At 75.2% G+C, this 114,982-nt stretch carries 96 protein-coding genes and 1 pseudogene; 52 read left to right on the top strand and 45 right to left on the bottom strand.

The window, feature by feature from the left end:
- Nucleotide 1 precedes the first annotated feature (1 nt).
- The gene (locus FS882_RS06945) at nucleotides 2–760 is read left to right on the top strand and encodes a TIGR03089 family protein (protein ID WP_262348126.1); all 759 of its coding nucleotides are present in this window, start codon (nucleotides 2–4) and stop codon (nucleotides 758–760) included.
- Nucleotides 761–769: 9 nt separating this feature from the next.
- Here the strand turns inward: FS882_RS06945 and FS882_RS06940 are convergent, their stop codons facing one another.
- From FS882_RS06940 to FS882_RS06930, 3 genes are all read right to left on the bottom strand, one after another.
- A complete protein-coding gene (locus FS882_RS06940; RefSeq protein ID WP_158372292.1) occupies nucleotides 770–2,824 on the bottom strand; it encodes a hypothetical protein in 2,055 nt (684 codons plus the stop codon).
- Between the two features lie 64 nt (nucleotides 2,825–2,888).
- Entirely contained in the window at nucleotides 2,889–4,091 is a 1,203-nt protein-coding gene (gene manA, locus FS882_RS06935) for a mannose-6-phosphate isomerase, class I (RefSeq protein ID WP_158372290.1), read from the bottom strand.
- A gap of 66 nt (nucleotides 4,092–4,157) precedes the next feature.
- Nucleotides 4,158–4,898 (bottom strand): class I SAM-dependent methyltransferase, encoded by a 741-nt coding sequence (locus FS882_RS06930; RefSeq protein ID WP_187365178.1) that lies wholly within the window; start codon nucleotides 4,896–4,898, stop codon nucleotides 4,158–4,160.
- Between the two features lie 75 nt (nucleotides 4,899–4,973).
- Between FS882_RS06930 and FS882_RS06925 the strand changes: the two genes are divergently transcribed.
- Nucleotides 4,974–5,909 (top strand): lysylphosphatidylglycerol synthase domain-containing protein, encoded by a 936-nt coding sequence (locus tag FS882_RS06925; protein WP_187365177.1) that lies wholly within the window; start codon nucleotides 4,974–4,976, stop codon nucleotides 5,907–5,909.
- Here FS882_RS06925 and FS882_RS06920 read toward each other — a convergent pair.
- Nucleotides 5,872–6,828 (bottom strand): glycosyltransferase family 2 protein, encoded by a 957-nt coding sequence (locus FS882_RS06920; protein ID WP_158372284.1) that lies wholly within the window; start codon nucleotides 6,826–6,828, stop codon nucleotides 5,872–5,874. The two genes, FS882_RS06925 and FS882_RS06920, sit on opposite strands and share 38 nt — an antisense overlap.
- 94 nt (nucleotides 6,829–6,922) lie before the next feature.
- On the opposite strand from FS882_RS06920, the gene rfbA reads away from it, so the two are divergent.
- From rfbA to FS882_RS06895, 5 genes are all read left to right on the top strand, one after another.
- On the top strand, nucleotides 6,923–7,795 hold the full coding sequence (gene rfbA / locus FS882_RS06915) for a glucose-1-phosphate thymidylyltransferase RfbA (RefSeq protein ID WP_158372282.1): 873 nt from the start codon (nucleotides 6,923–6,925) through the stop codon (nucleotides 7,793–7,795).
- Nucleotides 7,796–7,964: 169 nt separating this feature from the next.
- The gene (locus FS882_RS06910; RefSeq protein ID WP_222848155.1) at nucleotides 7,965–9,080 is read left to right on the top strand and encodes a DegT/DnrJ/EryC1/StrS family aminotransferase; all 1,116 of its coding nucleotides are present in this window, start codon (nucleotides 7,965–7,967) and stop codon (nucleotides 9,078–9,080) included.
- On the top strand, nucleotides 9,077–10,081 hold the full coding sequence (locus tag FS882_RS06905; protein WP_262348125.1) for a glycosyltransferase family 2 protein: 1,005 nt from the start codon (nucleotides 9,077–9,079) through the stop codon (nucleotides 10,079–10,081). Before FS882_RS06910 ends, FS882_RS06905 begins: the two co-directional genes overlap by 4 nt.
- Complete coding sequence (locus tag FS882_RS06900) at nucleotides 10,074–10,499, top strand: GtrA family protein (protein ID WP_158372280.1); 426 nt, start codon at nucleotides 10,074–10,076, stop codon at nucleotides 10,497–10,499. The genes FS882_RS06905 and FS882_RS06900 overlap by 8 nt, the downstream gene beginning before the upstream one ends.
- Nucleotides 10,496–11,416 carry a WxcM-like domain-containing protein gene (locus tag FS882_RS06895; protein WP_158372278.1) on the top strand — a complete coding sequence of 307 codons (921 nt, stop codon included), beginning with the start codon at nucleotides 10,496–10,498 and terminating at the stop codon, nucleotides 11,414–11,416. The genes FS882_RS06900 and FS882_RS06895 overlap by 4 nt, the downstream gene beginning before the upstream one ends.
- 45 nt (nucleotides 11,417–11,461) lie before the next feature.
- Here FS882_RS06895 and rfbD read toward each other — a convergent pair whose 3' ends face one another.
- Complete coding sequence (gene rfbD, locus FS882_RS06890) at nucleotides 11,462–12,307, bottom strand: dTDP-4-dehydrorhamnose reductase (RefSeq protein ID WP_158372276.1); 846 nt, start codon at nucleotides 12,305–12,307, stop codon at nucleotides 11,462–11,464.
- An 84-nt stretch (nucleotides 12,308–12,391) separates the two neighbouring features.
- Here rfbD and FS882_RS06885 point away from each other — a divergent pair, with 84 nt between their 5' ends.
- Complete coding sequence (locus FS882_RS06885) at nucleotides 12,392–13,006, top strand: dTDP-4-dehydrorhamnose 3,5-epimerase family protein (RefSeq protein WP_158372274.1); 615 nt, start codon at nucleotides 12,392–12,394, stop codon at nucleotides 13,004–13,006.
- A gap of 30 nt (nucleotides 13,007–13,036) precedes the next feature.
- On the opposite strand, the gene FS882_RS06880 is transcribed toward FS882_RS06885, so the two are convergent.
- Complete coding sequence (locus FS882_RS06880; protein ID WP_158372272.1) at nucleotides 13,037–14,164, bottom strand: glycosyltransferase family 4 protein; 1,128 nt, start codon at nucleotides 14,162–14,164, stop codon at nucleotides 13,037–13,039.
- Between the two features lie 80 nt (nucleotides 14,165–14,244).
- Here FS882_RS06880 and FS882_RS06875 point away from each other — a divergent pair, with 80 nt between their 5' ends.
- Complete coding sequence (locus tag FS882_RS06875; RefSeq protein ID WP_222848154.1) at nucleotides 14,245–15,381, top strand: acyltransferase family protein; 1,137 nt, start codon at nucleotides 14,245–14,247, stop codon at nucleotides 15,379–15,381.
- 49 nt (nucleotides 15,382–15,430) lie between these two features.
- On the opposite strand, the gene FS882_RS06870 is transcribed toward FS882_RS06875, so the two are convergent.
- Nucleotides 15,431–16,519: an NAD-dependent epimerase/dehydratase family protein gene (locus tag FS882_RS06870; RefSeq protein WP_262348124.1), complete on the bottom strand. Its 1,089-nt coding sequence runs from the start codon at nucleotides 16,517–16,519 to the stop codon at nucleotides 15,431–15,433.
- Between the two features lie 62 nt (nucleotides 16,520–16,581).
- Nucleotides 16,582–17,469: a glycosyltransferase gene (locus FS882_RS06865; protein WP_158372270.1), complete on the bottom strand. Its 888-nt coding sequence runs from the start codon at nucleotides 17,467–17,469 to the stop codon at nucleotides 16,582–16,584.
- Between the two features lie 90 nt (nucleotides 17,470–17,559).
- Between FS882_RS06865 and FS882_RS06860 the strand changes: the two genes are divergently transcribed.
- From FS882_RS06860 to FS882_RS06825, 8 genes are all read left to right on the top strand, one after another.
- Complete coding sequence (locus FS882_RS06860; RefSeq protein ID WP_158372268.1) at nucleotides 17,560–18,666, top strand: glycosyltransferase family 4 protein; 1,107 nt, start codon at nucleotides 17,560–17,562, stop codon at nucleotides 18,664–18,666.
- Nucleotides 18,663–19,922 (top strand): hypothetical protein, encoded by a 1,260-nt coding sequence (locus FS882_RS06855; RefSeq protein ID WP_158372266.1) that lies wholly within the window; start codon nucleotides 18,663–18,665, stop codon nucleotides 19,920–19,922. The genes FS882_RS06860 and FS882_RS06855 overlap by 4 nt, the downstream gene beginning before the upstream one ends.
- Nucleotides 19,923–19,932: 10 nt before the next feature.
- Nucleotides 19,933–20,688 (top strand): glycosyltransferase family 2 protein, encoded by a 756-nt coding sequence (locus tag FS882_RS06850; protein WP_158372264.1) that lies wholly within the window; start codon nucleotides 19,933–19,935, stop codon nucleotides 20,686–20,688.
- Nucleotides 20,685–21,104, top strand: a complete 420-nt coding sequence (locus tag FS882_RS06845; protein WP_158372262.1) for a DUF2304 domain-containing protein — start codon at nucleotides 20,685–20,687, stop codon at nucleotides 21,102–21,104. The genes FS882_RS06850 and FS882_RS06845 overlap by 4 nt, the downstream gene beginning before the upstream one ends.
- The gene (locus FS882_RS06840) at nucleotides 21,101–22,651 is read left to right on the top strand and encodes a DUF2142 domain-containing protein (RefSeq protein ID WP_158372260.1); all 1,551 of its coding nucleotides are present in this window, start codon (nucleotides 21,101–21,103) and stop codon (nucleotides 22,649–22,651) included. The genes FS882_RS06845 and FS882_RS06840 overlap by 4 nt, the downstream gene beginning before the upstream one ends.
- The gene (locus FS882_RS06835; protein WP_187365176.1) at nucleotides 22,648–23,676 is read left to right on the top strand and encodes a glycosyltransferase family 2 protein; all 1,029 of its coding nucleotides are present in this window, start codon (nucleotides 22,648–22,650) and stop codon (nucleotides 23,674–23,676) included. Before FS882_RS06840 ends, FS882_RS06835 begins: the two co-directional genes overlap by 4 nt.
- Nucleotides 23,673–24,785: a glycosyltransferase family 4 protein gene (locus FS882_RS06830; protein WP_158372258.1), complete on the top strand. Its 1,113-nt coding sequence runs from the start codon at nucleotides 23,673–23,675 to the stop codon at nucleotides 24,783–24,785. The genes FS882_RS06835 and FS882_RS06830 overlap by 4 nt, the downstream gene beginning before the upstream one ends.
- A 68-nt stretch (nucleotides 24,786–24,853) precedes the next feature.
- Nucleotides 24,854–27,208, top strand: a complete 2,355-nt coding sequence (locus FS882_RS06825; protein WP_158372256.1) for a glycosyltransferase — start codon at nucleotides 24,854–24,856, stop codon at nucleotides 27,206–27,208.
- Between the two features lie 16 nt (nucleotides 27,209–27,224).
- Here FS882_RS06825 and FS882_RS06820 read toward each other — a convergent pair whose 3' ends face one another.
- Genes FS882_RS06820 through FS882_RS06810 form a run of 3 tightly spaced genes read right to left on the bottom strand, consistent with a single transcriptional unit; the run spans nucleotide 27,225 to nucleotide 31,690 of the window.
- Nucleotides 27,225–29,726, bottom strand: coding sequence for a glycosyltransferase (locus tag FS882_RS06820; RefSeq protein ID WP_158372254.1), 2,502 nt, complete (start codon nucleotides 29,724–29,726; stop codon nucleotides 27,225–27,227).
- Nucleotides 29,723–30,700, bottom strand: coding sequence for a GDP-mannose 4,6-dehydratase (locus FS882_RS06815; protein WP_158372252.1), 978 nt, complete (start codon nucleotides 30,698–30,700; stop codon nucleotides 29,723–29,725). Before FS882_RS06815 ends, FS882_RS06820 begins: the two co-directional genes overlap by 4 nt.
- A gap of 3 nt (nucleotides 30,701–30,703) precedes the next feature.
- Nucleotides 30,704–31,690 (bottom strand): GDP-mannose 4,6-dehydratase, encoded by a 987-nt coding sequence (locus tag FS882_RS06810; protein ID WP_158372250.1) that lies wholly within the window; start codon nucleotides 31,688–31,690, stop codon nucleotides 30,704–30,706.
- Nucleotides 31,691–31,812: 122 nt separating this feature from the next.
- Here FS882_RS06810 and FS882_RS06805 point away from each other — a divergent pair, with 122 nt between their 5' ends.
- The 3 genes from FS882_RS06805 to FS882_RS06795 are packed head-to-tail and all read left to right on the top strand — an operon-like array spanning nucleotide 31,813 to nucleotide 35,761.
- Entirely contained in the window at nucleotides 31,813–32,757 is a 945-nt protein-coding gene (locus tag FS882_RS06805) for an FkbM family methyltransferase (RefSeq protein WP_187365175.1), read from the top strand.
- A complete protein-coding gene (locus tag FS882_RS06800) occupies nucleotides 32,754–34,268 on the top strand; it encodes a glycosyltransferase family 4 protein (RefSeq protein ID WP_158372247.1) in 1,515 nt (504 codons plus the stop codon). The genes FS882_RS06805 and FS882_RS06800 overlap by 4 nt, the downstream gene beginning before the upstream one ends.
- Entirely contained in the window at nucleotides 34,265–35,761 is a 1,497-nt protein-coding gene (locus tag FS882_RS06795) for a glycosyltransferase (protein ID WP_158372245.1), read from the top strand. The genes FS882_RS06800 and FS882_RS06795 overlap by 4 nt, the downstream gene beginning before the upstream one ends.
- A 105-nt stretch (nucleotides 35,762–35,866) precedes the next feature.
- Here the strand turns inward: FS882_RS06795 and FS882_RS06790 are convergent, their stop codons facing one another.
- Entirely contained in the window at nucleotides 35,867–37,732 is a 1,866-nt protein-coding gene (locus FS882_RS06790) for a DUF4214 domain-containing protein (protein WP_158372243.1), read from the bottom strand.
- Between the two features lie 161 nt (nucleotides 37,733–37,893).
- Here FS882_RS06790 and FS882_RS06785 point away from each other — a divergent pair, with 161 nt between their 5' ends.
- Both FS882_RS06785 and FS882_RS06780 read left to right on the top strand, forming a co-directional pair.
- Nucleotides 37,894–38,796, top strand: coding sequence for an ABC transporter permease (locus FS882_RS06785; protein WP_158372241.1), 903 nt, complete (start codon nucleotides 37,894–37,896; stop codon nucleotides 38,794–38,796).
- Nucleotides 38,796–40,013 (top strand): ABC transporter ATP-binding protein, encoded by a 1,218-nt coding sequence (locus FS882_RS06780; RefSeq protein WP_158372239.1) that lies wholly within the window; start codon nucleotides 38,796–38,798, stop codon nucleotides 40,011–40,013. The genes FS882_RS06785 and FS882_RS06780 overlap by 1 nt, the downstream gene beginning before the upstream one ends.
- 91 nt (nucleotides 40,014–40,104) lie before the next feature.
- Here the strand turns inward: FS882_RS06780 and FS882_RS06775 are convergent, their stop codons facing one another.
- Nucleotides 40,105–42,174 carry a DUF4214 domain-containing protein gene (locus FS882_RS06775; RefSeq protein ID WP_158372237.1) on the bottom strand — a complete coding sequence of 690 codons (2,070 nt, stop codon included), beginning with the start codon at nucleotides 42,172–42,174 and terminating at the stop codon, nucleotides 40,105–40,107.
- Nucleotides 42,175–42,353: 179 nt separating this feature from the next.
- Here FS882_RS06775 and FS882_RS06770 point away from each other — a divergent pair, with 179 nt between their 5' ends.
- The 3 genes from FS882_RS06770 to FS882_RS06760 all read left to right on the top strand — a co-directional run bounded on the left by FS882_RS06770 (nucleotide 42,354) and on the right by FS882_RS06760 (nucleotide 46,574).
- On the top strand, nucleotides 42,354–44,657 hold the full coding sequence (locus FS882_RS06770) for a hypothetical protein (protein ID WP_158372234.1): 2,304 nt from the start codon (nucleotides 42,354–42,356) through the stop codon (nucleotides 44,655–44,657).
- Nucleotides 44,658–44,790: 133 nt separating this feature from the next.
- Nucleotides 44,791–45,549, top strand: a complete 759-nt coding sequence (locus FS882_RS06765; protein ID WP_158372232.1) for a glycosyltransferase — start codon at nucleotides 44,791–44,793, stop codon at nucleotides 45,547–45,549.
- Nucleotides 45,546–46,574 carry a lysylphosphatidylglycerol synthase transmembrane domain-containing protein gene (locus FS882_RS06760; RefSeq protein ID WP_187365174.1) on the top strand — a complete coding sequence of 343 codons (1,029 nt, stop codon included), beginning with the start codon at nucleotides 45,546–45,548 and terminating at the stop codon, nucleotides 46,572–46,574. Before FS882_RS06765 ends, FS882_RS06760 begins: the two co-directional genes overlap by 4 nt.
- Nucleotides 46,575–46,593: 19 nt before the next feature.
- Here the strand turns inward: FS882_RS06760 and FS882_RS06755 are convergent, their stop codons facing one another.
- The 4 genes from FS882_RS06755 to FS882_RS06740 are packed head-to-tail and all read right to left on the bottom strand — an operon-like array spanning nucleotide 46,594 to nucleotide 51,054.
- Nucleotides 46,594–48,375 carry a DUF6798 domain-containing protein gene (locus tag FS882_RS06755; protein ID WP_158372228.1) on the bottom strand — a complete coding sequence of 594 codons (1,782 nt, stop codon included), beginning with the start codon at nucleotides 48,373–48,375 and terminating at the stop codon, nucleotides 46,594–46,596.
- Nucleotides 48,372–49,367: a Gfo/Idh/MocA family protein gene (locus FS882_RS06750; protein ID WP_187365173.1), complete on the bottom strand. Its 996-nt coding sequence runs from the start codon at nucleotides 49,365–49,367 to the stop codon at nucleotides 48,372–48,374. Before FS882_RS06750 ends, FS882_RS06755 begins: the two co-directional genes overlap by 4 nt.
- Complete coding sequence (locus FS882_RS06745) at nucleotides 49,367–50,461, bottom strand: DegT/DnrJ/EryC1/StrS family aminotransferase (RefSeq protein WP_158372224.1); 1,095 nt, start codon at nucleotides 50,459–50,461, stop codon at nucleotides 49,367–49,369. Before FS882_RS06745 ends, FS882_RS06750 begins: the two co-directional genes overlap by 1 nt.
- Complete coding sequence (locus FS882_RS06740) at nucleotides 50,458–51,054, bottom strand: acyltransferase (protein ID WP_158372222.1); 597 nt, start codon at nucleotides 51,052–51,054, stop codon at nucleotides 50,458–50,460. Before FS882_RS06740 ends, FS882_RS06745 begins: the two co-directional genes overlap by 4 nt.
- A gap of 195 nt (nucleotides 51,055–51,249) precedes the next feature.
- Between FS882_RS06740 and rfbB the strand changes: the two genes are divergently transcribed.
- The 4 genes from rfbB (at nucleotide 51,250) to FS882_RS06720 (ending at nucleotide 57,270) form a co-directional block, all read left to right on the top strand.
- A complete protein-coding gene (gene rfbB, locus FS882_RS06735) occupies nucleotides 51,250–52,245 on the top strand; it encodes a dTDP-glucose 4,6-dehydratase (protein ID WP_158372220.1) in 996 nt (331 codons plus the stop codon).
- Nucleotides 52,246–52,260: 15 nt separating this feature from the next.
- Nucleotides 52,261–54,348, top strand: a complete 2,088-nt coding sequence (locus FS882_RS06730; protein ID WP_158372218.1) for a hypothetical protein — start codon at nucleotides 52,261–52,263, stop codon at nucleotides 54,346–54,348.
- 94 nt (nucleotides 54,349–54,442) lie between these two features.
- Nucleotides 54,443–55,741, top strand: a complete 1,299-nt coding sequence (locus tag FS882_RS06725; RefSeq protein ID WP_158372216.1) for an LCP family protein — start codon at nucleotides 54,443–54,445, stop codon at nucleotides 55,739–55,741.
- A gap of 158 nt (nucleotides 55,742–55,899) precedes the next feature.
- Nucleotides 55,900–57,270 carry an LCP family protein gene (locus tag FS882_RS06720; RefSeq protein WP_262348123.1) on the top strand — a complete coding sequence of 457 codons (1,371 nt, stop codon included), beginning with the start codon at nucleotides 55,900–55,902 and terminating at the stop codon, nucleotides 57,268–57,270.
- Nucleotides 57,271–57,401: 131 nt separating this feature from the next.
- Here FS882_RS06720 and FS882_RS21585 read toward each other — a convergent pair.
- From FS882_RS21585 to FS882_RS06705, 3 genes and pseudogenes are all read right to left on the bottom strand, one after another.
- Nucleotides 57,402–58,442, bottom strand: a pseudogene (locus FS882_RS21585) (acyltransferase family protein); the annotation flags it as partial.
- A gap of 231 nt (nucleotides 58,443–58,673) precedes the next feature.
- Complete coding sequence (gene purE / locus FS882_RS06710; protein ID WP_158372212.1) at nucleotides 58,674–59,216, bottom strand: 5-(carboxyamino)imidazole ribonucleotide mutase; 543 nt, start codon at nucleotides 59,214–59,216, stop codon at nucleotides 58,674–58,676.
- A gap of 83 nt (nucleotides 59,217–59,299) precedes the next feature.
- Nucleotides 59,300–60,466: a 5-(carboxyamino)imidazole ribonucleotide synthase gene (locus tag FS882_RS06705; protein ID WP_262348122.1), complete on the bottom strand. Its 1,167-nt coding sequence runs from the start codon at nucleotides 60,464–60,466 to the stop codon at nucleotides 59,300–59,302.
- 130 nt (nucleotides 60,467–60,596) lie between these two features.
- Here FS882_RS06705 and FS882_RS06700 point away from each other — a divergent pair, with 130 nt between their 5' ends.
- Genes FS882_RS06700 through FS882_RS06690 form a run of 3 tightly spaced genes read left to right on the top strand, consistent with a single transcriptional unit; the run spans nucleotide 60,597 to nucleotide 64,218 of the window.
- Complete coding sequence (locus FS882_RS06700) at nucleotides 60,597–61,256, top strand: NeuD/PglB/VioB family sugar acetyltransferase (protein ID WP_187365172.1); 660 nt, start codon at nucleotides 60,597–60,599, stop codon at nucleotides 61,254–61,256.
- Entirely contained in the window at nucleotides 61,253–62,359 is a 1,107-nt protein-coding gene (locus FS882_RS06695) for a DegT/DnrJ/EryC1/StrS family aminotransferase (RefSeq protein ID WP_158372206.1), read from the top strand. Before FS882_RS06700 ends, FS882_RS06695 begins: the two co-directional genes overlap by 4 nt.
- The gene (locus FS882_RS06690) at nucleotides 62,356–64,218 is read left to right on the top strand and encodes a hypothetical protein (protein ID WP_158372204.1); all 1,863 of its coding nucleotides are present in this window, start codon (nucleotides 62,356–62,358) and stop codon (nucleotides 64,216–64,218) included. The genes FS882_RS06695 and FS882_RS06690 overlap by 4 nt, the downstream gene beginning before the upstream one ends.
- 15 nt (nucleotides 64,219–64,233) lie before the next feature.
- On the opposite strand, the gene FS882_RS06685 is transcribed toward FS882_RS06690, so the two are convergent.
- The 4 genes from FS882_RS06685 to FS882_RS06670 are packed head-to-tail and all read right to left on the bottom strand — an operon-like array spanning nucleotide 64,234 to nucleotide 69,183.
- Nucleotides 64,234–65,571, bottom strand: coding sequence for a glycosyltransferase family 4 protein (locus tag FS882_RS06685; protein ID WP_158372202.1), 1,338 nt, complete (start codon nucleotides 65,569–65,571; stop codon nucleotides 64,234–64,236).
- The gene (locus FS882_RS06680; RefSeq protein ID WP_158372200.1) at nucleotides 65,568–66,605 is read right to left on the bottom strand and encodes a glycosyltransferase family 4 protein; all 1,038 of its coding nucleotides are present in this window, start codon (nucleotides 66,603–66,605) and stop codon (nucleotides 65,568–65,570) included. The genes FS882_RS06685 and FS882_RS06680 overlap by 4 nt, the downstream gene beginning before the upstream one ends.
- Nucleotides 66,602–67,639 carry a glycosyltransferase family 4 protein gene (locus FS882_RS06675; protein ID WP_158372198.1) on the bottom strand — a complete coding sequence of 346 codons (1,038 nt, stop codon included), beginning with the start codon at nucleotides 67,637–67,639 and terminating at the stop codon, nucleotides 66,602–66,604. The genes FS882_RS06680 and FS882_RS06675 overlap by 4 nt, the downstream gene beginning before the upstream one ends.
- Complete coding sequence (locus FS882_RS06670; protein ID WP_262348120.1) at nucleotides 67,636–69,183, bottom strand: FkbM family methyltransferase; 1,548 nt, start codon at nucleotides 69,181–69,183, stop codon at nucleotides 67,636–67,638. Before FS882_RS06670 ends, FS882_RS06675 begins: the two co-directional genes overlap by 4 nt.
- A 154-nt stretch (nucleotides 69,184–69,337) precedes the next feature.
- On the opposite strand from FS882_RS06670, the gene FS882_RS21580 reads away from it, so the two are divergent.
- Entirely contained in the window at nucleotides 69,338–69,949 is a 612-nt protein-coding gene (locus tag FS882_RS21580) for a GtrA family protein (RefSeq protein ID WP_262348119.1), read from the top strand.
- A gap of 15 nt (nucleotides 69,950–69,964) precedes the next feature.
- On the opposite strand, the gene FS882_RS06660 is transcribed toward FS882_RS21580, so the two are convergent.
- The 9 genes from FS882_RS06660 to FS882_RS06625 form a co-directional block, all read right to left on the bottom strand.
- Nucleotides 69,965–70,579, bottom strand: a complete 615-nt coding sequence (locus FS882_RS06660; protein WP_158372192.1) for a class I SAM-dependent methyltransferase — start codon at nucleotides 70,577–70,579, stop codon at nucleotides 69,965–69,967.
- Nucleotides 70,576–71,232: an NTP transferase domain-containing protein gene (locus FS882_RS06655; protein ID WP_187365171.1), complete on the bottom strand. Its 657-nt coding sequence runs from the start codon at nucleotides 71,230–71,232 to the stop codon at nucleotides 70,576–70,578. Before FS882_RS06655 ends, FS882_RS06660 begins: the two co-directional genes overlap by 4 nt.
- Nucleotides 71,223–71,822 carry an HAD-IB family phosphatase gene (locus FS882_RS20880; RefSeq protein WP_187365170.1) on the bottom strand — a complete coding sequence of 200 codons (600 nt, stop codon included), beginning with the start codon at nucleotides 71,820–71,822 and terminating at the stop codon, nucleotides 71,223–71,225. The genes FS882_RS06655 and FS882_RS20880 overlap by 10 nt, the downstream gene beginning before the upstream one ends.
- Nucleotides 71,819–72,757 carry a hypothetical protein gene (locus tag FS882_RS20875; protein WP_187365169.1) on the bottom strand — a complete coding sequence of 313 codons (939 nt, stop codon included), beginning with the start codon at nucleotides 72,755–72,757 and terminating at the stop codon, nucleotides 71,819–71,821. Before FS882_RS20875 ends, FS882_RS20880 begins: the two co-directional genes overlap by 4 nt.
- Nucleotides 72,754–73,542: a hypothetical protein gene (locus tag FS882_RS06645; RefSeq protein WP_158372186.1), complete on the bottom strand. Its 789-nt coding sequence runs from the start codon at nucleotides 73,540–73,542 to the stop codon at nucleotides 72,754–72,756. The genes FS882_RS20875 and FS882_RS06645 overlap by 4 nt, the downstream gene beginning before the upstream one ends.
- 75 nt (nucleotides 73,543–73,617) lie before the next feature.
- Entirely contained in the window at nucleotides 73,618–75,483 is a 1,866-nt protein-coding gene (locus FS882_RS06640) for a hypothetical protein (RefSeq protein WP_158372184.1), read from the bottom strand.
- A gap of 63 nt (nucleotides 75,484–75,546) precedes the next feature.
- Entirely contained in the window at nucleotides 75,547–76,929 is a 1,383-nt protein-coding gene (locus FS882_RS06635; RefSeq protein WP_158372182.1) for a hypothetical protein, read from the bottom strand.
- 103 nt (nucleotides 76,930–77,032) lie between these two features.
- The gene (locus tag FS882_RS06630) at nucleotides 77,033–78,358 is read right to left on the bottom strand and encodes an ATP-binding protein (protein ID WP_158372180.1); all 1,326 of its coding nucleotides are present in this window, start codon (nucleotides 78,356–78,358) and stop codon (nucleotides 77,033–77,035) included.
- Between the two features lie 3 nt (nucleotides 78,359–78,361).
- Nucleotides 78,362–79,054: a response regulator transcription factor gene (locus FS882_RS06625; protein ID WP_154730876.1), complete on the bottom strand. Its 693-nt coding sequence runs from the start codon at nucleotides 79,052–79,054 to the stop codon at nucleotides 78,362–78,364.
- Nucleotides 79,055–79,209: 155 nt separating this feature from the next.
- Here FS882_RS06625 and FS882_RS06620 point away from each other — a divergent pair, with 155 nt between their 5' ends.
- From FS882_RS06620 to FS882_RS06605, 4 genes are all read left to right on the top strand, one after another.
- Nucleotides 79,210–80,511: a sensor histidine kinase gene (locus tag FS882_RS06620; protein WP_158372178.1), complete on the top strand. Its 1,302-nt coding sequence runs from the start codon at nucleotides 79,210–79,212 to the stop codon at nucleotides 80,509–80,511.
- Nucleotides 80,512–80,516: 5 nt separating this feature from the next.
- A complete protein-coding gene (locus tag FS882_RS06615; RefSeq protein WP_158372176.1) occupies nucleotides 80,517–81,227 on the top strand; it encodes a response regulator in 711 nt (236 codons plus the stop codon).
- A gap of 282 nt (nucleotides 81,228–81,509) precedes the next feature.
- Nucleotides 81,510–82,238: an ABC transporter ATP-binding protein gene (locus FS882_RS06610; RefSeq protein WP_262348143.1), complete on the top strand. Its 729-nt coding sequence runs from the start codon at nucleotides 81,510–81,512 to the stop codon at nucleotides 82,236–82,238.
- 23 nt (nucleotides 82,239–82,261) lie between these two features.
- Nucleotides 82,262–85,012, top strand: coding sequence for an FtsX-like permease family protein (locus FS882_RS06605; RefSeq protein WP_187365168.1), 2,751 nt, complete (start codon nucleotides 82,262–82,264; stop codon nucleotides 85,010–85,012).
- 174 nt (nucleotides 85,013–85,186) lie between these two features.
- On the opposite strand, the gene FS882_RS06600 is transcribed toward FS882_RS06605, so the two are convergent.
- The gene (locus tag FS882_RS06600; protein WP_262348117.1) at nucleotides 85,187–85,618 is read right to left on the bottom strand and encodes a hypothetical protein; all 432 of its coding nucleotides are present in this window, start codon (nucleotides 85,616–85,618) and stop codon (nucleotides 85,187–85,189) included.
- 379 nt (nucleotides 85,619–85,997) lie between these two features.
- Here FS882_RS06600 and FS882_RS06595 point away from each other — a divergent pair, with 379 nt between their 5' ends.
- Entirely contained in the window at nucleotides 85,998–86,246 is a 249-nt protein-coding gene (locus FS882_RS06595) for a WhiB family transcriptional regulator (protein WP_147794125.1), read from the top strand.
- Nucleotides 86,247–86,528: 282 nt separating this feature from the next.
- Here the strand turns inward: FS882_RS06595 and FS882_RS06590 are convergent, their stop codons facing one another.
- Nucleotides 86,529–88,031, bottom strand: coding sequence for a sensor histidine kinase (locus FS882_RS06590; RefSeq protein WP_158372172.1), 1,503 nt, complete (start codon nucleotides 88,029–88,031; stop codon nucleotides 86,529–86,531).
- Between the two features lie 176 nt (nucleotides 88,032–88,207).
- Between FS882_RS06590 and FS882_RS06585 the strand changes: the two genes are divergently transcribed.
- The 5 genes from FS882_RS06585 to FS882_RS06565 all read left to right on the top strand — a co-directional run bounded on the left by FS882_RS06585 (nucleotide 88,208) and on the right by FS882_RS06565 (nucleotide 93,512).
- Nucleotides 88,208–88,714, top strand: a complete 507-nt coding sequence (locus tag FS882_RS06585) for a DUF2505 domain-containing protein (RefSeq protein WP_158372170.1) — start codon at nucleotides 88,208–88,210, stop codon at nucleotides 88,712–88,714.
- Between the two features lie 240 nt (nucleotides 88,715–88,954).
- Nucleotides 88,955–90,250, top strand: a complete 1,296-nt coding sequence (locus FS882_RS06580; protein WP_158372168.1) for an ABC transporter substrate-binding protein — start codon at nucleotides 88,955–88,957, stop codon at nucleotides 90,248–90,250.
- A gap of 105 nt (nucleotides 90,251–90,355) precedes the next feature.
- Nucleotides 90,356–91,456 carry a carbohydrate ABC transporter permease gene (locus FS882_RS06575; RefSeq protein ID WP_187365167.1) on the top strand — a complete coding sequence of 367 codons (1,101 nt, stop codon included), beginning with the start codon at nucleotides 90,356–90,358 and terminating at the stop codon, nucleotides 91,454–91,456.
- A complete protein-coding gene (locus FS882_RS06570; RefSeq protein WP_158372165.1) occupies nucleotides 91,453–92,370 on the top strand; it encodes a carbohydrate ABC transporter permease in 918 nt (305 codons plus the stop codon). Before FS882_RS06575 ends, FS882_RS06570 begins: the two co-directional genes overlap by 4 nt.
- A gap of 107 nt (nucleotides 92,371–92,477) precedes the next feature.
- Nucleotides 92,478–93,512, top strand: coding sequence for a LacI family DNA-binding transcriptional regulator (locus FS882_RS06565; RefSeq protein WP_158372163.1), 1,035 nt, complete (start codon nucleotides 92,478–92,480; stop codon nucleotides 93,510–93,512).
- Nucleotides 93,513–93,793: 281 nt separating this feature from the next.
- Here the strand turns inward: FS882_RS06565 and FS882_RS06560 are convergent, their stop codons facing one another.
- Nucleotides 93,794–97,150, bottom strand: coding sequence for a proline dehydrogenase family protein (locus FS882_RS06560; RefSeq protein ID WP_158372161.1), 3,357 nt, complete (start codon nucleotides 97,148–97,150; stop codon nucleotides 93,794–93,796).
- Nucleotides 97,151–97,261: 111 nt separating this feature from the next.
- Between FS882_RS06560 and FS882_RS06555 the strand changes: the two genes are divergently transcribed.
- The 6 genes from FS882_RS06555 to FS882_RS06530 all read left to right on the top strand — a co-directional run bounded on the left by FS882_RS06555 (nucleotide 97,262) and on the right by FS882_RS06530 (nucleotide 103,288).
- Nucleotides 97,262–98,161 (top strand): AraC family transcriptional regulator, encoded by a 900-nt coding sequence (locus FS882_RS06555; RefSeq protein ID WP_158372159.1) that lies wholly within the window; start codon nucleotides 97,262–97,264, stop codon nucleotides 98,159–98,161.
- A 14-nt stretch (nucleotides 98,162–98,175) separates the two neighbouring features.
- Nucleotides 98,176–98,961 (top strand): aldo/keto reductase, encoded by a 786-nt coding sequence (locus FS882_RS06550; RefSeq protein WP_158372157.1) that lies wholly within the window; start codon nucleotides 98,176–98,178, stop codon nucleotides 98,959–98,961.
- A 146-nt stretch (nucleotides 98,962–99,107) separates the two neighbouring features.
- Entirely contained in the window at nucleotides 99,108–99,989 is an 882-nt protein-coding gene (locus FS882_RS06545; RefSeq protein WP_158372155.1) for a M15 family metallopeptidase, read from the top strand.
- 181 nt (nucleotides 99,990–100,170) lie between these two features.
- Complete coding sequence (locus FS882_RS06540) at nucleotides 100,171–101,475, top strand: Glu/Leu/Phe/Val family dehydrogenase (protein WP_158372153.1); 1,305 nt, start codon at nucleotides 100,171–100,173, stop codon at nucleotides 101,473–101,475.
- A gap of 138 nt (nucleotides 101,476–101,613) precedes the next feature.
- Nucleotides 101,614–102,678, top strand: a complete 1,065-nt coding sequence (locus FS882_RS06535) for an LLM class flavin-dependent oxidoreductase (RefSeq protein ID WP_262348116.1) — start codon at nucleotides 101,614–101,616, stop codon at nucleotides 102,676–102,678.
- A 169-nt stretch (nucleotides 102,679–102,847) separates the two neighbouring features.
- On the top strand, nucleotides 102,848–103,288 hold the full coding sequence (locus FS882_RS06530) for an META domain-containing protein (RefSeq protein ID WP_158372151.1): 441 nt from the start codon (nucleotides 102,848–102,850) through the stop codon (nucleotides 103,286–103,288).
- A gap of 7 nt (nucleotides 103,289–103,295) precedes the next feature.
- Here the strand turns inward: FS882_RS06530 and hemQ are convergent, their stop codons facing one another.
- From hemQ to FS882_RS06485, 9 genes are all read right to left on the bottom strand, one after another.
- Entirely contained in the window at nucleotides 103,296–104,033 is a 738-nt protein-coding gene (hemQ, locus tag FS882_RS06525; protein ID WP_158372149.1) for a hydrogen peroxide-dependent heme synthase, read from the bottom strand.
- Nucleotides 104,030–105,232 (bottom strand): ferrochelatase, encoded by a 1,203-nt coding sequence (locus FS882_RS06520; RefSeq protein WP_158372147.1) that lies wholly within the window; start codon nucleotides 105,230–105,232, stop codon nucleotides 104,030–104,032. Before FS882_RS06520 ends, hemQ begins: the two co-directional genes overlap by 4 nt.
- Before the next feature lie 102 nt (nucleotides 105,233–105,334).
- Nucleotides 105,335–106,360 (bottom strand): carbohydrate ABC transporter permease, encoded by a 1,026-nt coding sequence (locus FS882_RS06515; protein ID WP_158372145.1) that lies wholly within the window; start codon nucleotides 106,358–106,360, stop codon nucleotides 105,335–105,337.
- Complete coding sequence (locus tag FS882_RS06510; RefSeq protein ID WP_187365166.1) at nucleotides 106,357–107,286, bottom strand: carbohydrate ABC transporter permease; 930 nt, start codon at nucleotides 107,284–107,286, stop codon at nucleotides 106,357–106,359. Before FS882_RS06510 ends, FS882_RS06515 begins: the two co-directional genes overlap by 4 nt.
- Before the next feature lies 1 nt (nucleotide 107,287).
- Entirely contained in the window at nucleotides 107,288–108,682 is a 1,395-nt protein-coding gene (locus FS882_RS06505; RefSeq protein ID WP_158372143.1) for an ABC transporter substrate-binding protein, read from the bottom strand.
- 42 nt (nucleotides 108,683–108,724) lie between these two features.
- Nucleotides 108,725–110,380, bottom strand: a complete 1,656-nt coding sequence (locus FS882_RS06500) for a glycoside hydrolase family 13 protein (RefSeq protein WP_187365165.1) — start codon at nucleotides 110,378–110,380, stop codon at nucleotides 108,725–108,727.
- Between the two features lie 349 nt (nucleotides 110,381–110,729).
- A complete protein-coding gene (locus FS882_RS06495) occupies nucleotides 110,730–111,740 on the bottom strand; it encodes a LacI family DNA-binding transcriptional regulator (RefSeq protein WP_158372139.1) in 1,011 nt (336 codons plus the stop codon).
- Nucleotides 111,741–111,797: 57 nt separating this feature from the next.
- Nucleotides 111,798–112,313 carry a flavodoxin domain-containing protein gene (locus FS882_RS06490; protein ID WP_158372137.1) on the bottom strand — a complete coding sequence of 172 codons (516 nt, stop codon included), beginning with the start codon at nucleotides 112,311–112,313 and terminating at the stop codon, nucleotides 111,798–111,800.
- Between the two features lie 165 nt (nucleotides 112,314–112,478).
- Nucleotides 112,479–113,024: a MarR family winged helix-turn-helix transcriptional regulator gene (locus FS882_RS06485; protein ID WP_158372499.1), complete on the bottom strand. Its 546-nt coding sequence runs from the start codon at nucleotides 113,022–113,024 to the stop codon at nucleotides 112,479–112,481.
- 130 nt (nucleotides 113,025–113,154) lie between these two features.
- Here FS882_RS06485 and FS882_RS06480 point away from each other — a divergent pair, with 130 nt between their 5' ends.
- The 3 genes from FS882_RS06480 to FS882_RS06470 are packed head-to-tail and all read left to right on the top strand — an operon-like array spanning nucleotide 113,155 to nucleotide 114,828.
- Nucleotides 113,155–113,718 (top strand): NYN domain-containing protein, encoded by a 564-nt coding sequence (locus tag FS882_RS06480; protein ID WP_154728273.1) that lies wholly within the window; start codon nucleotides 113,155–113,157, stop codon nucleotides 113,716–113,718.
- 26 nt (nucleotides 113,719–113,744) lie between these two features.
- Nucleotides 113,745–114,323, top strand: coding sequence for a DUF1697 domain-containing protein (locus FS882_RS06475; protein WP_158372135.1), 579 nt, complete (start codon nucleotides 113,745–113,747; stop codon nucleotides 114,321–114,323).
- Between the two features lie 58 nt (nucleotides 114,324–114,381).
- Complete coding sequence (locus FS882_RS06470) at nucleotides 114,382–114,828, top strand: HIT family protein (RefSeq protein WP_158372133.1); 447 nt, start codon at nucleotides 114,382–114,384, stop codon at nucleotides 114,826–114,828.
- Nucleotides 114,829–114,982 lie beyond the last annotated feature (154 nt).

Here is a 114,982-nt window from a genome sequence, read left to right as displayed (position 1 = left end):
CGTGCCGCTCTCGACTCCCCGCCCCGCCGCCTCCGTCGCCGACGTCCTGTCCGCCCTGCTCAGCGAGCCGGGCCGCCCCCGGCTGACCTGGTACGGCCCCGCCGGCGAGCGGATCGAGCTCTCCGGGGCGGTCCTCGACAACTGGGTGAGCAAGACCACCAACCTCCTCGTCGAGGAGCTGGACGCCGGTCCCGGGACGCGCGTGCTGCTCGACCTGCCGCCGCACTGGCGCACCGTGGTCTGGGCCCTGGCGGCCTGGCGGGTCGGGGCGACGGTCGCCACCGACGCGCACGCCGCCGCGGGCACGGCCGACGTCGTGGTCTCGGACCGCCCCGGGACGATCGCCCTCCCCCGCGGCGCCGGCGTCGTCGCCGTGGCGCTGCCCGCGCTCGCCCGGCGGTTCGACGGCGACCTGCCCGCCGGCGCCCTCGACGCGGCGCAGTCCGTGATGACCTACGGCGACGTCGTCGGCTGGGCCCCGGCGGTCGAGCCGGCCGAGCCCGCCCTCGAGGTCGGCGGCACACCCGTCCCGCACGCCGGTCTCGTCGCCGCGGCGACCGGGGCCGCCCCCGTCCCGGCCGGCTCCCGCGCGCTGCTGCCGGTCACCGACGAGCGCGGCGCCACGGCGTCCGTGCTGCTCACGACGCTCGGGGTGCTGGCCGGCGGCGGGTCGGTCGTGCTGCTGCGGCCCGAGGCGGGCGACGCGGCCGACCGGGCCGAGCGGATCGCGGCGACGGAGCGGGTCACCGCGAGGCTCTGAGCGGGCGGGTCAGCCCGCAGGGGCGACCGTCCCGTCGTCCTGCACCAGCCCGACCCACACCTCGCTCCAGGTGGTGTCGACCGTGCGCGGCACGCCCGTGAGCGTCCGACCCAGGGTGGTCGACGCGACGCCGCCGACCGGCGCGAGCGGTGGCGAGGTCCACGCGTAGTCGTCGGCGTCGAAGCTGAGCGCGGCTACCGGTCCCCCGCCCCACGCCGCGCGCACCGCCGCGAGGTCGGCCGAGGTCGGCGGGTCGACGAACTCGACCACCTCGACGTCGCACAGCACCCGGAGCGTCGCGAGATAGCGGAACGGGCTGGAGTGCGTCCAGACCACGCGGTCGACGCCGAGGTCGTCCAGGGCGTCGCAGACGGCGTGCGCCTGCGTGGCTCGGCCGGACAGCTCGACCACCGACGCCCCGGGGCGCCACGTGGTGAGCGGGAACGCGACCACGGCGGCTGCGAGCACGCCCGCGGCGGCGCGACGGGCAGCGGTCCACCGGACCGTGGAGAGGCGAGCAGCCCACCCGGGACCTCGCCACCGCCCTGCCAGAGCCGCGAGTCCCACGGCCGCCGTCAGCAGCAGCCCCGGCAGGGTCGCGGGCAGCAGCCGCCGCACCGCCCAGATCTGGTCGGGCGTGATGCTGATCCGCACCAGCGGGAAGACGGCCGCCACGCCCAGGAGCGCGACGAGCACCGTCGACGCCGGGTCCCGCCCGGTCACCGAGCGGCGCGCGAGCACCGCCAGCCCGGTGAACCCGAGCACCACCGCGGGGACGCCGAGGTACCAGCCGACCCACGCGAGCGTGCGCTCGTCGTAGGAGCGGGCGGCGTCGAGCGGCTCCCCCGCCGCGGCCTGGAGCACCTGGACCGCGTAGCCGTAACCGGACGCGGGGTCGGTGAACCGACCCTGCCACCACAGGGGCCGGGAGGCCAGCGCCACCCCCATCAGCAGCGCGGCACCGGCCGCGCACCAGCCGAGGACGGCCCGGCGGCGGTGCAGCCACCGGCGCAGCCACCCGAGCCAGCGGCCCGGCAGGACGAGCACCACCACCGCCGCCGCCAGCAGCACCGCGGTCGCCACGAGCAGCGCGCCGAGCTGCGACGCGTGCTCGCGCACGTACTCGGGGCTCAGACGCAGCACGTCCACCATCCCCAGCGCCACCATCACCGCGCTCCCGCCGATCGCCGCGAGCGCCCCCCGCACGGACTGCCGCCGGTCTCGGCGCCCGAGAGGCGACGCCCCGACCAGCAGGTAGCCGAGCGCGAGCCCCGCCATCGCCACGGCACCGTCGATCCGGGCTGCGCCCACCGCGCCGGCCAGCGCCCCCACCAGGGCGTGCGTCGCGACCCGACCCGTCCTCGCAGGAGGGCGGGCAGGGTGCCACGCCCCGTGCGCGACGGCGAGGGCACCGCACAGGAAGGCGACGGTGAGCGGCTCGGTGTACGCGGCACGGGTGAACGTCAGCATCGGGAGGCTGAGCGCCAGCGCCGTCGTCGGCACGAGCGCCCAGAGCGGCCCCGCGAACCGACGTGCCGCCGCGAACACGGCGAGCAGCGCGACGGCACCGATCACGACGTTGCCCGCCAGCACGGCACGCTCGCCGCCGACCCAGCCCTGGACCGCGAGCAGGGCGGGGAGCATCTTGTTGCCCTGGGCGTACAGCGCCCCGTCGTGCAACCAGAACGCCTCGGTCCCTGCGGCCGCCGACCCGACCGCGGCGTCGACCCCGGCCGCCGACCCGACCTCCACCGGCGCCGCGGGATGGTCCACGAGCCAGACCGCCTGGAGGGTGAGGAACCCGGGATCCCGGTTGACCACCACGTACTCGCCCGCGGTCCGCAGCCCCGCGACGACCCAGCCGGCGACGAGCACCAGCACGGCCAGCAGCGCGGCGACCTGGGCGCGGGTGCGGCCCGGCGGCGCCGGCAGCACGCGCAGCCCGACGAGCGACAGCGCCAGGGCGACCGGCAGCACGACCGCGGGCCGGAGCTGCCCGGCGAGGACCGCGGCGACCGCCGCCACCCCGAGCGCGAGCAGCACCACCGGCGCGACGTCCGGCACCGCCAGCGCGAGGTCGGTCAGCCGTGCGTGCCGCGCCCGGGCCGTCGAGGCCGCAGGCGGGCGGTCAGGGGACGTCGGCCTGCACCAGGACGCCGTCGCCGTGGACCCGCAGCGGTCCGTCGGACGCGGGGACGAAGGCGGCGTCGCCCTGCACGAGCTCGAGGTCCCCGTCGCGGACCGACGAGACCACGAGCCGGCCCTCGAGGCACAGCAGCACGCGCGGCCCCCGCCCGGGGAGCGGGTGCGCCGCGCCGTCGGCGACCCGGGTGACCGACAGCTCGAAGTCGTCGACGGGTGCGTAGTACACGCGGGTGGCGCCGTGGAACGTCTCCGGCGCGATGCGGATGGGCGGCGCAGCCACGTAGTCCACGTTGCGCAGCAGCTCGTCGACGTCCACGTGCTTCGGGGTCAGGCCGGCTCGCAGCACGTTGTCGGAGCTCGCCATGACCTCGATGCCGAGTCCGCTGAGGTACGCGTGCACGCCGCCCGCCGGGACGAACAGGGCGTCGCCCGGCTGCAGCGTCACCGGGTTGAGCAGCAGCGACGTGACCACCCCGGGATCACCCGGGTACGCCTCGCGCAGCCGCACCACCGTGCGGTCGGCGCGCGGCGACGGCGAGCCGGCCGCGAGCCGCGCCTCGCACGCCGCCGCGACCTCCGCCACCTCCTGCGGGCTCGGTCGCGTCGCCGGGCGCAGCAGCCGCTCGAACACGGCCTTGATCCCGGCGGCGGACGGCTGCGCGTCGAGCATCGCCCGCAGCTCCTTGGCGAGCGGGGCGTCGAGCCCGTCGAGCAGCTCGGCCGCTCGACGCGGCGCCCGGAAGCCGCACAGCGCCTCGAACCGGGTGAGTGCGTAGACGAGCTCGGGCTTGTGGTTCCGGTCGCGGAAGCTGCGGTGCGGCGCGTCGAGCGGCACGCCCGCGGCCTCCTCCTCGTCGAAGCCCTCGCGGGCGCGCCGGACGTGCGGGTGGACCTGCAGCGACAGCGGCGACTCCGCGGCGATCACCTTGAGCAGGTACGGGAGCTGGGCCCCGAACCGCGCCTCGACGTCGGCCCCGAGCACCGCCGCCGCGTCCGCCGCGATGACCTCCGGCAGCGGGCTCCCCGCGCTGCCGTCCTCGCGGACGCAGCGGGAGGGCGCGCTCGCGTGCGCGCCGAACCACGCCTCGGCCACCGGCTCGCCGGTGGCCTCCGTCCCCAGGAGGTCGGGGATCGCGGTCGGAGAGCCCCAGGCGTAGTGCTGGATCGAGTTCGTCAGGCGGTACACGTCGTTCCTCGTCGTGCGGCGGTGGGCGCCCCGATGCTACCGGCGGGGGCCCGGCCGTGTGCGCGATCAGGCGTGCGCGATCCGCAGGACGGACGTCTCCCGGGGATAGGGCAGGGACGGCACCCACCCCCGGTACCGCTGCACCTGCATGCCGCTGCCGGCCAGCCCGGCCGCGTACCGGGGACGCTGCGTGTCGTCGAACAGCACGATGCCGCCCGGCGCCAGCCGGCGGGCGGCCGCCTGAAGGCACGCCACCCGCGCGCGCCCGTCGACGACGACCAGGTCGAAGTCACCGGGGACCGCGTCGATCGCGGCGACGTAGCGCGCGTAGTCGCGACCCTGCTCGCCCCGGCGGCCCGACGGCACCCGCGGGTCGGGGTCGTCGTCGGGGCCGACCTCGTGCAGCGTGACGGTCCCCGTCAGGCCGGCCTCGCCGAGCACCCGGCGCATGACGTCGGCGAAGCCCGCGTGGTGCTCGACGCTGTGCACCTCGGCCGCGCGGCGGCCCAGCCACACGGAGCTGGCGCCCGAGCCGTACTCGAACACCCGGCCGGCCCCGCCCAGGCTGCCGAGGTGCTCCTCGACCGCCTCGATGGCGCCGTAGGTCCACCACGGCTGGTCCAGCGCGACGAGGTCCTCGACGTCGTGGATCGCGAACAGCGTCCGCAGGTGGCCGGCGACGCTGCGCGGGTCCTCGCGGTGCCGGCGGTCGAGCCGCTCGTACACCCCCGTGCGGTGCGCGACGTCGCGCGCGGCGCGCGACGTCGCCACGTAGGCCGATCGGGCGATCTGTCCGACTCCGGGCACGCCGGGTCCTCCTCGCGGTCGCTGCTGGGGTCCGAACAGCCTAGGTGACGATGCGCCGCCCCTATCCTGGGGCGGGTGCGATCGAGACGGGCAGTGGTCGGTGCTGCGTTCTTCGCCCTCGCGGCGGGGCTCCTGGTGTGGTCGGTCGTGGACCGCCGGGAGGAGCTCGCGGACGCGCTGACCCGGCTCACCGCCGGGAGCGTCGTGCTGTCGCTCGCCTTCGCCTGCGCGGGTCTGGTCGCGCAGATGCTGTCGTGGCGGAGCATGCTCGCCGCCACCGGAGCCCCTCCACCGCCGGCTGCGGCGGCGCGGATCTACTTCCACGGCCAGCTCGGCAAGTACGTCCCGGGCGGCGTGTGGGCGGTCGTCGCGCAGGCGGAGCTCGGCCGTGCGCACCGCGTCAGCCGCGCCCGCAGCGCGGTCGTCGCGCTCGGCGCGCTCGCCGTGCTCCTGGTGGTGGGAGGCACGGTGGCGGTGATCGGGCTCGCGGCCGGCTCACCCGGCTCGCTGACGACGTACTGGTGGGCGGTCGCGGTCGTGCCGCTGGGCGTCGTGGGCCTGCTGCCACCCGTGTTCGACCGCGTGGTGGCCCTCGGGCTGCGGCTCACCCGCCGCGGCGACCAGGAGGTGCGCGTCGGCGGACCGGGTCTGGCCCGCTCGGCCGGCTGGGCGCTGATGATGTGGCTGCTGTTCGGGCTGCACGCCGCGGTGCTCGTGCACGACCTGGCGCCCGCTTCCCCGGGACGGACGGCGCTGCTCGGCACCGGGGCGTTCGCCCTGGCCTGGGTCGTCGGGTTCCTGGTGGTGATCGCGCCGGCCGGCACCGGCCCGCGCGAGGCGGCGCTCGTGCTGGCTCTCGCGCCGGTCCTCGGGAGCGCGGACGCGCTGCTGGTGGCGCTGGTGAGCCGCGTGGTGATGGTCGTGGCGGACGCGGCGGCGGCCGGGGTCGCGGCGGCCGTCGGCCGCCGCGCCGTCACCGCGGAGGAGCCGGCGGGTACTGGATCCGCCTGATGCGCTCCAGCTGCTCCTCGAGCAGCGTGCGGTTCGTGCGCAGCAGGTCCGACAGGATGCCGAGCGCGACCGACAGCAGCGCGGCCACCGCCATGATCGCGGCGAAGATCAGCGACTGGACGTTGCCGTCGTGGTCCCACGGCCCGAGGAACAGCACGAGGAACCGCACTGCCGGCACCAGGGCGAGGACGCCGAAGACGGCCGCGAACCAGGCGAACAGGACGTAGGGCTTGAACATCAGGTAGCTGCGGACGATGGCGGAGGCCGACTTCGCCATGTGGTGGAAGATGTTCCGGAACAGCCGGGACTCCCGGGTCTTGGCGTTGGTCGTCACCGGCAACGACGCGATCCGCAGGCGCTTGTGCCCCGCCTGGATGATCGTCTCCATCGTGTACGAGAACTCGGTCACGACGTTCAGCCGCAGCAGCGCATCGCGCGAGTACGCGCGGAAGCCGCTCGCCGCGTCCGGCAGCTGCGTGTCGGCGGCGTAGTTGACGACCCGGCTGCCCACCCGCTGCATGAGCTTCTTGAACGGGGAGAAGTGCGCGATCGTCGCCGTCTGCCGGTCCGCGATGACGATGTCGGCGGTGCCGTCGATCACCGGTCGCACCAGGTCGGGGATGCGGTCCTGCGGGTACTGGTTGTCGCCGTCCGTGTTCACCACCACGTCCGCGCCGTGCGCTAGCGCGTAGTCGACGCCGTCCCGGAAGGAGCGCGCCAGCCCCTGGTTCCGGGAGTGCCGGACCACGTGCCGCACGCCCAGCGCCCGCGCGACCTCCACCGTCCGGTCGGTCGACCCGTCGTCGATCACCAGGATCTCGAGCTCGTCGACCCCCTCGATCGCACGCGGGATCGACTCCAGCACGGCCGGGAGCGTGTCCTCCTCGTCGAGGCACGGGATCTGGACGAACACCTTCATGCGGTTCCTGACACGGGAGGGCACGGATGGCCCTCGACCCTACTGCACGCCCGTTCGACACCGAGGACCGGCCCGGATGCGTCAGAATGGCCCGATGCGAGGCATCATCCTGGCCGGCGGGTCCGGCACGCGGCTGCACCCGATCACCCTCGGCGTCAGCAAGCAGCTCGTCCCGGTCTACGACAAGCCGATGATCTACTACCCGCTCTCCACGCTGATGCTCGCGGGCATCAGGGACGTGCTCGTGATCACGACGCCGCACGACGCCGAGCAGTTCCGGCGCCTGCTGGGCGACGGCTCGCAGTTCGGCATCTCGATCAGCTACACCGTCCAGGCGGAGCCGAACGGCCTCGCGCAGGCGTTCGTGCTGGGGGCCGACTTCGTCGGCGGCGACTCCGCCGCCCTGGTGCTCGGCGACAACATCTTCTACGGCCCGGGCCTGGGCTCGCAGCTCACCCGGTTCGAGGACATCGACGGCGCCGCCGTGTTCGCCTACCGGGTCGCCGACCCCACCGCCTACGGCGTCGTGGAGTTCGACGCGCAGGGCCGCGCCCTCTCGCTCGAGGAGAAGCCCGCCGAGCCGAAGTCCTCCTACGCCGTGCCGGGCCTGTACTTCTACGACAACGACGTCGTGGCGATCGCGAAGGACCTGCAGCCGTCCGCGCGCGGCGAGTACGAGATCACCGACGTCAACCGGCACTACCTCGAGCAGGGCCGCCTGCAGGTCGAGGTGCTGCCCCGCGGGACCGCCTGGCTGGACACCGGCACCTTCGACTCGCTGCTCGAGGCCTCGGACTACGTCCGCACCATCGAGTCCCGGCAGGGGCTGAAGATCGGCGCGCCCGAGGAGGTCGCCTGGCGCCGCGGGTTCCTGTCGGACGACGAGCTGCGGGTGCGGGCGGAGAAGCTGGTGAAGTCGGGCTACGGGACCTACCTGCTGTCGCTGCTGGCCGACCGACGGGACTGACCAGCTGCGGCACCACCCGCTCGCGGTGCGGCGGCGCGGGGACCTCGCGATGCGCACCTGCGGGATTCACACGATCGCCACAACATGAGGAACAATCCGGTCCCATGCAGGGTGCACTGACTTCCGGGCTGCTGCCCGCCCGTCTCGTCCCGACTCGCGGGGCCGCCGCGTGAGCGCCGTCCAGGACCCGCCGGTCACCGTCCCGCTCAACGACCTCTCCCGCGCCCTGCGCGCGGAACGTGCCGAGCTCCTCGACGCGATGGCGCGTGCCGTCGACTCCGGCTGGCTCGTGCACGGTCCGCAGCACGCCGGGTTCGAGCAGGACCTCGCCACCTTCCTCGGGGTCGAGCACGCCCTCGGCGTCGCGAGCGGCACCGACGCGCTCGAGCTCGCCATGCGTGCCGTCGTGCCCGCCGACCGACGGGTCGTCGTGACCGCGGCCAACTGCGGCGGGTACAGCACCACCGCCGCCCGCCGGGCGGGGTTCCACGTCCGGTACGCCGACGTCGACCCGGGTACGCACCTGCTCTCCCCGGAGACCCTCGCACCCGTCCTGGGCGCGGACGTCGGCGCTGTCGTGGTCACGCACCTGTACGGCCGGTCCGCCGACGTCGGCGCGATCCGCGCGGCGTGCGAGCCGCTGGGGATCAGGGTGATCGAGGACTGCGCCCAGGCCCTCGGCGCCACCCGCCCCGAGGGGCGCGTCGGGTCGCTCGGCGACGTCGCGGCGTTCTCGTTCTACCCGACCAAGAACCTCGGCGCGCTCGGCGACGGCGGCGCGGTGGCGACGCCGTCGGCCGAGGTCGCGCAGGCCGTCCGGGAGCTGCGGCAGTACGGCTGGCAGGGCAAGTACACGATCGGCCGGAGCGGCGGCGTGAACTCCCGGCTCGACGAGGTCCAGGCCGCGGTGCTGCGCACCAGGCTGCCCCGGCTCGACGCGGGCAACGCCCGCCGTCGGGCGATCCTCGCCGTGTACGGGGACGCCGCCCCGGCGGACGTGCGTGTCCTCCCGGCCGAGGACGAGGGCCACGCCGCGCACCTCGCCGTGGTCGAGACCGAGCGCCGTGACGAGCTCGTCGCCCACCTCACCGCGCACGGCGTCCGCACCGACGTCCACTACCCCGTTCCTGACCACCGCCAGCCCGCGATCGCCGCCGAGCACGCGGACGTGCGGCTCCCGGTCACCGAGCGGCTCGCGGCGAGCGTCCTGTCGCTCCCGCTGTTCCCCGAGCTCACGGACGACGAGGTGGCGCGCGTCGCCGCCGCCCTCGGGAGCTTCGCGTGACCGAGCCCCCCGCGATCCCGGCACCGGAGGTCCCGGCGGCGGCTCCGGTGCACCCCGTCGTCCCCGAGTTCTCCGTGGTGATCCCGGTCTACGGCAACGAGAGCACGCTCGGAGCCGTCATCGAGCGGCTGGAGGGCGTCGCCGCGCGGCTGCCCGGCCCGCTCGAGGCGGTGTTCGTGGTGGACGGCTCCCCCGACGGCTCGCTGCTCGTCCTCGAGCGGCTGCTGCCCGAGGCGAAGATCGCCGGCCAGATCGTCGTGCACTCGCGGAACTTCGGCTCGTTCCCCGCCATCCGCACCGGGCTGGCGGCGGCGCGCGGCGAGTACATCGGCGTGATGGCCGCCGACCTCCAGGAGCCGCCCGAGCTCATGGAGGAGTTCTTCGACGTCCTGCGCACCGGGGAGACCGACATCGCGATCGGTCGCCGCGAGTCCCGTGCCGACCCCGCGGTGTCGTCGTTCCTGTCCCGGACGTTCTGGGGCCTCTACCGGCGCCTGATCAACCCGGCCATCCCCCGCGGCGGCGTCGACGTGTTCGGCTGCACCCGCGAGGTCGCCGGGCACCTCCTCTCCCTCGGTGAGGCGCACTCGAGCCTCGTCGGGCTGCTGTACTGGGTGGGCTTCCGCCGCACCGAGGTGCCCTACAGCCGGGTGCCGCGCACCGAGGGACGCTCGGGGTGGACCCTGCGCAAGCGGGTCCGCTACATGCTCGACAGCGTCTTCTCGTTCACTGACATCCCGATCAGCCTGCTCAGCACCGTCGGCTTCCTGGGAGCAGTCACCACGGCGCTCGTGGGCGTCGTGGTGTTCTTCAGCTGGCTCACCGGGAACATCGATGAGATCGGCTACACGCCGCTCATGCTCGTCATGCTGTTCTCCACCTTCGTGCTGCTGTCCGGGCTCGGGGTCGTCGGCTCGTACGTCTGGCGCACCTACGAGAACAGCAAGTCCAGGCCCGTGTCCGTCGCGATGTCGCGGCAGGTGTACGACCTCGATGCCTGAGCGCCACAGCCTCAGCGGGTCGGCATGGCGGTTCCTGCTGGCCGGGGGCGCCAACACCCTGATCACGGCCGGTCTGCTCGCGCTGCTGTCGCTCGTCATCGACCCGCGGCTGGCGTACACCCTGGTCTTCGCCGGCGGGCTGGTGCTGTCGACGTTCCTGGCGGACCGGTTCGTCTACGGCGTCCGGATGAACCGCGCCGCGGTGATCGCCTACGTGGTCCTCTACCTGGTCGTCTACCTGATCGGCCTGGCGGTGGTCCACCTGTGGACCACCGCCGGGTACCCCGAGGCGGCGACGAGCCTCGTCGTCGTCGTCACCGCCCCCCTCACCTTCCTCGGCGGCCGGCTCATCACCGGCCGCCTGCACCGGGCCCGCACCGCCGGTGCCCCCGACACCCCTCACCTGGAGACCCCGTGAGCCCGTTCGTGCACCCGCAGGGCATCTGCGAGTCCGAGACCGTCGGCGACCTCACCCGGATCTGGGCGTTCGCGCACGTGCTGCCGGGCGCCCGCATCGGCGTCGACTGCAACATCTGCGACCACGTCCTCGTGGAGAACGACGTCGTCGTCGGGGACCGGGTCACGGTGAAGTCGGGCGTCCAGCTGTGGGACGGCGTGCGACTGGGCGACGACGTGTTCGTGGGCCCGAACGTCACGTTCGCCAACGACCGGTTCCCCCGCTCGAAGCAGTACCCCGAGGAGTTCCTGCAAACGGTCGTCGCCGACGGCGCCTCGCTCGGCGCCGGCGCCGTGATCCTGCCGGGCGTGCGGGTCGGCCGGAACGCCATGGTCGGCGCCGGGGCCGTCGTGACCAAGGACGTGCCCGCCAACGCGGTCGTCGTCGGCAACCCGGCCAGGATCACCGGCTACGCCGGCGCGGAGAAGGCCCCCGCCGTCACGGCCGCCGACGCGGTCGGCGAGCGAGAGCTCACGGGCGGCGCGCGGCTGATCCCGCTGCGGGTCGCGAGCGACCTGCGCGGGTCACTCGCCGCGATCGAGCTCGGCAAGGACCTCCCGTTCGAGCCCGCGCGGTTCTTCGCCGTCTTCGACGTCCCGTCCAAGGACGTGCGCGGCGAGCACGCCCACCGCGCGTGCGAGCAGGTCCTCGTCTGCCTCCGCGGCTCGGTCGCGTGCATCGTGGACGACGGGACCCAGCGGACCGAGGTGGTCCTCGACCAGCCCGGCGTCGGCCTGTACATGCCCGCCATGACCTGGGGGACGCAGTACCGGTACACCGAGGACGCGGTGCTCGGTGTCTTCGCCTCGCTGCCGTACGACGCGGACGACTACATCCGGACGTACGAGGAGTTCCTCAGCGAGGCCGATCGCACGTGAGCCGGACGCGCGACCGGGATGAGCCGGTCGCGCGCCCGGCCGGGGTCACGCGAGCACGGCTCCCGCGGCGGCGTCCCAGCGCTCCTGCCACTCCCCGATGGGCTCGACGCCCGCCGCCCGCAGCGCGTCGTGCCCGAGGACCGAGTACGCGGGCCGGGGCGCCGGCCGCTCGAACTTCTCCGAGGTCGTCTCCCGGACGATCGCCGGGTCGAGTCCCGCCGCGGCCACGGCGGCCCGGGCGAAGCCGTGCCAGGAGGTCTGTCCGCCCGAGGTGCCGTGGTAGGTCCCGGCGGGCGCGCCGGCCGCGACGAGCCGCTCGACGAGGTCCGCGAGGTCGACCGTCCAGGTGGGCTGCCCGACCTGGTCGGCGACCACGTCGAGCCCGCCCTTCTCTGCGGCGACGCGCGCGATCGTCTTCGGGAAGCACGCTCCGTGCGCGCCGTAGAGCCAGGCGGTCCGCACGATCAGGTGGTCCGGCGCCTCGGCGCGCACGGCCCACTCCCCCGCTGCCTTGGTCCGCCCGTAGGCCGAGCGCGGCAGGATCGGGGCGTCCTCGCCGTACGGGCGGTCGGCGTGGCCGTCGAACACGTAGTCCGTGGAGATCTGCACGAGGCGGGCGCCGGCCCCGCGCGCGGCCCGGGCGAGCAGCGCCGGTCCCGCGGCGTTCACCGCGAACGCCGCCCGCTCGTCGGCCTCCGCCGCGTCGACGGCCGTGTAGGCGGCGACGTTGGCGAGCACGTCGTACCCGGCAGCGGCGTCCGCGGTCGCCGCCGGGTCCGTGATGTCGAGGTCCGCGCGGTCCAGCCCCGTCACGTCGTGGCCCCGCTCGCGCAGCAGCGCGACGAGATCCTGACCGAGCATGCCGTGGGCACCCGTCACCAGCCAGCGCACGTCTTCTCCTTCAGTCGGCAAACCCCCGCAGCGTACCGGCCCGGATAGGCTCTTCCCGGCCGTTCGACCCGAGAGGACCCCCCAATGACCTACCGCGAGCTCGCCGTCCCCGGCGCCTGGGAGATCACGCCGACGCAGCACGGCGACCCCCGTGGCGTCTTCCTGGAGGCGTTCCAGGGCGGCCCGTTCGCCGAGGCGACCGGCCACCGGTTCGACCTGCAGCAGGCGAACATCTCCGTGTCCGCCGCCGGGGTGCTCCGGGGCATCCACTTCGCGGACGTCCCTCCGGGGCAGGCCAAGTACGTGACCTGCCCGAAGGGCGCGGTGCTGGACGTCGTGGTCGACATCCGCGTGGGGTCCCCGACCTTCGGGACCTGGGACGCCGTGCTGCTCGACGACGTGGACCGGCGGGCGATCTACCTGGGCGAGGGCCTCGGGCACGCGTTCCTGTCGCTGGAGGACGGCTCCACGGTCACGTACCTCTGCTCCACGGGGTACTCGCCCGGTCGCGAGCACGGCATCCACCCGCTGGACCCGGAGGTCGGCATCGACTGGCCGACCCAGGCCCGGGACGGCTCGCCGATCACGCCGCAGCTGTCCGCGAAGGACTTGGCGGCGCCCTCGCTCGCGGAGGCTCGCGCGTCCGGGCTGCTGCCCGACCACGACACCGTGCAGCGGTACGTGGCCGGCCTGGCCTGACACGCCGCGAGGACGCCCGGGCCGCCCGGCTCAGCGCCGGGCGGCCAGGGCGTCCTCGTACGCCGCGACGTGCGCACGGGCGGCCTCGCGCCAGGTGAAGCCCGCCGCCCGCTCCTCGGCGGCCGCCGCCAGCCGCGCCCGCTCCGGGGCGTCGTCCAGCAGCGAGCGCAGCGCGCCCGCGATGTCCGCCGCCGCGGTGCCGGTGTACGCGACGGCGTCCCCGCCGACCTCGGGAAGCGACAGCTCCCGGGTGGTCAGCACGGCCGCGCGGCAGGCCATCGCCTCCAGCACCGGCAGGCCGAAGCCCTCGCCCAGGCTCGGGTACGCGACCACGGTCGCCCCCGAGAGCAGCCCGGCGAGGTCGCCCAGCGGCAGGTAGCCGGTGCGGATCAGGCGGAGCCCGGCCGGCACCGCCGACACCGCCGCGTCGACCGCGGTGTCCCAGCCGGACCCGCCGGCGAGCACGAGCGCCGGCGCCGGCCCACCGCCCTCGCACGCCCGGACCCAGCCCTCGATCAGGGCGGGCACGTTCTTGCGCGGCTCCAGCGTGCCGAGGAACGCGACGTAGGGCTCGTCGGCACCGAGCCCGATCGCCGCGCGCACACGCGCGCGCTCCGCGGCGTCCACGGGGTGGAAGACCCCGGTGTCGACTCCGTGGTAGGCGACGGTGAACCGGCTCGGGGACCCGCCCGCGTAGCGCACGACCTCGTCCCGGGTGGCCCGGGACGGCACCACCAGCCCTGCCGCGCGGCGCACGGCGAGCCGGGTGGCGGTGCGGAAGAACCGCGCCTTCACCGGCGAGTGCAGCTGCGGGTGGCTGAAGAACGTGGCGTCGTGCAGCGTGACGACCAGGGGCACCGGCGTCGCGACCGGGAAGGTGTAGTGCGGGCTGTGCAGCAGGTCGACCCCGCGCCGGGCCAGCAGGGGCAGGGCCGTCTGCTCCCAGGCGAGCCGGGCGGGACGGCGCTCGACGAGCCCGTGCACGGGGAGCACGTCGGCCCCCGGGACGAGCGCAGCCGTCTGGTCCGCGTCGCGCGCCTGGCACACGACGCGCAGGTCCACCCCCTCCGCCTCGAGGGCGGGCAGCAGCGCGTCGACGTACCGGCCCACACCTCCGCGGTCCGCAGGGATGGCCGTCGCGTCGAACAGAACTCGCACCGCGCCATCGTAGGTGCGGGGCCGGAGGGGCCGGTGCGCGACACTGTGCGCATGGACACCTCCCTTCCGGGCCTCGCCCCGTGACGGCGGCCACTCCGCAGGAGCTCGCGCCCGCGCGCCCCGACGTGCGCACCGCCCCCGAGGCCCGGCTGGGCCGGTGGCACGGCCACCAGATGGACCCGCGGCGCAACGGGCTCAACGTGGTCCGCCTCGCTCTCGCGGTGCTGGTGCTGCACGCCCACGCGTACTACATCTCGGGCCGCGGCGTCGGGCCGCACCTGGACGGCGAGAACCTCGGCGGCTGGGCCGTGTTCGGGTTCTTCGCGGTCAGCGGCTACCTGATCACCGGCTCGCGCTGGCGCAACCCGCTGTCGACGTACCTGGTGCACCGGGTCGCCCGGATCTTCCCCGCGTTCGTGGTCTGCCTGCTGGTCATGGTGGCCGTCGTGGGCCCGATCGGGTACGTCTGGTTGCACGGCACCCTCTCGGGCTACCTGACGACGAGCACGACCCCTGCGAACTTCGTGTGGAGCAACCTGTTCCTGCGGGTGAACGCCTACGACATCGCGGGCACGCCGGCCGACGTGCCGTACCCCGGCGCCTGGAACGGCTCGCTGTGGAGCCTGTACTACGAGTTCCTCTGCTACCTCGTCGTGGGGCTGCTCGCCCTGGTCGGCTTCATGCGCCGTTCCGTCTGGGGCCTGGTGGGGGCCTTCCTGCTGTCGGTGGCCGCCCACGCGGGCTGGCCGCACGGCGTCGCGACGCTGCTCGGCGGCAACGTCGACGCCCAGCTGCTCGCGAAGCTGCTGCCCCTGTTCCTCGGCGGCGCGCTCGTCGAGCGGCTGCGGCACCGCCTGCCGATGCACTGGGCCGCCGCAGCCGGCAGCGTGGCGGTCGTGGCCGGAGCGGTGTGGCTGCTCGACGGGTGGGGGGCGCAGCTGACCGCGCCGTTCCTCGCCTACGCGCTGATCTGGGTCGGCTCCGCGCTGCCGATCCCCGACCTGCTGCGGCGCCACGACGTGTCGTACGGCATCTACATCTACGCGTTCCCCGTCCAGCAGCTGCTGGTGCTGACCGGCGCGCACGAGCTGCCGATCCTGGCGTACGACGTCGTCGCCCTCGCGGTCACCGTGCCGCTGGCCGTCGCGAGCTGGCTGGTCGTCGAGCGGCCGGCGATGCGGTGGGCCCGGCGGTCCACCGCCGCCCGGCCCGCCTGAGACGACGAGGGGGCGGACGCTTCGGTCCGCCCCCTCGTCGCCACCCCGGTCAGGCGCCCTGCTGCTCGTCCACCCACCGCGCGAGGCGGTCGACGCCCTCGGCGAGCGAGACCTGCGGGGACCAGCCCAGCACCTCCCGCGCCCGGGTCACGTCGGCCCACGCGTGCCGGACGTCGCCCTGGCGGTACTGACCGGTGACGTGCGGGTCCGGCGCGCCGTAGAACCGGGCGATCAGCCGGGCGGCGTCGGCGATCGTCTGGTGCTCACCGGAGCCGATGTCGATCGGGACGCTGCCCGGATCGGCGGCGGTCGTGGCCGCGAGGAGCGCCCGCGCCACGTCGTCGACCAGCACGAAGTCCCGGCGCACGGCCCCGTCCTCGTACAGCGGGATGGACGCGCCCTCGCGGGCCAGGCGGCAGAAGAGCGCCATGATCCCGGTGTAGGAGTTGGTCAGCGACTGGCCAGGCCCGTAGACGTTCTGCAGCCGCAGCACGACCGCCTCGACCCCCTCGGAGTTCGCCCACGACGTGATGATGTGCTCCTGGGCGAGCTTGGTGGCGCCGTAGACGCTGACCGGGGCCGGCCGGGTCGTCGCCGCGGACATCGCGACCGGCTCGGCGCCCGGGAAGTCCCACTCGTGCCGCTCGAGGATCTCCGCCGTCCGCTGGCCCGGCAGGAACAGCGTGCCGTCGGCGCGGCGCCACGCGCCCTCGCCGTAGACCGCGCGGCTGCTCGACAGGACGATGCGACGCGGCCGGACGCCGGCGCGCCGCAGGCCGTCCAGCATCTGCGTGGTGCCGACCACGTTCGCCTCGGCGTGCCGGGTGGACTCGGTGAGCGACTGGCCGGTGCCGGTCTCGGCCGCGAGGTGGATGACGACGTCGGGACGGACGTCGGCGAGCAGCGCGTCCCACGCGGCCGGGTCGGTGACGTCGCCGACGACCAGCTCGACGCCCTCGGCGAGCTCGGCGGGCCGCTCCGGGCGGGCGTGCACCTGCGGGTGCAGGTTGTCGAGCGCGACGACCCGCGCGAAGGTCCGCACGAGCTCCGCGGACATCGTCGTGCCGATGAAGCCCGCCCCGCCGGTGACGAGGACGGTCTCCTCCTGGGGCGTGCGGGTGGGCGTGGGGGCGTTCACTGCGGGAGTCCTCTCGTCGGTGCCGGCGGGGCGTCCGCCGTGGGTCGGGGTCGGGGCGCCGGTCACGGGCGCATCGGCCCGAACGCGTGCCGGAGCATCGTGCCCGCGGCACCCGAGCGGGCCGCCCGCGGGAGCAGGGTCAGCGCGTGCAGGCGCGACGTGACCGCCAGCCTGGCGGCCCGCGCGGCGCGGTGCCACCCCTGGGCGTCGCAGCGCTCGGCCACGTGCGCGAAGTAGGCGCGCTCGCCGCTGAACCGGCGGCCGTCCAGCAGCGACGCCGAGGAGGCGCTGTGGCTGTGCCGGCGGTACCGGAAGCAGACGCGGGGCTCGAGCACCAGCTGCTCGCCGTCGAGCACCATGTCCATCACGAGGGCCAGGTCCTGGATCAGCGGCAGGTCGTCGAGGAACGGGGTCCGCGCGAGCACGTCGCGCCGGAACACGAGCGACGGCCAGTACAGCCAGTCGCCGTGCATGAGGTTGGCGGCCAGCGGCTCGCCGGACAGCACCCGGGGCGCGCTCGCCCGCGGCCGGACCACGTCCTGCTTCACGCGGTCGGCGAGCGGACGCACGACCCGCCCCTGCTCGTCGATCACCTCCACGCCCGGCTGGACGATCGCGGCGCGCGGGAACCTCGCCCGAGCCGCGAGCACCACGTCCACGAAGTCGGGCAGCAGCACGTCGTCGCAGCCCAGGATGACCACCGACTCCTGCGTCGCCATCGACACGCAGGTGCGGTAGTTCGCGGTGATGCCCTCGTTCTGCTCCTTGCGCACGTACGTGATGCGTGGGTCGTCCATCGAGGCGAACCACGCCGGGACGCTCTCGTCCGGGTACGCGTCGTCCACCACCGTGAGCAGCCAGTCCCCGTTGCGCTGGGCCAGCACGCTCGCCACCGTCTCGCGGAGCAGGGCCGGGTCGCCCCAGAACGGGACGAAGATGTCGAGCGGCATGCAGGAGGACCTTCCGGATCGAGCGGGTGACATGGGCCAGACTAGGGGCGCCGCGCGCCGCGGCTCACCCGACCCGGAGGCAGAACCCCTGTGAACGTCCCGTCCCGCGCCCTCCCCCGCGTCGCGCTGTCCATGCTGACGCTGGTCCCCGGGGGGATGGGCGGGACCGAGACGTACGCCCGCGAGCTCGGCCGCGAGCTGGCCAGGTCCGGCCGGGTGTCCGCGTCGGTCCTGCTGCCGGCGCAGGCGGCGGGGTTCGTGCCCGACCTGCCCGAGGTGCTCGCCCCGGAGATCGTGCCGGCACCCTCCACGGGGGCGCGCCTGCGGACGGTGGCGACCTCGGTGCTGCGCCGCGGCCGGCTGCTCGGGCGCGCGCCGCGCGGCGCCGTCGTGCACTACCCGTTCACGGCGACCGTGCCGCTCCCGCGCCACGGCGACCGCGTCGTGCAGACGCTGCACGACGTGCAGCACCTCGACATGCCGCACCTGTTCTCGCGGGCGGAGCTCGCGTACCGGCGCCTGTACTACGACCGCGCGGCGCGGCGCGCGGACCGGGTGATCACGATCAGCGAGTTCTCCAAGCAGCGGATCGTGCACCACCTGGGCGTCCCGCCGGAGCGGATCACCGTCGCCCACCTGGCCGTCGACACCGCGGCGTTCACGCCGCAGCTCGGTCCGCGCGAGAACTTCCTGCTGTACCCGGCTCGCGGCTGGGCGCACAAGAACCACGAGCGGCTGCTGGAGGCGGTCCGCCTGCTCCGGGAGGACGACCCGACCCTGCGCCTGGTCCTGACCGGGGGCGGGCTCGAGGGCCTCGGGGAGCTGCCCGACTGGGTGGACGTCCGCGGGAACGTGCCGCGCGCCGAGCTGCTCGAGCTCTACCGCACCGCGTCCTGCCTCGTGTTCCCGAGCCTGTACGAGGGTTTCGGCATGCCGCCGCTCGAGGCGATGGCCTCCGGCTGCCCCGTCGCGTCGTCCTCCGCGGGGTCGCTCGCGGAGGTGTGCGGGGACGCGGCCGCCCTCTTCGACCCCACCGACGCCCGGTCGATCGCCGACGGCGTCCGGGCGGCCCTGGCCGACGCCGAGGGGCTGCAGAGGCGCGGGCTGGAGCGCGCGCGGCTCTTCACCTGGTCCGCGTGCGCCGCCGCGCACGAGGAGGCGTACCTCGCGGCTCACTCCGCCGGGGAGCGGGCGTGACCGCCGGCGCGGACCGCGCCGCGGCGCCGGCCGGGAACGGCGCGCGGTTCGGCGGGGTGGGCGTCGCCTCCCTGGTCGCCGCGGCTGCCGGGTACCTCGTGCTGCTCGTCGCGGCCCGGGTGCTCGACCCGGCGGACAACGCGGACTTCCTCGCGTTCTGGGGGCTGCTGTTCTTCTGCTTCGGCGTGCTCGGCGGGCTCCAGAACGAGACGACCCGGGTGGTGCACGTCGCCCTGGAGGGGGACGGCATGCCCGGCACCGCCGGCCCCCGGGTGCTCCGGGCCGGGCTGCTCGTCGGCGCGGGCGCGGCAGCCCTCCTGCTCGCGACCGGCCCGCTCTGGGCCCGCGCGGTCCTCGGGCCGGACCCCTGGCTGCTCCTCGCGGTGGTCGCGGTGTCGGTCGTCGCCTTCTCGGGGCACGCCTCGGTCGCGGGCGCCCTCGCCGGCGGCGGCGCCTGGCCGACCTACGCTCGGCTGGTGGGCGCGGAGTCCGTGGTGCGCCTGGTGCTGACGGGCACCGCGGCGGCCGCGGGGCTCGCCGGCGCCGGCATGGCCGCCGGCGCCGGCCTCGCGGCCGCGACGTGGCTGGGCTTCGCGGCTGCGCCCGCGGTCCGGACGGCGCGCACGCGCCGGGCCGGGGTGCCGGGCCGCGCGTTCGCCACGGCGACCGCGCAGGCCATGGCCGGCACGGCTGCGAGTGCCGCGCTCGTCGTCGGGTTCCCCGTGCTCCTGCGCGTCACCACGCCGGCCGACGCCTACGCGCAGGCCGCGCCCCTGCTCATGGCGGTGCAGCTGACGCGCGCGCCGCTGCTCATCCCGCTGAACGCGTACCAGGGCGTCGCGATCACGCACTTCCTCGCGCACCGGGACCGGGGCGCCCGCCCCCTGCTGCAGATCGCCGGCGCGGTCGTCGCCGTCGGCGCGGTCGGGGCCGCGGCCGCGGCGCTCGTCGGCCCGTGGCTCATGGCGGCGGTGCTGGGCCCCGCCTACCGCGTCCCCGGAGGCGTCCTGGCCGGCCTCACGGCGTCCGCCGTCGCGCTCGGCCTGCTCACGCTGACGGGTGCCGCCGTGCTCGCCCTCGGCCGGCACCGGGCGTACGCCGCGGGGTGGGTCGTCGCGACCGCGGTCTCCGCCGTCGTGCTGCTCATGCCCGGCTCGCTCGAGCTCCGCGCGGTGCTCAGCCTCTCGTGCGGTCCGCTCGTCGGCGTGCTCGTCCACGCCGCGGCGGTGCGCCGGGCGACCGCGGGGCGCCGGTAGGATGGCCGCCATGCCTTCCGCCAGCAGAGCGCGGATGCTCGTCGTCGTACCGGCCTGGAACGAGCAGGACACCGTCGCCGGCGTGGTGTCCGAGCTCTTCTCCGCCGTCCCCGACGCGGACGTCCTCGTCGTCGACGACGGCTCCACCGACCGCACCGCGGAGGAGGCCGCCCGGGCGGGCGCGCTCGTCCTCGAGCTCCCGATCAACCTGGGCGTCGGCGGCGCCATGCGCGCCGGCTACACGTACGCGATGCGCAAGGGCTACGACCTCGCCGTGCAGGTCGACGCCGACGGGCAGCACGACCCCGCCGAGATCCCGCAGCTGCTCCAGACCATGCACCGCGAGCACGCCGACATCGTGATCGGCGCCCGGTTCGCGGGCGTCGGCGACTACGAGGCGCGCGGTCCGCGCCGCTGGTCGATGCGGATGCTGGCGGGCGTGCTGTCCCGGGTGTGCCGGACCTCCCTCACGGACGCGACCTCGGGGTTCAAGCTGAGCGGCCGGCGGGCGATCACGCTGTTCTCCGGCAACTACCCCGCCGAGTACCTGGGGGACACCGTCGAGTCGCTGGTGATCGCCGCGCGCGCCGGGCTGGTCGTGCGCCAGGTCGGGGTCGCCATGCGGCCGCGCGCCGGCGGCCGGCCGTCGCACTCGCCCGTGCGCGCCGCCGTCTTCCTCGGGCGCGCCGCGCTCGCGCTCGTCATCGCGCTGTCCCGGCCGACCGTCGCCGCCCAGCCGGCGCTCGAGATCGAGGGGACCGCATGAGGCTCACGATCATCTCCATCGTCGTGTGCCTGGCACTGGTGCTCTCGCTGCTGCACCTGCTGCGCACCCGGCGGATCCGGGAGAAGTACGCCGCCGTCTGGATCGTGCTGACGCTGGCGGTCGTCGTGATCGGCGTGTTCCCCGGGCTGGCGTTCTGGCTCTCGGACCTGGTCGGCGTCCAGACACCCGCCAACCTGCTGTTCGCCCTGGCCTCCCTCGTGCTGCTGGCCGTCTGCATCCAGCTGAGCACCGAGATCTCCACCCTGGAGGAGGAGAGCCGTACGCTCGCCGAGGAGGTCGCGCTGCTGCGGCTCGAGATGCGCCAGCACCTGACCCACGCCCAGGGCCCGTCCGGCCCGCCGCACCCCGAGCAGCCCAGCAGCGCGCCGCGCCCGAGCGAGGAGGACGCCCGGTGAGGTCCCACGACAAGGTGTTCTGGGGCTGGTGGGCGGTGCTCTTCGTGCTGTCGTCCCTGTGGGCGGTGGCCAACCCCCTCATGGCGTCGCCCGACGAGCCCGCCCACACCGTCAAGGCGGCTGCGGTGGTCCGCGGCCAGCTCACCGGTCCGGACACCACCGGCGGCACGTCCGTCGACGTGCCGTACTTCTACCGGTTCGTCACCGCCTACCCCACGTGCTACATGTTCGTCCCGGACGAGCCCGCAGGGTGCGACCTGACGCCCACCGAGGACCTGGACGAACCGTCCGACGCCGTGACCCCGGCCGGGCGGTACAACCCGCTCTACTACGCGGTCGTGGGTCTGCCGAGCCTGCTCCCGGCTGGTGATCCCGTGCTCTACGGCATGCGGATCCTGTCCGCCGCATTCACCACCTTCTTCGTGTCCCTCGGCCTGCGCGCGCTCGCCCAGACCGGTCCGCCGACGTGGGCGGTGCCCGGGGTGGCGGGCGCCCTGACGCCGATGATCGTGTTCCTGACGTCGACGGTGAACCCGGCGGCCATCGAGATCACGGCAGCGTTCGCGCTCTGGTGCCAGCTGCTCGCCCTCCTCCGGCACCCCGACCCGGCCCTGGTGCGCAGCCGCATGTGGTGGATCGCCCTGTCGACCGCGTTCTTCGTCAACGCCCGGGGGCTGTCGCTGCTCTACTGCGCGATCCTCGTCGCGGCCGTGCTGCTCATCTCGCCGTGGCGGTCGTTCGTCGACGTGGTCCGCCGGCGCGCCTCCTGGCCGCCCCTCGCCGCCGTCGTCCTGTCCTGCCTCGCCGCGGCCGCCTGGGTGGTCGGCACCAACTCCCTGGGCTCGGGCGCGGCGGTGAACCACCCCGACATGACGTTCCCGAACGCGGCCCGTCTGACCGTGTACGCCTGGGACGGCTTCGTGCTCAACATGGTCGGGCAGTTCGGCTGGATGGACACGCCGCTCGAGGGCTGGGTGCTGATGGCGTACGCCGCCGGCGCCGCCTTCGTCGTGCTGGTCGCGCTCGCCGTGGGGAGCTGGCGCGAGCGCGCAGTGATCGGCCTCGTCGCCGCGGCGACGTACGTGGTGCCGGTGGTGATCCACGCGTCGCAGGCCCACTACCTCGGGTTCATCTGGCAGGGCCGGTACATCCTGCCGGTCGCGATCGGCGTCCCCCTGCTCGCGGCGTTCGTCGTCCACCGGCGGTCGCAGGAGGTCCCGGCGGCCTGGCTGCCCGGGGTCCGGCGGATCGGGGTCTCGCTCGCGGTGGTGCTGGGCTCGCTGCTCGCCGTCGTCCAGCTGGTGGCGTTCGCGCAGAACCTGCACCGGTACGTCAACGGCGACGACGGCGGGTGGTTCTCGCTGGCACCGGACGCCTGGCTCCCTCCGGTCCCGCTGCCGCTGCTGGGGCTCCTCGCCGTCGTCGCCGCCGCGGCGTTCGGCGCGGCGGTGGCGCTCACCGCCCGCGCCGGGGCGGACGACGCGGCCGACACGGGCGGCGAGGCGCTCGACGCCACGGAGCGGCCCGCCGTCGGGTCGGCGGTGTGACGGCGCGCTCCGTCAGCGTGGTCGTCGTCACCTGGAACGGCCTCGACCTGACGCTCCGCTGCCTCGACTCCCTGGACCGCCAGGAGACGCCCGGCCGCGAGGTGGAGGTGCTCGTCGTGGACAACGGGTCGACCGACGGGACCGTCGAGGCGCTGCGCGCACGGCCGGGGGTCCGCCTCGTGCCGCTGGGCCGCAACACCGGCTTCGCCGGCGGGGTGAACGCGGGCGTGGCCGCCTCGTCCGGGGACGTCGTCGTGCTGCTCAACAACGACGCCGTCGCCGAGCCCGACCTCGTGGCGGAGCTCGTCGCGCCGTTCGACGCGCCGGGGGCCGACCGTCTCGGCGCGACCACCGGCCGGGTGGCGCTCCGAGGCCGTTTCCGCGCGGCGCGCCCGGGCGAGACCGGTCTGGTCGACCACGCCGGCCGGACCTGGGTCCGCGCCGGTGCGGACGAGGACGGCGGCGTCCGGCTGAACAGCACGGGCAACGAGGTCACGCGCGCCGCGAACGGCCGGGACCGCGACTGGCTCGCCGACGCCGCCGGGCCGCCCGCCCCGGTCGACGTCTTCGGGTTCAACGGGGGGTGCGCCGCACTGTCCCGCGCCGCGCTGGCGGACGTCGGACCGCTCGACGAGTCGCTGTTCATGTATTACGAGGACACCGAGCTCTCCTGGCGGCTGCGCCGGCGCGGCTGGGCGGTGGAGCACGTGCACGCGGCCCGCACGGTGCACGACCACGCGGGCTCGTCGGACGCGTCGTCTGCGTTCTTCCGGGACCACAACGAGCGCAACCGCCTGGTGGTGGCGCTCGTGCACGCGCCGGTGCCGGTCGTCGCCCGGGCGTTCCTGCGGACGGGGGCGCGCACGCTGCTCGGCCCGGAGCGCGGCCGACGTGCCAGGACGCTGCTCGCGGCGCTCCGCCGCACCCCCGGGGCGCTGCGCCGGCGCCGGGAGGTCGACCGCGCGGCCCGGGTGCCCCGCTCGACGGTGGCCGCGCTGCTGGTCCCCGAGGGGGCGCCGCGATGACCGGTCCCGTCCACGTCGGCGTCACGGTCGAGCAGGCGTGGCAGCGGGTGCCGGGTGGCTCCGCGGCCTACCTGCTCGCGCTGCTGGACGCGCTGCGCGTGCGCGACGACGTCCGCGCCACGGGGCTCGCCGCCGCGCACCGGCACGACGCGCCCGAGGAGCTCCGCGTCCCCGTGCCGGTCCGGTCGCTGCACCTGCCGCGCTACGCGCTGTACCGCGCGTGGAACAGGCTGTCGGTGCCGCGGCCCGAGTGGGCCGACCGGTCCCTCGAGGTGGTGCACGCCTCCACCTGGGCGATCCCGCCGACGTCGCGCCCGCTCGTGGTGACCGTGCACGACGTCGCGTTCCTGCGCGACGCGTCGCACTTCACCCCGCGCGGCGTGCGGTTCTTCACCCGCGCGCTGGAGCGCACCCGCGACGAGGCCGCGGCGGTCGTCGTGCCGTCGCAGGCGACGGCGGAGGACTGCGTCGCGGCGGGGATCGGGCCCGAGCGGCTGCACGTCGTCCCGCACGGTGCGCCGGGCTGGTCGGTGACCGCCGCGGACGTCGCCGAGGCGCGCACCCGGCTCGGCCTCCCGGACCGCTTCGTGCTGTGGTGCGGGACGTTCGAGCCGCGCAAGAACGTGAGCGGGCTGCTCGCCGCGTTCGCCCGGCTCGCGGAGCGCGACCCCGAGATCCGGCTGGTCCTCGTCGGCCCGCCGGGGTGGGGCGAGCTGCCGGCCCGACCGGCCCCCGGACCGTGGGAGCGCCGCGTCGTCGAGCTCGGGCGGCTGTCCGCCGCGGACCTGCGCGCGACCTACGCCGCTGCGACGGCGTTCTGCTTCCCGTCCACCTGGGAGGGTTTCGGCCTGCCGGTCCTGGAGGCCATGTCGGTCGGCACCCCGGTCGTCACCTCCCGCGGCACCTCGATGGCAGAGGTGGTCGGCGACGCGGGAGTCCTCGTCGACCCGCTCGACCCGGAGGCCCTCTCCGCCGGGCTGGAGCGCGCGCTGTCGGACGAGGGCCCGCTCCTGGGTGCCGCCGCCCGGGAGCGCAGCGCGGCGTTCCGCTGGTCCGACGCCGCCGCGGCGCACGCGGCCGTGTACCGCGGTCTCGCGGGGCGCGGCTGACGCCCGGGGGCTCACCGGCGCCCCGGTCGCTACCCTCGGACCACCCCCGTCACCGAAAGCGAGCCCGCGTGCACCTCCTGATCGTCACGACGTCCGCGACGGCCGCGCACGCCCGGCTGACCGCACGGTCCGCCGCGGCCGTCGGCACCGAGTCCCAGGTCCTCGACCTCGACGGGAGCTACCGGCCCGTCGGTGCCGAGCGGGTGCTGTCCCCCGCCGACGCGGGCATCGACCTGGCCGAGCTGCACGCGTGGGCGGCGTACCACCCGCTGGCGGTCGTCCGGTCGCTCGCCGCCCGCCGAGCGGTCGCCGGACGCGCCGCGCAGGACGCGCGCGACGTCGTGGTGCTCGCAGCCCCGGGCGTCCTCCTGGTCGCTGCGCCGGACGCGCTCGCGGACGCCGCGGCCGACCGCGGCCTCGCCCTGGTCGTCCGGGCGGTCCCGGCCGACGACGGGCGCCGCCCCGACGCCGGGGACCTGGTGCGGGCCGGCGCGGTGGACCCGGCGCTCGTCGCGCTGCGCCCGGACCGCGCCGACGTGCTGGCGGCGTGGGGCGAGGTGCTCGCGGACGCGGAGGGCGGCGTTCCGGGGCACGCCTGGCCGGGCATCCTGGCCGCGCTCCCGCACGCCGCGGTCCACGACCCCGCCACCCTGGTCTCGCCGTGGTCCCTGCGGCCCGAGCACCTCCTCGCCGAGGACCCCGGCGGCCGGCTCGTGCTCGACGGCCGTCCGGTCGTCGCCGTCGACCTGACCGTCACGGATCCGGCGTGCCCGTGGCTGCTGGACCCCCGGGTCGACGGCGACCCGCGCGCGCGGCTGAGCGACCACCCCGCGCTCGCGTCACGCGTGGCCGTCGCCATGACGGGCCTGGACGCGGACGCCGCGGCCGCCCGGCCCGCCGGCGCGGACCTGACCCGCACCAGCGTCGGCGCCGACCTGGACGCGGCATTGCGGACCCTCTTCCGTCCGGGCGGCGGCGACCCGTCGGCTCCGGACCCGTTCGACCCGGGCCGCCGCGAGGAGCTCCTGGACTGGCTCACCGAGCCGTCCGCGTCCGGGACGCCCGGGCGGTACCTGCTCGCGGTGCGCGCGTCGCGGCCGGACCTGCGCGCGGCGTTCCGGTGGGTCCCCGGGCGCGACGAGGAGGCCTTCCTGGCCTGGGCGGCGGACCACGCCGCGGCCGAGGGGTACGACGCCGGCCTCGTCGACGAGGCGGTGCGCCGGTGGACGGCCCCGCCCCCGCCGCCCGCCGCGTACGAGCCGGGCGTCAACGTGGTCGGCTTCCTGCGCGGCGAGCTCGGCATCGGCGAGTCCGCCCGCCAGCTCGTTGCCGCGCTCGACGCCGCCGGCGTGCCGCAGGCGGCCGTCGCCGTGGAGACGCACCTGACCAGCAGGCAGCGCCCCGCGGGTCCGGGAGCCGGTGCGCGGAGCGCGCCGCTCGCGACGACCCTCCTCTGCGTGAACGCGGACCTGACGCCGACGGTCGCAGCCGGGCTGCCCGTGGCCTTCGACCGGACCTACCGCATCGGCATGTGGTACTGGGAGGTCGAGGACTTCCCCGCCAGCCAGCACGACGGGTTCGCGGCGGTCGAGGAGGTGTGGGTCGCCACGGACTTCATCCGGGCGGCGATCGCCCCGCACACGACGCTGCCCGTGACGACGGTGACGCCGCCCCTGCCCCAGCGGCCGGCCCACGTCACGCTCGGCCGGGCGGAGCTCGGGCTGCCCGACGGCCCGCTGTTCCTGTTCGCGTTCGACTTCCTCAGCACGGCGGAGCGGAAGAACCCGCTCGGGCTCGTCGACGCGTTCTGCGCGGCCTTCTCGCCCGAGGACGGGCCCGTGCTCGTGGTGAAGTCGATCAACGCCGACCAGCGGCCCGCCGACGCCGAGCGGCTGCGGCTGCGCGTGGCAGGGCTGCCGCACGTCGTGCTCCTGGAGGACTACCTGGACGCGGACGCGCGCGACGCGCTCATGGCGGCGTGCGACTGCTACGTCTCGCTGCACCGCAGCGAGGGTCTCGGCCTGACCATGGCCGAGGCGATGGCGTGGGGCAAGCCGGTCATCGCCACCCGGTACAGCGGGAACCTGCAGTTCATGACCGACGAGAACAGCTTCCTCGTCGACTGGTCACCGGTGCCGATCCCCGAGGACGCGGCGCCGTACCCCGCCGGCGCGACCTGGGCGGAGCCCGATCCGGACCACGCCGCGCGCCTCATGCGCGAGGTGCTCGAGCGGCCCGAGGAGGCCCGCGCCCGGGGGCAGCGGGCCGCGGCCGACATCGCCACGCTGCACTCCCCCGCCGCCGCGGGGCGCCGGATCGCGGCCAGGCTCACCGCGATCGCGGCGTCCGCCGGCTCCTCGGAGGAGCCGGCCTCCCCCGGGCGGCGGCTGCTCGGCCGCCTGCGCGGCGCCGCCCGGGGGTGATCCGGGGTCGCGCCGGTCAGGCGCCGCCGGTCATCCGGCGCACCCGGCCGGCGGCCCGGCGGGCCACCTCACCGACGCCGCCGGCACGCAGGTAGTCCCGCGCGAGCGCCAGGTCGCCGCGCACGGTCGGCCGCGGCCGCGCGTCGGGCGCGCGCCTGTCCTGCTCGGCCGTGCCGCGCAGCGCGACGTCCGCCGCCCGGCGGGGGTCCCGGCAGAACTCGATCAGCGGCCGGAGCACGCGCGACCACGCGTAGTCGCCGGCGAACTCCCGCACCGCGCCGCGGGCACGCTCGGCGGCGTCCGCGTCGTACAGCATCTCCTCGAGCGCGGCCTCGAGCGCCGCGACGTCCTCGGCCGGCACGACCCGGCCGAGCCCTCGCTCGCGGATGAGCGCTCCGAACGTGTCCCCGTCGGTCGCCACGATCGGCAGCGAGGCCCACAGGTAGTCGAGGATGCGGGTCCGGAAGCTGAACGCCGTCTCCACGTGCTGGAAGTGGGTGGAGACGCCGAGGTCGGCGTCGAGCAGGTAGTCCGCCCGCTCCTCGTACGGCACCCAGCCCTCGTTGAAGAACACGTGCCGGCCGGTCAGACCGAGCTCGCGCGCGAGCTCCTGGGTCCGCCACGCGACCTCCATCTCCGGCACGCCGGGGTTGGGGTGCTTGAGGCCGAGGAAGTACAGCCGCACGTCCGGGTGCCGCTCCGCCAGCCGCGCCACGGCCCGGATCAGGGTCAGCGGGTCGAACCAGTTGTAGATCCCACCGCCCCAGAGGATCACCTTGTCGTCGGGGCCGATCCCCTCGACGGCGCCCTTGATGCCGTGCCGGTGCTGCACGGGCGGCTCGTCGGCGATCCCGAAGGGCACGACGGCGAGCAGGTTGTCCAGGTTCGCCTGCTCGTCGTAGACGGCGGGGTTCACCCGGCCCTGGCTCGCCAGGTGGCCGAGCCAGAAGTCCCGCTGCTTCTCCGACGCGCACAGCAGCAGGTCGGCACGCCGGATCTGCTCGTTCAGCACCTCGGTGGTGGCGCGCACGGCACGGACCCGGCCGTCCGGGCCGAGGTCCCTGGCCTGCTCGAGCTGCTCCAGGTGCATCGGGTCGTAGATGTCGGCGACGACGACCTTGGGGCTGTCCTTCAGCCAGGGCGCCTGCTCGAGCAGGAAGCCCTGGAAGATGATGACGTCCGCCCACCGGGTGGGCTCGCGCAGGCCGGCGCCGTGCGCGTACTCCACCGAGAAGTCGGGGGACGTGCGCTTGGCGCCGCCCGTGGACAGCAGCCGCACGTCGTGCTCGCCCGCCAGCGCGCTCGCGATCTCCCACGCCCGGATGGCGGGCCCGGCCATCCGCTCGAGGAGCGGCTCTCCCGTGACGACGAGCACCCGGTGCCGGCTGTTCACGTGCTCGGCGATGCCGAAAGCCTCGACCAGGACGTCGTGCGCCGCCAGGTAGGACGGCATCCCGTAGGCCGGCTCGAGCGCCTTGCGGAACAGCGGGAACAGCTCGCGGTCGCTGCGCCGGCGCGCCGCCTGGAGCTCGCGGCGGGACTCCAGCAGGGTCGGCATCTGCTCGACCAGGTAGTCGATCGCGTACGTCCCCGTCAGCGCCATCTTGGGCAGCTCGAGCGTGCCGACGTCGTCCCCGCCGGGCGACCGCTGGAGGTCGAGCGAGGTCGCGTCCACGTCGGCGCGCGCGAGCGAGCGGCGCACGGCGAGCGCGAGCGCGGCCGGCAGGGCGCGCGCCAGGGACTCGTCGTCGTAGTTCTTGTACATCGAGAGCAGGGCGTTCCGCTCGAGCAGGTAGCTCTCGCGGAAGTTGCCGAACTTCTTCATCGTGACGTGGTGCTTGTGGAACGCGACGGAGCCGGGCACGTACCGCACGCGGTGCCCCAGCAGGTTCAGGCGCCAGCCCAGGTCGACGTCCTCGTAGAACATGAAGAACCGCTCGTCGAAGCCGCCGACCTCGCGGTACAGCTCCGCGCGCACGAACATGGCGGCGCCGGTGCCGAACAGCACGTCGTGCGCGACGTCCCACTGCCCCGTGTCGGGCTTCTCGACCTCGCGCTTGTACCCCATGCCGAACCAGGTGAGCGAGCCGTCGACGTAGTCGATCAGGCCGCCCTCCCAGTCGAGCACCTTCGACGCGACCGAGCCCACCTCCGGGTCGGCGCGCATGGCGTCGACCGCGGCGCGGATCCAGCCGCGGTCCGGCCGGGCGTCGTTGTTGATGAACGCGACGAACTCACCGGTCGCGTGCGCGACGCCGAGGTTGCACCCGCCCGCGAACCCGGTGTTCGAGCCGGCGTCCACCACGAGGGCCCCGGGGACCGCCGCGCGGATCCGCTCCACGCTGCCGTCGCCGGAGTCGTTGTCGACGACGATCAGCTCGAGGTCCTGCGCCGGCCAGTCGACCTCGTCGAACGCCCGCAGGCACGTGATCGTGTCCTCGGCACCCCGGTAGTTCACCAGGACCACCGACACCACGCCCGGCCGCACCCGCGGCCGCTTCTCCTCGCCGCCGCTCACGCCCCGGCCTCCCTCTCACCCAGCTCCAGGTCGTGGTCGACCATGCGTCCCACGACCTCCTCGAACGTCACGCTCGGGGTCCACCCGAGCTCGCGGCGGGCCTTGCCCGCGTCGCCCACCATCACCGAGGCGTCGGCCGGCCGGAAGAACTCGGGGTCGCTCTCGACGTGGGCCGCCCAGTCGTCCCCGACCCCGGCCCGCCGCAGCGCCGCCTCGGCGAACTGCGCCACCGTGTGCGTCGTCCCGGTGGCCACCACGAAGTCGTCCGGCACGTCGTGCCGCGCCGCGCGGACCATCGCGTCCACGTAGTCGGGCGCCCACCCCCAGTCCCGGCGCGCCTCGAGGTTGCCCAGGCGGATCGTGCCCGAGCCCTCCCGGGCGATCCGCGCGGCGGCCGAGGTGATCTTCCGGGTCACGAACGTCGTGGGCCGCCGCGGCGACTCGTGGTTGAACAGGATGCACGTGGCGGCGTGCAGCCCGCGGCCCCGGTAGACGGCGGCGGCGTGGTGCGCGAACGCCTTCGCCGCCCCGTAGGGCGACACCGGGCGCACCGGGGTCGACTCGTCCTGGGGCGAGACCGCCGCGTCGCCGAAGATCTCGGAGCTGCTGGCCTGGACGAACGCCACCCGCCGCCCGGTCCGGTCCTGCAGCCGGGCGGCGGCGTCGAGCAGCACCGTGACGGCGAGCCCGCTGAGCCGCCCGGTCAGGACGGGCTCGCGCCACGACTGGGCCACCGAGCTGATGCCCGCGAGGTTGTACACCTCGTCGGGCTCGACCTCGTCGACCAGCCGGCGGAGCCCGTCCTCGTCACCGAGGTCGCCCTCGTGCAGCACGACGCCACGGGCCCGCGCGTCGGACGCCGAGGCGTCCGACGCGCGCACCAGGCCGTGGACCTCCGCACCCTCGGCGACGAGGCGCTCTGCGAGGTAGCTCCCGTCCTGCCCGGTGACGCCCGTGATGAGGACACGTGCCACGCGTCAGAGCCCAGCCTGGGCGCGCTGCTCCCGCAGGTCGTTCTCGACCATCATGGTGACCAGCTGCGTGAAGTCGACCTTCGGCTCCCAGCCCAGGACCTCACGGGCCTTGGTCGGGTCGCCGATGAGCAGGTCGACCTCGGCCGGGCGCATGAACGCCGGGTCCTGGCGGACGTAGCCCGACCAGTCGTCGATGCCGACCGCGGAGAACGCGATGTCGAGCAGCTCGCCGATGGCGTGGGTCTCGCCCGTCGCCACCACGTAGTCGTCGGCCGTGTCCTGCTGCAGCATCCGCCACATCGCCTCGACGAAGTCGCCGGCGAAGCCCCAGTCGCGCTTGGCGTCCAGGTTGCCCATGACGATCTCGTCCTGCAGGCCGAGCTTGATGCGCGCGACGGCCTGCGACACCTTCCGGGTCACGAACTCCGGGCCGCGGCGGGGCGACTCGTGGTTGAACAGGATGCCGGAGGACGCGTGCATCCCGTACGACTCGCGGTAGTTGATGGTCATGTAGTGGCCGAACACCTTGGCGACGCCGTACGGCGAGCGGGGCCACAGCAGGGTGGACTCACGCTGCGGCACCTCCTGCACCTTGCCGAACATCTCGGAGCTGGACGCCTGGTAGAAGCGGACCCGGGTCGGGTCGTCGTGCGAGTAGAGGCGCACCGCCTCGAGCACGTTCAGCACACCCTTGCCCGTCACCTCGGAGGTGAGCAGCGCGTTCTCCCAGGAGTACGCGACGAACGAGATCGCGCCCAGGTTGTAGACCTCGTCCGGCTGCGCCACCTCGAGCGCCCGGATGAGGCTGGACATGTCCGTGAGGTCACCGGTCACCAGCTTGACGTCCGGCACCGTCGCACGGACCAGGTCGAGCTTCGGGTTGTTCTGGCCGCGGATCAGGCCGTAGACCTCGTAGCCCTTGGACAGCAGGAGCTCGGAGAGGTAGAGACCGTCCTGGCCCGTGATACCGGTGATGAGTGCGCGGGGCATGATTCCTCGTGGGGTATGGGAACAGTGGGTGCCGAGACTACCGACTCCGCTGCTCCCGCGGGTACACGGCGGCGCCGCCGCCCCCGCGGGCGGCGGTGGGGCGCGCCCCTATGATGGCTGCCGTGCACCAGCAGCCTCCCTTCGTGTCGAACGCGCAGAACGGCGAGGACGTCGTCCTCTGGCGGGCCCTGGGGCACCTGCAAACCGGGACGTACGTCGAGGTCGGCGCGAACCACCCGCTCGAGGACTCGGCGAGCCGGGCGTTCTACGACCGCGGCTGGTCCGGGGTGACGGTCGAGCCCGTCCCCGTCTACGCCGAGCTGCACCGGCAGGAGCGCCCGCGCGACACCCTGGTGCAGGCCGCGGTGACGGACCGCGCGGGCGACGTCGTGCTGCACGTCATCCCGGACAGCGGTCTGTCCACGCTCGTCGACGACGTCAGCGCGGAGCACGCGCGGCACGGCTTCGAGCCCCAGGACGTCACGGTCCCCGCGGTGCGGCTGGACGCGGTCGTCGAGCGGGCCGGCCTGTCCGACGTCCCGGTGCACTTCCTCCTGGTCGACGTGGAGGGGGCGGAGGGCGACGTCCTGGCGACCGTGGACCTGACCCGGTGGCGCCCCTGGGTGCTCGTCGTCGAGTCCACCGCACCCAACTCGACCGAGCAGACCCACGGCGCCTGGGAGCCCGGCGTGCTGGCGGCCGGCTACGTGTTCTGCCTCTTCGACGGGATCTCGCGGTTCTACGTCGCGCAGGAGCACGCCGACGAGCTGCGCCCCCGGCTGTCCTACCCCGCGTGCGTGCTGGACCAGTACGTCACCCGGCACGCGGTCCGGCTGGAGGAGGAGCGGGCCGAGGCGATCCGGGACGCCGTCCATTGGCGGACCCGCGCCCTGGTGGGATGGGCGGAGTCGCTGGCGTCGACGGCCGCGCCGGCCCCCGCCGACGACGAGGAGGTCGGGCGCCTGCGCGCGGAGCTCATCGCCACCCGGCAGACGCTGTCCTGGCGCGTGACGCGTCCGCTGCGCGGCGCCCGCCGGGTGCTCGCGGCGGTGCGGGCCGCCCGATGAGCGTGGTGCCGGCCCGGGAGCGGGGCAGCGAGACCGACGACCCGGAGGTCCTGCTGCGGGCCCTCGACCAGCGGGTGCACGCGGCTGCGGTGGCGCTGCTGGGGCACGAGCGCGCCAGCGCCGCCACGGACATCGAGCCGGGGAGCGTGAGCGCGCAGCTGCTCCCCCCGCTCGTGGAGCACGCCGCCGCGGCCGGGGACGCGGACCGGTGGCTGCTGCTGACCGCCGTGCGCGCCGCCTTCCCGACCGCCCGCGACCTGGTCGACCTGCGGCGAGCGCTCGCCACGACGCCCACGCGCGAGATCGCCACGTCCCTGCTGCGCGACGTGCTCGGCGCGCCCGGCCTCGGGCGCGCCGACCTGCCGATGGACCTGGTCGACGGCGGCGTCGTCGTCGACGTCGACTTCAGCGCCCGGAACGACACCCACACCGGCATCCACCGCGTCGTGCGCGAGACGGTGCCGCGGTGGCAGGGCCGCGACGTGACGCCGGTGGCCTGGGTCGACCAGTACTCCGTGTTCCGCCGGCTCGCCCCCCGCGAGGCCGACCGCGTCCTGCGCTTCGGGCAGGACGTGCCCCCGTCCGACGCGTCCGGGTACGCCCCTCGCCTGGTGGTGCCCTGGCGCAGCACCGTGGTGCTGCCGGACGTCCCGAACGGCGACGCGTCCGACCACCTGGCGACCCTGGCCCGGTTCTCCGGCAACCGCCTGTCGCTCATCGGCTACGACATGATCCCCATCACCAGCGCCGAGACCCGCCCGCAGCACGACGCGGTCGTGTTCGGGCAGTACCTGACCGTCGTCAAGCACGCCCACCGCGTGGCCGGCATCAGCCGCTCCGCGACGACCGAGTTCGCGGGGTTCGCCGACGCGCTCGCCGCACAGGACCTGCCGGGTCCCGTCGTGCGGGAGGTCCGGCTGGTGGAGGACGCACCACCCGTCGGGACCGCGCGCCCCGCCGGTCCCCGGCCCCGGGTGCTGTGCGTCGCCAGCAGGGAGCCGCACAAGAACCAGCGCGCGGTGCTGCACGCTGCCGAGCGCCTGTGGCGTGAGGGGCTCGACTTCGAGCTCGAGCTCATCGGCGGCCCCGGGTGGAGCGACGCGCTGCTCGCCCCGGCGATCGCCCGGGCGCGCGAGGCCGGCCGGCCGCTGATCGACAGCGGGCGTGTCGCGGACGACTACCTGTGGTCGGCCCTGCGCGGTGCCAGCTTCACGGTGTTCGTGTCGCTGCACGAGGGCTACGGCCTTCCCGTGGCCGACTCCCTCGCCTGCGGCACCCCGGTCGTGACGTCCGACTTCGGCAGCCAGCTCGAGATCGCGGAGGCCGGCGGCTGCCTCACGGTGGACCCGCGGGACGACGACGCGATCACCGACGCGATGCGACGGCTGCTCACCGAGCCGGCGACGCTGGCGGAGCTGCGCGCCCAGGCACTTGCCCGGCCCCGGCGCACCTGGGACGAGTACGCGGACGAGCTGTGGCAGGTGCTCGTGGACGGAGGGACGGGGCTGTGAGGCTGCTGCGCGGACAGGCGGCTCCCGCCGAGACGGACGAGGCAGGCACCGCGCGTGCCGTCGCGGCGTGGGACCGGCGGCTGCCGCTGCTGGCGGCCGCCCTGGACCGGCCGGTGCTGACGGGGACCCCTGCCGCGGACGGCCGGCTCGGCGAGGCGCTCGCCGCGCTGGTCGAGCCGACCGACCGTGCGCAGGTGTGGCTCGCGCTCGCGGTGCTCACCGGCCGGCTGCCCGAGGAGGACGCGGTCCTCGAGACCGCGCGCGCGGCGGAGTTCGACGCCGGCGCTCTCGCGGACGCCGTCGCGGCGCACACCACCCCGCAGAGCGCCGGCTGGGCGGTGCGCGTCGCCACGGGCGCCACGCTGGTGGACGTCGCCCACACCGCCTCGACCACCCTGACCACGGGCATCCAGCGCGTGGCCCGGGAGACGGCCCGACGCTGGCTGCGCGACCACGCGTGCGAGCCGGTGTCCTGGACCCAGGGGTTCGAGGCCCCGCGCGAGCTCACCGCGGTCGAGCACGACCGGATCGTGAGCGCCCGGGCCGCGGAGGAGGACCGCGAGTCCGAGCAGAGCACCGTGGTGGTCCCCTGGCGCTCGCGGTACCTGCTGCCCGAGCTCGCGGCCGAGCCCGGGCGCGCCGCCCGGCTCCGCGCCTTCGCCCGGTTCAGCGGCAACCGCACCGGCGTGATCGGCTTCGACTGCGTGCCGATCACCTCCGCCGAGACCACGCAGCTCGGGTTCGCCGGGGTGTTCGCCGGCAACCTGGCCGCGGTGCGCTGGTTCGACCGGGTCGCGACCATCTCCGAGGCGGCGCGGACCGAGTACACCGGGTGGACCCGCATGCTGGGCGCCATCGGCCTGACCGGCCCGCAGGTCGAGGCCGTGCTGCTCCCGGTCGAGGCCCCGGAGTCGACCGCCGAGGACCTGGCCGCCGCGCGCCGGCGATTCGTCGTGCCCGGGCTGCCGCTCGTGCTGGTGGTGGGCAGCCACGAGCCGCGGAAGAACCACGCCGCGGTGCTGCAGGCGGCCGAGCTGCTCTGGCGCGAGGGTCACGAGTTCAGCCTGAGCTTCGTGGGGGGCAACGCCTGGGACAGCGAGGCCTTCCAGGCCCGGCTCGCGGCCGCCCAGGCCGCCGGCCGGCCCGTCGAGACCGGCAGCAAGATCGCCGACGCCCACCTGTGGGCCGCCTACCGGCTCGCCCGGTTCACGGTGTTCCCGTCCTTCAACGAGGGCTACGGGCTACCGGTCGCGGAGTCGCTGGCCGTCGGCACCCCGGCCATCACGTCGGGCTTCGGCAGCATGGAGGAGATCGCCGCCGGCGGCGGTGCGCTGCTGGTGGACCCGCACGACGACGCCTCCGTCGCCGACGCCATGCGCAGGCTGCTGACGGAGCCGGGCACGGTGCGCCGCCTGCGCGCCGAGGCGGCCGCGCGCCCGGTCCGGACCTGGGACGACTACGCCGCTGAGACCTGGGCCTCGCTGACGTCCTGACGGCCGAGCGGCGCACCACGCGACCGCCCGTCGGGGCCTCGCCAGGACGGAGGGCCGGCACCGTGGGTGCCTGCCCTCCGTCGCGGCGCGCAGGCCGTCAGCGCGTCACGGGTACCGCGCGATGGCGCGCGCCCGGTACTCGAGGCTGCCCGCGATACCGGTGCGCACCGCCCCCTCGCCGTGCTGCAGCAGCACCTGCGCCCACGCGGCCTGGCCCGCCGGGTCCGGCCCGCGGCCGAGGAAGGTCTGGTAGTAGTCGCCGGCGCGGATCGCCGCCGCCTCCTGCGACCACCAGATGGAGTCGACCACCCAGGCGCGGCCCTGCGAACCGACCAGGGAGACCCACTGCGCCACCTCCGCCTGACCCGCGCCGCGGCGGAGCATCGTGGTGTAGAGCCGCTGCACGTACCCCTCCCACGTCCCGCCCGACGCGGCGAAGTACTCGTCCGAGTCGTAGAACCGGCGCTGGACGTCGTCGACCGTCGACTGCCTGGCCCGGATCGCCACCAGCCACGCCTCCGCCCCGACCGGGTCCGGCTCGCGGCCCAGCACCTCCCGGTAGGCCTTGGCGACCCGCTTCGCGATGTACTCGTCGCTCCGGGTGAGCGTGTCCACCAGGACGGACTGGCTGGTCCCGGACAGCAGCGCGGCCGACCAGCCCTGCAGGCCGGTCGGGTCGGGGCCGCGACCGAGGAGGTCGACGTACAGCGCGGTGACGACCGACGCCGCCTCGGCGGGCGACGTCCAGCTGATGCTGAACCAGTCGCTCTTGAGGCCGAGCGCGACGCGTACCTCGTTGCCGGTCATCGTGCGCGAGCCGGACGAGCCGGACACCGACACCTGGAGCACCCGGCCGCCGTCGGCACCGAGGCCGTTGCGCTGCGTCACGGCCATCGACCGGATCGTCCCGACCCCGAGCTGGGCGGACGCGGTCGCGACGGGGATGCTCGTGACCCAGCTGTGGTTCGGGTTCGAGGCGGTGTCGTCACCCTCGTCCACGACCGCGGGGAAGGCTCCGCCGGCGGTGTAGCCGCCGGTCGAGGAGCTGAACTCGGTCCGCACGACCGTCCCGGTGCCGGGCTTGAGCCGCACGACCCCCGCGGTGGCGTCGATCGCCTGGTTCGTCGCGGCGGCGTCGAGCACCGTCTGCGCCTGGCTCCAGGCCTGGAACGCGGCGCCGGAGTAGACCTGGCACGCCGTCGTGTCGCACGTGGTCGCGCCCGACGGGCGCGTGCCGGAGAGCGCGTAGCTCCGGGCCGCGACGGACTGCGCCATCAGGGCCTGCATCCCGCGCCCTGCGCCCGCCGACCCCCAGGAGGCGGGCGACTCCCGCGGCACCACGCCGCGCAGGTAGTCCTCCGAACCGAGACGGTTGAACGTCATCTGGCTGCCGTTGACGCGCTGGACGGACAGCGTCCCGCGGTAGGCGCGCTCGCCGGCGGACTCGCAGACGCGGATCAGGCGGTCGAACCCCGCCTGGCTCGCGGTCCCGATCTCCAGCGAGCCGGCCCGGTAGGACCCGGCCAGCGGCGTCCACGTCGGCCCGGCGCACGTCGTCGACGTGAACAGCTGCACCGACCCGTCGGACTGCGCGCGGGCCAGGATCGCCACGTTCCCGCTGCCCACGGCCGCGCCGTTGACCCGCAGGTCGCGTCCGATGGCGACGAGCTCCCTGCCGGTCAGCGCGGTCAGCTCCACCGTCAGCTCCCGGTTGCCCACGTTCCCGGCGACGGTGCCGCCGTAGTAGTGGTCGAGGATCTGCGCGGCGGACCAGCCGTGGTCGACCGCGTAGCCGAGGGCCCCGTACTGGCCCATGCCGCGGCCGTGGCCCCAGCCGTGGCCCGAGACCGTGAGCGTGTCGCCTGGTGCTGCCTCGGCGCGTTCGGCGGGTGCGCCGGCCACCAGGGCCACCGCGGCCACGAGGGCGAGCGCCGCGAGGCGCGCGACCGCGCGGGCGAGTCTGACGGGCATGGTGCTCCGATCGTCCGCGGCCCGCGGGCGCGGACCGGCGGGTCCAGTATCCCCGCCGCGGTCCCGCCGGCGGGCGGATCCGGAGGGGTGCGTCCGGGTGACGGGTAGAGTGTCGGCGCCGGTCGGGCAGTCCCGACCGTCGGCCGACCCCCAGGAGAACGATGGACCTCCGCGACGCCCGCGCTCTGGAGCTCGCCACCCAGCCGCTGCGGACCGCCGGCACCCGACCCGGCGTCTTCCGCGGCTTCGGGCACTCGGTGCAGGACATCTGGGCACACCGCGAGCTGCTGAACCTGCTGGTCAAGCGGGAGGTCAAGGCCCGGTACAAGGACAGCGCGCTCGGCTTCGTGTGGAGCCTGATGCGCCCGCTGGCGCTGCTGCTCATCTACTACATCGCCCTGGGCAAGTTCCTGGGCGCGGCCCGGAACATCCCGGACTTCGCGATCTTCATCTACACCGGCCTGACCGCCTGGGGGCTGTTCTCCGAGGCGGTGTCCACCGGGACCGCCTCGATCGTGCAGAACGCCGGCCTGGTGAAGAAGGTGTACCTGCCCCGCGAGATCTTCCCGCTCGCGTCCATGGGGTCTGCGCTGTTCAACTTCGTGATCCAGCTCGGGATCCTCGTCGCCGCGACCATCGCCGTGGGGAACTTCCCGACCGGGTCCCGCTGGGGCTACCTCCCGCTGTCGCTCGCGGTCATCGTGGTGACCGCCCTCGGGTGGTCGCTGCTGCTGTCCGCGATCAACGTCTACCTCCGCGACATCCAGTACCTCGTGGAGATCGCGATCATGATCGCGTTCTGGGCGTCGCCGATCGTCTACTCGTGGCAGCTCGTCCAGGACGGCCTCGGCAGCGGCACGCTCGAGAAGCTGTACCTCACCAACCCGATGACCGCCGCGATCATGGGCTTCCAGCAGACGTTCTGGGTGGCCGGCGACGGCCAGCCCGTCCCCGACGGCCTCGCGGGGATGCTCTGGGCCTGGCTCGGGATCGGTGTCGTGTTCACGTTCGTCGCCCAGCGCGTCTTCGCGCGCCTGCAGGGCAACTTCGCCCAGGAGCTCTGATGACCACCACCACCGTTGTCGAGGTCCACGGCCTGTCCAAGCGGTTCGTGATCCGCAAGGAGAAGTCGCTCAAGGAGCGCATCGTCAACTTCGGGCGCTCGAACCTCCACAAGGAGGACTTCTGGGCGCTGCGCGACGTGGACCTCGAGATCGAGTCCGGGACGACCGTCGGCCTGGTCGGGCCCAACGGGTCCGGCAAGAGCACCCTGCTGAAGGCGATCGGCGGCATCCTGCAGCCGACGTCCGGCACCGTCCGCACGCGCGGCCGCATGGCGGCCCTCCTGGAGCTCGGCGCGGGGTTCCACCCGGACCTCACCGGGCGCGAGAACGTCTACCTGAACGCCTCGATCCTCGGCCTGTCGACCGCGCAGACCGACAAGTACTTCGACGCCATCGTCGACTTCTCCGGCATCGAGCGGTTCATCGACACGCAGGTCAAGTTCTACTCCTCGGGGATGTACGTCCGCCTCGCGTTCGCCGTCGCGGTGCACGTGGATCCGGACATCCTGCTGGTGGACGAGGTGCTGGCCGTCGGTGACGAGCCGTTCCAGCGCAAGTGCATGGACCGCATCCGGGAGTTCCAGCACGACGGTCGCACCATCGTGCTGGTGACCCACTCGCTGGACCAGGTCGCCGACGTCTGCGACCGGGCCGTCGTCCTCGAGAGCGGTCGCGTGATCGCGGACGGCGAGACCCGCGACGCGCTGCGCACCCTGCGGCACGAGTTCGACCAGCAGCGCCAGGAGGACCTCGAGCACCGGCGCGAGACCGCCGAGCGCATCGAGGAGCCCGCAGCGCCGCGCGTCACGGTGGAGTCCGTCGAGCTGCTCGGTGCGGACGGCTCCCCCGCCTCGACGATCACGCCGGGCGCCGACGTCGTGATCGCGGTGACGGTCCAGGCGACCGAGGCCGTGGCCGACCCCACGATCGGCGTCGGCATCGAGACCGGGCTCGGGGTCAACGTGCTCGGCACCAACACCACGCTGCTGGGCCTCACGCTGCCGCCGCTGATCGGGCGTCAGCGCTTCGAGATCCGACTCCGCGACCTGCGCCTGGGCGAGGGCAGCTACACGTGCCACGGGGCCGTCGCCGGCCCCAGCGGCGCCGAGCTCGCCCGGCTGCGGGAGTCCGCGAGCTTCACGGTGACGTCCGACGGGACCACGGTCGGCCCCGTCTGGGCCTCCCCGGAGCTGGTGCTGGACCGCGTGCAGGGCTGACGCCCCGCCTGGCGCCCGGGCGGGTCCCCGGCACGGCGGAGGGCCGGCACCCGCTCGGGTGCCGGCCCTCCGCCGTGCCGCTACCGCCGGTTCACGGGAACCGCGCGATCGCCCGCCCGCGGTACTCGAGGCTGCCGGCGATGCCCGTCCGCACGGCCCCCTCCCCGCGCTGGAGCAGGACCTGCGCCCAGGCGGCCTGGCCGGTCGGGTCGGGGCCACGGCCCAGGAACGTCTGGTAGTAGTCGCCCGACCGGATCGACGCGGCCTCCACCGACCACCAGATCGAGTCGACGACCCACGCGCGCCCGTGCTGCTTCGCCAGGGTGACCCACTGGTTCACCTCCGCCGGGCCCGCGCCGCGCCGCAGCATGGTGGTGTAGAGGCGCTGGACGTACCCCTGCATCGTGCCGCCCGAGGCGGCGAAGTACTCGTCGGAGTCGTAGAACCGGCGCTGGACGTCGTCGACCGTCGCCTGGCCGTTGCGGATGGCCACGAGCCAGTTGTTGGCCCCGACCCCCTCCGGTTCGCGGCCGAGCACCTCGCGGTAGGCCTTCGCCACGCGCTTCGAGATGTACTCGTCGCTGCGGGTCAGGGTGTCGACCAGCGCCGACTGGCTGGTCCCCGACAGCAGCGCCGCGGACCAGCCCTGCAGCCCGGTCGGGTCCGGGCCGCGGCCCAGGAGGTCGGTGTAGAGCGCGGTCACCACCGAGCGCGAGGCGGCGTACTCCGCCGGGTCGAAGTAGGCGGCGCGCGCCTGGTCGCGGATCGCCTGGAGCACCGAGTACCCGCCGTTGCCGGGGCACGCCGTGTAGGACACGTCCCGGTGCCCGAAGACGCGCGGCAGCGTCACGGTGGTGTTCTGGTACCGGGAGTTCTCCCCGACCCCCGTCCGGTAGGACATCCAGCCGCCGGGGTCGACGTTGTAGGCACCGAGCCGCCAGCCGATCACGGCCGCGACCCCGGAGACGGTCCCCGCGGACGGCGCGGCGTCGTACGTGCCCAGCATGGCCACGCCGACCGTACCGGTGTTGAAGCCGCCGGCGTGCACGCCGATCACGGGGCTCGTCATGCTGCCGCCGCGCCCCTCGTAGACGTTGCCCCACTTGTCGACCACGAAGTTGTACCCCAGGTCGCACCAGCCCCGGCCGGTCATGTGGTACCGCTGGTCGTTGCGGATCATCTGCATGGCCTCGGCCACGCTGCCATAGCTGTTCGAGCCAGCGGTGTGGTGCACGACCGCGCCGACCAGCGAGCTCGCCTTGTCCGGCGTGCAGCTCGCCGCGGCCGCACCCCACTGGCCGCGCAGGTAGATCGCGGGCGCCGCCGCGGCGGACTGGACGGAGGCGGCGCCCGTGCTGAACGCCGCGGTGCGGAGCACGGGCTCACCGGTCGCCGAGGCGCCCGCCACAACCGGTCCGGCCGGTGCCGGCGTCCCGGCCGCGTCGGGGTCCTCCTGCGACCCCACCAGCACGACCCGCAGATCGTCCGGACCGCCCTCCTCGGTGGCCGCGAACGACAGCTGGACGGCCTCGGCGTCGCCGAACCACAGCGACGCGGTCCCGCCGCGGACCGCGGACTCGGCGTCGGGGGTGCCGGCGTCGGGGGCGACGTCGTCGACCTGCAGCGCCTCCCAGTCGGACCAGACCTCGCCGTCTCGGGTGCGCACCTGCGCGTCGAGCGCCGCGACGTCGACCGCGTCCGCGGGCCACGTCAGGCCGAGCGTCTGCGCCTCGTCCGTCGGGATCTCCCCGGTCACGAGCCGGTCGGCCGCGACGTCGTCGGGCTGCGGGACGGACGCCGCGGACGGCTCCGGGCTCGCGGACGGCTCAGGGCTGGCGGACGGCTCCGGGCTGGCGGTGGGGCCGGGCTCGGCCGCGTCGCCGGGCGCCACGGGATCGGGCACGCGCAGCGCGTCTCCCGTCCCCCCGTCCGCCGGCTCCGCCACGACCGCCCCGGCCGGCACGTCGTCCGGCGTCACGACGACGCCCGCGGCGTCGGTCGCCGGCACCACGACCGGGACGTCGGAGACCGTCACGTCGGGATCACCCGCCGCCGTCGCAGCCGTCACGGTGGTGGGCGCCCGGTCGGCGCCCGCCGCGACCGGCACGGCGAGGCCGGGGCCGGCGACCAGCGCGGCCGCCAGGAGGATCCGGGGGAACATGGTGAGGTCCTGACGTCGACGACGGGGGGATGCTGGCAGTTTCAGGTGCCGTTGACCGGTGGTCAAGCCTCGCCGCGGCGCGCCGTCACCCCTCACCCGCGAGCCCGCGCGCACGGGGGGTGCGGCCCGGCCGCTACCCTGGGCTGCGCCTCCCGCTGTCGACCGAAGGCTCCCGCGTCGTGACATCCACCCCCTCCGGCCCCGCCGACACCGCCGCCGGACGGGAGCCCGCGACCTCCCCCGCGGACGGTCGCGCCGAGGACCCCGCCGAGGGCGGGGCCCCGCGTCGCGCCGGCCGGCGCGGCGCGGTCGTCCTGCCGACGACCGGCCCCGCGGCGCGTGCCGTGCGGGCGGCGGTGGTCGTCCTGCCGTACCTCGTCGCAGCCGGGCTCGCGCTCCTGGCCGCGCTCTGGACGTACCAGCCGTGGAAGTTCGGGGCGGCGATCGCCAACCCCAGCGGGGACAACCTCGCGTTCCACGCCTGGATCCAGAACATCGTCGAGTCCGGCTGGTACGAGACCGGGCAGCGCCTCGCGGCACCGTTCGCCCAGAACAGCCACTCGTACTCGGTGACCGACGACCTGCTGTTCGCCGTCGTCGGCAAGGTGCTCGTTCCCCTCACCGGCAGCGTGGGCGCCGCCGTGACCGCCGCCGTCGTGGCGTCGTTCCCGCTGGCGGCGATCACCGCCGTCGGGCTGGCGAGGTCGCTGCGGGTCGGCCGGGTGCCCGCGGTCCTCGTGGGCGTCGCGTTCGCCGTGCTGCCCGACCACTTCCTGCGTGCGTCCGGCGGCCACATCGCGCTCGCCCAGACCTGGGTGCTGCCGATCGGGGCGGTGGCGGCGGTCAGCCTCGTCCACCGGTCGCCCTGGCGCGCGCGTCGCCGGCGGCTGCGGGAGGTCGCGATACTCGTCGGTCTGCTGAGCATCGGGCTGGTCAACGCGTACTACGCGGTGTTCGTCGGGATCCTCGTCGCTGCGGCGGCCCTCGGTGCGTGGCGGCTGCGCGGGTTCCGCGCGGTCCTGGTCCCCACGGTCCTGCGGGTCGTCGCCCTCGCGCTCCCGGTGGCCGTGACGATGTGGCTCGACGCGCGCTGGACACCGTCCCCGCTGGGCTTCGCCTCGATCGCCGTCACGCGTTCACCGGCCGACGCCGACGTCTACGGCGGCAAGATCCTCGCCATGCTGCTGCCGGGGTCGGGCCACCGCGTCCCCGCCTTGAGGGAGCTGCGCCAGCAGTACGACGCGACGTTCCCGAACCCGGCGGAGGGTCCCGCGGTGGGCGTCGTCGCCGCCGCGGGCTTCCTCTTCCTGATCGTGTGGGCCGTCGTGACCCTGTGGAGCCGTCCCGGTGCGCGCCGGCGGCCGGTGCTGCAGACGCTCGCGGCACTGACCTGGGTCTCGGTGCTGGCGTACACCGTGGGCGGCCTGGGCCAGCTCTGGTCGTTCGCGCTCGACGGCGGCGGCCTGCGGGCGTGGAGCCGGATGCACGTCGTGATCGCCCTGCTCGGGCTCCTCGCCGTCGGGACGTTGCTCGGCCGGCTCCGCCGCCGTCCCCTGCTCCAGTCCGGCGTCGTGGCGGTCCTGGTCGCGGTGGCGCTGCTCGACCAGACCAGCGGCATGTACCGCCCGGATCCGGGCACCGCACGGGCGGTGCAGTCAGAGGTGACCGACCTGACGGGACGGCTCGAGGAGCTGCTGCCCGAGGGGGCCATGGTGTACCAGTACCCCGACGTCTCGTTCCCCGTCGCGCTGCGCACCACCAGCCCGGCCTCCGCGTACGACGGCTTCCTGCCGTACCTCTACTCCTCCTCCGACCTGCACTGGTCCTACGGCGGCCTCCAGGGCGACCCGACCGCCGACTGGCAGCAGGCGCTCGGGCAGCGCCCCGCGGCGGAGCAGCGCGAGCTGCTCACCGCCGCCGGCTTCGCCGCCGTGCTCGTGGACACCGCGGCGGCGTCCAGCACCCCGGAGGACCTGGCGGCCGCGCGCGCCGCGCTCGGCTCCCCCGCCGTGGTGAGCGCGAGCGGCCGGTGGGAGGCCTACCTGCTGGACCCGGGCTCGGCACGGTGCGCGGCGGACGACGCCGAGCTCGCCGACGCCGTCCTGCACCCGCCGCTGCTCTACCCGGGGGACGGGTTCGGCCCGATCGGCAACACGATCCAGGGCACGGCCGGCGGCGAGCTCCGTGTCCTCACCCTGCAGGAGGGCGGCTGGCCGCGGGCGGACCTCGCGTTCACGATCGAGGCGCCCGCCGGCGGGGTGCGCCTCGCCTGGCCGGACGGCACCACGACCGAGGTGGCCCCCGGAGCGCACCAGGTGCGCTGGAGCGGGGCGCTCGAGGGGGCGGAGACGCGCATCGGCGTCGAGGTCGCCGGCGACGACCCCGCCGGCGTCCGCGCCTACGGGTTCACCGCCGACGTGCTGGACGCGAGTGCTGCGGCGTGCCTGGCGTCGGTCGGCGCCGACCCCGACGCCGCGCCGTGACGAAGGCAGGTCGGGACCCGGCTGGTAGAGTCTCCGTCCGGCCTGCCCCCCGCGGCAGCGCGCCGACACCTGACGGGCCGGACCGCTGCGGAGCGTGCGACGGGGCCCGTGGCCACGGCGACCGACCCTGGGGATGAGCGTGACCGAAGCACGACCGCGACCCGACCTGGAGCTCTCCGTGGTCGTCCCGGCGCACAACAGCGCCCTCGTGCTCCGGCAGACGGTGGAGCGACTCGTCGAACGGCTCGCGGGGGTGCCCGCCGAGGTGCTGGTCGTCGAGAACGGGTCCACGGACGGCACCGCCGACCTGGCACGCGAGCTCGAGTCCGACGACCTCCCCCTGGTACGCGCCCTGACCAGCCCGCAGGGCATGGGTGAGGCGCTGCGCGCCGGCATCCGCGCCTCCGCCGGTCGGCGGGTCCTGCTGACCGCCGACGACCTCCCCTTCGGCTTCGACGACCTCGACCGGGCCGCGGAGCTCGGGCGCGAGCCGACCGTCGTGATCGGTTCCAAGGCGCACCGGGACTCGGTGGTCGACCGGGGCTCGGTCCGCTCGCTGTCGACCTGGGGGTTCCGCACGCTGCGCCGCGTCCTGCTCGCCTCGCGTGTGGGGGACTCGCAGGGGACGATCCTCGCCGACGGCCGGTGGCTGCGAGAGGTCCTCCCCCGCATCGAGGCGCCCGGGTTCCTGTTCTCCACCGAGCTGACCTACGCCGCCGAGCTCCAGGGTGCCGAGGTCGTCGAGGTGCCCGTCCGGCTGTCGGCCGACCACGCCCCGAAGGCGTCGACGGTCCGCCTGCGCGACGTGTGGCTGATGGGTGCGGGCCTGCTGCGCCTCCGCCGGCGCCGGCGCACGCTGTCCGCGCCCCTCAGCACGGTGGCCCGCCCGTGACCGCGCCGGTGCCGGTCCCCCCGCCCGCGGGTGACGGCCCGGTGATCTCCGGGACCGCCGTGGCGCCGGTGCCGACCCGCCGCCAGCGGCTCGTCGACTGGGCGCGCCGCGGGCTCGTCGCCCTCGTGGTCGCCGCGGCGGTCTACGCCCTCGTGCGCCAGCGCAGCACGATCGCGGCCACCGTCGACGACATCGCGCCGTGGCAGCTCGCCGCCACCCTGGTGGTCACCGTGATCGGCATCTACCTCGGGATGCTCTCCTGGCGCGCCGTCGTCATCGGCATCGCGCACCCGGGGCCCGGCCGCCGCCTGGGCCAGGTGTACCTCGTGGGGCAGCTCGGCAAGTACCTGCCGGGGTCGGTGTGGGCCGTCGTCCTCCAGATGGAGATCGGTCGCAAGAACAACCTCCCGCGGCCGCAGGTCCTGGTCGCGGCCCTCGTGAGCACCGGGGTCAGCGTCGCGGCGTCCCTCGTCGTGGGCCTGCTCGCGATCCCCCAGCTGGCGCCGACCCACCCCTGGATGCGCTGGCTCTACCTCGCCCTGCCGCTCCTCCTCCTGAGCATGCACCCGCGGATCGTGACCTGGGCCGTCGACCTCGTCCTCCGCCTCGTCCGCCGCCCGCGTCTCGAGCGCCCGATCACTGCTCGCTCGATCGTCGTCTCGTTCCTCTACGCCGTCGCCATGTACTGCGTCTACGGCGTCCACCTGTGGCTGCTGGTGCGGTCCCGGGGTGGCATCGGCGTGGAGAACGCCGCGTTCCTCACCGGGGCGCTCGCGCTCGGCATGACCGTGGGTGTGCTCGCGTTCCTGCTGCCGTCCGGCCTGGGCGCCCGCGAAGCCGTGCTCGTCGCCGCGCTGGCCACCGTGATGCCGTCCGGCGTCGCGCTGGCGTTCGCGGTCGTGTCCCGGGCGATGTTCACCGTGGCGGAGCTGCTCACGATGGGGGTGAGCCTCGCGCCGGAGCTCCCCGCCGTGCTGCGGCACCGCCGCGACCGGTCGTCCTCCGCTCCGACCGCCGCGGACTGACTCCGGCGCTGCCGGCCGGTCAGTCCGCCGGCAGCTCGAAGAGCTGCATCGCGCCACCGAGGTCACCCGCGGGCTGCCAGTGCTGCTGGGCGTACTCGAGCGAGGCGTCACCGGGCTCGAGCAGCACGTGGGTGGCGCCGTACTCGTCGCGCAGAGCCAGCAGCCCGTCCGGCTCCAGCCGGTGGTACCCGCCCGTCCCGCACTCCAGCGGCGTGGGCGCACCGAGGGCCTGCAGCCGCTCGTTGTACTCCGCCCACGGCTCGCCGCCGTACGGCACGCTCTTGCAGTCGACGACCACGGCGCGCCGGCTCATCAGCCGGAGCCAGGTGTAGTCCGGCCGCGCCGCGATGACAGAACCCGGCGGGGTCAGGTCCTCGATGCGCTGCCCGAGGGCCACGGCCCCGTCGTCCGGGCGGTAGTCGATGCGGAGCGGCACGAATCCGGTCGCCTTGGAACCGAAGACCAGCAGGACGACGACGGCCAGCGCCGCACCCGACCGGACGGCGAGCGGCAGCAGCCGGGGCCGCCTCGGGCCGAGCAGGAGCGTCGCGACCGCCATCCCCGCCACCAGCGCGGCCGCGACGAGGAACGTCGCCCTGGGCACGTTCTCGGGGTGCACCCGGAAGCGGGTGAGGTTGGCGTAGAACAGCGCGTGCCACAGCACGAAGACGCCCACCCCCGCACCGGCGCACAGCAGGCCGAGCCAGCGACGGCGCACGTCGGTCGCCCGGGCGAGCAGGAGCACGCAGGCGAAGGGAGCGAACGGCGCGATCCCCATGACGAACCGGTACAGGAAGAACTGCTCGCCGAGCGTCTGGAACGGCTCGATGTCCGCGAGGTCGGTGACGAGCGCCACCAGCACCACGACCGCCGGGGCGACCAGCAGCGCGACCGCGCGCAGCGACCGCCGACGGGTCACGAGCGTCGCGGCGACCCCGAGCAGCACGACGAGCACGCCGTCACGCACCACCTGCGTGGGCCAGGTGTCCGGCGCGCAGTGCCCGGGGGACGCGGTCGCGCAGATGTCCACCACGTCCTGCGAGCCCGCCACGAGGCCGCGGAGCACGCCGACGCCGTACACCGCGCCGAGGATGAGCACGACCGCGACCGGGAACCACCGCACGACCCGGTCCCGGAACCGGTCCCGCTGCACCAGCCAGGCGACCAGGAGGGCGCCGGCGACCACGGTGCCGTGCTGGACGTGCACCACCGTCGTGAGCCCGGCCAGCACGAGGGCCGCGCGGTCCCGGCGCGTCACCAGGAGGACCACCGTCAGGAACCCCAGCGCCCCGCCCAGGCCGTTGGGCACCGCCTCCCGGTGGATCACCAGGAACGTGCCGAGCGCGAAGTACGGGCCGGTGACCAGCATCGCGCCGGCCAGGAGCTCCAGGCCCCGGGCGCGCCGGGGCAGCCACGCGTCCGCGAGCAGGACCACCCCCGTGGCCGTCACGACCACGGACGCGAGCCAGTACAGGAAGTACACGGGCGCGCGGAGCCCGGCGCGCTCAGCCACCGCGGTGATCGCGTCGAACAGGATGTGCGGCTGGGGCGCGTCCGTGTTGAACCAGTCGTTGACGTACGCCGTGGGGTCGGCCCACGAGATGCCCTTGATCGACAGCAGCACCTGCTCGCCGAACCCGTACTCGTACCCGGCCGCCACGGCCTGGGTCGCGAGGACGATGACGAGCGCGACCGCGGCGATCCGCGCGACGCGGCGCGTGCCGCGGGCCCCGGCCACGCGTGCCAGCACGGCGCGCGGCCGCCGCCCCCGTGCCGCGTCGGTCTCGGCCGCGGCCGTCACGCCGGCAGCGTCACGGTCCGGCCGGTGTCCGACGCCTCCAGGAGGCTCTCGGCGACGCGCAGCGTCGCCAGGCCCTCGCGCAGCGACACGACCTCGTCCCGCACGCCCAGCACCGCGTCCCGGAAGGCCTCGTGCTCGAGCCGGAGCGGCTCGCGCTTGGCCAGCGCGAACCGCGTGACGTCGCCCTCGGTGACCCCGCGGAAGTTCGCCACGGAGTCCCACTCCGTGGCGAACGTGCCGTTCGCGTAGTAGGTCAGGTCGACGCCGATGGTGTCCGCGACGAACGCCCCGCGCTCGCCGGTCACCATCGTGAGGCGCTCCTTCATCGGCGACAGCCAGTTCACCAGGTGGTTCACGACCGTGCCGTTCGCCAGCCGGCCCGTCGCCGCGACCAGGTCCTCGTGCTCGCGTCCGCTGCGGGCCGCCACCTGCGCCGCGACAGTCGTGTACGGGCTGCCCGCGATCCAGGCCGTCAGGTCGATGTCGTGGGTGGCGAGGTCCTTGACGACGCCGACGTCGGCGATCCGCTGCGGGAACGGGCCCTGCCGCCGCGTCACGATCTGGTAGACGTCGCCCAGCTCGCCCGACAGCACCCGCGAGCGCAGCGCCTGCAGCGCCGGGTTGAACCGCTCGATGTGGCCCACCGCGCCGACCAGTCCGGCGGCGTCGAAGGCGTCCACCAGCCGCTGCGCCCCCGCGACGTCCGCGGCGATCGGCTTCTCCACCATGGTGTGCACACCGGCGGCCGCGAGCTCGAGGCCCACCGGCTCGTGCGTGACCGTGGGGGCGGCGACGACAGCCATGTCGACGCCCGCAGCGATCAGCTCGGCGACCTCGCGGTAGACCGGGACGTCAGCGGCGACGCCGTAGGGGTCACCGGTCGGGTCGACGGCGCCGACCAGCTCCACCCCGGGCATCTCGCGGAGGACCCGGGCGTGGTGCCGGCCCATCGAGCCGAGCCCGACCAGCCCCGCCCGCAGCTCGGCGGCCATCAGGCGCCGGCCTTCGCGAGCGTGTTGACCGCGGTGACCACGCGCTCGAGGTCGCCCTCGGACAACGAGGGGTGCACGGGCAGCGACAGCACCTCGCGCGCGGCGCGCTCCGTCTCGGGCAGGTCCAGCTCGAGCCCGAAGGACGGCAGCCGGTGGTTGGGGATGGGGTAGTAGACCCCGCAGCCGACGGCGTGCTCCTCGCGGAGCGCGGCCGCGAACGCGTCCCGGTCACCCGGGACGCGCACGGTGTACTGGTGGTAGACGTGCGTGCTGCCCTCGGCCACCGTCGGCGTGACCACGCCCTCGAGGTGCGCGTCCAGGAACGCCGCGTTGGCCTGGCGCTGCGCGGTCCAGCCGGCGAGCCTGCGCAGCTGCACCCGGCCGATCGCGGCGTGCAGGTTGGTCATCCGGGCGTTGAACCCGACGATCTCGTTCTCGTACTGGCGCTCCATGCCCTGGTTGCGGAGCAGGCGGAGCGTGCGCGCGATCTCCGGGGTCGCCGCGGCCACCATGCCGCCCTCCCCCGAGGTCATGTTCTTGGTCGGGTACAGCGAGAACATGGCGAAGTCGCCGAACGTCCCGACGAGGTGCCCGTCCCGGCTCGCTCCGTGCGCCTGGGCGGCGTCCTCGAACAGGGAGAGCCCGTGCTCGTCGGCGACCGCGCGCAACCCGGCGACGTCTGCGGCGTGGCCGTACAGGTGCACGGGCATGATCCCGCGGGTGCGGTCCGTGACCCGCGCCCGCACGTCGCGCGGGTCGAGGCAGTAGGAGTCCGCCTCGATGTCGGCGAACACCGGCGTGGCGCCGGTGAGGGCGACGGCGTTGGCGGTGGCGGCGAACGTGAACGAGGGCACGATCACCTCGTCACCCGGGCCGATGCCGCACGCGAGCAGGCCCAGGTGCAGGCCGGACGTGCCGGAGTTGACCGCCACCGCCGCCCTGCCCTCGAGCAGCTCGGCGCCGAACTCCTCCTCGAACGCCGCGACCTCCGCGCCCTGGGCGAGCTGCCCCGACCGCAGGACGGCGTCGACCGCGGCGCGCTCCTCGTCCCCGATGATCGGCTTGGCCGCCGGGATGAACTCCTGCCCCGTCACTTCGTCACCTCGTGCAACGTCCCGTCCTCGTTCTCTCGGTAGAGGTCACCCGTCTCCGGGCAACGCCACAGCTCGCCGTCCGCCACGAGCGGCCGGCCGGCCCGGCCCACCCAGCCGATGCGTCGGGCGGGGACCCCCGCGACCAGCGCGTGGTCGGGTACGTCGTGCACCACGACCGCACCGGCCGCGACCAGCGCCCAGCGCCCGATCTCGACCGGGGCGACGCAGACGGACCGGGCGCCGATCGACGCGCCGTGCCGCACCGTGACGCCGACGGCGTGCCAGTCGCTGGCGGACTTCAGGTCTCCCTCGGGCGTGACGGCCCGCGGGTACTCGTCGTTGGTCAGCACCACGGCCGGCCCGATGAAGACGCCGTCCTCGATCTCGGCCGGCTCGTACACCAGCGCGTGGTTCTGGATCTTGGTCCGCGCGCCGATCCGCACCCCGGACCCGATGTAGGCGCCGCGGCCCACGATGCAGTCGTCCCCGATCACGGCGCCCTCGCGGACCTGCGCGAGGTGCCAGATCCGGGTGCGCGCACCGACCCGGGCGTCGGGCGAGACATCGGCGATCGGCTCGTTCGGGCGCTCCACGGTTCCCTCTCCACGGCAGGTGGCCTCCCGCTCGCCGGATCCCGGCGCGCGGACCGCGGCGACTGCCACGCGAGGCGCGTCGGCACCTTACCAAGCAGCAGTCCGCGGGGGCGCGAGACGAAGGGCCCGGGCGCACCGGCGCTGCCGGTCCCGCGATAGGCTCGCCGGACCGACTCTGGAGGGAAGACCACCCGCATGCGCATGCTCGTCACCGGCGGAGCCGGTTTCATCGGCTCCAACTTCGTGCACCAGGTCGTGCGCGAGCACCCCGACGTCCAGGTCACCGTCCTCGACGCGCTGACCTACGCGGGCGACGAGAAGAGCCTCGCCCCCGTGTGGGACCGGGTGACCTTCGCCAAGGGCAGCATCACGGACCACGACATCGTCGACGACCTGGTGAAGAACTGCGACGTCGTCGTGCACTTCGCGGCCGAGTCGCACAACGACAACTCGCTGCACGACCCGTGGCCGTTCGTGCACACCAACGTCATCGGCACGTACACGCTGCTGGAGGCGGTGCGCCGGTACGACGTGCGGTACCACCACATCTCCACGGACGAGGTCTACGGCGACCTGGAGCTGGACGACCCGGCCAAGTTCACGCCGGACACCCCGTACAACCCGTCGAGCCCGTACTCGTCCACCAAGGCCTCCTCGGACCTGCTGGTGCGCGCGTGGGCGCGGTCGTTCGGCGTGCGCGCCACGATCTCGAACTGCTCGAACAACTACGGCCCGTACCAGCACGTGGAGAAGTTCATCCCGCGCCAGATCACCAACGTGATCGACGGCGTGCGGCCGAAGCTCTACGGCACCGGCGAGAACGTCCGCGACTGGATCCACGTCGAGGACCACAACTCCGCGGTGTGGGACATCATCACGAAGGGGCGCCTCGGCGAGACCTACCTGATCGGCGCGGACGGCGAGGTCGACAACAAGACCGTCGTCGAGCTGATCCTCGAGCTCACCGGGCAGGCGCCCGACGCCTACGACCTGGTGAGCGACCGCCCGGGGCACGACCTGCGGTACGCGATCGACGCCACCAAGCTCCGCACCGAGCTGGGCTGGGAGCCGCGGTACACGACGTTCCGGGACGGCCTGGCCGCGACGATCGACTGGTACCGGGCGAACGAGGCGTGGTGGCGACCGCAGAAGGACGCCACCGAGGCGAAGTACGCGCAGCTCGGGCGCTGAGACCGTGCCCGGACGATGAGCCAGCGCGACACGGCCGACCGCTCCCCGCCCCCCGCCCGGTCCCCGGAGCGGGCAGGGGCTGTCGGCCGCGGAGCGCTCCGCCTCGTCGCCTCGATGCCGGACCGGCTGCCGATCGCGCTGTTCTGCCTCGCGCTCGCGGCGTCCGTCGCGGTCCTCGTCGAGGAGCTGCGCCCGGCCGTCGTGCTCCCGGCGGCTGCGCTCCTCGTGCTCGGCACCTGGCGGCTGGCCCCGGCGGCACCGGCCGGGACCGCGCGGGCGGCTGCGGCCACGCTCGTCGTGCTCGGCTCGGTCACGGCCTGGGTGCTGCTCAACGCCCCGTACGCGTCCGAGTTCCTCACGGTGACGCGCGACCCCGGCTTCCTCACGCTGGGCGGTGCGTGGCTGAGCGAGCACACCGGGCCGCGGATCGGCGTCCCCGACGAGGCACGCGCGCTCGCGGAGGCCTACGACGACGTGATCGCGACGCCGCTCGCGTACACGGGCCTCGAGGGCTCGCTCGTCGCGCAGGGCGCCAAGCTGCTGCCGGCGCTGCTCGGCGTCGCGGGGTGGACGGGCGGGCTCGACGGGGTCCTCGCGGGCAACCTGCTGATCGGCGCGGTCGGCCTGGTCGCGGTCTACGCGGTCGCCCGGCGCCTCGCCGGTCCGTGGTGGGGGCTCGTCGCCCCCGCCGCGCTCGGCCTCGCGATGCCGATGGTGGTGTTCTCCCGCGCGGCGTACACCGAGCCGCTGGCGCTCGCCCTGGTCTTCGGGGGTATCGCGGTCGCGCTCGGGGCGGTGGCCGGGCGTCGCGCGCTCCCCTACCTCCTCGCGGGAGCCATGGTCGGCGGGTCGTCGCTCGCTCGCATCGACGGTGCGGCGGTGGTCGTCGGCCTGGTGCTGGGCATCGGGCTCCCCGCGGCCGCGGCCGTCCTGCCGCGCCGACGGCGGGAGCTGTCCCGCGGCCTGGTGCTCGCCGTCGTGGGCGCCGGCACGATGGTCGCGCTCGGCTACCTGGACCTGCGGGTGCACAGTCCCGGCTACCTGCGGGCGCTCACGGGCGAGCTCCGGCTGCTGCTGCTCGCGCTGGGCGCGGCCGTGGTCGCGGCGGCCGTCCTCGTCGTCCAGCCGTGGGCCGCTCCGCGGCGCGCCCTGCTCCGCCACCGCCGCGGCGGCGCCTGGGTCCTGGCCTCGCTGACCGTGGCGGTGGGCGTCCTCCTGGCATCCCGACCCTGGTGGCAGACCGAGCACAACTTCGCCGAGGACAGCGGCTACGCGGTCACGGTCGCGGCGCTGCAGGAACGCGACGGGCTGCCCGTCGACGGGACGCGGACCTACGACGAGTGGTCGCTGCACTGGGTGGCCTGGTACCAGGGCTGGCCGTTCGTCGTCCTCGCGGTGCTCGGCCTGGCAGTCGCCGTGTGGTGCGCGGTCCGACGGCGGTCCGCCGGGTGGTGGCTGTTCGTCGGCACCGTCGCCGCCCCCTCGGTGCTGTACCTGTGGCGCATCAGCATCACGCCGGACCAGGTGTGGGCCATGCGCCGCCTCCTGCCGGTGACCCTCCCGGGTTTCGCCGTCGCGGTATCGGTGGCCCTGGCCGCGGCGTGGGGCGCACGCCGCTGGTGGACCCGGGCCGTGGCGGTCGTGCTCGCTGTCGCGGTGGTCGTGGCACCCGCACGCACCTGGGGACCGATGTCCACCGCGGTGGAGCAGGGTGGTCGTCTCGCCGAGGTCCGGGCGGTCTGCGAGGCGCTGCCCGCCCGGCACGTGGTGTACGTCCGTGCAGGCGGGCCGCCCTACCTCGCCACGCTCCTCTCGGTGTGCGGCGTGCACGCGGTCGAGCTGGCCAACCCGCCGAGCGCCGAGCGGTTGGCGCAGATCCGGCAGCGCTGGGGCGGTGAGGACCTCGCCGTGGTCGCGTTCGCGAGCGGGGCGCTCCCCTGGCCGGACGACGACGCACCGCGGCCTCTCGCCCGCTCCCGGATCACCTGGTGGCAGCTCGAGCTCAACCGGCTGCCGCACGCGGTGGTCACCGAGACCTCCACCGTCTGGGTGGCTGAGGTGCGCGAGGACGGCACCCTCGTCCCGGCTCGGGGCGCCTCCTGAACGGCCCGCAGGTCCCCCATCTGCACGAATCCTCCACGCGGTTCGCCCTGGTGGTCCGCCGCGCTCCGCACCGCGGCTCCTATGCTCCTCTGTCGTGACCTCCCGCCACGCCGCTCCTGCACGCCCCCGCGCCGTCCGCCACGGCCGGACCCGGCGCAGCCACGGCGTGCTGCGGGGCGCCGCCCTCGCCGTCGTCGCCGTGCTGTGCTTCGGCGCCTCGGGCGCGGCCGCGCTGTACGTCCAGCTCAACGGCAACATCAACACCATCGACGCGAGCGACCTCATCCAGGCGCTGCCGGAGCCGACGGCCACGGGCCCGGCCGACCCGGACGACCCGAACGCCGGCCGCGACGTCAACATCCTGCTGATGGGCTCCGACGAGCGCGACGGCGAGAACGAGGCCATCGGCGGCCACGTGGACGGCATGCGGTCCGACACCACGATCGTCGCGCACATCTCGGCCGACCGGACCCGGGTGGAGCTCATCTCGATCCCCCGCGACTCCCTGGTCGACATCCCGGCCTGCACCATGTCGAACGGCGGGACCACGTCCCCGCAGCGCAACGCGATGTTCAACTCCGCGTTCGCGATCGGCGCCGACAACGGCGGCGACATCGCCTCCGCGGCGGCGTGCACCGTCAACACGGTGCAGCAGAACACCGGCGTGCGCATCGACCACTTCGTCGTCGTGGACTTCGCGGGGTTCACGAAGATGGTGGACGCCATCGGCGGCGTGCCGATCTGCATCCCCAACGACATGAACGCGCCCAAGGCGGGGCTCTTCCTCAACGCGGGCCAGCAGACGCTCACCGGCACCCAGGCCCTGGCGTTCGCCCGCGCGCGCACCGGCCAGGGCGTCGGTGACGGCTCGGACACCAACCGCCTGGGCCGCCAGCAGGAGCTGCTCGCCGCGGTGGTGCGCGAGCTGCTGAGCAAGAACATGCTCACCGACATCACCCAGCTCATCCGGTTCCTCGACTCGGCGACGGAGTCGCTGTCGATCGACTCGGGCTTCAGCTCGATCTCCGACATGGCCGGGCTCGCCTACAGCCTGCGGGGCGCCTCGGCTGACAACATCTCCTTCATGACGATCCCGTTCGCGGCGGCGCCGAGCGACCCGAACCGGGTGGTGTGGACCTCCGAGGCCGACGCCATCTGGGCGAACGTCGCGGCCGACCAGCCGATGCTGTCCGGCACGGGCCAGGACCCGGCGGCGGGCGACGGCGGCGCGGCGACCGGCGGGACCGACGCCGGCACGGGCGCGGGCACCGGGACGGACCCCGGCGCGGGTGCCGGGACGCCGGCCGCGCCCACCGCCCCCGAGCCGGCCCAGACCCGCGAGGCGGGCAAGGAGGCGTTCTCCGCCGGCGACGTCACCGCGGTCTGCGGCTGACCGTGGCCCGCCCCGACGACCGCGACCGCGACGCCCGCAGGACGCCGCCCAGCTTCGCGCCTGGCAACGGCGCCCGCCGCCCCTCGGCCGACGGCGCCCAGCCCGTCGGGCCGGTACCCGAGCGCGACGCGCACCCGGTGCGGCCGACCCGCCCGCCAGTGGTTCCTGGGCGCACCTCCGCGCCGCGCGCCGGCCAGCAGCGCCCCACCGCGCCGCGCCCCGGCACCGGGCAGCCCGGGGCGGCGCCCGCCAGCTTCACCCCGGCCCCCGGCGACGACGCGGCCCGTCCGGTCCGGGTCTCGGGCCGCGGCGCCGACGCGACCGCGGCCGAGGGTCCGGTGCGCTCCTCGGCGCGCCGGGGCTCGAGCGCGGTGCCCGTCGGTGCGGATGCCGCCACGCCCGCCGCGGCGACGCCCGACGTCCGCCGGCCGCGCCAGACCGCACCGGTGGGTCCCGGGCGGTCCCGCCCCGCCTCCCCCGGCGGCCCGGCCCGCCCCGGTGGTCCCCTCGGCCCCGCGGGCCCGGACGGCGCCACCGCACCCGCCGCCGCGCCCCGCCGCCGGCGCCGCCGCGGCCGGGTGGTCGCCGCCGTCGTGGTCGTCGCCCTCGTGCTGCTGCTGGCCTGGCCGATCGGCCTGGTCCTGTGGGCGAACGGCAAGGTGCAGCACGTCGCGGCCCTCTCGGGCGCCGCGGACACCCCCGGCACGACCTACCTCCTCGCGGGGTCGGACTCGCGCGACGACGGGGCGATCGAGGACACCGAGACCGTCGGGGCGCGCACCGACACCATCCTGCTGCTCCAGGTGCCCGAGTCCGGGCCGGCCGCGCTCATCTCGCTCCCCCGCGACACCTACGTCGACATCCCGGGCCACGACGCGAACAAGCTCAACGCGGCGTTCTCCTGGGGCGGCGCCCCGCTCCTGGTGCAGACCGTCGAGGGCCTGACGGGGCTCACCGTCGACCACTACGTGGAGGTCGGGTTCGGCGGCGTCGAGGAGATCGTGGACGCGCTCGGCGGGGTCGAGCTCTGCCTCGACGGCAGCACCGGCATCGCCTTCCCCCTCAACGACAAGAACTCCGGCCTGATCTGGGACGCCCCCGGCTGCAAGACCGTCGACGGCGTCCAGGCGCTGGCGTACTCGCGCATGCGCTACTCCGACCCGTCCGGCGACATCGGCCGCGGGCTGCGCCAGCGCGCGCTGATCAGCGCGGTCGCGGCGAAGGCCGAGAACCCCGCGCTGCTGTTCCAGCCGGGCAAGCAGGTGTCGCTGATCGACTCCGGTACCGGTGCCCTCACGGCGAGCGACGGGACCGGCATCGTCGACCTGGGCCGGCTCGCGCTGGCGTTCCGCGCCGCCACCGGTCCCGGTGGCATCACCGGCACGCCGCCGATCAAGAGCCTGGACTACCGCCCCGGCGGCGCCGGCTCGACCGTGCTGCTCGACCCCGACCAGACGCCGGGCTTCTTCGCGGCGATCCGGGACGGCTCCCTGGAGCCGGGCGTGGTGGGCGGCGTCCCCGGCTCCTGACCGGACCGGAACCCGGCGCGTGCCAGGCCGCCGAGCCCGACGAGCACGGCGCGCACCCGCTCGCACCCGGCGGTGGTGGCGCGGCGCAGCCGCGGTCCGAACGGCTTCTCCACGAAGCGGTGCACCAGCCACGCCAGGAGCAGCGAGAACGCGGTCGCGGCGGCGAGCACGGCCCACACCGGCAGCCGGTCGTGCAGCAGGTGGATCACCCACAGGCCCCAGTACTCGTGCGTGAGGTAGAGCGGGTAGGTCAGCGCCCCCGCGGCCGTGAGGCCGGCCCACCGCCACCGCGCGAGCGGGGTGAGCGACACCAGCGCGACCAGGGCGACGCACGCCGGCAGCGCGACCGCGAGCAGCACGGCGCGCGGCTCGACCACCGAGTTCGCGCCCAGCGACGCCATCCGGGCCGGGACGAGCGCGGCCGTGGCCACGGCGGTGTTCGCCACGACCAGCAGCCACGGCACGACGGCGTGCCCGGTGCGGTGGATCACGTACAGCGCCATGCCCGCCGCGAACAGCGGGGCGTACGGCGCCACCAGCCACGTCACCGCGTCCGACCAGCCCAGGGTCCGGGCGAGCATCGCCGCGGCCGGCCACAGCGCCGCGAACCACAGCACCCGCCGCCGGGTGATCCCGACCGCGGCGAACAGCGCGATCAGCACGTAGAACCGCAGCTCCACCCAGAGCGTCCAGTAGACGCCGTCCACGTGCCCGACGTCGACCAGCGCCTGGAGCAGCGTGAGGTTCACCAGCACCTGCCCGCCGGTGATCTCCTTGCCCTGCCACACGAACAGCAGCAGCGCGCCGGTCAGCAGCACGCCGGTCCAGTAGGCCGGGTACAGCCGGGCCACCCGCGACCCCACGATGTCGGGCAGCGAGCGGCCCCACGCCGTCATCAGGATGACGAACCCGCTGATCACGAAGAACAGCTCCGGCCCCAGCGAGGTGTATGTCGCCCAGCTCGCGACCGCGGGCGCGACGTCGGCCAGGTCGCGCCCCCAGGCGTCGGTCTGCCGGGCGGTGAAGTGGTACGCGAGCACGCCGAGGGCGGCCAGGAAGCGCAGGGCGTCGAGCGCGGCGAGGCGCGGCGCGCGGGCGGCCGTGGCGGGGGTGCGGCCCGGCGCCGGGGCGGCGTCGGGTCGGGCGGTGCGGGGCGGCGCGGTGGTCGTCACCGTCTCGACGGTAGGTGTCGGACCGGCGCTCCGCCCGTCGAGCGGCCCCTCCCCCAGAGCCTCTCGACGAGACCTTCACGCCGCGCTCGGGGCGCCCTCGCGATCCTCCGGAGGAGGTGGGCCCGCCGAGTCTCCGTCGCGCGCCTGTCCGCGGCCTCGACACGTCAGGCGAGAGGTGGAGACTCGGCGGGACGGGGCGGGGCGCGGGGCGGGGCGGGGCGGGGCGGGGCGTCAGCCGCCGAAGCCGACGGCGGGGCGGCGGCCGTCGCCGTGCAGGGAGCGCAGCCGCTCGCCCTTGGCGTCCGCCTGGGCGCGCAGGTCGTCCTGGAACGCCAGCATCGCCGCCGCGACCCGGCGGGCCGTGTCGTCCGTGCCCGCCCCGAGGATGCGCGCCGCGAGCAGCCCGGCGTTGCGGGCGCCGCCGATCGACACCGTCGCGACCGGCACGCCGGCCGGCATCTGCACGATCGACAGCAGCGAGTCCATCCCGTCGAGCCGGGACAGCGGCACCGGCACGCCGATCACCGGCAGCGGCGTCACGGCCGCGAGCATGCCGGGCAGGTGGGCCGCGCCCCCCGCACCCGCGACGATCGCCCGCAGCCCGCGCCCGGCGGCGTCCCGGCCGTAGGCGACCATCTTGTCCGGCTGGCGGTGGGCGGAGACGACGTCGACCTCCACGGGGACGTCGAACTCGGCCAGCGCCTCGGCGGCGGCCTCCATGACGGGCCAGTCCGAGTCCGAGCCCATGACGATGCCGACGAGCGGGGTGGCCATGCGGTGCCTCCGGGGGTGGGGTGCGGTCGTGGTCGGGGGGCGGGAGGGGCCGAGGTCAGGCGGGCGGCGTCGGGCCGGCGGGGTCAGGCCGGCGCGTCGCCGCGCAGGACGGCGGCGGCGGCGACGGCGCGCCGGCGGACGTCCGCCAGGTCGTCCCCGGACACGGTCACGTGCCCGAGCTTGCGGCCGGGGCGGACACCCTTGCCGTACAGGTGCACCTTGGCGCCGGGGTCGAGCGCGGCGACCTCGGCCAGCCCGTCGGTCAGCGCGGCGCGGGTCGAGCCCAGCACGTTCGCCATCACGGTCCACGGCGCGCGGGCCCCGGTCGCGCCGAGGGGCAGGTCGAGCACGGCGCGCAGGTGCTGCTCGAACTGGCTGGTCACGGAGCCGTCGATCGTCCAGTGCCCGGAGTTGTGCGGGCGCATCGCGAGCTCGTTCACCAGCACCCGCGGCGCCCCGCCCTCGGGGTCGGCGACCTCGAACAGCTCGACCGCCAGGACCCCGGTGACGCCGAGCCCCTCGGCGACCTCGCGGGCGATCCGCTCGGCGGTCGCGGCGGTGCGCGGGTCCAGGTCCGGGGCCGGCGCCACGACCTCGGCGCACACGCCGTCGCGCTGCACCGACTCCACGACCGGCCAGGTGCGGACCTCGCCGGACGGCGTGCGGGCCACCAGGGCGGCCAGCTCGCGGGTGAACGGCACCCGCTCCTCGGCCAGCAGCGGGGCACCGGTGCCCTCGGCGGCCGCGGCGAGCCAGTCGGCGGCCTCGGCGGCGGACCGCACGACCCGCACACCCTTGCCGTCGTAGCCGCCGCGCGCGGTCTTGACCACCGCGGTGCCGTCCCCGGCGGCGAGGAACGCCGCGAGGTCGTCGGCCGAGTCGAGCGGCGCCCACCGCGGGCACGGCACGCCGAGCGCGGTCAGCCGGGTGCGCATCACGATCTTGTCCTGCGCGTGCACCAGGGCGTCCGGTCCGGGCCGCACCGCGACGCCGCGGTCCACCAGCTCGGTGAGCAGGCCGTTCGGCACGTGCTCGTGCTCGAAGGTGAGCGCGTCCGCGCCGAGCACCAGCGCCTCGACGGCCACCGGGTCCGCCGCCGCGCCCACCGGCGCGTCGACCACCACCTGCGCCGCCGACGACACCGCGTCCTCGACCAGCACCCGCAGGTGCACGCCGAGCGCCGTCGCCGCGGGCGCCATCATGCGGGCGAGCTGCCCACCACCGACCACTGCCACCACGGGTGCTGCCACGAGCCGTGAGCCTAACCGACCACCCCCCCGCCGGCGGCCCGCCGTACCACGGCGGGACCGAGGTCGCACCGGCGACCGGCGGGCCTTCGATATAGTCACCCCGGACAACTGGGCACACGTGAGGAACGGCATGACGCAGGCGGTACGGGGGCAGACCGCGCAGGGAGTCGTGATCATCGGGAACGGCGGCCACGCGCGCTCCTGCGTCGACGCCTGGCCGACGGCCTCGCCGTTGCAGCCGGTGGGCTGCACCGGGCACGACCCCGGCGAGCACGGCGAGATCCCCTACCTCGGGGGCGACGACGTCCTCCGCGACCTCGTCGACGCCGGCCTCCGCCACGCCTTCGTCGCGATCGGCTCGCCCGGCCTGCGCGCCCGTCTCGCCCGCGGCGCCGTCGACCTGGGCCTCGACCTCGTCCCGCTCGTCGCCGACTCCGCCCAGGTCGCGCGCACGGCCCAGGTGGGTGCCGGCGCCGCCCTGCTCCGCGGCGCCGTCCTCGGCGCCTACGCCCGGTTGGGCGAGGGCGCCATCGTCAACACCGGCGCCACCGTCGATCACGACTGCACGATCGGGGACTACGCCCACGTGGCCCCCGGCGCCCACCTCGCCGGCACCGTCACCATCGGCGCGCACGCGCTCGTGGGCGTCGGCGCCAGCATCCGCCCCGGCATCACCGTCGGTGACGGAGCCGTCGTCGGCGCCGGTGCCGTCGTCGTCCGCGACGTCCCCGCCGGCGCCACCGTCGTCGGCAACCCCGCCCGACCCCTCCCCCAGAAGGCCATCGCATGATCCACGCCGCCGCCCCCGACCTGTCGGGCAACGAGAAGACCTACGTCGCCGAGTGCCTCGACTCGACGTGGATCTCGTCCGCCGGGAAGTTCATCGACGAGTTCGAGCTGCGGTTCGCCGAGCTGTGCGGGGCCAAGCACGCCATCGCCACCAACAACGGCACGACCGCGCTGCACCTCGCGCTCGCGGCACTGGGCATCGGGCCCGGCGACGAGGTGATCGTGCCCGTCCTGACCTACATCGCCTCGGCCAACGCCGTGCGGTACTGCGGCGCCGAGCCCGTGTTCGTGGACGTCGACGACACGATGAACCTCGATCCCGCTCTCCTCGAGGCCGCGATCACCCCGCGCACCCGCGCGATCATGCCCGTGGATCTGTACGGCAACCCCGCGGACCTCCCGGCGGTGCGCGCCGTCGCCGAGCGGCACGGCCTCCTGGTCGTGCAGGACGCCGCGGAGGCGCACGGCGCCGAGGTCGGCGGCCGCCGGGTCGGCTCGATGGCCGACGCCACGTCGTTCAGCTTCTTCGGCAACAAGATCGTCACCACCGGCGAGGGCGGCGCGGTCACCACCGACGACGACGCGCTCGCCGCCCGCCTGCGGCTGCTCCGCGGCCAGGGCATGGACCCGCAGCGTCGCTACTGGTTCCCCGAGGTCGGGTTCAACTACCGGATGACGAACGTGGCCGCCGCGATCGGCGTCGCCCAGCTCGAGCGGTTCGACGACATGATCGCGACCCGCGACCGGCTGGCGGCACGCTACGACGAGCTCCTCGGCGGCCTCGCCGACGTGACGCTCCCGACGCAGCGCCCCGGGACGCGCCGGGTCAACTGGATGTACACGATCACCTGCGACGACCTCTCGCTCGAGCAGCGCGACGCCGTGATCCGCGGGCTCGCCGAGGACGGCATCGAGACGCGTCCGGTGTTCCACCCGCTGCACCACCTGCCGCCCTACGAGCAGGAGCACGGTCGGTACCCGGTCGCGGAGCGGCTCGGGGCGACGGGCATCTCGCTGCCGACGCACGTCGGGCTCAGCGACGCCGACCTGGTGCGGGTGGCCGCGTGCCTCGGGGAGCGGCTCGCCGAGGTGCGACCGGCGTGACGGGCCCGGCGCCCCGGTGGTGGGCGCCGTCGCGTGCGCCGGCGCACCTGCGCGGGGTCGGCACCGGGACGTGGGTCGTGACCCTGGCCGGAGCTGCCCTCTGGGTCGGGCTCCTGCAGCTGCACGGGTTCTGGTTCGGGCGGAGCCAGCCGGCCCTCATGACGTTGCAGGGTGCCGGGGTGATCCAGTGCATGCACGACATGGGGCTGTCCAGCCTGTGGTCGACGTGCAGCTCGCTCGGCGTCCCCGTCGGCCTCCCGCTCCTCACCGGGCTGCCCCAGATCGGCCTCGGCTGGCTCGTGAGCTACGTCCCCGGGGTGGTGGACGCGTGGGCCGCGCACCAGGTCTCGCACGCGCTCGTGCTCGCGGGTTCGCTCGCGTCGACGTACGGGCTGATGCGTCGGTGGGCCGCGCCCCGGTGGGTGGCCCTGCTCACCGGAGCCTCGTACCTCGCCTCGCCGAGCGTGCTCGCGATGAACGGGTTCGCCTACACGTACGACGGGTTCGTGCTCCTGCCGACCTACCTGCTGGGGGCGCTCGTGGTCATCGACCTGGTGCACCGCGGCCGGTGGGTTCGGGGCGTCTGCCTGGCGCTGCCCCTGGCCCTCGTGGCGGCGTTCACCGACGGCTACTCCCTGTTCGCCGCGACGCTGATGATCGGCGCGGTGACGATCGCGCGGAGCACGGACCGGGCCGTCCCCCCGTTCCGGCGACTCGGTGCCGTCGGGGTGCTCGGGGCATCTCTGGCCATCGCGGTCGGAGCGTACGTCGCGTACACGCCCTCGACCGTCACCGAGATCCCGGTCGGCATGGGCGGGTTCCGCTACCTGGGGCTCGACGTGGCCACCTTGGTCCTGCCCCAGCCGATGACGTGGTGGGCAGCCCTCGCCGGTGCCGAATCGCTCGCCGGTCGGCTCTGGGGCGACGGGTCGAACGTCATCGCGAACTACGTCGGCGTGCTCACCCCGGCCCTCGCCGTCACGTACCTGACGCTGCGGCGCCGCCGCCCGGGCGGCGAGCGCCGGGTGGTGCTGGCCCTCGGGATCGCCGCCGCCGTCGCCCTCGTCCTCGCGCTCGGGCCCGCCCTGAAGGTGTACTCGCTCGCCCAACCGGTGGAGCCCGGGTGGGACGTCCCGACGTCGATGACGACGGTCGGCCTGCCGACCACCTGGGTGTACGAGCACGTGCCCGGGTTCGAGGCGATGCGCGCGACGTACCGCTGGTTCCTGCTGACGCGGTTCGTCCTCGTCGTGCTGGCGGGGCTCGGGCTGTCGGCCATCTGGGCTCGTGCCCGCGAGAGCAGCCGGCCCGCGGTCCTGCGGTCGGTGGCGCTGGGCGCCGCCGCCCTGCTCGTGGTCGAGACGGCACCCAACATCCCCGACGCGCTCGAGACGACCGACCGGTACGACGCGCACGTCCGCGCGCTCCGCGAGGGGGTGATCGCGGACGGGATCGAGCTGGTCCGGCCCGGGGAGCGGGTCCTCATGCTGCCCACCGTCAACGACTTCCTCGCCCCGGGGCTCATTCCGTTCACCGGCGCGTCGGCGTTCAACGCGGCGCCCGACAAGAACTACCTCTACGCGATGCCCTCCTGGCCGGATCCGGTGCTCGAGGCGCGCGAGGCGTGGTACTCCAACGAGCTCCGCGCCGACGCCGTGTGCCGCGTGCTCGAGCGCGACGCCGACGCCGTGCTGCTCCCCGTCGTCGACCCGATGTACGACGTCATGGCATGGCCGCCGGTCGAGGCGCGCACCGCGAACTACCGCTGGATCGCGGACCAGCTCGCCGCAGACCCGCGCTTCGTGGCCGAGCGGCGCCACTGGCTCACCGTGCTGCGCCCGAGCGGCAGCCCCTGCTGACAGCGCGCACCCGGGTCAGGCGGGCGGACCCGCCGTGGCCCCCCGCGGTGGCGGCCACACGGCGGGGACCGCCCCGAACAGCTCCACCACCCGGTCGGCGGCGCGACCGACGAACTCGTCGGACAGGTCCAGCCCGGTGTCCGCGAGCGCCTCGCCCAGCGCGTCGAGCAGTCCGGTCCGCGGGCCGGCGCCGGACGTCGCCGCGAGCACCTCGAGGAGCCGCGCCGCATACACCCGGGGGTGGTGCCGGTGCTCGACGTACGCGCGCGCCGCCGCACCCACAGCGGGCAGGTCGGAGTCCAGCAGCGCGACCGTCGCGTCGGCGACGTCGCGGGCCGCCAGCGGCTTCGGGACGTGCCGGACGAAGGTCCCCTGGACCTCGGCGTAGCTGCCGTCGCTCACGGTCACCACCGGGAGCCCGGAGGCGAGGCTCTCGAGCAGCGAGTACGACGCGCCCTCCAAGCACGGCTCGCGCAGCGCGATCGCCACGTCGGCGTGCTGGCGGAGCGCCGCGAGCGTCTCGTCCGACGGGTCGTTGAACACGGTTGCGGCGCCCTCCACGCCGTGGCGGCGCAGCAGAGCGCGGACGTCCGCGACCGTCAGGCCGGCGGGACGGCCGGCGACCACGAGGTGCGCCGCCCGGCGGCGCGCCACGTCCGCGAACGCCTCGACCACCACGTCGATGCGCTTGTTGCCGTGGAAGAGCCCGGCCTGGAGGACGAGCGGCACGTCCGTCGGCAGCCCGAGCTGCTCGCGCGTCGTCTCGGGGGCGGCCGTCTCGAGCACCGGCAGCCCGAGCTCGACGACGTCCGGGAGCACGACGCCCTCGGTGGCGCGGCGCGCGAACTGGGAGTGCACGACCACCACGCTCGCGCCCAGGGCGGCGGTCGAGATCATCGGGAAGACCGGGCCCAGCTCGACCGACCACGGCGGGAGCTCCGGCGAGCCCGCCAGCACGCGTTCCGCGAGCCGCGCCGCGTCCTCGCCGTACCAGCGGCCGAGCTCGTGCGGGTACGCGGACAGCTCCAGCAGCTGCTCGTGGAACAGGCTGGTCATGACGACGTCGTGCATGACCACGAGACCGGGGACCTCCAGCGAGGCCTGCCACAGCGCGAGATGGTTCGGCGCGTGGTTGCCGAGGTGGTAGACGACGTGGTCGTAGCCGCGCAGCGCCTCGAGGTCGACCGCCTCGAGCGGCCGGGCCGTGCCGGACCACACCCGGCCGCCGACGCCGCGCGGGTGCCAGACGTCCACGGTGACACCCGCGAGGAGGGAGAGCTCCTCGACCACGATCTGGCTCACGCGGCCGATCGCGCTCTGCGGGCTGAACGGTGTGCACCACGCGATCCTCATCGCAGCAGCTCCTTGATCACGTGCTCCCACGAGAGGTTGAGCTCGGCGACCGCGCCGAGGGCAGCCCGCCCCATCGCCTCGGCCCGTGGCCGGTCCTCCGCCAAGCCGTCGAACGCGCCGGCGACCTGCTCCGGCGTCGGCTCGACCACCAGGCCGGTCTCGCCGTCCCGCACGAGGTTGAGGATGCCGCCGGAGTCGGTCACCGTCACGACCGGCTTGCTCGCCGTCATGGCCTCGGCGGTCACGTAGCCGAACGAGTCCTCGTCGATCGGGAAGTACGCCACCGCGAGAGCGCCCGCCAGCAGCTCGCGCTTCTCGGCGGTCTCCAGGAACCGCAGGCGGAGCTCGACCCGGTCCTCGAGCCCGTGCCGCGAGACCGCGGCACGCAGGGCGTCGGCGGTCTCCTCGCTCTCGGGCTGCCCCGCGACGACGAGCCGCACGTCCGACCGGGTGCGTGCCATCGCCTCCACCGCGAGGAGCGGGCGCTTGCCCGTCGCGACGCGACCCAGGCACAGCACGTAGTCCCCGGCCGGGCCGCCGACGATCTGTCCCTCGTCGGGCAGCGGCGGGTGCAGCACGGTCGCGGCGACGCCGTTGAACCGGGACAGCCGGTCGCGGGTCACGGTGTCGTTGGTGAACACCCGCCGCGCGCGGCGCAGCGCCGTCGTGTCCGCGTGCTCGATGGCGCGTCGCAGCCCCTGCCACCGCGGGTCGGCCACGTCCGGGCCCCACGGCGTGCCCCACAGGTCGTACACCTGCCGGAACTGGTGCAGCAACCAGACGGTGACCGCCGGGTGCGGGATGAGGTACGCGGGGAACTTGAGCGCGATCACCCGGTCGACGTCCCGGAGGTCGACGGTCCGCGCGTAGAGCATCACGTCCGCGACCTCGGCGGGGTCCTCCCACCGCAGCGGGATGCGCAGCTGCTCGGCCTGGTGACCCCGGGCGTTCAGCTCCCGGACCAGGGCATCGGCGAGGAGCTCGGCCCCTCCGCGGATGAACGGCACGCCGTTCGTGGCGACGAGGACCCTCATGCCAGCAGCCTCTCGACGACGTGGTCCCACGAGATCTGCAGCTCGTCGACCCGGCCGGCCTGCGCGGCCCCGAGCCGCCCGGCGAGCGCGCGGTCGGACCACAGACGGTCGAACGCCTGCGCGAGCGCCGCCGGCTCCGGGTCCACGACGAGCCCGTTCCGCTCGTGCTCGACCAGCTCGACCACTCCCCCGCTGTCGGTCGTCGTCACGACCGGACGGCCCATGACGGCCGCCTCGAGCGACGGATAGCCGTAGGAGTCCTCGTCGACGGGGAAGTACGCGGTCGCGAGGGACGAGGCGACGGCTGCGCGCTTGTCCTGCTCGGACACCCAGCCGCCGCTGACCGTCACCCGGTCCTGGAGCCCGTTGGCCTCGACGACCTCGCGGATCCGCCGCGCGTACGCCGAGCGCTCGTCGTCGAAGGCGCCGACGATCGCGAGTCGCACCGGCGTCGTGGTGAGGGCGAGCGCCTCCACGGCGAGCAGCTGGCGCTTGTGGTCGATCACGCGCGAGACGTAGACGATCTCGTCGCCGGCGACCGCCGGGGCGTAGCCCCCCGCCGGATCGAGCGGGGGGTAGAGGACCTCGGCGTCGACCCGGTTGTACTGCTGCAGCCGCCGGCGCATGACCTCGGAGTTGCAGAACACGTTCGCCTCGGCGAGGGCCGCGTCGTCCGACGCGAACATCATGCGGCGGAACTCGCGCCCGTCCGCGTCGTCGGGGACGTCGCGCGCCGAGTCCCACAGGTCGTAGGACGGCCGGTGGTGGTGCACGAACCAGACGCTCTTGTGCGGGTGCCGCAGCAGGTGGCTCGGCGTGCGCACCGCGACCAGGCGGTCGCACCGGTCGGTGAAGTCCAGCGACCGGAGACCGAAAAGCTGCGCCGGCATCGTCGCGGGGTCCGTGGTGAAGGGAAAGCGGAACACCTCGACCTCGTGGCCCCGTTCGGCGACGGCGGCGGCGAGCCAGTCCACGATCAGGCTGGCACCCCCCTGGACGAACGGCACGGAGGAGGTGGCGACGACGACCTTCATGCGCCGGCGTTCTCCGCCGCGCGCACGAGGCGCACCGTCGCCCGCCCACGCGCGTCGGCACCGGCACCGAGCACCTCGTGGCGCCACCCGAGACGGAACGCCTCGGCGAGGAAGTCGGCCGTCGACGAGCCCGCCCGCCGGAGCTGCTCGTCGTCGAGCTCGGCCAGCACGACCACCTGCGGGTTCTCGTCCACGACGCGGTCCATCCCGCGCAGCGCGGCCGTCTCGGCGCCGACGGCGTCGAGCTTGACGACGTCCACGCGCGCGCCCTCGGGGATCGCACGGTCGAGCGTGGTGACCTCGACCTCGACCAGCCCGTCGTGGTCGTCGCCGGGGTAGAGCGTGTTGCGGCCCGAGTCGTCGTCGTGCACCGCGAGCGGGGCCGTCCCGACCCGGTCGAGGACGGCCGCCTCGACGACGCGCACGGCGCCTCCGCCCAGCCCGTTCAGCTCCACGTTCTGCCGCAGCACGCCGGCGGACGCAGGAGCGGGCTCGAACGCCACGACCGACCCCGACGGACCGACGCGCCGCGCCATCTCCACGGTGTACAGACCGATGCTCGCCCCGACGTCGACGAAGGCGCACCCCGGCCCGACGTGCGCGCGCACGAGCTCGGCGACCTCCGGCTCGGGGTGCCCGCGGTGGGCCAGCTGAGCCGCGAGCCGCCACTCACCGGCGGGCACGCCGAGCAGCAGCTCGCCGACGGCGATGACGCGGACGTCGGGCCGCGACTCCAACCGGCGGAGCCGTCGCTCGAGGTCGCCCACCTCGGCAGCGGGCTCGCGAGCGGGGGCACCGGCGCCCGCCGGGCGAGCGGACGCCGGCGTGACCCGTGCCGGGCGCGCCGGGGCGACGACGCGGGTCACCGCGCTCCCGCCGCGCGACGCGAGCTGCAGCACGGTGTAGTCCAGCGCGCGCCGTGCGGCGCGGTTCCGGCGCCAGCGCGCGAGCGGGTGCCGGCCCGGCAGGTGCGCGTCCAGCACCGCGTGCGGGGCCTCGCGTCGCGACACCCGGATCACCGCCTGCTCGACGTCGGAGGGGCCGGCGCCGGGCACCCACCGCAGGAGCTCGGCCGCGAGCACCAGCTGCCACGGGGCGGGCCGAGCGGGGTCCAGGTCGAGCGCCACGACCTCCAGCGGCACGCCCCGCCGCTCGCGCTCGATGCGGTCCTGCCGGCCCTCCTCGACCTCCGCGCCCCGCACGGCGAGCTCGAGCCCGATCATGCGGAGCTCCGCGACGGAGGGCTCGTGCTCGGCACCGCGGCGTGCCTGCGCCTCGTCGGACCCCAGCACGGCGTCACGCACCATCTCCTCCGAAGCGCCCGCACGGAGGACCGCGACGTTGTCGCGGAACCCCTGGGGGTCGGGGCGACGACCCAGCGCGACCTCGTACAGGCCCAGCACGAAGAGCATCCCCGGGTCGAGCACGGCGGAGACGTCCGCGAGGACGTCCGGCTGGGCGGTTCCCGGCGCTGACGGCCCGTCGCCCCGGTTCCACGCCCGCGCCCGCAGATGGGTCCTGACGGCCTCGGCGTTCAGCGGCACAGCACGTATCCCTTCCGTCACGTACGCGTCGCCTGCCCCGACGACCGCGGCGCACGTCCCCGGAAGCCTACCGACATTTGTGAAGGTCCTGCGCACACCGCAGGACGGGGCCTCCGCACAGCGGACCCCCGGCCGCCGGGGCTACCGTTGGCCGGTGCCCTCCTCCCGCGTGCCCGACCTCGCCCCCGGGCCGGCCGCTGCTGCGTCCCGGCCGCGCGGAACCCTCCGCGGCGTCCCGCTCCGGGACCGCGCGGCCGAGCTGTTCCGGTTCGGTTCCGTCGGCACCGCCGCGTTCGTCGTGGACATGGGCGTGTACAACCTGCTCCGGTTCGGGCCGGTGGGCCTGCTGCAGGAGAAGCCGCTCACCGCGCGCGTCATCGCCGTCGTGCTTGCGACCCTCGTCTCGTGGCTCGGCAGCCGGCACTGGACCTTCGCGGGCCAGCGCACCCATCGCCAGGGCCGCGAGCTCCTGCTGTTCGGCGTGATCAACGTGCTCGGCATCGGCATCACGGTCGGAACCCTGGCCTTCTCGCACTACGTCCTGGGCTACGCGGGGCCGTTCGCGGACAACGTGGCCAACGTCGTCGGGATCGTCCTCGGCACCGTCGTCCGCTACGTCGGCTACAAGACCTTCGTCTTCACCGGCACGGCGACCGTGCCGACGGCGCTCGCCGAGGTCGGCCACCGCGCGCGGGAGCAGGGCTCGACGCCCGAGGTCCGCGGGGTCGTCCCGCGACCCGCGGCGGACGGCGACAGCCGCTCCTGACGCGGTCGAGCCGCGTCAGCGGCAGACGAACGCCGCGTGCAGCGAGTTCTCCCAGCGGTTGAGCTCCTCGGGGTACCGGACCACCTCGACGGAGCCGAAGACCTCGCGGAGCCGCTCCGCCTGGCGGTCGACCTGCGGGTACCGGCCGACGTAGCGTCGGCCGAACGCCTCCGACCACGCGTCGACCTCGACGTCGTCGTCCCGGCCGCACTGGTTCTTCACGACGACCAGTCCACCCGGGGTGGCGTCGCGCAGCAGGCGGTAGGTCGCCGCCTCCTGCTCGGGCGTCAGGTGCGTCACCACGCCGAACAGCGTGGCCGCGTCGGACGGGCCCTCCGGGTGGTAGGACGTCAGCTCGGAGACCACCGTGGTGATCCGCGGGTCCTCGGGGATGCGCTCGAGGAACTCGGGGATCATGTCGACGGCGGTCACGTGGCTGAACTTGTCGAGCAGCGCGAGGAACAGGTCACCGGTCCCGCAGCCGAGGTCGAGCAGCGTGCTCCCGGGCTCGGTCAGCGAGTCGAGCAGCGCCACGTCGACCGCGAGCATCTGCTCGTCCGTCCAGCGGATGGACGACGTGGTGGCACGCGCCCGGTCCTTCCAGAACTCGTGCGCGAAATCGTCGATCATGACAGCCCCGTCTCGTCGGTCAGGTAGCGGATCCAGCCGGCCATCGCCGGCACCTCGTCCGGGAAGTCGACCTCGCGCGCACGGATGGGCCGCGCGCGCACCGGGAGCAGACCACGGACCAGCTCGAAGACGTGTCCGTCGTCGGGGCCCAGCCGGACGTCCCGGGGGTCGAAGGTGATCAGCCCGGACCACTCGCGGTCGCCCGGACGCAGCTCGCGGTCGAAGCCGTGCGCCACCAGCCCTCCGTCGTCGCGCGCGACCCGCACGAGCACCGGCTCGTTGCTCTGCACGGGCAGCACACCGAGCGTCGGCTCCTCGGCGTGCACGAAGGCGGTGAGGTCCTCCGGGTGCACGATCAGGTCGCAGTCCAGCGAGACCACGCGCCCGTCGACGCCCCGGGCGCCCCGCACCAGGCTGGACGCGGTCCCGGTGGACAGGTACTGGTGGTTGAGCACGACGGTGGCGTCGGGCCGCACCGCGAACACGACGTCGGCGACCTCCGACGCCTGGTAGCCGAGCACCACCCGCACGTCGGGCACGTCCGCCAGCATCGCGAGCTGCCAGGCGATGAGCGGCCGCCCCTCGACCTCGAGCAGCGCCTTCGGACGGTCGAGCCCGAGGCGCGACCCCAGGCCCGCGGCATTCACCACCACTGACGCAGGAACCGGCACAGGGTCTCCTCTCGTGCGAAGGCGTAGTCGGCCACCTCCATGAGCGGCCGCGCCGCCGCGTGCACGCCGCACCAGGCGACGCCCACGTCCGCGTGCCGCACCATGACCGCGTCGTTCGCGCCGTCACCGATGGCGATCGAGAACTCGGCGGGGTACCGCTCGAACGCGGTCTGCTTGTTCAGGACCGTGCGCACGCCGCGCACGCGCCCGTCGGCCACGTCGGCCTCGGAGGCGAGCCCGCGCAGGCCGTGCCGCTCGAGGAACGGGGCGATCCACACGTCCAGGTTGCCCGTCACGACGACCACCCGTTCCGGGTGCTCCAGCAGGAGCCCCAGGAGCTCCTCGAACACGGGCGCCGCCAGGATCGCCTCGTGCACCGCCGCGATCGGGACGTCACGGAGCATCTCCACCCGGCGGCGGAAGCTGACGTCGAAGGGCAGCCGCCCGGACAGCGTGTCGTCCGTCAGCCGCTCCATCTCCTGCTCGATGCCGGCGCGACGGGCGATCGCCGGAAGGAGCTCGGTGCGGGTCAGCGTGCCGTCGAGGTCGACGAACACCGTCGGCGCGGTCACGCGCGCCCTCGCGCGAGCGCGTCCGACACGGCCGACAGGAACGCCTCGACGTCGAACGGCGCAGCAGCCGGCCGCACCCGACCGGCCTGTGCCGCTGCGACGGGGAAGTCCTCGTCGCGGCAGACCACCACGTCGACCGAGTCGAGCTGCCCGGCGAAGGTGCGGTCGCCCTCCGGGGGCAGCACCACCAGGGGCCGGTGCCCGGCGTCCGACGCCTCCGCCAGCACGGAGCTCGGCCCGTTGGTCACGACGAGCGGGGTGTGCCGCGCGACCAGCGCCGCGGGGAGGAGCGGGTCGAGCAGCGGGACGCCGTCCTCGCGGAGCGCGTCGGCGAGGCTCTCGATCCCCGGCCACACGGGCAGCTTCACGGCCAGGCCCGAGGCGAGCGTGCGGGCCAGCGTCCGGCGCACGAAGTCGGGCCCGCCCTGCTCCATCAGCCAACGGACCTGGGTGAGGAACAGGACGCCCTGGTCGACGGGAGCGGACGACCAGTCCGTGCTGTCCGGCCCGGCGGTCCCCGCCCACCCCACGACGACGGTCGGCACGTGGGCCGACGCCCACCAGGCGTCGCGGTCGGCCGCCGCGTAGAGGTCGACGGTCTGGAGGAGGTCGACCTCGCTGTCCAGGACCGGTTCGGACAGGTCGTGCGGGACGTAGACGAGCAGGTCGGCGCCGAGCCGGTCGCGCAGGACCTGAGGAGCCACGTAGTGGCTGGTCAGACCGGTGAACTCGTCGTAGACACCGCCGGACATGGCGAGGTGCTGCGACGAGACGAGCACGAGCGGCCCGTCCCCGGGAGGTACGACGGACGCGTCCGCCGCACGGTCCGCGAGGTCCACGACGACGGTCCGGTGGCCCAGGTCCGCGAGCCGTCGGCCCAGCGGGCGCAGCGAGAGCTCCGCGCCCAGGCCGACCAGGACGAAGCGCGGGCTCATCGGTCGGTCTCCGTCGCGACGCGACGGGCGAGCAGCCAGGTCACGGCGGGGAGCTCGTCCGCGTCGCCGCGCCGCAGGAGCCTGCCCGGTGTCGGGGTGGCCAGCGTCGTGGCGAGCACGGTCGCGGCGGCCCCGTGGCGGGGACGGTGCGCGACCCGGACCTCGGCGAAGCCGAGCTCGTGCAGGGCGTCGCGCAGCCGCGCGCGGTCGGGCGCCGTCTCGTCCGCCGGGCGCGTCGGGTCCACCACCGACGGCACGACCACCCCGTCGCGGACCGCGCGGAGCACGTCCGGGCGGCCCGACCGCAGCGCGGCCAGGTCGCCGCCCGCGGTGAGCACGAGCACCTCGACCCGCGGCGCGGGCACCTGGTCGCCGACCCCGGCCACGACCTGCGCACCCGGGTCCCGCCCTCGCAGCTCGTGCGCGAGCTCGGGCGCGTAGCGGCCCACGACCCGCACCCGCGACCCCGGCCGGAGGCCCAGCAGCTCCCAGGGGAAGGCCTCCAGCGCGCGGTGGGTGCCGGGTCCGGGCACCGGGGCGGCGAGCTCCGTGAGACCGCGGGACGCGAGGATCCGGGCGGCTGCCTGGTCCGCGGGGTCCAGGTCCGGGGTCGCGCTCGCGCCGGCCAGGGCGAGCGCCCGCTGCGTGTACCGGGGCGTGGCCCGCAGGGCGTCGACGAGCGCCTCGACCGAGTCCGTCTCCTGCCAGTACGCGAGGCCCTGGGCGTCCGGGGGGTGCCCCAGCAGGGCTCGGTAGAGCGCGACGACCACTTCCTGTCCGAGCACGGGGTCCCTTCTCGCTGCGGCTCCGTCCGGGTGACGTCAGAGGCTACCCCAGGCCATTTCCACCTGGCCGGGCCCTCAGCGGTCCAGGGCGTACGCGCTCCAGTCGTCTCCGTGCCCTGTCGCCACCGGGTCGCCCAGCAGCGCGTCCAGCTCCGTCCGGACCGCGACCGCCTCCTCGGCGGTGTAACCGCGCCAGTCGACGTGCACCGCGCAGAACCCGGTGTCCCGCAGCTCGTCCAGCTCCTCGGGCTCGACACGGCTGCCGATCTCCTCCGGCAGCGCGCTGTCGGGCGTCGCCTTGATGGCGCCGAAGGACCAGTCCTTGCCGGGGTTGGTGAGGGCCGGCACCAGGTGCTCGTAGTTGCCGAGGCCCTCGACGTCAGCGACCTCCGGCGTCGCGACGTACGGGAGCTGCAGCACCCCGCACTCCTCGGGCACCTCCGCGTCGAGCGCCTCCGCGTACGTCCGACCGGCGGCGAGCTCGGAGAGTCCCGGGTCCACCAGCGCGTCGTACGACGCGCGGTACGGGGTGACGGAGTCGAGGACGACCACCACCGCGAGGACGGCCGAGACGCCCCAGGCCAGCCTGCCTCCCGTCGACCACCCCAGGTCGCGCCACACCACGCCCGCCGCGGCGACGACGAGCGCGAACAGCACGGGTACCAACCGGTCCCAGCCGCGCAGCTGGGGCGTCACCAGGAAGGAGAACAGGAAGTTCAGCCCCCACGGCACGAAGAAGAGCACGGCCGCGACGAGCAGGCCGAGCACGAGCGACAACGGCACCCGCCCCGTCTCGTCCTCCACCGGCGCGCGCGACGCGCGCATCCGGCGGCGGGACACCACGAAGGCTCCCACCGCGACGAAGGCGATCGCGATCATCGTGAACACCGACCCGCTGTTCGACCACACGAGCACGCCGGAGGTCGGGGTGAGGGTCGCCTGCTCGTACATCGACTGCGCGAGGTCACCGAGCGCGCCCGCACCCGGCAGGTCGCTGAACGGCGTGGGGAGGAGCGCCATGCTGAGCGAACCGGAGTACATGACGCTCTCGACCGGGTAGCGCTGCGCGACGTCCCCCGTGGCCGGGTGCGCACCCGCCCACAGAGCGCTCGGCAGCAGGGTCGCTCCGAGCACCAGCGTGACGATCGCCGCCGGGATCAGAGAGCCGAGAACCACCCGCCACCGGGCGCCGCGGAACACCCGGTAGAGCGCGGCGCACGCGATGAGCAGGATGGCGAAGCACGCGTAGTAGATCCCGCCGGCACCGACGAGCAGCATCGCCACCGCCGACGCGCCGAGCACGACCACCCGACGCTCACGCCACGCCCGCGCCAGCTGTCCGGATCCCACCAGCAGCGCGAGAACGACCGCGAGCACCGCCGGGTACATCGTCGCCAGGTAGACGTGGTCAGGCCGGAGCCAGTGGAACGGGATCGCGGTCAGGCCCAGGGCCGCGACCACCGCGAGCGGCCCACGGAGGCCCACTAGGCGCAGCAGCCACAGACCCGCGAGCGCGGTGAGCGGGAACGACGTGGCGAGCACCAGGTTCAGCGGCAGGAACGGGTCCTGCGTGAACTGGGCGAAGAAGCCGGCCAGTGCGTTGTGCACCGCGTCGCCGGTGGGGTAGTACGGCAGGTGCATCCCTGCGGGGAAGCCCAGGCTGTCGTCCCCGAACGGTGCGCCACGGCCCCACATGTGCGCCGTGGCGTACGCGTAGAGCAGATCACCCATGCCGAGGGGCGCTCGCAGCCGGTCGATGTCCCACCGGAACGCGTGCGCGACCATCGCCGAGCCGAGCAGCGCGACGGCGAGAGCCTCGCCCGGCCAACCGAGCAGCATTCCTCGAGCCCGGTCCCTCGCGCTGCTGCGGGCGGACGCGTCGCGAGCGGGCACGCGGGCGGGCGTGGTCACCTGCCGGTCGGCGGTGTTCTGGGAGGGCATGGTGCTTCCTGGAGTGCTCTGCGGTCGGGAGGAGGCGGTGGCGTGCAGCCCCGAGCGCAGACGCTACCGGCTCTGCGGCCCTGCCGGCCGCGCCACGAGCGTCGTCACCGCCAGCAGCACCACCGCCACGACCGCGACCGTCGCCACGTACGCCGGCGTGAGGTGCCCGGCCAGCACCAGCGCCAGCGCCGCCCCGCCCGCGATCAGCACCCGCACCAGCACCCGCTGCTCGTCCAACCACACCCCGACGGGCCCCGTGCTGATCCCCCGGTGCTCGCCCGCCGTCCGCAGCCCGGTCGCGGCGCGGGTCCAGGACGCCCGCAGCGCGCGCGCCGCCGAGGTCCCGCCCGCCACGAACGCCACCAGGGCCACGACGAGCCCGAGCACGAACGCCGACCGGAGGGCGACCCGCAGGAACGTCACCACCTGGTCGTAGACCACCACGGCCGCGTCGGGACGCTGGACCGCCGGCGGCAGCGCGTCGACGTACACCGAGCGGCCGATGGTCAGCGCGGCACCGAGCAGCAGCATCGCCCCGGCGAGCGACAGCCCTGCGACCACCAGGGCCCGTGAGCGGTGCACCGCCACCAGCACCCCGGCGGCCAGCAGGCCCAGCGACAGCCAGACCAGCCAGGTGCCCAGCACGTCCAGCACCCGGTAGGCGTTCTGCGCCCGGACCAGGTCCGCGCTCTGCATCAGCGGGAAGCTCGCGCTGATCGTGGGCAACCGGTCCACGATCGTGAAGCCCGCGTCCGACAGCGAGGCGCGCACCGTGTCCACCACCCCGGTCAGGTCGACCACCAGCGTGCCCTGCGCGTCGATGCTCGCGATCGCGTCCGGGTCGCCGCGCAGCACCGCGTTCAGCTGCTGGTGCACCGTGCGGTTGGCCTCGTCCCACACCGCCTCGAGCACGTCCGACGTCACCACGGCGTCCACGGCCCGGCGGATGAAGCCCGTCGCCGCGTCGACCAGGGGCTCCTGCAACGAACCGACGAGCGCGGACACCCGGGGCGGCAGCCCGAGGCCGTCCACCGCGGTCACCGCCTCCCCTGCCAGCCCGTCCAGGTCCGCCGCGTCCACGATCGCCCCGGTCACCCGGTTGGTCACGGCGCTCTGGATCTGCGGGTCGTCGACCAGGGGACCGACCGTCGCCAGGTACCGGTCCGTGTCGGTGACGAGGTCCCGGGCCCACACCGCCACCACGGCGACGGGGGCGAGCAGGGCGCCGAGCACCACGAGGACGACCGCGGCGGTCGCGCGGCCGGCGTGCCGCTGCCTCCGGTCCGCGGGCGGGCCGGCGGGACCCCCGGCGGGCGAAGCGGCGGCCGCGTCGGCGGCGGCGCGGGCCGTGGCGGCCGCCCGCAGCTGGGCGTTCTCGGCCTCCAGCGCGGCGATCCGTGCGGTCAGGTCGGCCGCCGCGCCCGGCGCGGGTCGTTGCTCGGCCATCGAGCCCACCCCCTCGGGCGCCCGCGGCGGAGGCGCCCCTCGCGGCGAGGCTAGCGCCGGTGGTCGCGCCGCCGGCCCACCCGCGGGGGGTGAGGGACCCGGCTCAGCGCCGCCGGCGCGCCCGCTCCGAGCGCGGCGAGATGACCGACCCCCGCGGCAGCACCACGTCGGGCGCCATCGCCGCCGGGACGCCCGCGAGGAACAGCGCGAACACCGCCGGCCGCCGCTGCGCGAGCTCCAGCCGCGCGCCGTCCGCGGACGCCAGGTCCCGGGCGAGCGCCAGCCCCAGGCCGGTGCCCTTGCCGGACGTGACCTCGCGCTCGAAGATCCGCGGCGCCAGGTCGTCCGGGACGCCGTCGCCCTCGTCCGCCACCTCGACCACGACCGAGCGCGCGGCGCCCGCGCGGGACCGCACCGTCGTGGTGCCGCCGCCGTGCCGCAGCGAGTTCTCGATCAGCGTCGCCAGCACCTGGGCCAGCGCCCCGGGGGTGGCGAGCACCTGCGCCGTCGGGTCGACCTCGATGACCAGGCGGCGGCCCTCGGCCTCGAAGGTCGGCCGCCACTCCTCCTCCTGCTGGTGCACGACGTCGCCCAGCCGGATCGCCTCCGTCGTCCCGCCCTGCGCGCGCCGCGACCGGGTCAGCAGGTCGTCGACGACCGTGACCAGCCGCTCGACCTGCTCCAGGGAGATCCGCGCCTCCTCCCGCACGGCCGGGTCGTCGGAGGCCAGCATGATCTCCTCGAGCCGCATGGTGAGCGCGGTCAGCGGGGTGCGGAGCTGGTGCGAGGCGTCCGAGGCGAACTGCCGCTCGGCGGCGAGCCGGCCCGCCATCCGGTCGGCGCTGCGCGCGAGCTCGGCGGCCACCAGGTCGATCTCCTCGACCCCGGACGGCTCCAGCTGCGGCCGCACCTGCCCGGAGCCCAGCTGCTCGGCGGACGCCGCGAGGTACACCAGCGGGGCGGCCAGCCGGTTCGCCTGCCAGATGGCCATGCCGATGCCCGCCGCGAACGCGACGATCGCCGCCGCCACGACGAGCCCCATGATCTGGGCGCTCATGAGGAACACGTCCCACCACGGCGCGTACATCGTGATCCGGGCGCCGGTGGTCGCCGTCTCGGTGATCGTGATCGCGCGCTCGGGCACGTCCGGGCCCGCCTGGTAGCGGGCGCCGTCGGTCGTGACGACGAAGATGCTGACCGCGACGCCGCCGCCGCGGTCGACGTACGGCTCGAGCATGGTGTCGGACAGCGGCGTGCCCTCCTGGACGCGGCTGTCGACCTGCCGCGCCAGGTCGGACGCGCGGGTCTCGAGCGACCCGATCTCGTTGTCCCGGACATACTGCGCGCCGAGGAAGGCGAGCGGGAACCCGAGCAGGACGACCGCCACCGTGACGGCCGCGATGGTGGCCTGGAGGACGCGGCGGCGCACGGGTCAGCCCCGGGTGCCCTCGCCGGACTCGAACCGGAAGCCCATTCCCCGCACGGTGCTGATGTAGCGGGGCGCGCTCGCGTCGTCGCCGAGCTTGCGGCGCAGCCAGGACACGTGCATGTCGAGCGTCTTGGTCGAGCCGGTCGGGTCCGAGCCCCAGACCTCGCGCATGAGCGTCTCGCGGGCCACGACGGTGCCGGCCGCGCCGACGAGCACGCGCAGCAGGTCGAACTCCTTGGCGGTGAGGTGCAGCTCGCGCTCGGCCTGGAACGCGCGGTGCGCGGCGACGTCGACGCGGACGTCCTGGCTGCGGAGCTCGTCCTCGTCGGGGGTGTCCCCGCCGGTGCGGCGCAGCAGGGCCCGCACCCGGGCGAGCAGCTCGGCCAGCCGGAACGGCTTGGTCACGTAGTCGTCGGCGCCGGCGTCCAGCCCCACGACGAGGTCGACCTCGTCGGCGCGGGCGGTCAGCACCAGCACCGGGGTGGTCAGCCCCTGGTTCCGGATCGCGCGCGCGACGTCGAGCCCGTCCATGTCGGGCAGGCCGAGGTCCAGGACGACGAGGTCGGCCTCGCTCGCGCGGTCGATCGCACCCTGCCCGGTGCCCTGCACGCGGACGTCGTAGCCCTCGCGGCCGAGCGCGCGCGCCAAGGGCTCGGCAATGGCGGGATCGTCCTCGGCCAGCAGCACCTGGGTCATGGCGCCATGTTAGGTCATGAGACCTTCTAGGACACGGCGCACCGGGGTATCGGTTCGGTGAAGTCGCCCCGTCCGCCCGTGGGCGGACCCCGGGCGGGACCTCCGTCCGCCCCCGGGGGCACGACCGGCCGGCGGCGCCGACCTACGCTGGCGCGATGACGTGGTGGGAACGCCTCACGCGGTGGGAGGAACGCCACCAGCTGCCGATCGACCTCAGCGCGACCGTGCTGACGGGACTCGTCGTCGTCCCCCTCGCGGCGAGCATGGCGCCGAACTCGGGACTGAGCATGTACGCGGGCGCGGTGCTCGCGCTGGCCGCCTGGCTCCCCCTGGGCTGGCGGCGCCGCAACCCCGTGGCGTCCGTCGTCGCCGTCTACGCCGCGTGCCTGCTGCACCTGCTGATCGGCGTGCCGCTGGTCATGCCCTCCGACCTCGCGGTGCTCGTGGCGCTGTACTCCGTGACGGTGCACGGCCCGCGGTGGGCGCACCTGACGGCGATGGGGTCGGCGCTCGTCGGCAACCTCGCGATGGTGAGCGGGCTGCTGCTGCAGTCCTGGAGCGGCAGCGCCGCCGAGGTGGCCGCGTCCGGGATCGCCCTGTGGCTGTTCGCCTCGGTGACGGCCGCCGCGGTGTGGGCGTTCGGGCTGGTCCGGCGCTCGCGCCGGGTGACGATCGCCGCGCTGCGCGACCGCGCGGAGCGGCTCGAGGTCGAGCGCGACCAGCAGGCGCGCATCGCGACCGCCGCCGAGCGCACCCGGATCGCGCGCGAGATGCACGACATCGTCGCCCACTCGCTGTCGGTCGTCGTGGCGCAGGCGGACGGCGGGCGGTACGCCGCCGCCGCGGACCCCGAGGCGGCGACCCGGGCGCTCGGCACGATCGCGGAGACCGGCCGGGCGGCGCTGGCCGACATGCGCCGGCTGCTCGGGGTGCTGCGCGAGCCCGAGCGGGTGCCGGGCGCCCCGGCCCCCGCCGGCGCGCTCGCCCCGGGCACCGCGCCGGCCGGTGCGGCCCCGTACACGCCGCAGCCCGCCGAGCACGACCTGGAGTCCCTCGTGGAGCAGGTCCGCTCCTCCGGGGTCCGCGCGTCCCTGGTCCGGATGGGCACGCCCCGCCGGCTGCCCCCCGGCATCGGCCTCACGGTGTACCGGATCTGCCAGGAGGCCCTGACGAACGTGCTGAAGCACGGCGGCCCCGACGTGACGGTGACGGTGCTGGCGCAGTGGCAGCCGGCCGCGCTCGTCCTCGAGATCACCGACGACGGCCGGGGCGCCGCCGCCGACTCGGACGGCGCCGGGCAGGGCCTGCTCGGCATGCGGGAGCGGGCGACGATGGTCGGCGGCACGCTGAGCGCCGGCCCGCGCCCGGGCGGCGGGTTCCGGGTGCACGCCGAGCTGCCGCTGCCGCCGGGCGCGCCGGTCGACGACCGGGCCGCCGCGCCCGGCACCCTAGGCTGACGCCCATGTCCCCGATCCGCGTCGGCCTCGTCGACGACCAGCAGCTCGTGCGCGCCGGTTTCCGCCTGGTGATCGACTCCCAGCCCGACCTCGAGGTGGTCCTGGAGGCCGGCGACGGCGCCCAGGCCGTGCAGGCGCTCACCGCGGGCACCGCGCAGGCGCAGGTCCTGGGGCCGGTCGACGTCGTGCTGATGGACGTGCGGATGCCGAACCTCGACGGCCTGGCCGCCACCGAGCGGATCGTCGCGGCCGGCACCCCGGACCACCCGGCGCCCCGCATCATCGTGCTCACCACCTTCGACCTCGACGAGTACGTCCTCGCCGCCATCCGCGCGGGCGCCAGCGGCTTCCTGCTCAAGGACGCGCCGCCCGAGGACATGCTGGCCGCGATCCGGACCGTGCACCGGGGCGACGCCGTGATCGCGCCCTCGTCCACCAAGCGGCTGCTGGAGCACCTGGTGACGGCCCTGCCCGCCGAGCAGGAGCGGGTCTCGGCCGGCACCGAGGCGCTCGCCACCCTCACCGACCGCGAGCGCGAGGTGCTGGTGCTCATGGCCCGCGGGCGGTCCAACACCGAGATCGGCGAGGACCTGTACGTCGCCGAGGCCACCGTCAAGACGCACGTCGGGCGGATCCTCGCGAAGCTCGGCGCGCGGGACCGCGTGCAGGCCGTGGTCGTCGCGTACGAGACGGGCCTGGTGGTCCCCGGGGCGTGACCCGGGCGCGGGCCGGGTGCGGCCCCGGTCGGGCCGCGACGGCCCCGGGTCGTACCCCGGGATGACGTGAGGTCCGGACCGGGGGTGGACGCGGCTGCGCGGGCGGACTCCGTAGCGTCGGGGACGACCCGATCCGACCGTCCCAGGAGCACAGCCGTGGACCCGTTCGTCCCCGCCCCCGCCGCCAGCACCGGCCCGATCCCGCCGCACGGCGCGTCCGACGCGCCCGGCGCCGCCCAGCCGGGCCGAGCCGCGCGGGAGGCCGCCGTCCGCGCCCGCGGCCTGACCAAGGTCTACGGCCGCGGCGAGGCCGAGGTGCGTGCCCTCGCCGGGGTCGACGTCGACTTCGCCGCCGGCGAGTTCACCGCGATCATGGGCCCGTCCGGCTCCGGCAAGTCGACGCTGATGCACGTGCTCGCCGGCCTCGACGCCGCCACCTCCGGCTCCGCGTTCCTCGGGCGGACCGACGTGACCACGCTCGACGACGACGCGCTCACCCGCCTGCGCCGCGACCGGGTCGGCTTCGTGTTCCAGTCGTTCAACCTGCTGCCGATGTTCACGGCCGAGCAGAACATCCTGCTGCCGCTCGAGCTCGCCGGGGCCAAGGCCGACCGCGCGTGGTTCGACACCCTGGTCGCCACGCTCGGCCTCGGGCAGCGGCTCACCCACCGCCCGTCCGAGCTGTCCGGCGGCCAGCAGCAGCGCGTCGCGATCGCCCGCGCGCTGATCGCCAAGCCCGAGGTCGTGTTCGCGGACGAGCCCACCGGCAACCTCGACTCGCGCTCCGGCGCCGAGGTGCTGAGCTTCCTGCGCCGCTCCGTCCGCGAGCTGGGCCGCACGATCATCATGGTCACGCACGACCCGACCGCCGCCGCCTACGCCGACCGCGTGGTGCTGCTCGCCGACGGCCGGATCGCGGGCGACATCGTCGACCCGACCCCCGAGGCCGTGCTCGCCGGGCTCGACGCGCTGCGCCAGCTCGAGGTCACCGAGACGCCGGTGGGTGCCTGATGTGGCGGCTCACCCTGGCGCAGATGCGCCGCAGCCTCGGCCGGCTCACCGCCGCGGGCATCGCGGTCGCCATCGGCACGGCGTTCATCGCCGCGACGCTGCTCGCCGGCACGATCATGCAGCGCATCTCGTACGACTCGATCACCGCGTCCTACGGGACCGCCGACCTGATCGCGGACGCCGGTAACGGCGTCTCTCTCGACGAGAAGATCGTCGAGGCGGTCCGGGACACACCGGGCGTCGCCGCCGCCGACCCCCGGGTCGTGGCCCCCTACATCGCGATGTCCGCCGGCGACCGCGAGATCACCCAGACGCTCGTCCCCGTGGCGAGCGACCCGGCCTTCGACACCCAGCACGTCACCGAGGGCGCGCTGCCGACCGCGGACGGCCAGATCGCGCTGCCCGAGCGGGCGGCCGAGCGGCTGCACGTGGGCGTCGGGGACACCGTGGCGGTGTCGTACTACCGGTGGCAGGACGCCGCCGGGGCCTCGGCCGCCACGGGGGACGCGGACGCCGCGGCCACGGGGGACGCGACCGGGTCGCCGGACGCCGTCGCCACGGCGCCCGCGGAGGACCCCGCCGGCGCGACCGCCGGCGCTGCGGACGGCGCGACCGCCGCCCCCTCGGACGAGGCGACGGGCGCCCCCGGCGACCCCGAGGGCAGCTACCGCGAGGTCCGGGCCGACGCCGAGGTCGTCGGCCTGACCACCGACCCGACGTCGGCCTGGGCCCAGTACGGCGGCGCCGCTCTGGCCACCCTCGACGACACCCTGCTGTGGGCCGGTTTCGGCGAGGGCGACGGGGCACCGACCCTCGCGGACGCCGCGACCTCGCAGCTGCTGCTCGCCGTCGACGACGGCGCCGACACCGCGACCGTCGTCGACGCGGTCCAGGGCGTCCTCACCGCCTCGGGCAGCACGGACCCGATCGTCCTCACCCGCGACGCGGCCGCCGAGCGCAGCCTGTCCGGCGGCGACGGCACCGGCCCGATCCTGGTGGTCGTGCTCGCGTTCGCCGCGGTGGCGATGATCGTCGCCGGCCTCGTCATCGCGAACACCTTCCAGGTGCTCGTCGCCCAGCGCACCCGGACGCTCGCGCTGCTCCGGTGCGTCGGCGCCGTGCGGTCCCAGGTGCGCCGGTCCGTGCTGCTGGAGGCCTCCCTGCTCGGCTTCGCGGCCTCCGTCGCGGGCGCGCTGCTCGGCACCGCGCTGGTGCAGGTCGCGCTGCTGGTCATGCAGAACGCTGACCTGCCGTTCCCGGTGCCGTCCGTCGTCCGCCCGACCGTCGCGAGCGTCGTGGCGCCGCTGGCCGTCGGTGTGGTCGTCACCGTGCTCGCCGCCCTGACGCCGGCCCGGGTCGCCACCCGGGTCGCCCCGATCGCCGCGCTGCGCCCGGCCGACGCGCCCGCGGCCGGCAGCCGCGCGGGCCGGTTCCGGCTCGTCGTCAGCCTGGTCCTGGTCATCGGCGGCACGCTGATGCTCGCCGCCGGGGTCGCCCTGTCGCAGCAGATCCTCGTCGCGGCCGTCGGCATCGCGATCCTCGGCGGGGCGGCGTCGTTCGTCGGCCTGCTGGTCGGCGCGGTGTTCTGGATGCCCAAGGTCGTCGCCGCGATCGGCCGCCTGGTCGGCCGGTTCGGGATGCCGGCACGGCTCGCCGCGGCGAACACCGGCCGGAACCCGGCGCGCACCGCCGCCACCAGCACCGCGCTGCTGATCGGCGTCACGCTCGTCGCGATGATGAGCACCGGCGCCGTGACCGCGCGGGCCACCCTGGACGACGAGCTCGACACCCGGTACCCGGTCGACCTCGCGGTCGCGGCGCCGTTCACCACCGACGAGAACGGCAACCCGGTCACCGAGGCGCTGCCCGCCGGCACCGTCGAGGCGCTGGCCGACATCCCCGGGGTCGAGTCGTCGGCCACGCTCGTCCGGGACAGCGTGGAGATCGACGGCACCCAGACCGTCGACGCGCTCGGCATCACCCCGGACCAGGCCGCGGCCGTCCTCCGCGACACCGACCTGGCCGCGGCCGTCGGCGACGGCACCGTCGTGGTCCCCGAGGCCGTCGCGAAGAGCGCCGGCATCACCGACGGCGACCGGGTCCCCGTCGCCCGCACCGAGGGCTCCGGCGTCGGCACGCCCGTCGACCTCACGGCGGTCGTCGTCCCGCTGGACAGCTGGTTCGTCCTGGTCACGCCGAGCACGCTCGACGACCTCGGCTCCCCGGGGACGCTCAGCACCGCCTGGCTGCGGGTGGCGGACGTCCTCGACTCCGGTCAGGTCGTGCAGCAGGTGCAGGACCTCACGTCGGACTCCGTGCTGGAGATCACCGGCGCGGCGCTCGAGCGGGCGCTGTACCAGCGGGCGATCGACACCCTGCTCGCGGTGGTCGTGGGGCTGCTGGCGGTGGCGGTCGTGATCGCGCTGATCGGCGTGACCAACACGCTGTCCCTGTCGGTCATCGAGCGGCGCCGCGAGTCGGCCACGCTCCGGGCCCTGGGCCTCACGCGGCGCCAGCTGCGGGCGTCGATGGCCGTCGAGGGCGCGCTGATCGCGGGCGTCGGGGCGGTCGTCGGGATCGCGCTCGGGCTGGCGTACGGCTGGCTCGGGTCGGCCGCGGTGCTCGCCGGCATCGCGGACCTGCAGCTGCGGGTGCCGTGGGCCGACCTCGGGCTGGTGCTCGGCGTGGCGCTCGTGGCGGGCGTGCTCGCCTCGGCGCTGCCCGGCCGCACGGCCGCCCGGACGCCCCCGGTCGCGGCCCTCGCGGTCGACTGACCCGGCGACCGGCAGACCGGCGCGCGCCCGGCGGGGGACTCCCCCGCCGGGCGCGCGGCGCGTTCCCGCCCGCTGCCCGCCTCTGCCGACGTCGGTGCTCCGCGCCGAGATCGGTCGTCGCGGGCGCCGATCTCGGCGGGAAGCACCGGTCTCGCGGATGGCGCGGCGGGCGGGTCAGTCCTCGCGGCCGGCGGTGCCCGTGGTCCAGGCGACGACCGTCGGGGTGACCAGCAGGGCGCCGACGACCACCGCCAGCGCCAGCACGGCGACCGACCAGGCGGCGACCTCGACACCCAGCCAGCCCACCGCCAGCACGACCAGCAGGATCTGCACCGTCATCACCGGCGACCGTCCCCAGCGGTGCCCCCGGAGCAGCGCGCGCCCCGCACCGCCCAGCACGGCGGCGATGCCGGCGGCGAGCAGGATCAGGAACACCACGGGACCGGGCATCGACGTGCCGCGCACGAGCGCGACGACCAGCGCGACGGCGATCACCGCGACGGCGAGCGACTGCAGCAGCACGAGGCCGGCGAGCAGCCGCACGGCGCCCGGCGCGGCGGCCGGCCGGGGCGACGGGGACGGCTGAGGGGTGCGGGATGCGGTCACGCGCCGACCCTACGCGCGCCGCGGGTGAATCGGCGGGGCGTCCCCGCAGGTCCCGACGGGACTCGCCCACGGGCCAGGGACGATGGTCCCGACGGCCGGACCGGTTGGCGCGCGACGCCCGTGCAGGAGTAGCGTGCGCCCCAGGCGTTCAGGGTGCACACAGATGTGACCGACGCCTCAGTCGTCACGCGCAAGAAACCTGCGCGTAACCCCTTGTGCGCCCTCCGGCAGCCATGTGAATCTTGTACTCAGCAGTTCGATCCCCCCGAGCGCCGACGCTCACGCCCCCCGCCTCCTTCTGTGCGTCGGACGTGTGCTCGAGCGCCCATGCCACCCAGCCCCCTGGTCGTGGCATGCCCCTGTGCTGAGGAGAGTTTCGATGGATTGGCGCCACCAGGCAGCGTGTCTGACCGAGGACCCCGAGCTGTTCTTCCCGATCGGCAACACGGGCCCGGCCCTGCTGCAGATCGAGGAGGCCAAGGCCGTGTGCCGCCGGTGCGACGTCGTCGACACCTGCCTCAAGTGGGCGCTGGAGTCCGGCCAGGACGCCGGCGTGTGGGGCGGTCTCTCCGAGGACGAGCGGCGCGCCCTCAAGCGCCGCACCGCCCGCCAGCGCCGCGCGGGCTGACCCCCGCCGCGCAGCACGACCCCCGACGCCCGCCGAGCCCCTCCCCCCGGGGCACGGCGGGCGTCGCCGTTCCTGCCCGCGGCCCGCTCGCCGCGACGCCCGCCGCCCACGCCACGCCGCCGCGCGTCGCGTCGCGTCGCGTCGCCGCGCGTCGTCGAGTCTCCGGATCGTGCCTCTGCCCGCGCCACCGCTCACAGTCCGCTTCCGCAGACTCGGCGGGTCCGCTCCCTCGGGGTCGCCCGGGCGCGGACGCGGGGGCGGACGCGGGGGCGCCGCGGGGCGTCAGGCGACGGTCGCGGCCGCGTCGCGGCCCGGGGTGCGCAGCGTCGCGCGCAGCGTGACCTCGGTGCCGCCGCCCTCCCGCGGGGACCAGGCGATGGACCCGCGCAGCTCGTTCGTCACGAGGGTGGACACGATCTGCGTCCCGAGGCCGGTGCCCGGACCGGCGCCGCTGCCGCCCGACTCCGCGGGGATGCCCGCGCCGTCGTCCGCGACGGTCACGGTGAGGTCGTCCTCGACGCGCTCGGCGGTGACCTCGACCGACCCCGAGTCCCGCCCGGCCAGCCCGTGCTCGACGGCGTTCGTCACCAGCTCGGTGAGCACGAGCGCCAGCGCGGTGGCGTCCTCGGCGGACACCGGCCCGAAGGTGCCGCGGACCAGCGTCCGCACCGACGCGCCGGCGGACGCCACGTCGGCGGCGAGCCGCAGCGACCGGCCGACCAGCTCGTCGAACACCACGGTCTCGTCGAGGGTCTGCGACAGCGTCTCGTGCACCAGCGCGATGGTCGCGACCCGGCGCATGGCCTCCTCGAGGGCCGCACGGGCCTCGGGGACGTTCATCCGGCGGGCCTGGAGCCGCAGCAGCGCCGCCACCGTCTGCAGGTTGTTCTTCACGCGGTGGTGGATCTCGCGGATCGTCGCGTCCTTGGTGATGAGCTCGCGCTCGCGGCGGCGCAGCTCGGACACGTCGCGGCACAGCAGCACCGCGCCGATCCGCTCCCCCTCCTCGGACAGCGGGACGGCGCGCAGGGACAGCGCCACGCCGTGCGCCTCGATGTCGGTCCGCCACGGCGCCCGGCCCATCAGCACCAGCGGCATCGACTCGTCGACCGGCGAGTTCTGCTCGATCAGGTCGGCGACCACCTCGACCAGCGAGCGGCCGACGAGGTCGTCCATCGCGCCGAACCGGTGGAAGCAGGACAGCGCGTTCGGGCTGGCGTACAGCACCTCGCCCTCGGAGTTCAGCCGCACCAGGCCGTCGGCGACGCGCGGGGCTCCCCGGCGCGGGCCGGTCGCGGCGTTCGTCATCGGGAACTCCCCGCGGGCGATCATCCCCATGATGTCGTCGGCGGCCTCGACGTAGTTCAGCTCCAGGCGGCTGGGCGTGCGGGCCCCGCCGAGGTTGGTCTGCCGGGCGATGACGGCGATGGCGCGGCCCTCGTGCACGACCGGCACCGCCTCCTCGCGCACCGCGTACGACCCGAACCAGCGCGGCTCGCGCGACCGCTGCGCCCGGACCTCGCTCAGCGAGCGCTCGAGCTGGGGTCGCTGCCCCTCGGGCGCGCGCGAGCCCACCACGTCGTCGTAGTGCACGGTCGCGCCGGTGCTCGGCCGCGCCTGCGCGATCGCGACGAAGTCGCCGTCGTCGGTGGGCAGCCACAGCACGAGGTCGGCGAACGCGAGGTCCGAGATGACCTGCCAGTCGCCGACCAGCAGGTGCAGCCACTCGAGGTCCGCGGCGTCGAGGTGGGCGTGGCGCTGCGCGAGCTCGCTCAGGGTGGACACGGCCCCAGGGTACGGCGCAGGGGGGCGCGTCCCCGGGCCCGTCCCACCCCGCGGCACGTGACGCGTCCCACGCCCGCCGCCCGACCGGGACGCGCGCCGGCGCCCGGGCGGATACTGTCGTCGGAACCGCACCTCCCCCGCGACCGCCCGCGCACCTCGGAAGGACCCGAACGCCCGTGCACCTGCAGGTCACCGTCCCCGTCCCGACCGATCCCCGCACCGCCGGGACGATGCTGGCCGACCCGGTGTACGTCCGGGCGAAGGTGCTGGCGAGCGGCGCCGAGGTGCTGCACGTCGACGTCGCCCCCGCCGAGGACGGCGCGCTGACGGTGACGACCCGGCGCGCGCTGCCGACGGACCTGATCCCGCCGAACGTCCGCGCGTTCGTCGGCTCGACGCTCGAGGTGCGCCAGGTGGAGGCCTGGGAGCCCGCGGCGGCGGACGGGTCCCGGACGGGCACGGTCGCCGTGGAGATCGCCGGCGCCCCGGTGCGGCTGACGGGGACGGTCGCCCTGACGGCGGCCGCGAGCGGCTCCGAGATCACCTACGACGGCGACCTCAAGGCGAACGTCCCGCTGTTCGGGTCCGCCGTCGAGCAGGCGGCCGCGAAGGCCGTGCGCGGCGCGCTCGAGGCCGAGGCCGGCGTGGCGCGCGAGTGGGTCGCGAGCACGCACGAGGCGTAACGATTGCGTAACGCGGTCGGCGGCTGAACGTCTCTGACCAGCGGTAACGCGTCGGTGGGACCGCTTCCACACCCGTTTGCCCACCCCCTCGCTTGACTTCCCCCACCCCCGGGCGACAAGGTGCCTGACATGGCGTGAGAGCGCTCCCGCAGAACGTGGTGGGAGCGGTCCCACGACGGGCGCCGGTGCCGGCGACCCGACGGGAGCGGCGACGTCGCCGCGGATGACGAGGGAGTCACAGTGCGCAGGAGCACGCGCAAGACCTGGGTGGCCGTGGCCGGAGCGGCGAGCGTCGCCCTGCTGGCGACGGCGTGCGGCGGCGGGTCGGACGACGCCGCTGGCGACGAGGGCTCGGACGGTCAGATCACCCTGACCATCTCGACCTTCAACCAGTTCGGCTACGAGGACCTCCTCAAGCAGTACGAGGAGGAGCACCCGAACATCACGATCGAGCACAACAAGTTCGGCAAGTCCGACGACGCCAAGGAGCAGTTCCAGACGGCGCTCGGCGCCGGCTCGGGCCTCGCGGACGTCGTCGGCGTCGAGGTCGACTGGCTGCCGCAGATGATCCAGTACTCGGACCAGTTCACCGACCTGACCAGCGACTCGGTCGAGGGCCGCTGGAACAAGTGGACCACCGACCAGGCCACCACCCCCGACGGCGCGCTGCTCGGCTACCCGACGGACATCGGCCCGGAGGCCATCGCCTACCGCGCCGACCTGTTCGCGGCCGCAGGCCTCCCGACGGACCGCGAGGCCGTGGCCGAGCTGTTCGGCGGCGACGACGCCACCTGGGACGACTTCTTCGCGGTCGGCGACCAGTTCATGGCCGCGGGCACCGGCCCGGCGTTCTTCGACTCCGCCGACGCGCTGGCCCAGGGCATGATCAACCAGGTCGAGGTGCCGTTCGAGGACCCCGACTCCGGCGAGATCATCGCGCTCGACAACCCCGAGATCCGCGACATCTACGACACGATCCTGTCGCACGAGGACCAGTCCGCGGGCCTCAAGCAGTGGGAGACCGACTGGACCAACGCGTTCCAGAGCAACGGCTTCGCGGTCGCGCTCGCCCCGGCCTGGTTCCTGGGCAACATCGAGGGCAACTCGGCGGGCGTCGAGGGCTGGGACATCGCCAACGTCTTCCCCGGCGGCGGCGGCAACTGGGGCGGCTCGTTCCTCGCCGTCCCGACGATGTCGAAGCACCAGGAGGAGGCCAAGGCGCTCGCCGACTGGCTGACCGCCCCGGAGCAGCAGCTGGCGGCGTTCGCCGTCAACGGCAACTTCCCGAGCCAGATCGAGGCGCAGCAGTCGGACGAGCTCCAGGGCATGACCCGCGAGTTCTTCAACGACGCGCCGACCGGCCAGATCTACACCGACCGGGCCGCGGCCATCTCCGTCGCCCCGTTCAAGGGTGAGAACTACTTCACCATCCGCACCGGCCTGTCGGACGCCTTCAACCGCGTCGACGTCGACAAGTCGATGACCCCCGAGGAGTCCTGGAAGGGCTTCGAGGACGCGGTCGCCGCGATCGGCTGACCCCACCGGGCCGGGCCGCCGGGACTCCCGGCGGCCCGGTCCGTCGCGCGGGCACCACCCGCGCCCGCACCGCACGACCCCGGCCCGCCCGCACGAAGGATCCCCATGGCCACCCAGACGGCGCCCCCCAGGGGCGCGGCACCGCGCAGCGACGACGACCGCGCGCCCCGGAAGATCGGCTTCAAGCAGACGCTGGGCCGCTGGGACGTGAAGGTCTCGCCCTACCTCTACATCTCGCCGTTCTTCCTGCTGTTCGCGGTGGTCGGCCTGTTCCCGCTGCTCTACACCGGCTGGGTCTCCCTGCACGAGTGGAGCCTCATCGGCGGCCAGGGCGACTTCGTCGGCCTCGACAACTTCACCTTCGTGCTCGGCCAGACGTTCTTCTGGAACTCGCTGCGCAACACCTTCAGCATCTTCCTGCTGTCCACGGTGCCCCAGGTGATCGCCGCCCTCGTCATCGCCGCGATGCTGGACGCGAACCTCCGCGCGAAGACGTTCTGGCGGATGGGCGTGCTGCTCCCCTACGTCGTCGCCCCGGTCGCCGTCGGCCTGGTGTTCTCGCAGATGTTCGCCGACGGCTCGGGCATGATCAACTCCCTGCTCGGCCAGATCGGCATCGACCCGATCGGCTGGCACAAGGACGCGTTCGCCTCGCACATCGCCATCGCGTCGATGGTGAACTTCCGCTGGACCGGCTACAACGCGCTGATCCTGCTGGCCGCCATGCAGGCCATCCCCCGCGACATGTACGAGGCCGCGACGCTCGACGGCGCGAACCGCGTCCGGCAGTTCTTCTCCATCACCGTGCCGATGGTCCGCCCGACCATGATCTTCGTGATCCTCACGTCGACCATCGGCGGCCTGCAGATCTTCGACGAGCCCCGCATGTACGACGCGACCGGCCTCGGCGGCTCGAACGGCCAGTGGAAGACCGTGACGCTCTACCTGTACGAGCTGGGCTGGAACAAGCAGCAGCTCGGCCGGGCCGCGGCGGTCGCCTGGCTGCTGTTCCTGATCATCATCATCTTCGCGCTGATCAACAACTTCCTGACCCGGCGCATCGCCTCCGCGGACGACATGAGCCGCACCGCGAAGGCCGCCCGCAAGCAGAGCCGCCGCGCCTCCCGCGACCTCGCCCGCCGGGTCAAGCAGACGTCCGACGCCGCGGTCCCCGCGGCCGCACCGACCGAGGTGGACCCCCGATGAGCGCCCCGTCCGTCCCCGTCATCGCGCAGACCGCCGGCAAGGGCGCGGCCCGCGCGGCGCAGCGCAAGCGCAACAAGACCAACGGCGGCGCCGACCGCCGGCCGGGCTGGGTGACCTACGTCGTCCTCGGCGCGTTCCTGCTGATCTCGGCCTACCCGCTCTACTACACCTTCCTGCTGTCGTCCTCGACGTCGGCCGAGGTGGCGCAGAACCCGGTGCCGTCCCTGATCCCCGGCGGCGAGTTCTTCACGAACCTGCAGCGCGTCTTCGACGCCGACATCGACCTGGTGAAGGCGACCGGCAACTCCCTGGTCGTCGCCGTGATCACCAGCCTGTCCGTGGTGTTCTTCTCGACGCTCGCGGGCTACTCGTTCTCCAAGCTCCGGTTCCGCGGCCGCGGCCCGCTGCTGGTGTTCGTCATCGCGACGATGGCCGTGCCGACCCAGCTCGGCGTCGTCCCGCTGTACATCGTCATGCGCGAGCTCGGCCTGACCGGCAACCTGCTCGCGGTGATCCTGCCCGCGATGGTGACCGCGTTCGGCGTGTTCTGGATGACCCAGTACCTCGACTCCGCGCTCCCCTACGAGCTCATCGAGGCCGCCCGGGTCGACGGCGCGTCCATGTTCCGCACGTTCTGGTCGGTGGCGCTGCCCGCGGCCCGGCCCGCGGCGGCGATGCTGGCGCTGTTCACCTTCATCACCTCGTGGACGAACTTCTTCTGGCCGTCCATCGTGCTCGGCAACCAGAACCCGACACTGCCGGTGGCGCTCAAGCTCCTGCAGGCCGGCTTCTTCCAGGACCTGCCGCTGATCATGGCCGGCGTCGTCCTGTCGATCATCCCGCTGCTCCTGCTGTTCGTCGTCGCCGGCCGCCAGCTGGTCGCGGGGATCATGGCCGGGGCCGTCAAGGGCTGACCGCTACGCTTCGCGCGGGGCCCGTCCGCGGGCCCCGTGCAGGGGCGCGCGTCCGCCGGTGCCCCGCGCACGGGCACCACCCGACCGTCACGAGGGGGCGATCCACCGTGATCGACCAGTCCGCCATCCCGTCGGCGACCCACCCGGCACCGACCCTCGAGCAGGTCGCGCTGCGTGCGGGCGTCTCCCGGTCCACCGCCTCGCGCGCCATCAACGGCGGCGACCGGGTGTCGCCCGAGGCCATGGAGTCCGTCGCCGCGGCGGTCGCCGACCTGGGCTACACGCCGAACCGCGCCGCGCGGTCGCTGGTGACCCGGCGCACCGACTCGGTCGCGCTCGTCGTGCCCGAGCCGGACGAGCGCGTGCTGTCCGACCCGTTCTTCGCCGGCGTCCTCAACGGGGTGTCCACCCCGCTCGCGCTGGCCGACCTGCAGCTGCTGCTCGTCATCGCGCGGCCCGGGGAGTCCGAGCGGACCGCCCGGTACCTGCGCGCCGGGCACGTCGACGGCGCCATCGTGGTGTCGCACCACCGGGACGACGCCATCGACCACGCGCTCCAGTCGTCCCGGCTGCCGACCGTGTTCATCGGCCGGCCGCTCGTCGGCGGCGAGTCCGCGGCGGTCGTCGACACCGACAACGTGCGCGGCGGGCGGATCGCCACCGAGCACCTGGTCCGGCTCGGCCGGCGGCGGATCGCGACCATCGCCGGCCCCGCCGACATGTCCGCGGGCATCGACCGCCTCGCCGGCTGGCGCGCCGCGCTCGCCGAGGCGGGCCTGCCGGACGACGCGGTGGTGCACGGCGACTTCACCGTCGACGGCGGGGCCGCGGCGGCGCGCGAGCTGCTCGCCCGGTTCCCCGACCTCGACGGGATCTTCATCGCCTCCGACCTCATGGCGGCGGGCGCGCTGCCCGAGCTGGCCGAGGCCGGCCGGGACGTCCCCGGCGACGTGGCGGTCGTGGGGTACGACAACTCGGGCCTGGCCACGACCACCAAGCCGAACCTCACGACGGTGACGCAGCCGGTGATCGCGATGGCGCGGGCCGCCGGCGAGGAGCTGGTCGCCCAGCTGCAGGGGCGCCACGCGCGCACCGAGGCCCAGGTGTTCGCCCCGGAGCTGGTCGTCCGCGGCTCGGCCTGACCGGCCGGGCACGCCCACGCGGCGCCGCGCCACCGCACCGCCGAGCGGCCGCGCCGCCGCTCGGCCGCGCCGCCGAGCCGCCGAACCGCCGAGCGAGCAGTCGACACGTCGAGCGAGTAGTCGGCGACTACTCGCTCGACGTGTCGGGTACCACCTCGACGCGCACGCGGCGCCCGAGCCCGCCGGGCGGCCGCGCCCGCCGGGCGCCCGAGCCCGCCGGGCGCCCGAGCCGCGAGCCGGGGCCCGCGCGGCACCCCCGAAGGCGCCGCGCGGCGCCGCCGTCAGCGCGTCGGGTCGACGTGCCCGAAGCGGTGGCGGGTGCGGGACACCGCCTGCTCCCGGACGACCGTCATGAGCTCGCGGCGTCCGCTCGCCACGACCGGTGCGTCCAGCACCGTCACCTCGCCGGTGCGGGTGACCGCCGCGGCGCGCAGGCCCGGCGCCGACCCGACGACCCGCACCCGGCCGGTCACCTCGCCCGCGGCGACCCGCGCCGCGAACGCCTCGTCCGTCTCCTGCGGCGCCCGGCTCACCGTCACCGGCACGCCGGCGGTCCGCGCCGCCGAGAGCACGCGCAGCACGTCGCGCTCCCGCCCGTCGGCCCCGACCCGGACGGTCAGGTGCGGCACGGGGCGGTGCCGGAGCGCGTTCTCCTCGGACGCCAGCCCGGACGGGTCGTGCGCCACGCCGAGCTCGTCGCGCCACACCCGCGCGTCGTCGGCGTGCGCCCAGGCCAGCCAGGCCTCGTCGTCCAGAGCGGCCACCTCCGGGGCGTCGGACCACGCGCCGAGCTGCGCGACGTACGACGGGCCGCCGGCCTTGGCGCCGGGGCCGACGACCGAGGCCTTCCAGCCGCCGAACGGCTGCCGCTGCACGATCGCCCCGGTGATGTGCCGGTTGACGTAGGCGTTGCCGACCTCGACCCGGTCGAGCCAGTGCGCGATCTCCGCCTCGTCCAGGGAGTGCAGCCCGCCGGTGAGGCCGAGCGCGACGGCGTTCTGCACGGCGATGGCCTCGTCCAGGGTGTCGACCCGGATGACGCCGAGCACCGGGCCGAAGCACTCGGTGAGGTGGAACCAGGACCCGGGCCGCACGCCGTGCTTGACGCCGGGGGTCCACAGCCGGCCCTCCTCGTCGAGGCGCCGCGGCCGCACGAGCCACGCCTCGCCCTCGTCCAGCGTGGTCAGCGCCCGGAGCAGCTTGCCCGACGCCGGTTCGACCAGCGGGCCCATCGTGGTGCCGAGGTCGTCGGACCAGCCGACCTGCAGCGACGACACCGCGTCGGCGAGCTGCCGGCGCAGCCGGTCGGAGGTGCCGGCCGACCCGACGAGGATCGCCAGCGACGCGGCCGAGCACTTCTGCCCGGCGTGCCCGAACGCCGACCGCACCAGGTCCGCCACCGCGAGGTCCACGTCGGCCGACGGCGTGATGATCAGGGCGTTCTTCCCGGAGGTCTCCGCGAGCACGTCGAGGTCGGGCCGCCAGCCCGCGAACAGCTGCGCCGTCTCCAGCGAGCCGGTCAGCACGACCCGCGCGACGTCCGGGTGCGTGACCAGGCGACGGCCGACCTCCCCCTCGGGCGACAGCACCACCTGCAGCGCGGCCTCCTCGACCCCGGACGCGTCGAGCGCCCGCTGGACGGCCGCCCCGGCGACCCGGACGCACCGCGGCGTCTGGGGCGCGGGCTTGATCAGCACCGGCGACCCCGCCGCGAGCGCCGCCAGCATCGAGCCGACCGGGATGGCGACCGGGAAGTTCCACGGCGGGGTGACGACGGTGACCCCGTGCGGCCGGAACACCGCGCCCGGGACACGCCCGTCGGCCAGGTCCTCGGCGCGGTCGGCGTAGTAGCGGGCGAAGTCGACGGCCTCGCTGACCTCGGGGTCGGCCTCGGCGACGGTCTTGCCGCCCTCGTGCACCATCGTGGCGACCAGGTCGCCCCGCGCGGCCTCGAGCTCGTCGGCGGCGCGACGCAGCACCGCGGCGCGCTCGGCGGGGGTGCGCGCGGACCAGGCGGGCGCCGCGGCGACCGCCCGGGCCACGACCGCGTCCACCTCGGCCTCGGTCCCGACCTCGACGGCGCCGGCCGGCGGCTCGACGTCCGCGGCGACCAGGCGGGCCGCCCAGTCCCGGGACTCGGCGACGGCCGGGTCGCTGTCGGCGGCGTTCCGGAACGCGCCCGGCTCCGGCGACGGGGCCGCCGGGTCGCGCGGCAGCCGGCGGCGCTCGACCGGCACCCGGTCCGCGCCCGCCACCGACGCGAGGAACGCGTCCTCCTGGGACGCGATCCCCTCGTCCGGGCCGTCCCCGCCGGCGAACAGCGCGTGCAGGAAGTTCTGGTGCGCGGCGTTCTCCTCCAGCCGGCGCACCAGGTAGGAGATCGCGACGTCGAAGTCCTGCTTCGCGACCACCGGCGTGTAGAGCAGCACCTGGCCGACCTCGCGCTGCACCGCGCGGGCCTGCGCCGGGGCCATGCCCTGCAGCATCTCGATGTCGAGCGCCTCGGTCACCCCGCGGTGCGCGGCGAGCAGGTGGGCGTACGCGACGTGGAACAGGTTGTGGCTCGCGACGCCGACGCGCAGCGCGGGCGTCCGCTCGGGGTCGAGGGCGCGCCGGACGAGCCGGACGTAGTGCGCGTCGACGTCGGGCTTGCCCGCGTACGGCGCCTGCGCCCAGCCGTGCAGCTCCGCCTCGACCTGCTCCATCGCGAGGTTCGCGCCCTTGACCAGCCGCACCTTCAGGCGCGCGCCGCCCGCCTCGACCCGGCGCCGGGCGATCGCGGTGACCTCGTCGAGGGCGTCGGAGGTGTCGGGCAGGTACGCCTGCAGCACGATGCCCATCTCGGCGCCGCGCACCTCGGGGTCGTCCACCAGCTCGTCGAACACCCGCACCGTCAGGGCGAGGTCGCGGTACTCCTCCATGTCGAGGTTGAGGAACGTGCCGCTCGCGGCCGCGGCGCGGTAGAGCGGGCGCAGCCGGTCGACCACCCGCCGCACGCTGCCCTCGGTGTCCCAGGTCGACAGCTGGCTGGCGACGGCCGAGACCTTGATCGACACGTAGTCGACGTCCGGGCGGGCGGCCAGCTCGGCGACCCGGTGCAGCCGGCGGTTCGCCTCGTCCTCGCCGAGCACCGCCTCGCCGAGCAGGTTGAGGTTGAGCCGGAAGCCCTCCCGCCGCGCGCGCGCCAGGTGCGGGCCCAGGCCCGGGCCGGCGTCCGCGACGAGGTGACCCACCAGCTGCCGCAGCCGGATCCTGGCCGCTGGCACGACGGCCGACGGCAGCAGCGCGGCGACCTTCGCGCCGACGCCGAGCAGCGCCCGGTCCACGCCGCCGAGGAACGCCGCGGCGTCGGCGGCCCGGTCCCCGAGGGCGGCGAGCTCGGCCGCCGCGACCCGGGCGTCCTCCGGGCGGGCGACCCGGTCCACGAACCGCACCGCCAGCTCCAGGCCCGCGGGGTCGGCGACCAGCGCGGCGAGCCGGCCGGTGGCCCGCCGCTCGGCCGGGGTCTCGTCGGCGGCGGTCGCGGCCATCCAGCGGTGCGCGAGGGCCACGGCGTCCGCGGGCAGGTGGTCGGGCGCGGGGGCGGCGGCGGGGTCGGCGGCGCCGGCCGCGGCGGCCGGGTCGTGGGTCGTCGTCATGGCGGGATCCTTCCCGAGCCGCCCGCGGCCCGTCTTGCACGGATCGGCCGGGCCACCGGGCCCGATCCGTGACACGTGCGCGTCACGCGCAGCACCTACGCTGCCCCCGACATGGAACGCCGTCCAGCCCACCTCGCCGCCGACGCCCCCGGCGCACCCGGCGCGCCCGCGGCGCCCGCGGCGCCCGCCGCGCCCGACGCCCCGGGCGCCGCCGCCCGTGCCCTGCTGCGGGCCCTCACCCCCGCGCTGCTCCGGCTCTGCGACGACCTCACCGGCACGATGTTCTGCGCCAAGGACGTCACCGGCCGGTACGTGGTGGTCAACGACGCGTTCGTCCGCCGCACCCCCGAGCGGTCCCGCCGCGCGGTCGTCGGCAGGACGGCCGCCGAGCTGTTCCTCCCCCACCTCGCCGAGCGGTACGACGCGCAGGACCGCGACGTGCTCGCCACGGGCCGGCCGCTGCACCGCGAGCTCGAGCTGATCCGCCGCCCCGGCGGCCCGCCCGGCTGGTACCTCACCTCCAAGGAGCCGGTGCGCGACGACGCCGGCGCGGTCGTCGGGCTGGTGAGCATCTCCCAGGCGCTGCGCGCGGGCGACGCCGACGTGGCCACCGTCGAGGCGCTGTCCCGGGTCGCGGCGTTCGTGCAGGCGCGGCTCGCGGACCCGCCGACGGTCGCCGAGCTCGCCGGGGCGGCGGGCTGCTCGCCGTCGACGCTGGACCGCCGGGTGCGCCGGGTGTACGCGCTGTCGCCGCAGCAGTACGTCCTGCGGGCGCGGGTCGACCACGCGGCCGGGCTGCTCGCCGGGACCGACCTGCCGCTCGCCGAGGTCGCCGCGGCGGCGGGGTTCTACGACCAGGCCTCGTTCACCCGGACGTTCGGGCGGCTGACCGGGGAGACGCCGGCGCAGTTCCGCCGCGCGGCGCGGGCGGTCGCGGCGTCCGGGGGTCCCGCGACCGCGCCCGCGCCGCCCCCGGTCCCGCCGCTGCCGTGGCCCCGCGCCGCGGGCTGAGCCACGATGGACGCATGACACCCGCTCCGCAGATCCCCACCGTCACGATCACGGGCGGCGAGATGCCGCTGCTCGGCCTCGGCACCTGGCAGTCCGAGGGCGGCGACGCCGAGCGCGCCGTGGTCGCGGCGCTCGAGCTCGGCTACACCCACGTCGACACCGCCACGGGCTACGGCAACGAGGCCGAGGTCGGCCGGGCGCTGTCCCTGGTCGACGTCGACCGCGACGCCGTGTTCGTCACCACCAAGCTGCCGCCGGACCACGCGGGCCGCGAGCGCCAGACGCTGCACGAGTCGCTGGCCGCGCTCGGCACCGACCACCTCGACCTGTGGCTGGTGCACTGGCCGCCGCACAAGCAGGCGACGCCCGCCACCTGGGAGCAGTTCATCGTCGCGCGCGACGAGGGCCTGGTCCGCTCGATCGGCGTCTCCAACTACTCGATCGCCCAGATCGACGAGCTGATCGCCGCCACCGGCGAGGCCCCCGCGGTGAACCAGATCCCGTGGAGCCCGGGCGACTACGACGCCGACCTCCTCGCGGCGCACGCCGAGCGGGGCGTCGTCGTCGAGGGCTACAGCCCGTTCAAGCGGACCGACCTCGACGACCCGGTGCTCACCGCGATCGCCGAGGCGCACGGCGTCAGCACCCGCCAGGTCGTGCTGCGCTGGCACGTCGACCACGGGATCGTCGTCATCCCGAAGTCGACCCAGAAGGACCGGATCGCCCACAACCTCGAGGCGCTGCGGTTCACGCTGTCCGCGGACGAGCTCGCGCAGATCGACGGCCTGGGCGGCAGGTGACCGAGCCGGACGCGCCGCCGCCGACCCGTCGCGCGGCCCGGGCACGCCGGCCCGGTCGCGCGACGGGTCGCGGGCGCCCGGCCGGGCGTGGCCGGCCGGCAGGTCGCGGGCGCGCCGTCGTCGCGGGGGCGACCAGCGCCGTGCTCGTGGCCGCCGTCGCGATCGCCGGCGTGCAGCTGCACCAGGGACGCGAGCGCGCCGCGCAGGCCGAGCAGCGGGCCGAGGCGATCGGGCTGTCGGCCGAGCTCGCCGCGGCCGAGGACGACTTCCTGGCCGAGCGGCGCGAGGCCGCCGTCGCCGAGGCCTCGCGCCGGGCCGCCCAGGCGGGACGCGCCGCCCGGGAGCAGGCCGCGGCCGAGGAGGCCGCCCGGGTCGCCGCGGAGCAGGCCGCCGCGGAGCAGGCCGCCGCCGAGGCCGCCCGCGCCGCGGAGGAGCGGGCCGCCGCCGACGCCGCGGCCGCGCGCGAGGTCGCCGGCACGGGGACCGGAGCCCCCGCCGGCGCGCCGGGCAACCCTGGCATCGCGGGGTGGGTCGACGGCCGCCCGGTCGACGCGCAGGGGAACGTCCTGTGGGTCACCTCGGTGCCGACCGCCGACGGCGACGGGTCGAACGGCCACATGCCCGCCTCCGCCATGTGCCAAGTGCCCTGGGGCACGGACCAGCTCGGGTTCGCCCAGTACCTGCGCTGCGACGCCGCCGACGCGCTCACTGCCCTGAACGAGGCCTTCCGCGGGCAGTTCGGCGCGTCGATCGACCTGGACCTGACCTACCGGTCGTACGAGGACCAGGTGGCGATGAAGGCGGCGTTCGGCGGGCTCGCGGCGGCGCCGGGGACGTCGTCGCACGGCCTGGGCACCGCGCTCGACGTCCAGGAGTGGGCCGGGACCTACGGGTTCGGCACCGCGCGGTACGACTGGCTGGTCGCGAACGGCCCTGCCTACGGCTGGTACGCCCCGGCCCGGGTCCGCCAGGGCCAGCCGTACGAGGAGTACTGGCACTTCGAGTACGGGCCGGGCCGCACGTCCTGACCGGGCCGCGCCCGCACCGGGCGCCCGGGCGCCCGGCGGTCCGGGCCGGTGCGCCCGCCACCCCGGACGCTCGGCGCCCGGCCCGGTGTGGCACAGTGACGAGGTACCCCGGCCGCCGCCGGCGGGGGCGGCGACGAGGCCGCGCCCGGGCTGCCGGACGCGATGCCCAGGAGGCCTCTGCATGACCGCGACAGCACCCGCCGGGACGCCCGCGTCGCCCACCCCCGCGACGCCCGCCCCGCGCACCTCCTCCCCCCTGACGACCGCGCTCGCGCAGCTGTCGTCGGCCGTGGAGCTGCTCGGCTACGACGACGGCCTGCACCAGATGCTCGCCACGCCGCGCCGCGAGCTGCACGTCGCCGTGCCGCTGCGCCGGGACGACGGCCGGATCGAGCTGCTGTCCGGCTACCGGGTGCAGCACAACATCTCCCGCGGCCCCGGCAAGGGCGGCCTGCGGTACGCCCCCGGCGTCGACATCGACGAGGTCCGGGCGCTGGCGATGTGGATGACCTGGAAGTGCGCGGTCGTCGAGCTGCCGTACGGCGGCGCCAAGGGCGGCGTGGCCATCGACCCGCGCGGCTACTCCCCCGCCGAGCTCGAGCGCGTGACCCGGCGGTACACCTCCGAGGTCATGCCGATCATCGGCCCGGAGCGCGACATCATGGCACCCGACGTGGGCACCACCGAGCAGACGATGAGCTGGGTGATGGACACGTACTCGGTCAACTCCGGGTACACGATCCCGGCCGTCGTCACCGGCAAGCCGCTCGCCGTCGGCGGGTCGCTCGGCCGGGCGACCGCCACCTCCCGCGGCGTCGTGCACGCGACCGCCGCCGCGCTGGCCGACGCCGGGACGGAGCTGTCCGAGGTGACGGCCGCGGTGCAGGGCTTCGGCAAGGTCGGCTCGCACGCGGCGCGGTTCCTCGCGGAGGGCGGTGCGCGCGTCGTCGCCGTCAGCGACCAGTACGGCGGCGTGCACCACCCGGGCGGCCTGGACGTCGCCGCGCTGCACACCCACGTCGCGGAGACCGGGTCGGTGGTCGGCTTCACCGGCGCGGACCCGGTGACGAACGCGGAGCTGCTGGCCCTCGACGTCGACGTGCTGATCCCCGCCGCGACCGAGGACGTGCTCGACGAGGACACCGCCGCCGCGGTCAAGGCGCGCTGGGTGGTGGAGGGCGCGAACGGCCCCACCACCAGCGCGGGCGACCGGGTGCTCGCGGACCGCGGGATCACCGTCGTCCCCGACATCCTCGCGAACGCCGGCGGCGTGGTGGTCTCGTACTTCGAGTGGGTCCAGGCCCAGCAGGCGTACTGGTGGACCGAGCGCGAGATCGAGGACCGGCTGGAGCAGCGGATGCGCTCGGCGTACGCGGCGGTGGCGCAGCGAGCCCGGGCGGACCGCATCACCCTGCGGGACGCGGCGCTCGTCATCGGCGTGCGGCGGGTGGCCGAGGCGCACCAGCTGCGGGGGCTCTACCCCTGATCGGCGGGACGCGCGGCGGGGCGCGCGGCGGGGCGCGCGGCGGGACGCCCGGCGGGACGCCCGGCACCGCTCCGCGGCTGTGACGCGGGACGCGGCCGGCTCGGGAAGGACCCGCGGGCCGGCCGCGTTGCCCCTGACGTGAGCACACCCGACGCCGCCCGCGCGCACCAGCCCGTCGTCCGCCCCGAGGTCCCGCTGTCCGTGCTGGACCTGTCCCCCGTCGGGACCGGGGCGACCAGCGCCGACGCCCTGGCCGACTCCACGGCGCTGGCCCGCCGCGCCGACGCCCTGGGCTACCGCCGGTTCTGGGTCGCCGAGCACCACAGCATGCCCGCCGTCGCGTCGACCTCCCCCGGCGTGCTGCTCGCGCACCTCGCCGCGTCGACCGAGCGCATCCGGGTCGGCTCCGGCGGCGTCATGCTGCCGAACCACCCGCCGCTGGTGATCGCCGAGCAGTTCGCCATGCTCGAGGCGCTGCACCCGGGCCGGGTCGACCTCGGCATCGGCCGCGCGCCCGGCGCCGACCCGATGACCGCCGCCGCGCTGCGCCGCACGGTCGAGGGCCTGGGCGCCGAGGACTTCCCCGCCGAGCTCCTCGACGTGCTGCACCTGCTCGGGCAGCCGCCCGCGGGGCGCGCCGCGTCGGCGGTCGCGCAGCGGCTGCGCGCCACCCCGGTGCCCGCCGGCACGCCGGAGGTCTGGCTGCTGGGCTCGTCGACGTTCAGCGCGCAGCTCGCCGGCGAGCTCGGCCTCCCGTTCTCCTACGCGCACCACTTCGGCACCGGCATCACCACGACCGCGGCCGAGGTGTACCGCTCGGCGTTCCGGCCGTCCGAGGTGCTCGACGCCCCGCACCTCATGGTGTCGGCGTCGGTGATCGTCGCCGAGTCGCAGGAGCGGGCGCAGTGGCTGGCCGGGCCGTCGAAGGTGATGGCGCTGCGGCTGCGGAGCCGGGGCGCGCTGGCGCCGATCGAGACCCCGGAGGACGCGGAGAAGCTGCTCGCGGACCTCGACCCGGTGCAGGCCGCGGAGTTCTTCGCGAAGGTGGCGGGCACCCAGATCGCCACCACGGCGGAGCCCGCCGCGACGGCGCTGCGGGAGCTGGTCGAGCGCACCGGCGCGGACGAGCTGATCGTCACGGCCACGACCCACGCGGTCGAGGACCGCATCGCCACCCTGGAGGCCCTGGCCGCCGCCTGGTGACCTGCGCCGGCGGCCAGGGCGGCCGGGGCGGCCAGGGCGGCCGAGCGCCGAGTGCGGTGGTCCGCGCCGAGTGCGGTGGCTGGATCTGCCGCGCTCGGCGGGAGGTACCGCGCTCGGCGAGCGGTGCCGCGCTCGGCGGCGCGCGCCGCGCGGTGGCAGGATCGGCGCCATGAACGAGGTCGTCGGGGGCACGTGGCGGTTCACCGAGGTCGCGGGCGTGCCGCTCGACGACGGGCCGGAGCGGGCGCACCCGTCGCTGACGTTCTCCGGGGACGGCCAGGTGTACGGCACCGGCGGCGTCAACCGGCTGCGGGGCACCTGGTCCTTCGCCCCGGACGGCGACGGCGACGGCGCCGACCCGGGCGAGCCCGAGCCCGACGACCCCGCGCCCGGCACCCGCACCGGCACCGGCACCGGCACGCTCACGTTCGGACCGATGGTCACCACGCTCATGGCCGGCACGCCCGAGCACATGGCCCGGGAGCGGGCGGTCCTCGACCTGCTGGCCCACCCCGTGCGCGCCGCCGTCGCCGACGGCGCGCTCGTGCTCGTCGACGGCGAGGGGCGGGTCAGCCGCCTGCTGCCCGCCCCCGCCGAGGAATCCGTCTAGCCGCGTCTCACGCGCGCGGCTGCCGCTCCGCCCAGTCCGCGAGCTCGACGCGCGGGCCGGTGTAGAACGGCACCTCCTCGCGCACGTGCCGGCGGGCGCCGGTCGCGCGGAGGTCGCGCATGAGGTCGACGATGCGGTGCAGCTCGTCGGCCTCGAAGCCGAGGATCCACTCGTAGTCGCCGAGGGCGAACGACGACAGCGTGTTGGCGCGGACGTCGGCGTAGTCGCGGGCGGCGTGGCCGTGCTCGCGGAGCAGCTCGCGGCGCTCCTCGTCGGACAGCAGGTACCACTCGTAGGACCGCACGAACGGGTACACGCACAGGTAGTCGCGCGGCGCCTCGCCGGCCAGGAACGCCGGGACGTGGCCGCGGTTGAACTCGGCCGGCCGGTGCATCGCCGCGACGGACCACACCGGGAGCAGGTGCGCGCCGAGCTCGCTGGCACGCAGCCGGTGGAACGCCTCCTGCACGGCCTCGATCGTCGGGGCCCACCACCAGACCATGAGGTCCGCGTCGGCGCGCAGGCCGGCGACGTCGTACCAGCCGCGGACGACCAGGCCCGCGGGGGCGTCGGGGCCGGTCAGCGCGGCGAGCGCGTCCTCGACGTAGCGCTTCCGCTCGACGCCGTCGGCGGGCAGCGGCTCGGTGGTCTCGAACACCGCGTACATCGCGTACCGGATCGAGGCGTTGATCTGGTCGGCGACCTCGGTGCTGTGCCCGCCGGCCGGCGGCGTCGTGGTGCTCATCGTGCTGGTGCTCCCTCGCTGGTGTCGTCCGCTCGCTGCTGGTTGATGGTGGGCAGGCCCGTGTCGACGCCGGCGCGCTGGAAGCAGCAGCCCACGGCGCACCGGTCCGGCCAGGCGCCGAGCACGCCGACGGTCGCCCGGTCGGGGTCCTCGCCGCGCTCGGCGGCCGCGCGCTCGAGCATCAGGTCGACCAGGCCCGCGACGAACGGCGCCCGGGTGGACGCGGAGCCCGCGCGCACCGCGGTGACGCCCAGGTCCCGCGCGGTGGCCATCGCCTCGGTGTCGAGGTCGTAGGCGACCTCCATGTGGTCGGAGACGAAGCCGATCGGCGACATGACGACGGCGGTCGTGCCGGCCTCCGCCCGCTCGGCGAGCACGTCGTTGATGTCGGGCTCCAGCCACGGCTGCGAGGGCGGGCCGGAGCGCGAGCAGAACGCCAGGCTCCAGTCCGGCGACACCCCGAGCTCGGCGGCGACGAGCTGCACCACCTCGCGGCAGGCGTCCTGGTGCTGGGCCTGGTAGCCGGGGCGGGCGGCGGCCGAGCCGGCCTCCATCGCGAGCGGGATCGAGTGCGTGACGAACAGCAGCGGCGCCTCGGCGGCGACCTCGGCGACCGGCCGGCCGACCTGCGCGGCGAGCTCGGTGAACGCCTCGACCACGGCGTCGGCGTTGGCGCGCACGAAGCCCGGGTGGTTGAAGTAGTGCCGGAGCTTGTCGACCTGGACGCCCGCGGCGGCCTCGGCGTCGGCGCAGCCCTCCGGCTCCCCCGCGACGCCCGCGAGCGCCGCGGCGACGTGCTCGCGGTACTGCCGGCAGCCGGAGTAGGACCCGTAGGCGCTGGTGACGACCGCGAGCACGCGGGACGCGCCGCGCTCGCGCAGGTCCGCCAGGGCGCCGTCGGTGTAGGGCTCCCAGTTGCGGTTGCCCCACGCGAGCGGGGTGTCGATGCCGCGCGCGTCGAGCTCGGCGCGCAGGGCGGCGAGCAGCTCGCGGTTCTGGTCGTTGATCGGGCTGCGGCCGCCGAACAGCGCGTAGTGCTGGCTGACCTCGACCAGGCGCTCCTCGGGGATGCCCTTGCCGCGGGTCACGTTGCGCATGAACGGCAGGACGTCCTCGGGCTTCTCCGGGCCGCCGAACGAGAGGAGGAGGAGGGCGTCGTACGGTGCGAGCGACGACGCCGTCACGGTGGGGGAAGACACCGCCTCATCATCCCACCGGCCTCCGCACCCGCCCGCCGGGAGGCCGACCACTCAGGCGTGATCTTGATACGACGGCTCGTCAGATCGCCGGGAGCTCGCGCGTCACCCCTTGACCGCCCCGCCCAGCCCCGCACCCCGGAGGAACAGCCGCTGGAACACGAGGAACAGCAGGACCGGGATCAGCGTCGAGATCGCCAGCGCCGCCATCAGCACCCCGAGGTCGGTGGTGGCCTGCAGCGACGGCAGCCGCACGGACAGCGGCTGGATGTCCGGGTCCCGCAGCACGAGCAGCGGCCACAGGAAGTCCTTCCACGACGCGATGATCGCGAACACCGACACCACGCCCAGGATCGGCCGGCTCATCGGCAGCACGATCGACCAGAACAGCCGGAACGGCCCGGCCCCGTCGACCCGCGCGGCCTCGAACACCTCCCGCGGCAGGCTGTCGAAGAACCGCTGCACCAGCAGCACGTTGAACGCGCTGGCCCCCGCGGGCAGCCACACGGCCCAGTAGGAGTTCATCAGCGACCGGCCGAGCACCGGCGGGTCGAGGATCACCAGGTACAGCGGCACCAGCAGCACGACGGCCGGCACGAAGAGCGTCGCCAGCACCGCCGCCTGCACGACCTTCGCGTACCGCGGCCGCAGCACCGACAGCAGGTAGCCGCCGGTCGTCGCGACCAGGATCTGGCTGGCCCACGCCCCCGCGGCCAGCACGACGGTGTTGAGGAAGTACCGGCTGACCTGCACGTCGTTCCAGGCCGCCGACAGGTTGTCCCACGCGATCCCGTTCGGGAACACCGCGAGCGGGGTGCGCAGGATGTCCTGCGTCGGCGTGACCGCGAACTTCGCGAGCAGCACCAGGGGACCGAGTCCGCACAGCACCAGCAGCGCGAGCAGCACCCCGTGCGACAGCCGCACCGACCGGCGGACCAGCGGGCGGCGCCAGTCGGCGGGCGACAGGGCGCCCCGGTCGGCCTCGTCGGGGCGCGGGCGGCGGTGGCCGGGGCGCGGGCCGCGACGGGGCCGGCCACCCTCCGGGACCGCGGCGGAGGTCGCGGCCGCGACCTCCGCAGCGGCGGCGTCGGCCGCCGTCGCGGGACCGGCGGGACTCGTCGAAGTCGTCATGTCTGGCTCCAGGACCGGGTGAGGCGGAAGTACACGACCGAGAGCACCGCGAGGAGGACGGCGAGCATGAGGCTCAGCGCGGTCGCCGCCCCGTAGTCGCCGCCGAGGCTCTGCCCGAACGCGTACCGGTAGACGAGCAGCAGCACCGTGATCGTCGCGTTCGCCGGCCCGCCGTCGGTGAACAGGTACGGCTCGAGGAACACCTGTGCGGTCCCGATGATCTGCAGGATGAAGGTGATGAGCAGGACGCCGCGCAGCTGCGGCATCGTCACGTGCCAGACCTTGCGCCAGACCGACGCGCCGTCGACCTCGGCGGCGTCGTACAGCTCGCCAGGGACGGAGGTCAGCGCGGCCAGGTAGATGATGATCGTCCCGCCGGCCGCGGCCCAGGTGGCCTCCAGCACCAGCGACGGCATCGCCCAGCCGGCGTCCTGCAACCAGGGCACCGGCCCGACGCCGACCCAGCCGAGCATCGTGTTGAACACGCCCTCGGGCCGCGCGTCGAAGAAGAACTTCCACAGCAGCACGGCGACGACCGGCGGGACCACCACGGGCAGGTAGGCGAGGGCGCTGTACAGGCCCTTCGCCCGGCGCACCTCGCTCATCAGCACCGCCGCGAGAAGCGGCACGGGGTAGCCGAGCAGCAGGGCGAGCGCCGCGAACCACAGCGTGTTGCCGACGGCGGTCGCCAGCAGCGGGTCGGCCAGCACCGTGCGGAAGTTGTCCAGGCCGACCCAGGCTGTGGTGACCAGGTTGGTCTCCTGCAGGCTCATCACGACGGCCCTGCCGATCGGCAGCCAGGAGAACAGCCCGAACACCACCAGCAGCGGCAGCGCGAAGACGAGCGTGCTCAGCCCGCCGCGACGGACCCAGGTGAGGGGGGTCCGCCGCGGCGAGGTGGCACGAGCCTCGTGGGTCAGGGCCACGTCAGCCCGCGTTCTTGTCGAGGATCGCCTGCACGTCCGCGTCCGCCTGCTCCAGCAGCGCGTCGATGTCGGCGTCCTCGTCGGTCAGCACCGCCTGGACCACCGTGTCCAGGGCGCCGTACAGCTCCTGGGTCGAGCCGGCCGGCTCCGGGACCAGCGGCTGGTCGAAGATGACGTCGGTGAACCCGGTCATCTGGTCGAGAGGCACGTTCACCAGGTCGGCGATCCAGGTCTGCGACTCGTCGTACTGCTCCTGGCTGAAGATCGGCAGCACCGGCGTGCCGACCGGCTGGTCCGAGGCCACGAGCGTCTCGGCGTCCTTGACCGCGGCGTCCTGGTCGGTGAGCTTGCGCAGGTAGTAGAAGTCGATCCACTTCACGGCGGCCTCCTTCTGCGCCTCGGAGGCCGAGGTGCTGACCGCGGCGAGCGTCCCGCCGCCGAGCACGCCCGCGTCGTCGCCCTCGAGCGGCACCGCGGTCAGGCCGTAGTCGTCGGGGTTGATCGCGTTGGTCTGCACCAGCGAGGTGTAGACGTCCGAGCCCGAGGTGAACATGCCGACCTGGCCCGCCGCGAACGCCTGGTTGATCGACGACCAGTCGAGCAGGAAGTTCGCGCCCATGGAGCTGTCCTCCCAGCGCAGGTCGTGCAGGTACTCGAGGGCCTCCTTCGTGCCCTCGTTGTCGAGCGTCGCGGTGTAGGTGCCGTCGTCGTTCGTCTCCTGGACCCGGCCGCCGCGGGCGTAGGTGGCGACGGTGAGCTGCCAGCCTCCCGTGTTGTTCTGCGTCATCGTGGCGTAGCCCGCCTGGCCGGTGGCGTCGGCGATCGCCTTCGCGTCCGCGCGCACCTCGTCCCAGTTGGTCGGTGGGTCGTCGGGGTCGAGGCCGGCCTGCTCGAACAGCGCCCGGTTGTAGTGCAGGCCGATGCCGTAGACCGACTTGGCCGGGATCGCGTACACCTTGCCGTCGGCGCCGGTGCCGGCCTCGAGGACGTTCGGGTTGAAGTCGTCGGCGTAGGGCAGCGCCTGGACCTGCGCGTCGATGTCGGCGAGCTGGCCGTTCTCGATCAGCGTCTTGCCGTCGGTGAACGGGATCTCGAAGACGTCGGGCAGCGTGCCGCCGGCGAGCTGGGCGGCGAAGGTCGTCGCCTTCCACTCGTACTCCTCGGGCTGCACGTCGATGTCCGGGTTCGCCTCCTCGAACTGGGCGACCTGCTCGTCGAAGGCGTCGAACGCCTCCTGCTCCGAGCCGGGCAGCAGGGACACGACCCGCAGGACGGTCTTGCCGCCCGACGTGCCGTCGCCCTCGCCGGCGTCGTCGGAGCCGCTGCTGCACGCGGCGAGCAGGGTGAAGGACAGCGCGCCGGTCAGGGCGAGCGCCGTCGTGCGTGAGGACCTCATCGTCACTCCTCGGGTCGGGTGGTGCGGTGGGTGGTGGGGTGGTCAGGCGGCGCGGAGCCAGGCCGCGGTGTCGGGGTCGAGCGCCGTGCCGTCGGTGGGGCGGCTGGCGAGCAGCACCCCCGCGTGCCGGGGCAGCGGGACGGCGCCGGCGGACAGGTTGACGACGCACAGCACGTCGCCGCGGGCGAACGCGAGCACGCCGGGTCCGGCGTCGAGCCAGCGCAGGTCGCCGTCGCCGAGGCCCGGCTCCGCGCGGCGCAGCGCGAGCGCGGCGCGGTACAGCCGGAGCATGGAGCCGGGGTCCGCCTCCTGGGCGGCGACGGTGCGGGGCGCCCAGCCGGCGGGCTGCGGGAGCCAGGGAGCGGCGGGCGCGCCGTCGGCCGCGGCCGGCGAGAACCCGTACGGCGGCCGGTCCCCCGACCAGGGCAGCGGCACCCGGCAGCCGTCCCGCCCGGGGTCCACGCCGCCGGACCGCTCGTGCATCGGGTCCTGCACCGCCTCGGGCGGCAGGTCCTCGACCTCGGGCAGCCCGAGCTCGTCGCCCTGGTAGAGGTACAGCGACCCCGGCAGCGCGGCGGTGAGCAGCGCGGCCGCCCGGGCCCGGCGGGTCCCGAGGTCCAGGTCGGTCGGGGTGCCCGCGCGCTTCGCGGCGAACGCGAACGAGGAGTCCGCCCGGCCGTAGCGCGTCACGGGGCGGGTGACGTCGTGGTTCGACAGCACCCAGGTGGCGGGGGCGCCCACGCCCCGGTGCGCGGCCAGGGTGCGGTCGACCGAGGCCCGGAGCGCGGCGGCGTCCCAGGGCTGGGCCATGACGTCGAAGTTGAACGCGGTGTGCATCTCGTCCGGGCGCAGGTAGGCCGCGAACCGCTCGGCGTCGTCCAGCCAGACCTCCCCCACCAGCACCCGGGTGCCCGGGTAGGAGTCGGCGACCTTGCGCCAGGCGCGGTAGACGTCGTGCAGCTCGTCGCGGTCGAGGTGCGGGTGGCCGCCGGGGGCCGGGCTGCTGCCCGCGGCCGGGAGCTCCGGCAGCGCCGGGTCCTTGACCAGCAGGGCGGCCGAGTCGACCCGCACGCCCGCGACGCCGCGGTCGAACCAGAACCGCAGCACGTCCTCGTGCTCGGCCCAGACGTCGGGGTGGTTCCAGTTCAGGTCGGGCTGCTGCGCGGTGAACAGGTGCAGGTACCACTCCCCCGGCGTCCCGTCCGGGTTCGTCGTGCGGGTCCAGGTCCCGCCGCCGAAGCTCGACTCCCAGTGCGTCGGGATGCCCGCGCCGTCCGGGCCGGTGCCCGGGTGGAACCAGAACCGCTCGCGCTCCGGAGAGCCCGGGCCGGCGGCGAGGGCGGCGCGGAACCACGGGTGCTGGTCCGAGACGTGGTTCGGGACGACGTCGACGATCGTCCGGATGCCGAGCGCCAGGGCCTCGGCGATCAGGGCCTCCGCCTCGGCGAGGGTGCCGAACGCCGGGTCGATCGCGCGGTAGTCGGCGACGTCGTAGCCGCCGTCGGCCATCGGCGACGCGTACCAGGGCGTGAACCACAAGGCGTCGACGCCGAGGTCCCGCAGGTACGGCAGCCGGCTGCGGACGCCCGCCAGGTCGCCGGTGCCGTCGCCGTCGCCGTCCGCGAACGAGCGGACGTAGACCTCGTAGATCACGGCGTCCCGCCACCAGGTGGGGTCGTCGTTCGGGGGATGCACCACGGCGTGCCTCTGCTCTCGGCCGATCCGCGGTCGTCGGTGACCGCGTAGCAGGGACACTAAATCCGGCGACGACGTCCGCGCAAGAACTCGACAGCACCGTTACCGAAACGCGACACATCGAGAGGCACAGGCGGGAGCGCGGGGCACGCGCCGCGTGCGGGGGCACGGGGCGCCGGGGCTCGGGCACGAGGACAAGGGCGGAGCGAGGTCGTCACAAGCGCGTGAGGTCGTCACTCGTCGCCGCCGACCTCACCTCGTTGTGACGACCTCACGGCCGCGGGGACCGCGGGCGCCGCGCGGGCGACGGGGCGGGGCGCACGGGCGCGGCGGGGCCGACGGCCCCGGCGGGTCAGGCGCCCGGGGCCGGCGCGGTGCTGCCGCGCACGACCAGCTCCGGCTCGAACAGCAGCTCGTCCGTCGACACCGGGTGCCCGCCGATCAGCCCGACCAGCAGGTCGATCGCCGCCCGCCCCATGGGCTCGATCGGCTGCCGCACGGTCGTCAGCGGCGGCTCGGTGCAGTTCATGAACAGCGAGTCGTCGTAGCCGACGACCGAGACGTCCTCCGGCACCCGCAGGCCGGCGCGGCGCGCGGCCCGGATGGCGCCGAGGGCGAGCGGGTCGCTCGCGCACACCAGTCCGGTCAGCCCCTGCCGGAGCAGCCGGGTGGCGGCGGCCTGCCCGCTCTCGAGCGAGTAGGCGCTGCGGGCGATCGCGTCGTCCGCCAGCTCGACCCCGAGGCGCGCGGCGGCGGCGCGGGCGGCGTGCAGCTTGCGCTCGGACGGCACGTGGTCGACCGGGCCCAGCACGAGCCCGATGCGGGTGTGCCCGAGCGACGCCAGGTGCCCGACGGCCTGCTCGACCGCCACCTCGTCGTCGCAGGACACCCGCGGGAACGGCAGCTCCTCGATCGAGGCGTTGATCAGCACGACCGGCAGGCCGCGGTCGGCGAGCAGGCCGTAGTGGTCGTGGTCGGCGCCGCGCTGCGCGAAGTTGCCGCCGGCGAACACGATCCCCGACACCTGCTGGGTGAGCAGCAGGTCGACGTAGTCGGCCTCGGACACGCCGCCCGCCGTCTGCGTGCAGAGCACCGGCGTGTAACCCTGCTGGGCGAGCGCGCCGCCCACCACCTCGGCGAACGCCGGGAAGATCGGGTTCTGCAGCTCCGGGAGCACCAGGCCGACCAGCCGGGCACGCTCGCCGCGCAGCTTGGTGGGACGCTCGTAGCCGAGCACGTCCAGGGCCGTCAGCACCGCCTGCCGCGTCTGCTCGGAGACGCCGGACCGGCCGTTGAGCACACGGCTCACCGTCGCCTCGGACACCCCGACCTTGTGCGCGACCTCCGCCAGCCGTCCAGCCATGCGCGCAAGTCTACGACGCGATCACGCAAGCGGCTTGCAGGCCGCGCGGCGCCGCGGTCAGGCGCTCGCCGCCGCCCGGGGGGCCACCGCCTGCAGGTGCTGCGCGATGTCCTGCGCCCAGCCCCGCACGGCGTCGAAGTCCCGGTGGTCGCCCTCCTTGGCGCGGGCGCCGGCGATGATCGCCCGCTCGGCGAACGCGAGCTCGCTGCGCAGCAGCCGCCCGGCGAACGCCCGGTGCCCGATCGCCCCGACGTCCTGCATGAGCGCGAGCAGCTCGTGCGGGCTGTTCGCGCGCGCCGCGGGCTGGGTCGCGAGGCCCGAGGAGAACACCCAGACGTGCCGCCGCCGCAGGTCCGCCGCCAGGCGCGCCGCGAAGTCGCGGGCCGCCGGCATCCAGTGCGCGGTGTACACCGCCGACCCGAGCACGACCGCGTCGTACCCGTCGAGGTCGGCGACGTCCTCCGGCGCGGCCTCGTGCACCACGTGCCCGTCGGCCCGCAGCACGTCCGCGACGGCCGAGCCGATCTCCGCGGTGGCACCGTGGCGCGAGGCCACCGTCACCAGGACGTTCATCGCTCTGCCCTCCAGCGGCTGTGTCGTGGCGGTCGTTCCCGGCCCCCTCCCGGCCCGGGACCGCCGACATCCATGGTCCGTCGCCGACCGGCCGCGGTCGTGGGCCGGAGGTCCCCCGGTGCGCGCGCGACGGCACGCCCCGACGCGCGTCCGGGCGCGCCGGCCTCAGGGAGCACCGGGGGCGTGACCTGCGGCGTCGTCGGCGCGGTCGAGGTCGGGGATGCCCGGCTGCGCGGCGCGCAGCGCGCCGGCCGCGTCGGTGAGCGCGGCGAGCTGCGCCGGGTCGAGGGCGCCGCCGACGTAGTGCGCGATCGCCTGGACGTGCCGCCGGCCGACCTCCCGCTGCAGGGCTGCGCCCTCTGCGGTGAGCCCGACGACCACGCCCCGCCCGTCGCCCGCGGCCGGCGCGCGCCGCACCCAGCCCGCCTCCTCCAGGCGCTCCACCATGCGGCTCAGGCTCGGCTGGCTGAGCAGGCTCGACTCGCCGAGGTCGCGCAGCCGCAGGCCCTGCGGCGCGCGGGACAGGGTGAACAGGACGTCGTACTCGCGCAGGGAGATGCGGTCCCAGATCGGGTCGCGCTGCAGCCGGCGCATGATCGCGACCTGCGCGCGGAACAGCTCCTCCCAGGCGACCGCGGCGGCCCGCACGTCCACCGCCGCACCGCCCGGGGCCGCACCCGCCGCACCCGCCGCGTCGTCCCGCACCGTCATCGCCGCTCCGTCCGCCGGTCCATGCGTTCGCATCTACCCACCCAACCGTCGCGGTGCCCCCGCTGTTCCGCACCCCGGCGGGCGGGCGACGCGCGCACGCGCCGCCCGGGCTCGCGGTTACGCTGGCCCGATGCAGAACGACGGCGTCCGCTCGACGTACGTGCTGGTCGACGGCGAGAACATCGACGCGACCCTCGGCTCCTCGATCTTCAACGGGCGCCCGACCCCCGAGCAGCGTCCCCGCTGGGAGCGCGTGCTGGAGTTCGCGCACCGCACCTGGGGCCAGCAGCCCAAGGGGTTGTTCTTCCTGAACGCCACCAGCGGCACGCTGCCCATGTCGTTCGTGCAGGCGCTGCTGGCGATCGGGTACCAGCCGATCCCGCTGGCCGGCGAGGGCAAGGTCGTCGACATCGGCATCAAGCGCACGCTCGAGGCGCTGGCGGACCGGCCGGGCGACGTGCTGCTCGCCTCGCACGACGGCGACTTCGCCCCCGAGATCGAGGCCCTGCTGGGCGGCGACCGCCGGGTCGGGCTGCTGGCGTTCCGCGAGTTCACCAGCACCGCGCTCAGCCACCTCGCCGACCGCGGCCTGCAGGCGTTCGACCTGGAGACCGACGTCAAGGCCTTCAACGTCACCCTGCCGCGGCTGCGGATCATCCCGCTCGACGAGTTCGACCCGCTGCGCTACCTCTGACGCCGCAGGGCGGGCAGAGTGGGCGCATGGCGACCACCGATCCCGCCTCCGTCCCGCCCGGCGAGCGGGTGCTGGTGCTGCTGCGCGCGGTGAACGTCGGCGGCACGTCCGCGCTGCCGATGGCCGACCTGCGGGCCGCGGCGACCGACCTCGGGCACGGCGACGTCGCGACCCACCTGACGACCGGCAACCTGCTGCTGGCGCCCGCGTCCGGCTCCCCCGCCGACGCGGCGGGGCTCGCCGCGGCGCTGACGGGCGACCTGCGCGACCGGCTGGGGCGCCCGATCGCGCTCACCGTCCGCACGCGGGCCCAGGTCGACGACCTGGTCGCGGCGAACCCCTACCCCGGCCCGGCGGCGAGCGACCCGGCGCACCTCGTCGTGGTGTTCCTGGACGGTCCGGCGCGGGCCGACGGGCGGATGGACCTGTCCGGCTACGGCCGCGAGCGCGGCACCTGGCGCGGCAGCGAGGGGTACGTGCACTACCCGGACGGCATCGGCCGGTCGAAGGTCACGGCCGGGGTGCTGGACCGGATGGCCGGGCGGACGGGCACGGCGCGCAACTGGCGCACGGTGCTGGCGCTGCAGGAGAAGCTCGCGGGCTGAGCCGCGGGCCGGGGTGCGGTCCGCCGCGCCGGTCCCCCGGTCTCGCTACCGTGGGCACATGACGACCCTGTTCACGCGCATCGTCGACGGCGAGATCCCCGGCCGGTTCGTCTGGGCCGACGACCGCGCGGTGGCGTTCGGCACCATCGCCCCGATCACGGACGGCCACGTGCTGGTCGTCCCGCGCGCGGAGGTGGCGTCGTTCACCGAGGCCGAGGACGACCTGCTTGCGCACCTCGCGGTCGTCGCGAAGCGCATCGGCCGGGCGCAGCAGACCGCGTGGGACGCGCCGCGCGCCGCGCTGCTGGTCGCCGGGTTCGAGGTGCCGCACCTGCACCTGCACGTGCTGCCCGCGTGGGGCGAGGGCGAGCTCAGCTTCGCGAACGCCCGGCACGACGTCCCGGCCGAGCAGCTCGACGCGGCGGCCGAGCGGCTGCGCGACGCCCTCCGGTCGGCCGGCCACGCCGCGCACGTCCCGGCCCGCCTGGACGCCCCGGCCCTCTGACCCCCGGCTCCCCCGCCCCCGCCCCGAGGCACCACCGGGCACCCTGCCTCGCCGCGCCACCCGCGCCACCCGCGCCGAATGGATCCCTCCGCACGGACTCGCCGGGGCGTGTCGGTGCGAAGGGATCCATTCGGACACCGAGAGGGCGACGGCG

The sequence above is a fragment of the Cellulosimicrobium cellulans genome (assembly GCF_007679345.1).
GTDB classification, from domain to species: Bacteria; Actinomycetota; Actinomycetes; order Actinomycetales; family Cellulomonadaceae; genus Cellulomonas; species Cellulomonas cellulans_A.
Note: the sequence above shows the minus strand (reverse complement) of the source record. Positions and strands in the feature narration are given on the sequence as shown.

What these genes read in the sequence shown, in the direction of transcription:
- FS882_RS06660 (WP_158372192.1), bottom strand. Translation starts at nt 70,579, where the DNA reads ATGATCGACGATTTCGCGCACGAGTTCTGGAAGGACCGGGCGCGTGCC.
- FS882_RS06830 (WP_158372258.1), top strand. Translation starts at nt 23,673, where the DNA reads ATGACCGGTCCCGTCCACGTCGGCGTCACGGTCGAGCAGGCGTGGCAG.
- FS882_RS06515 (WP_158372145.1), bottom strand. Translation starts at nt 106,360, where the DNA reads ATGACGACTTCGACGAGTCCCGCCGGTCCCGCGACGGCGGCCGACGCC.
- FS882_RS06800 (WP_158372247.1), top strand. Translation starts at nt 32,754, where the DNA reads ATGAGCGTGGTGCCGGCCCGGGAGCGGGGCAGCGAGACCGACGACCCG.
- FS882_RS06790 (WP_158372243.1), bottom strand. Translation starts at nt 37,732, where the DNA reads ATGCCCGTCAGACTCGCCCGCGCGGTCGCGCGCCTCGCGGCGCTCGCC.
- FS882_RS06480 (WP_154728273.1), top strand. Translation starts at nt 113,155, where the DNA reads ATGCAGAACGACGGCGTCCGCTCGACGTACGTGCTGGTCGACGGCGAG.
- FS882_RS06625 (WP_154730876.1), bottom strand. Translation starts at nt 79,054, where the DNA reads ATGACCCAGGTGCTGCTGGCCGAGGACGATCCCGCCATTGCCGAGCCC.
- FS882_RS06685 (WP_158372202.1), bottom strand. Translation starts at nt 65,571, where the DNA reads ATGAGGATCGCGTGGTGCACACCGTTCAGCCCGCAGAGCGCGATCGGC.
- FS882_RS06730 (WP_158372218.1), top strand. Translation starts at nt 52,261, where the DNA reads ATGAGCCAGCGCGACACGGCCGACCGCTCCCCGCCCCCCGCCCGGTCC.
- FS882_RS06620 (WP_158372178.1), top strand. Translation starts at nt 79,210, where the DNA reads ATGACGTGGTGGGAACGCCTCACGCGGTGGGAGGAACGCCACCAGCTG.
- FS882_RS20875 (WP_187365169.1), bottom strand. Translation starts at nt 72,757, where the DNA reads ATGAGCCCGCGCTTCGTCCTGGTCGGCCTGGGCGCGGAGCTCTCGCTG.
- FS882_RS06470 (WP_158372133.1), top strand. Translation starts at nt 114,382, where the DNA reads ATGACGACCCTGTTCACGCGCATCGTCGACGGCGAGATCCCCGGCCGG.
- FS882_RS06700 (WP_187365172.1), top strand. Translation starts at nt 60,597, where the DNA reads ATGACGCAGGCGGTACGGGGGCAGACCGCGCAGGGAGTCGTGATCATC.
- FS882_RS06495 (WP_158372139.1), bottom strand. Translation starts at nt 111,740, where the DNA reads ATGGCTGGACGGCTGGCGGAGGTCGCGCACAAGGTCGGGGTGTCCGAG.
- FS882_RS06605 (WP_187365168.1), top strand. Translation starts at nt 82,262, where the DNA reads ATGCGCCGCAGCCTCGGCCGGCTCACCGCCGCGGGCATCGCGGTCGCC.
- FS882_RS06810 (WP_158372250.1), bottom strand. Translation starts at nt 31,690, where the DNA reads ATGCCCCGCGCACTCATCACCGGTATCACGGGCCAGGACGGTCTCTAC.
- FS882_RS06640 (WP_158372184.1), bottom strand. Translation starts at nt 75,483, where the DNA reads ATGCCCTCCCAGAACACCGCCGACCGGCAGGTGACCACGCCCGCCCGC.
- FS882_RS06850 (WP_158372264.1), top strand. Translation starts at nt 19,933, where the DNA reads ATGCCTTCCGCCAGCAGAGCGCGGATGCTCGTCGTCGTACCGGCCTGG.
- FS882_RS06675 (WP_158372198.1), bottom strand. Translation starts at nt 67,639, where the DNA reads ATGAAGGTCGTCGTCGCCACCTCCTCCGTGCCGTTCGTCCAGGGGGGT.
- FS882_RS06570 (WP_158372165.1), top strand. Translation starts at nt 91,453, where the DNA reads ATGAGCGCCCCGTCCGTCCCCGTCATCGCGCAGACCGCCGGCAAGGGC.
- FS882_RS06885 (WP_158372274.1), top strand. Translation starts at nt 12,392, where the DNA reads ATGACCTACCGCGAGCTCGCCGTCCCCGGCGCCTGGGAGATCACGCCG.
- FS882_RS06540 (WP_158372153.1), top strand. Translation starts at nt 100,171, where the DNA reads ATGACCGCGACAGCACCCGCCGGGACGCCCGCGTCGCCCACCCCCGCG.
- FS882_RS06595 (WP_147794125.1), top strand. Translation starts at nt 85,998, where the DNA reads ATGGATTGGCGCCACCAGGCAGCGTGTCTGACCGAGGACCCCGAGCTG.
- FS882_RS06560 (WP_158372161.1), bottom strand. Translation starts at nt 97,150, where the DNA reads ATGACGACGACCCACGACCCGGCCGCCGCGGCCGGCGCCGCCGACCCC.
- FS882_RS06550 (WP_158372157.1), top strand. Translation starts at nt 98,176, where the DNA reads ATGACACCCGCTCCGCAGATCCCCACCGTCACGATCACGGGCGGCGAG.
- FS882_RS06695 (WP_158372206.1), top strand. Translation starts at nt 61,253, where the DNA reads ATGATCCACGCCGCCGCCCCCGACCTGTCGGGCAACGAGAAGACCTAC.
- FS882_RS06490 (WP_158372137.1), bottom strand. Translation starts at nt 112,313, where the DNA reads ATGAACGTCCTGGTGACGGTGGCCTCGCGCCACGGTGCCACCGCGGAG.
- FS882_RS06475 (WP_158372135.1), top strand. Translation starts at nt 113,745, where the DNA reads ATGGCGACCACCGATCCCGCCTCCGTCCCGCCCGGCGAGCGGGTGCTG.
- FS882_RS06845 (WP_158372262.1), top strand. Translation starts at nt 20,685, where the DNA reads ATGAGGCTCACGATCATCTCCATCGTCGTGTGCCTGGCACTGGTGCTC.
- FS882_RS06780 (WP_158372239.1), top strand. Translation starts at nt 38,796, where the DNA reads ATGACCACCACCACCGTTGTCGAGGTCCACGGCCTGTCCAAGCGGTTC.
- FS882_RS06555 (WP_158372159.1), top strand. Translation starts at nt 97,262, where the DNA reads ATGGAACGCCGTCCAGCCCACCTCGCCGCCGACGCCCCCGGCGCACCC.
- FS882_RS06775 (WP_158372237.1), bottom strand. Translation starts at nt 42,174, where the DNA reads ATGTTCCCCCGGATCCTCCTGGCGGCCGCGCTGGTCGCCGGCCCCGGC.
- FS882_RS06505 (WP_158372143.1), bottom strand. Translation starts at nt 108,682, where the DNA reads ATGAGGTCCTCACGCACGACGGCGCTCGCCCTGACCGGCGCGCTGTCC.
- rfbB (WP_158372220.1), top strand. Translation starts at nt 51,250, where the DNA reads ATGCGCATGCTCGTCACCGGCGGAGCCGGTTTCATCGGCTCCAACTTC.
- rfbA (WP_158372282.1), top strand. Translation starts at nt 6,923, where the DNA reads ATGCGAGGCATCATCCTGGCCGGCGGGTCCGGCACGCGGCTGCACCCG.
- FS882_RS06920 (WP_158372284.1), bottom strand. Translation starts at nt 6,828, where the DNA reads ATGAAGGTGTTCGTCCAGATCCCGTGCCTCGACGAGGAGGACACGCTC.
- FS882_RS06765 (WP_158372232.1), top strand. Translation starts at nt 44,791, where the DNA reads ATGAGCGTGACCGAAGCACGACCGCGACCCGACCTGGAGCTCTCCGTG.
- purE (WP_158372212.1), bottom strand. Translation starts at nt 59,216, where the DNA reads ATGGCCACCCCGCTCGTCGGCATCGTCATGGGCTCGGACTCGGACTGG.
- FS882_RS06785 (WP_158372241.1), top strand. Translation starts at nt 37,894, where the DNA reads ATGGACCTCCGCGACGCCCGCGCTCTGGAGCTCGCCACCCAGCCGCTG.
- hemQ (WP_158372149.1), bottom strand. Translation starts at nt 104,033, where the DNA reads ATGAGCACCACGACGCCGCCGGCCGGCGGGCACAGCACCGAGGTCGCC.
- FS882_RS06680 (WP_158372200.1), bottom strand. Translation starts at nt 66,605, where the DNA reads ATGAGGGTCCTCGTCGCCACGAACGGCGTGCCGTTCATCCGCGGAGGG.
- FS882_RS06635 (WP_158372182.1), bottom strand. Translation starts at nt 76,929, where the DNA reads ATGGCCGAGCAACGACCCGCGCCGGGCGCGGCGGCCGACCTGACCGCA.
- FS882_RS06485 (WP_158372499.1), bottom strand. Translation starts at nt 113,024, where the DNA reads ATGACGGTGCGGGACGACGCGGCGGGTGCGGCGGGTGCGGCCCCGGGC.
- FS882_RS06530 (WP_158372151.1), top strand. Translation starts at nt 102,848, where the DNA reads ATGAACGAGGTCGTCGGGGGCACGTGGCGGTTCACCGAGGTCGCGGGC.
- FS882_RS06865 (WP_158372270.1), bottom strand. Translation starts at nt 17,469, where the DNA reads ATGCCGCTCGACATCTTCGTCCCGTTCTGGGGCGACCCGGCCCTGCTC.
- FS882_RS06575 (WP_187365167.1), top strand. Translation starts at nt 90,356, where the DNA reads ATGGCCACCCAGACGGCGCCCCCCAGGGGCGCGGCACCGCGCAGCGAC.
- FS882_RS06900 (WP_158372280.1), top strand. Translation starts at nt 10,074, where the DNA reads ATGCCTGAGCGCCACAGCCTCAGCGGGTCGGCATGGCGGTTCCTGCTG.
- FS882_RS06615 (WP_158372176.1), top strand. Translation starts at nt 80,517, where the DNA reads ATGTCCCCGATCCGCGTCGGCCTCGTCGACGACCAGCAGCTCGTGCGC.
- FS882_RS06750 (WP_187365173.1), bottom strand. Translation starts at nt 49,367, where the DNA reads ATGGCCGCCGAGCTGCGGGCGGGGCTGGTCGGGCTCGGCTCGATGGGC.